88 protein-coding genes and 1 riboswitch are annotated in these 115,343 nt (G+C 72.1%); of the genes, 72 read left to right on the top strand and 16 right to left on the bottom strand.

Annotation, left to right across the window (positions count from 1 at the left end):
* Positions 1 to 17 precede the first annotated feature (17 nt).
* The gene (locus tag TAE01_RS04345; RefSeq protein ID WP_147063793.1) at positions 18 to 1,553 is read left to right on the top strand and encodes a S8 family serine peptidase; all 1,536 of its coding nucleotides are present in this window, start codon (positions 18 to 20) and stop codon (positions 1,551 to 1,553) included.
* A gap of 173 nt (positions 1,554 to 1,726) precedes the next feature.
* A complete protein-coding gene (locus tag TAE01_RS04340; protein ID WP_147063791.1) occupies positions 1,727 to 2,650 on the top strand; it encodes a universal stress protein in 924 nt (307 codons plus the stop codon).
* A gap of 18 nt (positions 2,651 to 2,668) precedes the next feature.
* On the opposite strand, the gene TAE01_RS04335 is transcribed toward TAE01_RS04340, so the two are convergent.
* The 3 genes from TAE01_RS04335 to TAE01_RS04325 all read right to left on the bottom strand — a co-directional run bounded on the left by TAE01_RS04335 (position 2,669) and on the right by TAE01_RS04325 (position 7,155).
* Positions 2,669 to 3,118 carry an SRPBCC family protein gene (locus TAE01_RS04335; RefSeq protein WP_186815033.1) on the bottom strand — a complete coding sequence of 150 codons (450 nt, stop codon included), beginning with the start codon at positions 3,116 to 3,118 and terminating at the stop codon, positions 2,669 to 2,671.
* 127 nt (positions 3,119 to 3,245) lie between these two features.
* On the bottom strand, positions 3,246 to 5,660 hold the full coding sequence (locus TAE01_RS04330; protein WP_186815032.1) for a Tex family protein: 2,415 nt from the start codon (positions 5,658 to 5,660) through the stop codon (positions 3,246 to 3,248).
* A 100-nt stretch (positions 5,661 to 5,760) separates the two neighbouring features.
* Entirely contained in the window at positions 5,761 to 7,155 is a 1,395-nt protein-coding gene (locus tag TAE01_RS04325; protein WP_147063789.1) for an amidase, read from the bottom strand.
* Between the two features lie 115 nt (positions 7,156 to 7,270).
* Between TAE01_RS04325 and TAE01_RS04320 the strand changes: the two genes are divergently transcribed.
* From TAE01_RS04320 to arfC, 3 genes are all read left to right on the top strand, one after another.
* Positions 7,271 to 7,705: a hypothetical protein gene (locus TAE01_RS04320; RefSeq protein ID WP_147063788.1), complete on the top strand. Its 435-nt coding sequence runs from the start codon at positions 7,271 to 7,273 to the stop codon at positions 7,703 to 7,705.
* A gap of 130 nt (positions 7,706 to 7,835) precedes the next feature.
* On the top strand, positions 7,836 to 8,114 hold the full coding sequence (locus TAE01_RS04315; RefSeq protein ID WP_147063786.1) for a hypothetical protein: 279 nt from the start codon (positions 7,836 to 7,838) through the stop codon (positions 8,112 to 8,114).
* Positions 8,111 to 8,656 (top strand): channel accessory protein ArfC, encoded by a 546-nt coding sequence (gene arfC / locus TAE01_RS04310; protein WP_147063784.1) that lies wholly within the window; start codon positions 8,111 to 8,113, stop codon positions 8,654 to 8,656. Before TAE01_RS04315 ends, arfC begins: the two co-directional genes overlap by 4 nt.
* A 131-nt stretch (positions 8,657 to 8,787) precedes the next feature.
* On the opposite strand, the gene TAE01_RS04305 is transcribed toward arfC, so the two are convergent.
* Both TAE01_RS04305 and TAE01_RS04300 read right to left on the bottom strand, forming a co-directional pair.
* Positions 8,788 to 9,240 (bottom strand): hypothetical protein, encoded by a 453-nt coding sequence (locus tag TAE01_RS04305; protein WP_147063782.1) that lies wholly within the window; start codon positions 9,238 to 9,240, stop codon positions 8,788 to 8,790.
* Positions 9,241 to 9,692: 452 nt separating this feature from the next.
* Entirely contained in the window at positions 9,693 to 10,322 is a 630-nt protein-coding gene (locus TAE01_RS04300; protein WP_147063780.1) for a DUF6318 family protein, read from the bottom strand.
* Between the two features lie 347 nt (positions 10,323 to 10,669).
* On the opposite strand from TAE01_RS04300, the gene TAE01_RS20660 reads away from it, so the two are divergent.
* From TAE01_RS20660 to TAE01_RS04285, 3 genes are all read left to right on the top strand, one after another.
* Positions 10,670 to 13,486 (top strand): McrB family protein, encoded by a 2,817-nt coding sequence (locus TAE01_RS20660; RefSeq protein WP_222594057.1) that lies wholly within the window; start codon positions 10,670 to 10,672, stop codon positions 13,484 to 13,486.
* 30 nt (positions 13,487 to 13,516) lie between these two features.
* Entirely contained in the window at positions 13,517 to 14,749 is a 1,233-nt protein-coding gene (locus tag TAE01_RS04290; protein ID WP_147063777.1) for an McrC family protein, read from the top strand.
* 206 nt (positions 14,750 to 14,955) lie between these two features.
* Entirely contained in the window at positions 14,956 to 15,543 is a 588-nt protein-coding gene (locus TAE01_RS04285; RefSeq protein WP_147063775.1) for a DoxX family protein, read from the top strand.
* Between the two features lie 230 nt (positions 15,544 to 15,773).
* Here TAE01_RS04285 and TAE01_RS04280 read toward each other — a convergent pair whose 3' ends face one another.
* Complete coding sequence (locus TAE01_RS04280) at positions 15,774 to 19,748, bottom strand: S8 family serine peptidase (RefSeq protein WP_147063773.1); 3,975 nt, start codon at positions 19,746 to 19,748, stop codon at positions 15,774 to 15,776.
* A 256-nt stretch (positions 19,749 to 20,004) separates the two neighbouring features.
* Between TAE01_RS04280 and TAE01_RS04275 the strand changes: the two genes are divergently transcribed.
* A complete protein-coding gene (locus tag TAE01_RS04275; RefSeq protein ID WP_147063771.1) occupies positions 20,005 to 23,355 on the top strand; it encodes a TM0106 family RecB-like putative nuclease in 3,351 nt (1,116 codons plus the stop codon).
* A gap of 100 nt (positions 23,356 to 23,455) precedes the next feature.
* On the opposite strand, the gene TAE01_RS04270 is transcribed toward TAE01_RS04275, so the two are convergent.
* Positions 23,456 to 24,901, bottom strand: coding sequence for an ADP-ribosylglycohydrolase family protein (locus TAE01_RS04270; protein ID WP_147063768.1), 1,446 nt, complete (start codon positions 24,899 to 24,901; stop codon positions 23,456 to 23,458).
* A 128-nt stretch (positions 24,902 to 25,029) separates the two neighbouring features.
* Here TAE01_RS04270 and TAE01_RS04265 point away from each other — a divergent pair, with 128 nt between their 5' ends.
* Genes TAE01_RS04265 through TAE01_RS04255 form a run of 3 tightly spaced genes read left to right on the top strand, consistent with a single transcriptional unit; the run spans position 25,030 to position 27,196 of the window.
* The gene (locus tag TAE01_RS04265) at positions 25,030 to 25,392 is read left to right on the top strand and encodes a hypothetical protein (protein ID WP_147063766.1); all 363 of its coding nucleotides are present in this window, start codon (positions 25,030 to 25,032) and stop codon (positions 25,390 to 25,392) included.
* Complete coding sequence (locus TAE01_RS04260; protein ID WP_147063763.1) at positions 25,385 to 25,882, top strand: hypothetical protein; 498 nt, start codon at positions 25,385 to 25,387, stop codon at positions 25,880 to 25,882. The genes TAE01_RS04265 and TAE01_RS04260 overlap by 8 nt, the downstream gene beginning before the upstream one ends.
* Positions 25,883 to 25,906: 24 nt before the next feature.
* Entirely contained in the window at positions 25,907 to 27,196 is a 1,290-nt protein-coding gene (locus TAE01_RS04255) for a lipid II:glycine glycyltransferase FemX (protein WP_246111129.1), read from the top strand.
* A gap of 37 nt (positions 27,197 to 27,233) precedes the next feature.
* Here TAE01_RS04255 and TAE01_RS04250 read toward each other — a convergent pair whose 3' ends face one another.
* Entirely contained in the window at positions 27,234 to 28,055 is an 822-nt protein-coding gene (locus TAE01_RS04250) for a hypothetical protein (RefSeq protein ID WP_147063761.1), read from the bottom strand.
* A 176-nt stretch (positions 28,056 to 28,231) separates the two neighbouring features.
* Between TAE01_RS04250 and hrpA the strand changes: the two genes are divergently transcribed.
* Together hrpA and TAE01_RS04240 are read left to right on the top strand one after the other, a co-directional pair.
* The gene (gene hrpA / locus TAE01_RS04245; protein ID WP_147063758.1) at positions 28,232 to 32,257 is read left to right on the top strand and encodes an ATP-dependent RNA helicase HrpA; all 4,026 of its coding nucleotides are present in this window, start codon (positions 28,232 to 28,234) and stop codon (positions 32,255 to 32,257) included.
* 97 nt (positions 32,258 to 32,354) lie between these two features.
* Positions 32,355 to 33,308 carry a PAC2 family protein gene (locus tag TAE01_RS04240; RefSeq protein ID WP_147063756.1) on the top strand — a complete coding sequence of 318 codons (954 nt, stop codon included), beginning with the start codon at positions 32,355 to 32,357 and terminating at the stop codon, positions 33,306 to 33,308.
* Between the two features lie 102 nt (positions 33,309 to 33,410).
* Here TAE01_RS04240 and TAE01_RS04235 read toward each other — a convergent pair whose 3' ends face one another.
* Together TAE01_RS04235 and TAE01_RS04230 are read right to left on the bottom strand one after the other, a co-directional pair.
* Entirely contained in the window at positions 33,411 to 35,162 is a 1,752-nt protein-coding gene (locus TAE01_RS04235; protein WP_147063754.1) for a DNA polymerase, read from the bottom strand.
* On the bottom strand, positions 35,155 to 36,321 hold the full coding sequence (locus TAE01_RS04230) for a MalY/PatB family protein (protein WP_147063752.1): 1,167 nt from the start codon (positions 36,319 to 36,321) through the stop codon (positions 35,155 to 35,157). The genes TAE01_RS04235 and TAE01_RS04230 overlap by 8 nt, the downstream gene beginning before the upstream one ends.
* A 167-nt stretch (positions 36,322 to 36,488) precedes the next feature.
* Here TAE01_RS04230 and TAE01_RS04225 point away from each other — a divergent pair, with 167 nt between their 5' ends.
* The 6 genes from TAE01_RS04225 to TAE01_RS04200 all read left to right on the top strand — a co-directional run bounded on the left by TAE01_RS04225 (position 36,489) and on the right by TAE01_RS04200 (position 43,748).
* A complete protein-coding gene (locus TAE01_RS04225) occupies positions 36,489 to 37,244 on the top strand; it encodes an EcsC family protein (protein ID WP_307723820.1) in 756 nt (251 codons plus the stop codon).
* Positions 37,245 to 37,353: 109 nt separating this feature from the next.
* Positions 37,354 to 38,016, top strand: coding sequence for a YkvA family protein (locus TAE01_RS04220; protein WP_147063748.1), 663 nt, complete (start codon positions 37,354 to 37,356; stop codon positions 38,014 to 38,016).
* 143 nt (positions 38,017 to 38,159) lie between these two features.
* Positions 38,160 to 39,566 carry a DUF4192 domain-containing protein gene (locus tag TAE01_RS04215; protein ID WP_186815030.1) on the top strand — a complete coding sequence of 469 codons (1,407 nt, stop codon included), beginning with the start codon at positions 38,160 to 38,162 and terminating at the stop codon, positions 39,564 to 39,566.
* A gap of 146 nt (positions 39,567 to 39,712) precedes the next feature.
* A riboswitch (SAM riboswitch) is annotated at positions 39,713 to 39,827 on the top strand.
* 252 nt (positions 39,828 to 40,079) lie between these two features.
* Positions 40,080 to 41,168, top strand: a complete 1,089-nt coding sequence (gene metX, locus TAE01_RS04210; RefSeq protein WP_425581099.1) for a homoserine O-acetyltransferase MetX — start codon at positions 40,080 to 40,082, stop codon at positions 41,166 to 41,168.
* Positions 41,169 to 41,403: 235 nt separating this feature from the next.
* Positions 41,404 to 41,802: a universal stress protein gene (locus TAE01_RS04205; protein ID WP_147063743.1), complete on the top strand. Its 399-nt coding sequence runs from the start codon at positions 41,404 to 41,406 to the stop codon at positions 41,800 to 41,802.
* A 320-nt stretch (positions 41,803 to 42,122) separates the two neighbouring features.
* Complete coding sequence (locus TAE01_RS04200; protein ID WP_371860823.1) at positions 42,123 to 43,748, top strand: RNA polymerase sigma factor; 1,626 nt, start codon at positions 42,123 to 42,125, stop codon at positions 43,746 to 43,748.
* A 129-nt stretch (positions 43,749 to 43,877) separates the two neighbouring features.
* Here TAE01_RS04200 and TAE01_RS04195 read toward each other — a convergent pair whose 3' ends face one another.
* The 3 genes from TAE01_RS04195 to TAE01_RS04185 are packed head-to-tail and all read right to left on the bottom strand — an operon-like array spanning position 43,878 to position 48,472.
* On the bottom strand, positions 43,878 to 46,187 hold the full coding sequence (locus TAE01_RS04195; protein WP_147063741.1) for a transglutaminase TgpA family protein: 2,310 nt from the start codon (positions 46,185 to 46,187) through the stop codon (positions 43,878 to 43,880).
* Positions 46,184 to 47,428 (bottom strand): DUF58 domain-containing protein, encoded by a 1,245-nt coding sequence (locus TAE01_RS04190; RefSeq protein WP_147063739.1) that lies wholly within the window; start codon positions 47,426 to 47,428, stop codon positions 46,184 to 46,186. The genes TAE01_RS04195 and TAE01_RS04190 overlap by 4 nt, the downstream gene beginning before the upstream one ends.
* 12 nt (positions 47,429 to 47,440) lie before the next feature.
* The gene (locus tag TAE01_RS04185; protein ID WP_147063738.1) at positions 47,441 to 48,472 is read right to left on the bottom strand and encodes an AAA family ATPase; all 1,032 of its coding nucleotides are present in this window, start codon (positions 48,470 to 48,472) and stop codon (positions 47,441 to 47,443) included.
* Between the two features lie 495 nt (positions 48,473 to 48,967).
* On the opposite strand from TAE01_RS04185, the gene mraZ reads away from it, so the two are divergent.
* From mraZ to TAE01_RS04055, 26 genes are all read left to right on the top strand, one after another.
* The gene (gene mraZ, locus TAE01_RS04180; protein ID WP_147063735.1) at positions 48,968 to 49,399 is read left to right on the top strand and encodes a division/cell wall cluster transcriptional repressor MraZ; all 432 of its coding nucleotides are present in this window, start codon (positions 48,968 to 48,970) and stop codon (positions 49,397 to 49,399) included.
* 382 nt (positions 49,400 to 49,781) lie between these two features.
* Positions 49,782 to 50,804, top strand: coding sequence for a 16S rRNA (cytosine(1402)-N(4))-methyltransferase RsmH (gene rsmH / locus TAE01_RS04175; RefSeq protein ID WP_147063733.1), 1,023 nt, complete (start codon positions 49,782 to 49,784; stop codon positions 50,802 to 50,804).
* On the top strand, positions 50,801 to 51,454 hold the full coding sequence (gene ftsL, locus TAE01_RS04170) for a cell division protein FtsL (RefSeq protein ID WP_147063731.1): 654 nt from the start codon (positions 50,801 to 50,803) through the stop codon (positions 51,452 to 51,454). Before rsmH ends, ftsL begins: the two co-directional genes overlap by 4 nt.
* Before the next feature lie 181 nt (positions 51,455 to 51,635).
* Entirely contained in the window at positions 51,636 to 53,768 is a 2,133-nt protein-coding gene (locus tag TAE01_RS04165; protein ID WP_147063729.1) for a peptidoglycan D,D-transpeptidase FtsI family protein, read from the top strand.
* Positions 53,769 to 53,779: 11 nt separating this feature from the next.
* Positions 53,780 to 55,429: a UDP-N-acetylmuramoyl-L-alanyl-D-glutamate--2,6-diaminopimelate ligase gene (locus TAE01_RS04160; RefSeq protein WP_246111128.1), complete on the top strand. Its 1,650-nt coding sequence runs from the start codon at positions 53,780 to 53,782 to the stop codon at positions 55,427 to 55,429.
* Entirely contained in the window at positions 55,426 to 56,856 is a 1,431-nt protein-coding gene (locus tag TAE01_RS04155; protein WP_147063727.1) for a UDP-N-acetylmuramoyl-tripeptide--D-alanyl-D-alanine ligase, read from the top strand. Before TAE01_RS04160 ends, TAE01_RS04155 begins: the two co-directional genes overlap by 4 nt.
* Positions 56,853 to 57,938, top strand: coding sequence for a phospho-N-acetylmuramoyl-pentapeptide-transferase (mraY, locus tag TAE01_RS04150; RefSeq protein WP_147063725.1), 1,086 nt, complete (start codon positions 56,853 to 56,855; stop codon positions 57,936 to 57,938). Before TAE01_RS04155 ends, mraY begins: the two co-directional genes overlap by 4 nt.
* Complete coding sequence (gene murD, locus TAE01_RS04145) at positions 57,917 to 59,425, top strand: UDP-N-acetylmuramoyl-L-alanine--D-glutamate ligase (RefSeq protein ID WP_186815029.1); 1,509 nt, start codon at positions 57,917 to 57,919, stop codon at positions 59,423 to 59,425. Before mraY ends, murD begins: the two co-directional genes overlap by 22 nt.
* Positions 59,422 to 60,762 carry a putative lipid II flippase FtsW gene (gene ftsW / locus TAE01_RS04140; RefSeq protein WP_246111127.1) on the top strand — a complete coding sequence of 447 codons (1,341 nt, stop codon included), beginning with the start codon at positions 59,422 to 59,424 and terminating at the stop codon, positions 60,760 to 60,762. Before murD ends, ftsW begins: the two co-directional genes overlap by 4 nt.
* A complete protein-coding gene (murG, locus tag TAE01_RS04135; RefSeq protein ID WP_147063721.1) occupies positions 60,759 to 61,871 on the top strand; it encodes an undecaprenyldiphospho-muramoylpentapeptide beta-N-acetylglucosaminyltransferase in 1,113 nt (370 codons plus the stop codon). Before ftsW ends, murG begins: the two co-directional genes overlap by 4 nt.
* Complete coding sequence (gene murC / locus TAE01_RS04130; RefSeq protein WP_147063719.1) at positions 61,868 to 63,343, top strand: UDP-N-acetylmuramate--L-alanine ligase; 1,476 nt, start codon at positions 61,868 to 61,870, stop codon at positions 63,341 to 63,343. Before murG ends, murC begins: the two co-directional genes overlap by 4 nt.
* Positions 63,340 to 64,116 (top strand): cell division protein FtsQ/DivIB, encoded by a 777-nt coding sequence (locus TAE01_RS04125; RefSeq protein WP_147063717.1) that lies wholly within the window; start codon positions 63,340 to 63,342, stop codon positions 64,114 to 64,116. Before murC ends, TAE01_RS04125 begins: the two co-directional genes overlap by 4 nt.
* 405 nt (positions 64,117 to 64,521) lie before the next feature.
* Positions 64,522 to 65,814, top strand: coding sequence for a cell division protein FtsZ (gene ftsZ / locus TAE01_RS04120; RefSeq protein ID WP_147063715.1), 1,293 nt, complete (start codon positions 64,522 to 64,524; stop codon positions 65,812 to 65,814).
* A 127-nt stretch (positions 65,815 to 65,941) separates the two neighbouring features.
* Complete coding sequence (locus TAE01_RS04115; RefSeq protein ID WP_147063713.1) at positions 65,942 to 66,688, top strand: purine nucleoside phosphorylase YfiH/LACC1 family protein; 747 nt, start codon at positions 65,942 to 65,944, stop codon at positions 66,686 to 66,688.
* Positions 66,685 to 67,425, top strand: a complete 741-nt coding sequence (locus TAE01_RS04110; protein ID WP_147063711.1) for a YggS family pyridoxal phosphate-dependent enzyme — start codon at positions 66,685 to 66,687, stop codon at positions 67,423 to 67,425. The genes TAE01_RS04115 and TAE01_RS04110 overlap by 4 nt, the downstream gene beginning before the upstream one ends.
* Before the next feature lie 40 nt (positions 67,426 to 67,465).
* Complete coding sequence (locus TAE01_RS04105; protein ID WP_147063710.1) at positions 67,466 to 67,948, top strand: cell division protein SepF; 483 nt, start codon at positions 67,466 to 67,468, stop codon at positions 67,946 to 67,948.
* Positions 67,949 to 68,049: 101 nt separating this feature from the next.
* Positions 68,050 to 68,334, top strand: coding sequence for a YggT family protein (locus tag TAE01_RS04100; protein ID WP_045193091.1), 285 nt, complete (start codon positions 68,050 to 68,052; stop codon positions 68,332 to 68,334).
* 128 nt (positions 68,335 to 68,462) lie between these two features.
* Entirely contained in the window at positions 68,463 to 69,737 is a 1,275-nt protein-coding gene (locus tag TAE01_RS04095; protein ID WP_186815028.1) for a DivIVA domain-containing protein, read from the top strand.
* Positions 69,738 to 69,912: 175 nt separating this feature from the next.
* Positions 69,913 to 70,803 carry a TraR/DksA family transcriptional regulator gene (locus TAE01_RS20805; protein WP_147063700.1) on the top strand — a complete coding sequence of 297 codons (891 nt, stop codon included), beginning with the start codon at positions 69,913 to 69,915 and terminating at the stop codon, positions 70,801 to 70,803.
* A 71-nt stretch (positions 70,804 to 70,874) separates the two neighbouring features.
* On the top strand, positions 70,875 to 71,594 hold the full coding sequence (locus TAE01_RS04085; protein ID WP_246111126.1) for a signal peptidase II: 720 nt from the start codon (positions 70,875 to 70,877) through the stop codon (positions 71,592 to 71,594).
* Entirely contained in the window at positions 71,587 to 72,519 is a 933-nt protein-coding gene (locus tag TAE01_RS04080; protein ID WP_147063696.1) for an RluA family pseudouridine synthase, read from the top strand. The genes TAE01_RS04085 and TAE01_RS04080 overlap by 8 nt, the downstream gene beginning before the upstream one ends.
* A 197-nt stretch (positions 72,520 to 72,716) precedes the next feature.
* Positions 72,717 to 76,310 carry a DNA polymerase III subunit alpha gene (gene dnaE, locus TAE01_RS04075; protein ID WP_147063694.1) on the top strand — a complete coding sequence of 1,198 codons (3,594 nt, stop codon included), beginning with the start codon at positions 72,717 to 72,719 and terminating at the stop codon, positions 76,308 to 76,310.
* Positions 76,310 to 77,425 carry a winged helix DNA-binding domain-containing protein gene (locus TAE01_RS04070; protein ID WP_246111125.1) on the top strand — a complete coding sequence of 372 codons (1,116 nt, stop codon included), beginning with the start codon at positions 76,310 to 76,312 and terminating at the stop codon, positions 77,423 to 77,425. The genes dnaE and TAE01_RS04070 overlap by 1 nt, the downstream gene beginning before the upstream one ends.
* A gap of 1 nt (position 77,426) precedes the next feature.
* A complete protein-coding gene (locus tag TAE01_RS04065; RefSeq protein ID WP_246111124.1) occupies positions 77,427 to 78,398 on the top strand; it encodes a pseudouridine synthase in 972 nt (323 codons plus the stop codon).
* Between the two features lie 117 nt (positions 78,399 to 78,515).
* Complete coding sequence (locus TAE01_RS04060) at positions 78,516 to 81,932, top strand: ExeM/NucH family extracellular endonuclease (protein ID WP_147063692.1); 3,417 nt, start codon at positions 78,516 to 78,518, stop codon at positions 81,930 to 81,932.
* Between the two features lie 149 nt (positions 81,933 to 82,081).
* Positions 82,082 to 84,181, top strand: coding sequence for a S9 family peptidase (locus TAE01_RS04055; protein WP_147063690.1), 2,100 nt, complete (start codon positions 82,082 to 82,084; stop codon positions 84,179 to 84,181).
* Positions 84,182 to 84,209: 28 nt separating this feature from the next.
* Here TAE01_RS04055 and TAE01_RS04050 read toward each other — a convergent pair whose 3' ends face one another.
* A complete protein-coding gene (locus TAE01_RS04050; RefSeq protein WP_147063688.1) occupies positions 84,210 to 85,463 on the bottom strand; it encodes an endonuclease in 1,254 nt (417 codons plus the stop codon).
* Between the two features lie 231 nt (positions 85,464 to 85,694).
* Here TAE01_RS04050 and hisD point away from each other — a divergent pair, with 231 nt between their 5' ends.
* From hisD to TAE01_RS04015, 7 genes are all read left to right on the top strand, one after another.
* Positions 85,695 to 87,062, top strand: a complete 1,368-nt coding sequence (gene hisD, locus TAE01_RS04045; RefSeq protein WP_147063685.1) for a histidinol dehydrogenase — start codon at positions 85,695 to 85,697, stop codon at positions 87,060 to 87,062.
* Positions 87,059 to 88,240, top strand: coding sequence for a histidinol-phosphate transaminase (locus TAE01_RS04040; RefSeq protein ID WP_147063684.1), 1,182 nt, complete (start codon positions 87,059 to 87,061; stop codon positions 88,238 to 88,240). The genes hisD and TAE01_RS04040 overlap by 4 nt, the downstream gene beginning before the upstream one ends.
* A complete protein-coding gene (hisB, locus tag TAE01_RS04035) occupies positions 88,237 to 88,836 on the top strand; it encodes an imidazoleglycerol-phosphate dehydratase HisB (protein WP_147063682.1) in 600 nt (199 codons plus the stop codon). Before TAE01_RS04040 ends, hisB begins: the two co-directional genes overlap by 4 nt.
* Before the next feature lie 16 nt (positions 88,837 to 88,852).
* Complete coding sequence (gene hisH, locus TAE01_RS04030) at positions 88,853 to 89,491, top strand: imidazole glycerol phosphate synthase subunit HisH (protein WP_147063680.1); 639 nt, start codon at positions 88,853 to 88,855, stop codon at positions 89,489 to 89,491.
* A gap of 217 nt (positions 89,492 to 89,708) precedes the next feature.
* Positions 89,709 to 90,452, top strand: coding sequence for a bifunctional 1-(5-phosphoribosyl)-5-((5-phosphoribosylamino)methylideneamino)imidazole-4-carboxamide isomerase/phosphoribosylanthranilate isomerase PriA (gene priA, locus TAE01_RS04025; protein ID WP_371860822.1), 744 nt, complete (start codon positions 89,709 to 89,711; stop codon positions 90,450 to 90,452).
* Positions 90,449 to 91,240, top strand: coding sequence for an SseB family protein (locus TAE01_RS04020; protein WP_147063676.1), 792 nt, complete (start codon positions 90,449 to 90,451; stop codon positions 91,238 to 91,240). The genes priA and TAE01_RS04020 overlap by 4 nt, the downstream gene beginning before the upstream one ends.
* A 26-nt stretch (positions 91,241 to 91,266) precedes the next feature.
* A complete protein-coding gene (locus tag TAE01_RS04015; RefSeq protein WP_147063674.1) occupies positions 91,267 to 92,691 on the top strand; it encodes a DUF445 domain-containing protein in 1,425 nt (474 codons plus the stop codon).
* A 41-nt stretch (positions 92,692 to 92,732) separates the two neighbouring features.
* Here TAE01_RS04015 and TAE01_RS04010 read toward each other — a convergent pair whose 3' ends face one another.
* Positions 92,733 to 93,194, bottom strand: a complete 462-nt coding sequence (locus TAE01_RS04010; RefSeq protein ID WP_147063672.1) for a MarR family winged helix-turn-helix transcriptional regulator — start codon at positions 93,192 to 93,194, stop codon at positions 92,733 to 92,735.
* 58 nt (positions 93,195 to 93,252) lie between these two features.
* On the opposite strand from TAE01_RS04010, the gene TAE01_RS04005 reads away from it, so the two are divergent.
* Complete coding sequence (locus TAE01_RS04005; RefSeq protein ID WP_147063670.1) at positions 93,253 to 93,681, top strand: organic hydroperoxide resistance protein; 429 nt, start codon at positions 93,253 to 93,255, stop codon at positions 93,679 to 93,681.
* Between the two features lie 72 nt (positions 93,682 to 93,753).
* Positions 93,754 to 94,755: an NADP-dependent oxidoreductase gene (locus TAE01_RS04000; RefSeq protein ID WP_147063668.1), complete on the top strand. Its 1,002-nt coding sequence runs from the start codon at positions 93,754 to 93,756 to the stop codon at positions 94,753 to 94,755.
* An 85-nt stretch (positions 94,756 to 94,840) separates the two neighbouring features.
* Here the strand turns inward: TAE01_RS04000 and TAE01_RS03995 are convergent, their stop codons facing one another.
* Complete coding sequence (locus TAE01_RS03995; RefSeq protein ID WP_147063666.1) at positions 94,841 to 96,907, bottom strand: elongation factor G-like protein EF-G2; 2,067 nt, start codon at positions 96,905 to 96,907, stop codon at positions 94,841 to 94,843.
* A 144-nt stretch (positions 96,908 to 97,051) separates the two neighbouring features.
* Between TAE01_RS03995 and TAE01_RS03990 the strand changes: the two genes are divergently transcribed.
* The 17 genes from TAE01_RS03990 (at position 97,052) to tyrS (ending at position 115,109) form a co-directional block, all read left to right on the top strand.
* Entirely contained in the window at positions 97,052 to 98,401 is a 1,350-nt protein-coding gene (locus TAE01_RS03990; protein ID WP_147063665.1) for an MFS transporter, read from the top strand.
* Between the two features lie 327 nt (positions 98,402 to 98,728).
* Positions 98,729 to 99,379 (top strand): translation initiation factor IF-3, encoded by a 651-nt coding sequence (gene infC / locus TAE01_RS03985; RefSeq protein WP_425581098.1) that lies wholly within the window; start codon positions 98,729 to 98,731, stop codon positions 99,377 to 99,379.
* Between the two features lie 105 nt (positions 99,380 to 99,484).
* Positions 99,485 to 99,679 (top strand): 50S ribosomal protein L35, encoded by a 195-nt coding sequence (rpmI, locus tag TAE01_RS03980; protein WP_020144695.1) that lies wholly within the window; start codon positions 99,485 to 99,487, stop codon positions 99,677 to 99,679.
* Positions 99,680 to 99,775: 96 nt separating this feature from the next.
* The gene (gene rplT, locus TAE01_RS03975; RefSeq protein ID WP_147063660.1) at positions 99,776 to 100,165 is read left to right on the top strand and encodes a 50S ribosomal protein L20; all 390 of its coding nucleotides are present in this window, start codon (positions 99,776 to 99,778) and stop codon (positions 100,163 to 100,165) included.
* Between the two features lie 46 nt (positions 100,166 to 100,211).
* On the top strand, positions 100,212 to 101,015 hold the full coding sequence (locus TAE01_RS03970) for a TrmH family RNA methyltransferase (protein ID WP_147063658.1): 804 nt from the start codon (positions 100,212 to 100,214) through the stop codon (positions 101,013 to 101,015).
* A 49-nt stretch (positions 101,016 to 101,064) separates the two neighbouring features.
* Positions 101,065 to 102,186: a sensor histidine kinase gene (locus TAE01_RS03965; protein WP_147063656.1), complete on the top strand. Its 1,122-nt coding sequence runs from the start codon at positions 101,065 to 101,067 to the stop codon at positions 102,184 to 102,186.
* A gap of 107 nt (positions 102,187 to 102,293) precedes the next feature.
* On the top strand, positions 102,294 to 103,403 hold the full coding sequence (gene pheS, locus TAE01_RS03960; protein ID WP_147063654.1) for a phenylalanine--tRNA ligase subunit alpha: 1,110 nt from the start codon (positions 102,294 to 102,296) through the stop codon (positions 103,401 to 103,403).
* Between the two features lies 1 nt (position 103,404).
* Positions 103,405 to 105,963, top strand: a complete 2,559-nt coding sequence (gene pheT / locus TAE01_RS03955; protein WP_186815027.1) for a phenylalanine--tRNA ligase subunit beta — start codon at positions 103,405 to 103,407, stop codon at positions 105,961 to 105,963.
* 42 nt (positions 105,964 to 106,005) lie between these two features.
* Positions 106,006 to 107,052: an N-acetyl-gamma-glutamyl-phosphate reductase gene (gene argC, locus TAE01_RS03950; RefSeq protein WP_147063652.1), complete on the top strand. Its 1,047-nt coding sequence runs from the start codon at positions 106,006 to 106,008 to the stop codon at positions 107,050 to 107,052.
* Positions 107,049 to 108,212, top strand: a complete 1,164-nt coding sequence (gene argJ / locus TAE01_RS03945; RefSeq protein WP_147063650.1) for a bifunctional glutamate N-acetyltransferase/amino-acid acetyltransferase ArgJ — start codon at positions 107,049 to 107,051, stop codon at positions 108,210 to 108,212. The genes argC and argJ overlap by 4 nt, the downstream gene beginning before the upstream one ends.
* Complete coding sequence (argB, locus tag TAE01_RS03940) at positions 108,209 to 109,222, top strand: acetylglutamate kinase (RefSeq protein ID WP_147063647.1); 1,014 nt, start codon at positions 108,209 to 108,211, stop codon at positions 109,220 to 109,222. Before argJ ends, argB begins: the two co-directional genes overlap by 4 nt.
* The gene (locus TAE01_RS03935) at positions 109,219 to 110,412 is read left to right on the top strand and encodes an acetylornithine transaminase (RefSeq protein ID WP_147063645.1); all 1,194 of its coding nucleotides are present in this window, start codon (positions 109,219 to 109,221) and stop codon (positions 110,410 to 110,412) included. Before argB ends, TAE01_RS03935 begins: the two co-directional genes overlap by 4 nt.
* On the top strand, positions 110,409 to 110,894 hold the full coding sequence (gene argR, locus TAE01_RS03930; protein ID WP_147063643.1) for an arginine repressor: 486 nt from the start codon (positions 110,409 to 110,411) through the stop codon (positions 110,892 to 110,894). The genes TAE01_RS03935 and argR overlap by 4 nt, the downstream gene beginning before the upstream one ends.
* A gap of 104 nt (positions 110,895 to 110,998) precedes the next feature.
* Positions 110,999 to 112,468: an argininosuccinate lyase gene (gene argH, locus TAE01_RS03925; protein ID WP_246111123.1), complete on the top strand. Its 1,470-nt coding sequence runs from the start codon at positions 110,999 to 111,001 to the stop codon at positions 112,466 to 112,468.
* 22 nt (positions 112,469 to 112,490) lie between these two features.
* Positions 112,491 to 113,129, top strand: a complete 639-nt coding sequence (locus TAE01_RS03920; RefSeq protein WP_246111122.1) for a DNA-3-methyladenine glycosylase — start codon at positions 112,491 to 112,493, stop codon at positions 113,127 to 113,129.
* Entirely contained in the window at positions 113,126 to 113,740 is a 615-nt protein-coding gene (locus tag TAE01_RS03915; protein WP_147063639.1) for a DNA-3-methyladenine glycosylase, read from the top strand. The genes TAE01_RS03920 and TAE01_RS03915 overlap by 4 nt, the downstream gene beginning before the upstream one ends.
* Before the next feature lie 109 nt (positions 113,741 to 113,849).
* A complete protein-coding gene (gene tyrS / locus TAE01_RS03910; RefSeq protein WP_147063637.1) occupies positions 113,850 to 115,109 on the top strand; it encodes a tyrosine--tRNA ligase in 1,260 nt (419 codons plus the stop codon).
* Positions 115,110 to 115,343: the final 234 nt, after the last annotated feature.

Here is a 115,343-nt window from a genome sequence, read left to right as displayed (position 1 = left end):
CCGCGGAGGAGAGCACCATGTCCGTGTCACGAAATCGGGGTGGGTCTCGGGGAACCGCAGTACTCGGAGCGGTCGCCGTCGTCGCGGCTGCTGCACTGGCCACGGGAGTGGCGTCGAGCGACGCCTCTGCGGCCGGCGCGACGTCCACCTACCTGGTGGTCTACAAGGAGAGCTCGTCGACGAGTGGCGCCGGCAACGCGGTGACCGCGGCCGGTGGTCAGGTGGTCGCGACCTATGCGCCGATCAGCGTCGTCGTGGCCCGTTCGTCGAACCCGGACTTCGCGGTCCGGATGCGCACGGTCAAGGGAGTCGACGGTGCAGTGGCGATGACGAGGTTCGCCAGCGCGGTCGACGGCGGAGCCGTCGCGGACAACGCGGTCGACGCCACCAGCACCACCGACAGCGCCCCTGCCCCCGGGTCTGCCGGACTCAACGACCCGCTGTCGGGTCTGCAGTGGGACATGACGCAGATCAACGCCGGCGCCGCCCACGCGATCAGCACGGGGTCCCGGTCGGTTCTCGTCGGTGACATCGACACCGGCCTCGACTACACGCACCCCGATCTCGCGCCGAACGTGGACGCCAACGCAAGTGCCAACTGCGTCAGTGGCGCTCCGGTGCCCGGTCTGGTGGCGGCCAACGACGACAACGGCCACGGCACCCACACGGCGGGCACCATCGCCGCGGCGGCCAACGGCATCGGCATCGTCGGGGTCGCGCCGAACGTCAGGATCGCCGGCATCAAGGCCGGCGACGCCAACGGATTCTTCTTCCCCGAGGCGGTCGTGTGCTCGTTCATGTGGGCGGCCGACCACGGCGTCAACGTGACGAACAACAGCTACTTCGCGGACCCGTGGCTCTTCAACTGCCGCAACGACGCCGAGCAGCGCGCGATCTGGACCGCCGAGCGACGCGCCATCAAGTACGCCCAGTCCAAGGGCGTGCTCGTCGTCGCCGCCGAGGGCAACCAGGCTGACGACCTCTCGCACCCGACCTTCGACGCGACGAGCCCCGACGACACCAACCCGGTCCTGCGCGCCATCCCCAACGCGTGCGCCGTCGTCCCGACCGAGGTGCCGGGGGTCGTCGGCGTGACGGCGACCGGTGACCGGCAGATGAAGTCGTTCTACTCCTCGTACGGGATCTCGGCGGCCGACGTCGCGGCGCCGGGCGGTGACTCCGTCCTCCAGCAGACGGCGGCCGCCCCCAACGGTCGTGTCCTGTCGACGTGGCCGGCCTCGCTCGCCGGGTCGTGCCTGCGCAAGGTGTTCGACGGCTCGGCCCTCTACTGCTACGCCCAGGGCACCTCGATGGCGTCGCCGCACGCGGCCGGCGTCGCGGCGCTCATCGCCAGCGTCACCGGCAAGACGGGCGGGGCGCTGTCCGCAGCGCTGCAGAACGCGGTCGACCCCATCCCGTGCCCGGCGGACGTCTCGCCGTACACGTTCTTCCCGGCGGTCGACAACGGCGCTCCGCAGACGTGCCAGGGCACCTTGGCGCAGAACAGCTGGTTCGGGGCAGGGCTGGTCGACGCCCTCAAGGCCGTGGGCTGAGCGTCACACGGGCCGTCGGGCCGGGCACCGAACCCGGCCCGACGGCATACGCCCCGGCGTCGACGCGCCCTGTCTGAGTGGTCACAAAGGACCGTGGCCCCCTCCCGCCCGGCGGGAGGATGGAGGTGGCCGGAGCGATGGCCCGGTCGGGTAGCCCAGGGAAGGGGTGCACCATGAACGGCCAGGTACGGACCACGTACGGCATCGTCGTCGGCTACGACGGTTCGGCAGCATCACAGCTCGCACTCGGATGGGCCGCAGAGACGGCCCGTCAGCAGGGCAAGCACCTGACCCTGGTGCACAGCGTCAACGTGGCGAGCGTGCCCGCCTTCCCCGCGATGGACCTCTCGCAGATGGAGCCGACGCTCGAGCACGCCGCCAAGGCGCTCGTCGACGAAGGGGCCGTTCAGGCGGGGGCGACGCTCGACGCCTCGCAGATCGAGACGCAGTACTGGCTCGGCAGCCCGGCCGCCCAGCTCATCGACGCCTCGCGCGAGGCCGAGCTCGTCGTCGTCGGCAGTCGTGGACGCGGGCGGCTGCTCGCCGGGCTGCTCGGTTCGACGTCGTATGCCGTCGCCGCCCACGCCCAGTGTCCCGTCGTCGTCGTGCGCGGGCCGGAGGGCAGGACACCCGACGACGTGCCCGTGCCGGTGCGACCGGGCCGTGGTCACGACGTCGTCGTCGGGGTCGACGACTCGGACGCGGCCGTGCGGGCGGTGAACGCGGCTGCCGAGGTCGCCGAGCGCGAGGGGGCGGTGCTACACATCGTCCGCGTCGCGCACTCGCCGTCGATGGAGGCCTGGACCTACGCCGAGACGGCCAAGGGCGGCACGGAGGAGACCCACGCGATCCGCGACCACGCGGAGGAGTCGGTGACGCGCGCCGCCAACCGGGTCAGGGCCCTGCACCCCAAGGTCATCGTGACCACGGAGGTGCTCTACGGGGATCCCGGGCAGTCGCTCGCCGACCTCGGGGCCACCGCCGGCCTCATCGTCGTCGGCTCGCGCGGCCACGGCGGCTTCACGGGCATGCTCCTCGGGTCGGTCAGCCACCGGGTCATCCACGACGCGAGCTGTCCGGTCATGGTCGTGCGCTGAGACCCACCCCGTGAGTGGTCAGCCGAGGGCCTCGGCAAAGCGCCCGAGGGCGGCGTCCCAGCGCGACTTGTCGCCGGCGCCGTCCTGCGCGATCCCCTCGCCCTCGTGGTAGAGGTCGACGCGCGTGCCGTCACCCTCGGGCTTGAGCTGGAGGTCGACGATGCTGAGCGGGCCGTCCTCGTCGGCGTGCCACGAGACGCGCACCTGCTCCATGGGGTGGTAGCTGCGCACGACGCCGTGCGGGCCCTCGGTGCTGTGCCACGACTCGCCCTTGCTGCCGAGCGTGACACCCGGGCCGAGGAGGGCCTCCGTGCCTCGGGCACTGATGAGGTGCTGCCACACCCGGTCGACCGGGGCGCCCACGGTGACCGTCGAGTGCACGCCGGCGGGAGACCCGTCGAGCTCGGGGTCCGCTGCGTCCGCCGAGTCGGCTGAGTTCTCGGGGATCGACTGCGTTGAACTGCTCATGGGCACCTCCGGGTCGTTCGGACCGGCCCCCTGATGGGCCGGACCCACCACAGACAGTCGACCAAAGACTGGGCCGGATGACAATGCCTCACCGCCACCACTTCGGCCCCCGGCCCCGGGGCCTCGCTCAGCCGGTGAAGCCGGCACGGCGCAGGGCGTCGGCCATCGCGCTGTTGGCGGGTGCCTCGTCCCGACGGGGCCGGTTGGGCTGCCCGGACGCGCCCTGACCGCCCCGGGACTGGCCACCCCGGGACTGGCCGGCGCGGGGCTGGTTGCCACGGGCCTGGCCGCCGCGTCCCTGCCCCGACGAAACCTGCCCGTCGCGGTCCTGGGGACCGCCGGACGTCACCTCGTCGTCGAGTCGCAGGGTGAGCGAGATCCGCTTGCGGGGGACGTCGACGTCGAGCACCTTGACCATGACGACGTCGCCCGGCTTGACGACCTCCCGCGGGTCGCGGACGAAGTTCCTCGACAGCGCCGAGACGTGGGCGAGGCCGTCCTGGTGCACACCGATGTCGATGAAGGCCCCGAAGGCGGCGACGTTGGTCACCACTCCCTCGAGCGTCATGCCGGGTTTGAGGTGCTTGATCTCCTCGACGCCCTCCTTGAAGGTGGCCGTCTTGAAGGTCGGTCGCGGGTCGCGTCCCGGCTTGTCGAGCTCGCTGATGATGTCGGTGACCGTCGGCAGCCCGAAGGTGTCGTCGACGTAGTCCGCGGGCCGGATCGACTGCAGCGCAGCGGAGTTGCCGATGAGCGAGGTCAGCTGCTGGCCGGTCGACTCGAGCATCCGTCGGACGACCGGGTAGGCCTCCGGGTGCACGGCGGACGCGTCGAGCGGGTCGTCGCCTCCGGGGATGCGCAGGAAGCCGGCGGCCTGCTCGAAGGCCTTGGGGCCGAGGCGAGGCACGTCCTTGAGGGCCGTGCGGGTGCGGAACGGCCCGGCGGCGTCACGGTGCGCCACGATGCTGTCGGCGAGGCCCGGGGTGATGCCCGAGACGCGCGTCAACAGGGGAGCGGAGGCGGTGTTGACGTCGACCCCGACCGCGTTGACGCAGTCCTCGACGACGGCGTCGAGGGAGCGCGAGAGAGCCGTCTGGCTGATGTCGTGCTGGTACTGCCCGACACCGATCGACTTTGGGTCGATCTTGACGAGCTCGGCGAGCGGGTCCTGCAGGCGGCGGGCGATGGAGACGGCCCCGCGCAGCGAGACGTCCATGCCGGGAAGCTCCTGCGAGGCGAACGCGGAGGCCGAGTAGACGGAGGCGCCCGCCTCGGACACGACGGCCGACGTCAGCCTGAGCTCGGGGTGGGCCTTGATGAGGTCGGCGGCGAGACGGTCCGTCTCGCGAGAGGCCGTGCCGTTGCCGATGGCGATGAGGTCGACCGAGTGCTCCTTGGCGAGCCGGGCGAGCGTCGCGAGCGAGCGGTCCCACTGGTTCTGCGGCACGTGCGGGTAGATCACGTCGGTCGCGAGGACGCGGCCGGTGCCGTCGACGACCGCGACCTTGACCCCCGTCCGGAAGCCGGGGTCGAGCCCCATCGTGGCGCGTGCACCGGCGGCCGCCGCGAGGAGCAGGTCGCGCAGGTTCGCGGCGAAGACGCGCACGGCCTCCTCCTCGGCGGCGCGGCGCAGCTGCATCCGGGCGTCGATGCCGAGGTGCACGAGGATCTTGGTCCGCCACGCCCAGCGGACGGTCCCGGCGAGCCACTCGTCGGCCGGTCGGCCGGTGTTCTCGATGCCGAAGCGCCGCGCGATCGCGCGTTCGTATGCCGTGGGGCCGGGCTGCTGCTCCGCCGCGGGGTCGTCGGGGTTGATCTCGAGGGAGAGGACGTCCTCCTTCTCGCCGCGGAAGAGGGCGAGGATCCGGTGGGAGGGCAGCTTCGACAGCGGCTCGGCGAAGTCGAAGTAGTCGGAGAACTTGGCGCCCTCCTCCTCCTTGCCCGCGCGCACGCGGGACCCGACGTGGCCCTGCTTCCAGACGCGGTCGCGGAGGTCCCCGATGAGGTCAGCGTCCTCGGCGAAGCGCTCGACGAGGATCGAGCGGGCGCCGTCGAGGGCGGCGGCGGCGTCGGCCACCTCACGGTCGGGGTCGACGAACCCGGCCGCGGCGGCGGACGGGTCGGTGTCGGGTGCGCCGAGCAGCAGGTCGGCGAGCGGCTCCAGGCCGGCCTCACGGGCGATCTGCGCCTTGGTGCGCCGCTTCGGCTTGAAGGGCAGGTAGATGTCCTCGAGGCGGGCCTTGGTCTCGGCCGCGAGGATCTGGGCACGCAGGGTGTCGTCGAGCTTGCCCTGCTCCTCGACGGAGGAGAGCACGGCCGCGCGGCGCTCCTCGAGCTCGCGGAGGTAGCCGAGGCGCTCCTCGAGGGTGCGCAGCTGCGCGTCGTCGAGGCCGCCCGTGACCTCCTTGCGGTAGCGCGCCACGAAGGGCACGGTGGAGCCGCTGTCGAGCAGCCCCACGGCGGCGGTCACCTGTCCGTCGCGGACGCCGAGCTCCTCCGCGATGCGACGTTCGATCGACGGGACCTTCACCTGCACGTTCACTGGGGCTGCACTCCTGCTCGTCGACGACACACCGGGCCCCGCATTCTGCCGTGCGCCGCGGGAGCCGTCTCGCGCGGGGCGGCTCCGGCCGGGACCGAGGTCAGGATCTGATGGGCCACCGAGGCGTCATGCGATCGGGGCGGTGGGCCTCGAACCAGGCGAGGGCCGCGAGGACGCCGAGGTCGTCGAAGCGGCGACCGGAGACCTGCACCCCGAGGGGGCGGCCGTCGTCGGTGAAGCCGCAGTTGACCGTCCCGGCCGGCTGACCCGAGAGGTTGTAGGGCGCGGTGAAGCCGATGTGGGGCATGGCCGCGTCGTCCTCGCCCCACGGCATCGGCCACTCGGCGGGGAATGCCGGCATCGGTGCGACGGGTGAGAGCACGAGGTCGAAGGCCAGTGTCGCGGCCACGGTGGCCTGCTGGATGGCCATGGTGCCCGCGTAGTCGCGCAGCGAGCGGACTCCGTCGACACCTCGTCCGGCCTCGGCCCAGCGGCGGACGTAGGGCAGCACCCGCTCGCGCGCGTGCGGGTCGAGCCCGTCGAGGTCCGAGAGCGACCGGACCCGCCAGAACCGGTCGAGGTCCTCCAGCCAGTCCTGCCTCATGAACGGCTCGACGGGGGTGACGTCGGCGCCCGCGCGCCTGAAGACGTCGGCGGCGTCCTCGACGGCGGCCCGGACCGCCGGTTCGACGGGCAGGCCGCACCCGGCGTCGAGGTGCAGGCCGACCCGCAGCCCCCTGGGCTCGAGCGGCAGCGGTCCGGCGGGCAGGGGCTCCGGGGGCAGGCTCGTCCAGTCGCGGGCGTCGGGCCGGCTGATGACCGACAGGAGCAGGGCCGCGTCGGCCGCGGTGCGCGTGATCGGCCCGGCGACCCGACCGAGGTAGGGCGCGTCCAGGGGCACTCGACCCGCGCTGGGCTTGAGCGTGGTCAGCCCGAGCCAGGTGCCGGGGAGCCGGATCGAGCCGCCGATGTCGGTGCCGACGTGGAGCGGCCCGTAGCCGGCAGCGGCCGCGGCGCCGGCGCCGGAGCTCGACCCGCCGGTCGTCAGCGCCTCGTCCCACGGGGAGCGGGTCGTGCCGTGGAGGCTGGAGACGCCGGAGCTGAGCATGCCCCAGTCGGGCATCACCGTCGAGCCGATGACGATCGCCCCGGCCTCCTCGAGCCGTTCGACGACGGGGCTGCTGCGCAGTGGCACCGTGGGAGTCACCCCGGCGTTCCCGAGGGGCATGGGGACGCCGGCGCGGCCCAGGTTCTCCTTGACCGTGACCGGCACACCGTCGAGCGGTCCCCGGGCTGTGCCGTCCCGGTGGCGGCGCTCGCTGGCGACGGCGAGCGCGTGGGCCGTCTCGAGGTCGTGCACGAAGAGGGCGTTGAGGGTCGGCTCGCGGGCTGCGATGACCTCGGCCACGTCGCGGACGACGTCGACGGGCGAGAGGGACCCCGCGGCATACGCGACGAGGAGTTCGGTGGCGCTCGAGGCGGCAGGACGATCCATGACGGTGGCCTCCCTTCCGCGGTGCCCGCGTGGTCCACGACCTGCGGCAGGCGTCCACGCTAACGCGTGTGGACAACGCGCACCGACTGTCACCGGTCGCCGTCATCCTCGTGGCATGCGCTTCGACGAGCTGCCGCGGGACTGGGCCCAACGACCGATCACCGACCCCGACGTGCTCGAGGGGGTGGTGGACCTCATCGTGCCGGAGCAGGCCCGGTCCGAGGGTGCGACCTACCTGTTGCTGTGCCACCCGAACCGCCGGTTGCTCCAGCCGATCTGCCTGTCGGACCAGCCCGGGCGCGCCGCCGTCGGTGAGGTGGCCGAGAGAGTCCGGCTGATGCTGGCAGAGGTGTCGCGGCACGACGTGCACGACGTCGTCGTGGTCATCGCTCGTCCGGGGCGGGTGACGCCGACGTCGCGCGACCTGGACCTGCGGGCTGCGTTCGAGGGCGCCTGTCGCGCGACGGGAATCACCGTGCACGCCGTGGCGATCGCGGCGCCCGACGACGTGGCCGTGCTGCCAGCGGGAGGCCAGTGGGCGGCTGCGTGACCCGGGGAGAGAGTGGCGCGACGGCGTGGGCTCGATGCCGTGGCGTCGCCTCGCTCCCGCGGTTTCGGCGGGGTAGCGTCCAAGCCGTGGTCGCGACCGCCGCGATGACGTCACGAGCCCCGGAGGACCGATGGCCCAGCAGGCCCACAGCAGTGGGAAGAGAGTGACGCGCCGCTACCGTCGAGGCGTCGGCGGAGCCTGGTGGGCGTCGCTCGTGGTCGTCACCGCGCTGCTCGGCTTCGTCGGGCGCAGCGACAGTGGTTTCTGGAGCGTGTTCCTGTGGAGCATCGTCGGCTTCGTCGTGGGCTCACTCGTCTCGATCGCGCTCTCCGGGCGCCTGGTGCGGGCCACGTCGGAGGACGAGGCTTTCGCCGGACTGCCCGCCGGCGGGGCGGAGGCAACGCGATGAAGTGGTTGCTCATGGTGGCGTTCGTGCTCGGTGCCGCGATCACGTGGTTCCTGACGGTCAGGCGCGTCAGCCGGACCCTTCCGGCAGGGGAGGCGGCGGAGACCGAGATCGTCGAGCCCGAGATCGCTCCCGTGGTCTCGCCCGGTGGAGCGGTGGCGGGCGGCGTCGGGGTCGCGGGTGGCGCCGACCTCGTGGCCGCGACCAGCGCGGGTCTGATCGACGCTGCTGGAGACACGTCCCACGTCGAAGACCCTGCCGGTGACGGCGAGGACGCCGGGGACGACGCGAGCGGGTTCGGCGGGGTCCACACACCCGCATCGGAGTCGACGGGTGCCGCCGAGGGGTGGGACCGGGACGCCGAGGACGAGGACACCCTCCTGTCCCACGCGCCCTCCGGAGGGGCCCGAGCGAGCATCCCGCCGGTCGCCGACGCGACACCGAGCGGTGATCTGGCCGGCGTGGGCGACCCTGCCGAGGTGGCAGCCGTGGACGATCTCGAGGCCGAGACGGAGGACCCTGAGAAGCCGGACCAGGACTCCTGACCTCTGCCGCAGCGTGGTTCACGGGTGACTCGGGCTCTGCTGCAGGAAGGCGTCGAGGTGCCGTGGGCCTGTCTGAGTCGCCTCGCTACCCACGCCACGGCCACCACCGGGTCGGACCGGTAGCCGGCGGTTCAGTGGTTGACGAGGACGCCCTTCGCCTCGCGGACGGTCACGGTGGTCGAGGGCCCCGGCACGGTGACCGTCGACGGAATCTCGTCCCACGTCGACCCGTCGATGCTGAAGTCCGCCCCGAACGTCGTGTCGACCCGCACCGGGTACCGGCCCGAGGTCTTGTAGACGTGGGTGATGTCACCGTCGGGGTAGACGCCGCCGGTCGAGGAGGTGGGCCCCACGCTCGAGCCGTCGCCGAAGAGGTAGGTGAAGCCGACCAGCTTCGGACGGATCTGGACCGGGATGCCGCGCAGCACGGATCGGTCGACCTCGCCGGGCTGGAATCCCGCCGTCGACCAGTTGACTTCGTAGAAGGTGCGCAGGTTCACGAGCGTCGTGTTCCCGGCGGGCTGGCTCGAGATCTGCGGCTTGGACCAGGGAGTCCGCAGGAACGCAGCCTTCAGATCAGCCATCGTCAACGTCGGCCGAGCCCCAGGCGCAACATCGGCCGCACATGTCAGACCAATCAGAGTCCACGGACCGACAACTTTGGCGTCGAGAAGTGTCCTTCTCCAAATCCTCAGACGAGGTCCCACCTCTCCAGTTGGACAGGAACGCAGGGCGCCCGTGCAGGTGACCGCTTCGGTGCCAGTGTCCGGCTTTGCGTTATAGCAGTCTGCGAGAGACCTGTATTCGTAAATAGGCAGATGCTTATCTCGATCTACGATCACGACGCCGCCCGAGTCGCCTGGATATTTTGGCAACGCCCTTACTTTGTCTCGCGGCAGCAGGTCAGCGAAGGCGCCGTCGCCGGTGGTTCCGCAGTCGACCCAAGCGTCATCGCAGGGGTCACTCCCCAAGGCATATGTCGGCGCCGCGACCACGCTTAAAGCCAAGGCCGCCAGGAGGGCGCACGCAGCCCGCATCATGATGCTGTCTGCAGCTTGGTTGCTATCCAGTGTCCGCCGTTGAGCGATATGGACATCACGAAAGTTCCTGGCCCATCAGCTGTTCGCCTCACAGTGGCACCTTTCGAGTCCACCACATCCACGGACTTCTGCTCAACATCGATAAGCACTTGAGCTGCCGACGTCGAGAAGGTTAGGGAGCTTGTCGCGCTAACCCGGATCGAGTCGCCGGTGTGGCGCTGCTTCTTGGTCTCAAGAATCTTCAGTGATTTGTACATCGCCTGACATGTCTCGCAGCTTGGAGCGAAGAGGCCAGCGAGCACTCTGGAGTCGGGCTTGGACGCGCCAGCATTCAGGGACTCAATAAAGAATCTTGCGAAGGCCTGGGCTCCCGCAGCTGTTCTTGCGCGGGCGGCGTCGGGGATTCGGGCCAAGACGGGGTCGACGGACGTCGTGGGGCTGGGAGCAGTTGACGTCGTCGAAGGGGCCGCCGACGTGGAGGTCGTCGTCGATGCGGCCGGGGGAGCGGTCGTGACCGTCGTCCCGGGGTCCCCGCTGGTGCAGGCCCCGAGCAGCGCGGCGGCGAGGCCGGCGGCGGCATACGGCAAGAGCGTGCGGTGTCGGTGCTGGCGTACGGCGGCGGTCATCGGCGTCCCCTGTCGATCGTCGATCATCGTGCTGTTGCGTGCTCGGGAGGGCAGTTCGGGGCCCTCGTTCCTGCACGGCAACCTACGACCATCCTCACGCTCCCGCATCCCGGGCGCAGGCGGTCATCCACAGGCCCCCGCGCGCCAGCCACGCACCCGGTCGGGTAAGAATGGAGGCCTCTCGCTGCCGTCAGGGGCCGTTCGACGCTGCGATGCCTGGGGACCGACGACGACACCCCGCGAGTTTCGAAGCACGGGCGACTGGCAGGTAACCTTCTCGCGGTCCTGCACGCACCTCCACGCGCGCAGTAGCTATGCGTCCTAGAAGTGGGCGTGCAAGGAGCCTCATGTCTCGCACTGACACCGTCGACGTCAAGCGTTGGCGCGCCAAGTACGCCCTCATCGAGCGGGCGGCCGAGGCGGACAAGGACGCGCAGGCCCTCTTCGCCGAGCTCGATTCGGAGCGCGGCGCCCGCAACGGGGAGCTGCGCGAGATCCTCGCCGACCTCGTCGCCTCCAGCGACCTCGTCGCCTTCAAGGAGGCGATGAACCAGTGGACCCGCAAGGACGGTCCCTACGTCGGATTCGGACCCGTCGGCGGCCCCTGGCTCGCCGCCCTCGTGCGCCGCGCCGAGGAGGAGTACGCCGAGGTCGTCGGTCTGCTCAAGCTCACCCTCCAGACGCCTGCCTCCCCGCAGGACGCCGCTGACAAGCTCCAGGCGATGGAGGCCTTCCTCGCCCGCGGCGGCTCCCGCGGGCACCGCGCCCCGGGACCGGGCCACACGGCATACGTCCTCTCGCTCTTCTGGTCGACCGACGACGGCGGCGAGTGGCCGCTCATGTGGGAGAACGCCCCGCACATGCTCCAGCGGCTCGGGTGGCTCGAGCGCGGCCTGAGCCACGCCGAGCGCTACGTCGCCTTCGCCGACCTGTGTGGCGCCCTGCGACCCGACGACCCGAAGTACGCCGCCCGCATCCTCTGGTACCTCAAGGAGTCGGGCGCCTTCGTCGGCATCGCCCCGCGGGCGCTCGACGTGTGTGTCGAGGCGGCCGAGATCGCCGCCGACTTCCGCTCGTCGACCGGCTACGGCGAGGCGCGGCGCGAGGAGCGCGCCGCCGACCTGGCCCGCCAGCTCCGCGGCGAGGCCGACCACATCTCCGACAGCCTCATCGAGCGGCTCTCCGCCGAGACCGGCCTCTACCTCGAGGCCCCCACGCTCGCGCTCCAGCAGCACGCGGGCGAGGACACCGCCTACCGGTCCGACCTGTATGCCGCGTGGATCCTCGTCGGGGGCGCCGGTGCCCCCGGCTTCCGGCTCTGGGTCACGCCGTCCGGTGTCGCGTTCGGCCTCCACGGTGGCTGGGAGGGCGAGTCCGACCAGCAGCACCGCGAGGTCGGCACCATCGTCCAGGAGCACCTGCCCCGCGGCCTGACCTTCCTGCGCGTCCACGAGGACGGCCGCCCCGACCGGCTCGAGCCCGTGGGCCGCGAGTACCCCGGCGGCGAGACGTTCGTCGGTCGCTGGTGGAAGGGCGAGGAGGCGGTCGGGCGCGCCGACTTCGCCGACGAGATCCTGACCACCGCCCGCGCGCTGACGCCGCTGCTGCGGTTCATGACGTCGAGCCAGCGGGGCCCGCTCGACGACCCCAGCCTCGAGCTCGCCGCCATGGTCGACCTCGACACCGAGGTCGAGATCTTCAGGACCGAGCGGCCCTACCCGAGCGAGCGCGACGCCTGGCACCAGGAGCAGCGCCGCGTCTTCGCCGCCTGCCTCTCGCGCGAGGGCCTCGAGGACTTCGACCTGCCGACCTTCAAGCGGATCGTCTCCACCCGCGGCTACGGCGACATCGGCGGCCAGTCCGTCCTCATCAGCAGCATCAACGCCCTCGACGCCGCCGGCATCGACGAGCTGCGCGTCATGGTCCGCAACCTGCTCTGGGGCGAGGGGCGCGACGAGGAGCGGATCAACCGCGTCCTCGGCTCCGACGACGTGCCGGTCCAGGGTTTCGGCGAGAGCGTCGTGCTCAAGCTCTTCGCCATCGCCCACCCGGAGCACTGGCTGCCGCTCTTCACGCTCGGCGGCGACTCGGGCAAGATCGCCATGCTCGGGCGGCTCGGCGGCCCCGCGCGCTGGACGGACGGCAAGTCCCGCGGCCGCACCCACGTCGAGACGAACGCCCTGCTCAAGCAGACGCTCGACCCGCTCCTGCCGGACGACCCGTGGGGCCAGGCGCAGCTCGCCTACTGGCTCATGCGCCGCTCCGACAAGGCGCTCATGCCCGACCACGACGCCCTCGGCGAGGCCGCCGCGGAGCTGCTCATCGAGGAGGACTTCCTCCGCGAGATCCAGGGTCTGCTCGAGGAGAAGAAGCAGGTCATCTTCTACGGCCCGCCCGGGACCGGCAAGACCTACCTCGCGCAGCGCTTCGCCCAGGCCCTGCAGCCCGACCCGGCCAAGCGCGACATCGTCCAGTTCCACCCGAGCAGCAGCTACGAGGACTTCTTCGAGGGCTTCCGGCCGCAGATCGACCACCAGGGCCAGATGGTCTACGAGCTGCGCAAGGGACCGCTGGCGCTGCTCGCCGAGGCGGCCGAGGCCGACCCGCTGACGCCGCACATCATGATCATCGACGAGATCAACCGCGCCAACCTGCCCCGCGTCTTCGGTGAGCTCCTCTTCCTCCTCGAGTACCGCTCGCACTCGGTCAAGACGAGCTACCGGCCCGACGAGGGGTTCGAGCTCCCGCCGAACCTCTACTTCATCGGCACGATGAACACCGCCGACCGCTCCATCGCGCTCGTCGACGCCGCCCTGCGACGCCGTTTCGACTTCGTGCCCTTCATGCCGCACGACGGGCCGATGGAGGGCCTGCTGCGCCGGTGGCTCGAGGCGAACGACGGCCCCGTCTGGGTCGCCGAGCTCGTCGACCGGGTCAACGAGGACCTGCGCCGGGCCCTGCGCGGCCCGCACCTGCAGATCGGCCACAGCTACTTCATGCGCCCCGGGCTCGACGGCGACGAGGCGACCCTGCGCCGGATCTGGGACTACAACGTCTACCCGTTCATCGAGGACCAGCTGTACGGGCGCGAGCACGAGCTGGCCCAGTTCCGCTGGGAGAACGTCAAGGCGCGCTACGGTCAGTTCGACCTGACCAGGCCGTGACCGGGCCATGACCACGGAGCCGACCGCCCGATGACCATCGAGCTCGCCCCCATCCCCGAGCACGGACGCTCGGGGCCGGTCCGCCTGACCCGGGAGACGCGTGCGGCCCTCGTCACGGCGGCGGGGGAGCGGCTCGTCATCCACGCGACGGCCGACCCCGACGTCGTGACGATCGGCGCGACGAGCTGGGTCGGTGCGCTGGCCGTGCCCGGACTCGTCGTCCGGGTCATGCCGAAGGTCTCCGTCACGAACTTCTTCGCCATGCTGGGGGCCGGGGTCTCGCCGGACGCCTTCGACCACGAGCACGTGACGTGGAGCGACACCGACGAGCTCATCGACGGCGTCGCCTACTTCGCGATCCGGCTCATCGACTCGGCGACGATGCGTGGTCTCGTGCACGGCTACGTGCCGCGCGAGGAGCGCATGCGCACCATCCGCGGCCGGCTGCTCGTGGAGGAGTTCGCCCGGCGTCCCTGGAGCGCGGCCGAGCCCCAGTGCCGGTTCGACGACTTCACCGCGGACATCGTCGAGAACCAGCTCTTCCGGTGCACCCTGCAGGCGATGCTCAGCTGGCCCCAGCTCGCGCCGCACGTGCGGCGGGAGGCCCTGCGTGTCCTCGGCCGCTTCGACGGTGTCGCCGACACCCCGGCGACGAAACACGCTGCGGCACTGCCGATCACGCGACTCAACGAGCACTACGAGGACGCGATGCGGCTCAGTCGCCTCGTGCTGCAGGCGATGTCGCTGAGCCACGAGGCGGGCGACCAGCAGGCCAACAGCCTCATGGTCGACATGGACGACCTCTTCCAGCGGTGGATCGCCCAGGAGCTCGACCTGCGGCTCGCCCCCGAGATGCGTATCGAGCGTGACGAGGACGTGTGGCTCGATGAGGGGCGCGCGCTCACCATGGCCCCGGACCTCGTCGTGCGCCGCGGCAGCGACGTCGTCCTCGTCGGCGACGCGAAGTACTCCATGGGCGCCGACGGCTACGTCGCCTCGCGCGACTACCTCGAGCTCGTGGCCTACACGACCGCCATGGGCCTGCCCACAGGCCTGCTCGTCCACTGCAACAGCGACCGCGCCCCCGAGTCGGAGATCGTCATCCGCAACGCCGGGACGCGCATCCTGTGCCGGCCCATCCGCCTCGACGGGTCGTATGCCGCCGTGTGCCGTTCGCTCGACGCGCTCGCCGACCTGGTGCGCGAGCTCGCCGACGCGCCAGGCGAGTTCGAGGTCCCGGCGCTCATCCGCGCACGCCGCTGAACCCAGCGCGAGGCGTCGTGCCCCTCGGGCGCGGGCCCACCGTCGCGGGCCGGCCTAGGGCCATCCTCGGGCCGTGCTCGGGTGGCTGCGTGCTGTCCCCTAGATCACACCGCAATGGGTAGCGGCTGTGAGGGACCCACTACTACGCTTTGTAGTACCGACAGAGAAGCTGCCGGAACACACACCGAGTTCTGGAGTTGAGTTCGATGAGCACCATCCCTCGCGGCACGCACGCCACAGGCACCACGCCAGTCAGTGCGCACGACCCCACCCAAGGCGTCGTCACCTTCCAGGAGGAGGTGGTCCGCTCGGCCGTTGCTCGCAAGTTCCTCGCAGGGCTTCGTATCGTGCTCGGCTTCACCTTCCTCTGGCCCTTCCTCGACAAGATGTTCGGCTTGGGCTACATGACCCCGTCGGCCAAGGCCTGGATCCACGGCGGTACGCCGGCCCAGGGCTTCATGAAGGGCGCTGAGGGCCCGTTCGCCGGCTTCTTCAAGAACATCGCCGGTCCGTGGGCCGACTGGCTGTTCATGGCCGGCCTCCTCGGCATCGGCATCGCCCTCCTCGCCGGCGCCGGCCTCAAGCTCGCCGCCTGGACCGGGGCACTCCTCCTCGCGCTGATGTACCTCGCCGAGTTCCCTCTCGGCACCACCGGCGTGTACACCAACCCGCTCTTCGACAGCCACTGGATCGAGGCACTGGGCATCGCGGTTCTCGCCACGACGCTCGCCGGGGACACCTGGGGCCTTGGCAAGTGGTGGGGCCGCCACGTCGGTAACGGCATCCTGCGGTGAGTGGGTCGGTGACCACCGTCCCTGACGTGGTCACCAGCACGGGCCTCCGGGCCCGAGCAGCAAGGCGGTCCTCCCGGGAGGGCCGCCTTCCTGCTGCCCGTGCGCCCGCGGACGCGGCCGCCGACGGCGCTCGCCGGCAGACGCACGGGAGGCACGAGGACGACGTATGCCGCCCGCCCGGCTGGGGCGGACGGCATACGTCGTCGGCACGGTGCGTGCGGTCGCTCAGCTCAGCTCACGCGGAGCGTCACCCGCGAGGAGGTCGACGGGTTGTAGCGCGTCGACCCGTTGTACGTGGCGGTCACCGAATGCGTGCCGCGCGACAGGACGGGCAGGCGGAGCACGGCCCGACCCTGTGAGACCGACGACGTGCCGAGCACCCGTGTGCCGTCACGGAAGGTGACCGAGCCCGTGGCGCTCGACGGAGCGACCGTCGCCGTCAGCGTCGGCCGGGCCCCGTAGCGGTAGGCCGTGCTGCTCGTGCGCAGCGACGTGGCGGACGCGACGCCGTTGACCGTGACCCGGACCCCTGCCGACGTGCTGCCGGCGAGGCGTGCGTCACCGCTGTAGGTGGCGGTGAAGACGACGCTGCCGCGGGGCATCCCGTTGACCGTCAGGACGGCCTTGCCGCCCGAGACCGCGACCGTCCGCAGGAGGGCCCCGTTCTTGCGGAAGACGACGGTGCCCGTGGCGCTCGAGGGCGTGACCGCCGCCGTGAGCACCGTCCGGCCGCCCTGCGTGAAGGTCGTCGGGCTGGCGGTGAGCCTCGTCGTCGACGTCGTGCGCACCGTGACGACCGCGGCCCGGGAGCCGTCGGTGTTGAGGTGGTGCAGCAGGAGCAGGCCCATCGGCTGGTCCACCTTCGCCGAGGCGTCGTCGCGCCGGACCTCGAGCCTCTCGCCGGGGAGGTCGGTGCTCGTCAGCGTGCCGAAGTCGCCGTAGGCGGACAGGCCCGGCGAGGCGAGGCTGATCGTCATCGGGCGAGCAGCCGATCCGACGGTGTCGACGGCGACCCCCTGGGCGAGCGAGCCGACCCAGTAACGGACCCGGGGTGCGCTGCCCGTCACGAGGCCCGACTGCCGGAGCACCTTGACGGAGACGGGCATCGCGAGCGAGTCGCTGTCGAACAGGTTCGTGTCGAACGACCCGTCGATGCCGTTGACGAGAACGTCGTCGAGGACCTTGCCGTAGCCCGCACCGGGGCGCAGGTCGACGAGCTCGGACGCGAAGTAGTCCTCGTCGTCGGTGCCGGAGATGCGGGTGTTGTAGACCATGGCGTCGGCGGTGCCGTCCGCGTTCGTGTCGAGGAAGACGTCGAACTCGGTGGACGAGGCCGGCGTGCGCCACGGGCCGTGGGTGCTGATCCCGAAGCTCAGCGTGGCCTGGTCGAGACCGGCGACGAGCGGTGCATCGGATGCGGCACCGACGTAGCGCAGGTCGGCGCCGCGGTCGTCAGGCGTGCCGACGCAGCTCACGACCTGGCTCGGCGAGCAGGTGGGCAGCCGCGGGCTCACGCCCTGGAGCTGGAACGTCGAGACCGACGACGCGTACGACGTCGACCCGCTGCCCTGGTCGAGACCACCCCCCATGAGGGGCAGCATCGAGGTCGCGACCCCGGCCGGCAGCCCGGCCTTGTGGACGACGGTCGTGCTCGAGGGAGACGACATCGTCGAGGCCGGTCGCGGCGCCGACCACACCGGCACGCGGAGCGGGCCGTCCGGGGTGCCCTCGACGGGCTCGAGGACCATGCGTCCGCTCGCGTCGGTGCGATAGCTGCGGGCGATCCCGAGGGCCAGCGGGTCGGTCGCCGTGGTGGGGTCGGTGACGGCTCGCAGCGCGGACCTCGTGAAGGTCGCGGTGACCTTGACGTCGACCGTGCCACCGGCGGGCACGCGCACCTGGGACGGGCTGAACGCGTACGTCACTCCCGGGGTCGGGTGGGCCGGAGCGTAGGACAGGACGTAGGACACGTCCCGCAGGGGACGCTTGTTGACGACCCGCACCGTCTTGGTCAGGGTCTTCGTCGGCGTCGTGACGGCGACAGGTCCGAACGAGACACTGACGGCGCCCGGGTCGTCGGCGACGTAGGCGAGCGTATCGGTGGCGACGGCGGCGTCGGCGACGACCCGTCCGGCCCCGACGCGCTCGGGTCCGTAGACGCCGCCCGTGTGGTCGGGGCCGACGAAGACGTCCTGGGTGGCGGTGTTCATGATCGCCGCCTTGACCTCCTCGACCGACCACGTCGGGTGCGAGCCGCGCACGAGGGCGGCCTCACCGGCGACGTGCGGAGACGCCATGGACGTGCCGCTCTCGGAGACGCCCTCGTGGCCCGTGCCGACGGCGACGGAGAAGGTCGTGACGCCGGGGGCGGCCACGTCGGGCTTGACGTCGCCGGCCACACCGACCCCGCGCGAGGAGAAGCCGGCGAGCTGGTCGACGGCCTTGGGGTTGCGGATGGTGACGGATTTACGCAGGGCGTCGGTCATCGTGACGCGGACCTCGGCGTCGGCGTCGAGCCGAGCCTTGACGGCGCGTGTCGCCTGGTTGACGACGAGCATGGCCGGGAGCACCTTGCTGCCCGAGACGCCTGCCGAGAACGCGTTGGTGTCGCTGCCGTAGATGATGCCGGCGGCGCCGGCGGCCTGCGCGTTGGTGCCTCGGGCGATCGAACCGCACCGGCGGCCGTTGCCGTCGAGCCACATCTCCAGCACGACCTTGCCGGCGATCCTCGCCGCGTCCGCGGACGAGTAGGGGTCGCAGCCGTCCGTGTTGTTCGTGGCGGACGCGGGCGTGGACCAGTCGCCGACGGCGGCCACCGCGGTGTCGGTCACGCCCGGCTGGCCCTTCCAGTCGTAGTCGGAGGACTTGAGCGCGCCGAAGACGTCGTCCTGCGTGCCGTCGACCGTGTCGGCCGGCTCGATGCCGGCGGGGGAGTCGACCTTGAGCCCGTCCACGACGTCGTTGCCGTCGTCGGAGGCGGCGACGGCGAGCACCCGGGGAGCGTTGCCGGGGGAGCCACCGACCTCGTAGACGTCGCCGGAGTTGCCCATGGAGGCGACGACGACGGTGCCGAGGGCCGCGAGGTTGTTCGCGGCAACGGCGTCGGGGTCCTGCGGGGATCCGTAGGAGCTGCCCAGGGACATGTTGACGACGTCGAGGTGGTCGGAGAGGTCGCCGTCGCCGTTGGGGTCGGCGGCCCAGTCGAGGGCCTGGCCGACGACATCGGTCGACCCGTCGCAGCCGAACACCTTGAGGGCGTAGAGGCTCGCCTCGGGCGCGACGCCGGGACCGATCTCGAGCCTGGTCGGGTCGATGTCCTCGGTGTAGCCGCCGGACCACGTCGTGCCGTCCGCGGCGACCCCGAGGCCCGCGGCCGTCCCGGCCACGTGCGAGCCGTGCCCGTTGCAGTCGAGCGGGTTGGCGTCGGGGTGGGGGACGGGGTCGAAGGTGTCGCTGCTCGGGTCGGCGTTGTAGGCGTCGCCGGCGAAGTCGTACCCGCCGACGACCTTGGCCGTCGGCGTGAAGGTGTTGGACGCGCCGGCCGCCTTGAACGCCTCGACGGTGCCGGGTCCGCCGAAGTCGGCGTGGGTGTAGTCGATGCCGGTGTCGATGATGCCGATGCGCACCCCCTTGCCCGTCTCCCCGAGGGCCTGCCAGGCCTTGGTGGCGCCGATGAGCGGCACGGAGGAGGTGTTGCTGGGCTGCTTGGGGGTGAGCCGGTGGATCGCCTTGACCCCGGGGATCGCGGCGAGGGAGCCGAGCCTGGACGCGTCCGTGCGGACGGCTATGCCTGCGTATGCCGTGTGGAGGCGGTAGAGCGTGCGCGCCTGCGTCGCAGCCGCGCCGAAGCGGGACTCGACGCCGCGCTGGGCGGCCTTGACGGTGGAGGCCTGCACGCGGCCGGCGGTCCGTGCCGCTGCCAGCCCGCGCCCCCGGGCCTGTCCGAAGGCCGCGGTCGCCGGGGCGGCGTCGAGCTCGATCATGACGTCGACCGGACCCTTGGCCGCGCGAAGTGCCTGGTCGACCCTGTCGCCGGCCGCCACCCGCTGGGTGCCGAGGCGCAGGGAGCCGGCCCCCGTGGCGCGGTCGGGCACCGTGCGGTCGCTGCGGTGCTTGACGATGGGGTCAGGGCTCGCCGACACCGGCGCGGCCCCGAGGCTGGTGGCGGCCAGCGCCGCGATGGCACCGGCGCTGACCGTGCACATCACGCCACGGCTCGCGCGCCGTGGTCCCCGACTGTTGTGGGACAACGAATCCTCCTCGCGCGGCTCCGTTCGCTCGCGGCGCCACAGCACCGCGTGCGCAGGGGACGCTCGCCCCCGAACCTGCCTGCCACGCCCGGTGCAATTTATCCCGGTTCGGGCGGTGGCGTGCGAAGACGCGCAGACCCGTTCACTCCGTCGCGTCGGGGACGACCGAGGGGCGTCGGGGCTGTCGGTGCCGCGCGGCATACTCGCCTGCATGCAGCGCATCGACGGCCACCTCGTCCTGAGTCCCACGGACCTGACGAAGCACGTGGCGTGCGCGCACATCACGACCCTCGACCTCGAGGCGCTGGACTCTCGGGGAGGGCGCGGTGACGGCGTGAGGGTGGGTGCGAGCGGTGCCGACGACTCGCTCAACCTCGTCTTCGCCAAGGGCCTCGAGCACGAGCGGGCCTACCTCGACCGGCTCGTCGCCGAAGGGCGGGTCGTCGAGGACATCGCGGCTCTCGGGCTCAAGGGTGCCGCGGCCGAGGCGGCCACCCTCGATGCCATGCGCCGCGGCGTCGACGTCGTCTACCAGGCGACCTTCTTCGACGGCCACTGGGTGGGCCTGGCCGACTTCCTCCTGCGCGTCGAGGAGCCGAGCGACCTCGGGCCCTGGCGCTACGACATCGCCGACACGAAGCTCGCCCGGCGTCTCAAGGTGCCCGCCCTGCTCCAGATGGCGACGTATGCCGCGCGCCTCGAGCTGCTCCAGGGGGTCGCGCCGCAGTGGCTCACCGTCGTCACGGGCGACGCAGAGTCGCACCCGTGGCGCCTCGTCGACGTCGCGCCGTACGCCCGCCGTCGCCGCGCCGAGCTGCTCGACGCCATCGCCAGCCCTCGCGAGACCGAGTCGGCCCGTGTGCAGCACTGCGGCCAGTGCCGGTGGAAGGAGCGGTGCGCGCAGGAGTGGCTGGACCGTGACGACCTCATCCAGGTCGCCGGCATGCGCGCCGACCACCGGGCAGCGCTCATCGACCTCGGCATCCCGACGCTGCGCTCGCTGGCGCGGTCGACCGAGGACGAGCTGGCGCCCGCCCTGTCGACCGCGTCGCGGCGGCGGCTGCTCCAGCAGGCCCGGCTCCAGCTCGCCGAACGCGAGACGGGCGAGGCGCAGTACGAGCTGCTCGACCCCGAGCCGGCGCGTGGCCTGCAGATGCTGCCCGAGCCCGACGAGGGCGACGTCTACCTCGACTTCGAGGGCGACCCCTGGGCCGAGGGCGGCGCGGGCCGGGAGTACCTCGCCGGCATCTGGACCCGGCAGGGCGAGTTCGTGGAGTTCTGGGCCCACGACTTCGCCGAGGAGGGACGCCTCACGTCGGGGCTGCTCGACTGGCTGACCGAGCGGTGGCGGCAGCACCCCGACATGCACGTCTACCACTACGCGCCCTACGAGACGACCGCCCTCAAGCGGCTCGTCGGCCAGCACGCCACGCGCGAGGCCGAGCTCGACCAGCTGCTGCGCCACGAGGTCTTCGTCGACCTCTACGCCGTCGTCCGCCAGGGGGTGCGCATCAGCAAGGGCTCCTACTCGATCAAGAAGCTCGAGGAGTTCTACTGGGGCCACACGCGATCCGCCGACGGCGCAGGTGTCGCCGACGGGCTGTCGTCCGTCGTCGAGTACGAACGCTGGCTCGCCGGACGCGACGACGGCACCGCAGACCAGGCCATCCTCGACGACATCCGCCGGTACAACGAGGAGGACGTGCGCTCGACCCTCGCCCTGCACGACTGGCTCGAGGAGCGCCGTGACGAGCTCGGCCGCGCCGGGCACACGCTGTCACGACCCGTGCCCGAGCAGCTGCGCGAGATCTCCGACGAGGAGCGCGCCGAGATCGCCCTCGCCGAACGTCTCCTCGACGGCGGGCACGAGCTGCTCGCCGGCCTCGTCGGCTGGCACCGGCGCGAGAAGCGACCCGAGTGGTGGGACTTCTTCCGGTACAAGGAGCTCGAGACCGCCGAGCTCGTCGAGGACGGCACCGCGATCGGGGACCTCGGCGAGCCCGAGGAGATGCGGATCGTCAGGCTCTCCAAGGTCTGGCGCTACCCGTTCCCGCCGCAGGACTGCAAGGTGTCGGTCGGCAAGTACGTCCCCGACGTCGACACCCACGCTCCCGTCGGCAAGGTCGTGGGACTCGACCCCGCCCGGGGCTGGGTCGAGCTGTCGATGAAGAAATCCCTCGATCCGCCCCGTCCGCGTGGGCTCGGTGGCCCGGGCCCCGTGATGGACGCCGCCCTGCGGGCCAGCATCGCCCGCACCGGTGAGCTGGCGCTCGCCGGGGGCACCAACCTCGCCACGAGGCTCATCGGACGCTCGGTCCCTGCCGGTGACGCGCTCGCTGCTCGTGGTGACGAGACCCCCAAGGACGTCGTCGTCCGCGTGGGCCGAGCGCTCGACGGTGAGGTGCTCGCCGTGCAGGGTCCTCCCGGCACCGGCAAGACGTATGCGGGGTCGGCGCTCATCCGCGAGCTGCTCGACGCCGGACTGCGGGTCGGCGTCACCGCCCAGTCGCACGCCGTGGTGCTCAACCTCCTCGAGGAGGTGTCTCGTCCTGCGTGGCACAAGGACGGCACCAACGTCGAGGAGGGCGACGTGCCGGACGACCCTGACGCCCTGGTCCGGCACACCTCCGACAACGCCGCGATCGTGGTCGCCCTCGCCGACGGCTCGACCACCCTGGTCGGTGGCACGGCCTGGCTGTGGTCGCGTGACGACATGGTCGACGCCGTCGACGTCCTCGTCATCGACGAGGCCGGTCAGTTCTCGCTCGCCAACGCCGTGGCCGTCGCACCGGCGGCGCGCTCCCTCGTCCTGCTCGGCGACCCGCAGCAGCTGACGCAGCCGACCAAGGCGGTGCACCCCCACGGATCCGGGGTGTCGGCCCTCGACCACCTCCGCACCACCGACGACGGCATCGTCCACGACGTCATCCCCTCCGACCGGGGAGTCTTCCTCGACCGCACCCACCGGATGCACCCGAGCCTGACGGCCTTCGTGTCCCAGCTCGCCTACGAGGGCCGCCTCGAGTCGGCGCCCGGACGCGAGCGGCTCTCCGTCGAGGCGCCGGGTGCCCTGTCGGGCGACGGGCTTCGGTGGGTGCCCGTCGAGCACGAGGTCCTCTGCGAGCAGGCGAGCCGTCAGGAGGCGCTCGTCGTGCGCGGCCTCGTCGAGGACCTGCTGCGTGGCACGTGGACCACGGCCGACGGGGACTCGCGCCCGATCGGCCTCGGTGACATCCTCGTCGTCGCCCCCTACAACGCCCACGTGGCGACGCTCGCCGCCGAGCTGCCCGAGGGCGCCCGGGTCGGCACGGTCGACAAGTTCCAGGGCCAGCAGGGCGCGGTCGTCATCTACTCGATGGCGAGCACGACGGCTGCTCTCGCGCCGCGCGGGGTCCCGTTCCTCTACGACCTGCACCGTCTCAACGTCGCGATCTCGCGGGCCAGGGCGATGGCCGTCGTGGTCGGCAGCCCGTCGCTCACCGACGCAGAGGTGCACACGCCCGAGGAGCTGCGCGCGGTCAACGCGCTGTGCCGCTACGTCGACGAGGCCAAGACGGTCTGAGCCCGTCCAGACGCTCACCGCCGACGACTCGTCCCGGGTCTCCCGACTCCGTGCGCGGCGCTGCCCCCAGTGGCGCGAACCCCGTGGTCAGGCGCCGTGGTCAGGCGCCGTGCGCGGCGACCTCCCAGAGGCGACCCTCACCGCGGATCCCGGGCAGCGCCTCGCGGATGGACCGCTCGGCCAGCTCGGGCGCGACGCCGAGGTCGACGGCATACCGCAGCGCGACGGCCGGGGTGCGCGCGACTCCCTGGCGACAGTGGACGAGGACGCGCTTGCCCTCGGCCCGGAACTGGCGCAGGGCCGACGACGCGTCGTCGAGGACGAAGTCGAGGTGCGGGTTGCCCTCCTCCTGCTCCTCGTCGTTGATCCAGAACTCGATGTGGTCCCGGGCGCTCATGCCCGTGGCCGGGATGTCGTCGAGGCCTAGGGCGCAGAGGGAGACGATGGCCTGCACGTCGAGCTCGCGCACGCGGCCCAGGTCCGAGATGGTGCCGAGCACGATGTCGGGGTCGATGGGGTGCGGCGTCCCGAGCGTGGGGATCTGCGGGTCGCCCATCGACGGCACCGACGGCCACTCGCCGTGCCGGCGGCCGCCCACCGAGGTGGACACGGCCAGCTCCACGACGTCGTGCGCGCGCAGACCGGGCCAGCCGTGCACCATGCGACGCCACTGCGTCGGCACCGCCGACGCGCCGTAGCGGGCCCCGAGCAGCGAGCCGGCAATGGCGGCGACGGTGTCGGTGTCGTGGCCGGCGCGGACGGCGGCCTGCAGCCCCCGCTGGAGGTGCATGGCCGACCCGTCGCCGCGGTCGGTCGTCGTGATCGCGGCCCAGGCGTCCTGCAGGGCCGTGACCGTGTAGCCGTTGTCGCCGAACCCGCCCGGTTCCGCCCCCGTCGCTGCCTCGATCCAGTCACCCCAGCGCCCGGCGTTGGAGACGCTGACGAGGTCGAGCCCCGCCGCGAGGTCGAGCCGGCCCTCGGTGACGGCCACGCGGACCGCCTCGGACCACAGCACCGCCGAGTCGCCGGCGAGCGGGTCGGCGTGCGTCAGGAGCGCGATGGCCCGTGCGGCCCGGGCCGTCGCGTCGCGGTCGTCCAGCGCCGACAGCCCGACGATGGGCGTGCGCATCAACGCGCCGTTGCCGGCCGTCAGGCCGGTCCGCGCGTGCAGCGCCTCGCTCGCGCGCGTCAGACGCTCGTGCGGCGCACCCGACAGCTGTTTGGCATCGGTCAGGACGGCCCGGGTCTGGGTGCCGACGTCCGTGGCGCCACCGTCCAGCCAGGCGGTGAAGGCCTCCGCGACGGCATCGAGCCCCACGGGCGAGGCGAGGTCGATCCCCTGAGCGGCCACGCGCGCGACGCAGAGCGTCATCTGGGTGTCGTCGCTCCACTCGCCCGGCTCGTAGGGACCCAGGCCCCCGCCCTTCATGACCGCCTCGCCGACGGGCGGGGCGGCCATCTCGTAGGGCACGCCGAGGGCGTCGCCGCAGGCCTCACCCAGCAGGACCCCGGCCGCGCGGTCGACGGCGATGGGGCGGATAGGCACGGCTGCTCCTCGGGCACGACGGGCTGGTGGTCAGGGATGCAAACTACCGTCCGCGACCGTCCACGCGGAGGGAGGTCCGACCAGCGGCGCCGGTACGTCGTGCGCGGTCGACGCCGTAGGCTTCTCGCGTGCTGCAACCCCTGACCGTCGTGCTGCTCGTCGGGAGCGGCCTGCTCGGCGTGCTGGCCGCGCACCACCTGCTGCGTGGCCGCCTCGTCGACGACCCGCTCATCATCGTCGGTGCCGTCATCGAGGTGGCCCTGCTCGTCCAGCTCGTCGTGGGCCTGGCCAAGGCGTCCGCCATCGGCGACGGCGCGGAGCGGGCGACCTTCATCGCCTACCTGTTCACCGTCCTGCTCGTCATCCCGGCGAGCGTCGTCATCGCCGTCAAGGAGAAGACGCAGTGGGCCATGGCCGTCGTGCTCGGCGGCGCCCTCGTCGTCGCGATCCTCGTCGCCCGCCTGCAACAGGTCTGGAGCCTCAATGCCTGAACCGACGTCCTCGTCCTCGTCCTCGCCGGCCGCCTCGCCGGAGTCGCGGCCGGTCACCGATCGCCCCCACACCGGGCACGGCTTCGGCCGTCTGCTCGTGGCCGTCTACGGGCTGCTGGCGCTCGCGGCCACCGGCCGCTCGATCCTGCAGATCGTCGAATACTTCGACCGGGCCCCCGTCCCCTTCCTGCTCTCGGCCCTCGCCGCGCTCATCTACCTCGTCGCGACGGTGGGGCTGGCTCGCGGTGACCGGGCCTCGGTGCGGCTCGCGACCATCGCCCTGACCGTCGAGCTCGTCGGGGTGCTCACGGTCGGCATCTGGAGCGTCGTCGACCCCGTCGCCTTCCCGGAGAAGACCGTCTGGTCCCACTTCGGCCAGGGCTACGGCTACGTCCCCCTCGTGCTGCCGCTCGTCGGCCTCTGGTGGATCCGCCGTACGGCCCGCGCGACCGCCGCCTCCGACGCGGACGTGGCGCGGTCGGCGCACTGAGCCTGCGCCGCTAGGGTTGCCGCCATGACCGAGCAGACCCCTGCCCCTGTGTCGCCGGATGCCACCGTGTCGCCGGCGCCGCCCGTGTCGCACGCGCCGACGGCTGGCTCGGCCGTGCCCGTCTCCGGCCCGCTCACCGTGCGTGAGATCAGCGCCGAGGAGGCTGTCGAGACGCTCCTCGAGGTCGGGGGGAGCTTCCTGCAGACCCCGGCCTGGGGCCGGGCCAAGGCGGGATGGCGCCGCACGCACCTCGGCTGGTTCGACGCCTCGGGCCGTCGGGTCGGCGCCGGTCTCGTGCTGTCGCGCACCATCCCGCGCCTCTCCCGCTCCTACGCCTACCTGCCCGAGGGGCCCGGTCTGCCGTGGGACGTCGTGGCGACCGACCCCGCCCCGTGGCTCGACCCCCTCGTCGCGTGGGCCCGGGCCAACAAGGCCTTCGCGCTCCGGCTGGGCTACCCCGTCGTCTCCCGCATCTGGGACCGCGAGCCGGTGAAGAAGCAGGTCGTCGACAATGGCCTGCTCAGCTTCACGAGCCTTCCCGCGGCCGTCGACAACCCCGCCGCCCGGAGCCTGGAGGCCTGGCTCGACCGCAACGACTGGCTCCCGCTGGGCGCCGACGGTGTCGCGGTGGGACAGCCCCGACTCCTGTGCGTCGTCGACCTTCGTGGTCGCACGGACGCCGAGCTGCTCAAGGGCATGAACCAGCAGTGGCGCCGCAACGTCAAGAAGGCCGAGAAGGCCGGGGTCCAGGTGCGCACGGTCGGTCCCGAGGGGCTCGACACCTTCCACGCCCTCTACGTCGAGTCGGCGCAGCGCGACCACTTCCTGCCGCGACCCAAGTCCTACTTCGACGTCATGGCCCGGTCGTTCGCGTCCGAGGGTGACGGTGACGACCGCGCCGTGTCGGCACGCTTCTACGAGGCCCACGTCGACGGAGACGTGCTGGCGTCGGCGCTGATGATCCGTTTCGGCCGGACCTTCTCCTACCTCTACGGCGGCTCGACCGAGCGCAACCGTGACGCCCGTGCCTCGAACGCCCTGCAGTGGCGGGCGATGCGGGACGCTGCGGCGGCCGGTTGCGAGGCCTACGACTTCCGTGGCTTCAACACCTCGCTCGGGGCGACGAGCCCGCTCACCGGTCTGCTGCTCTTCAAGCTCGGCGCCGGGGCCGACGTCGTCGAGATGGTGGGGGAGCGTGAGCTCGTCATCAGCCGGTTCTGGCACTTCGCGTTCGCGCGGGCCATGGCGACGCGCATCGCGATCAACAAGCGCCGCAAGGCCGCTCGGGCCACGCCCGACGCCGCCGACATCTGACGCTCCGTTCGCCGCACGTCGACGTACGGTCAGGCCCTCACAGCTCGGGGCGGCACGTCGCCGTCGTGATGGAGGTGTCGAAGGCCACGAGGGTGCTCCCGGCGTAGACGCGGCACTGGACCGTGCCCGAACCTGCGTTGATCGCGACCGAGATCGCGAGATCGGTGGGTCGATTCTCGAGATGGATCTCGACTGCGTGCGGCAGGCCTTGGTCCCACGCGTCGATCATGCTGCCGCCGACCGTGGTGTCGACCTGTGTCTCGAGGCGGGATCCGGACGGACCGGCGCTGGAGACGATCTCGACCCGAAGGGCCGTGGTGTCGGCGGGAACCGGGACGACCTTCGGCGAGCCGTTCTGCACCGGAGCCAGGGGGCGTGTCGACGCCGTGACATCCTCGGCCCAGACACCCACGACGGGGTCCGCGGGCCAGCCGTTGCCACTGCCGTCCGCAGGCCCGTCGGAGGAGCCGCAGTCCGCCGTGCCCGGACCTGCATCGGCATAGTGCGTGCAGTCCTGTGTCGTGGAGCTGGACTCGCTGCTGCCGTGGTTCGAGACTCCCATCAACAGGGCCGGCACGAGGAGCAGGGCGGCCCAGCCGCGGCTGCGTCGCCGGGGCTCAGGGCGCCCAGGCGGCGTCGTGAGGATCGCGGGCACCGGCAGGCCTCGGGTGGGCGCGCCGCCGGTCGCACCCGAGGTCGTCGCGGACTGGTTGCCCGGCGTCCGCGGAGCCCAGGCCTCCGGAGGCAGGGACGCTCCCGACGCCAGGGGTCCGCGCGGTCCGGCGTCGTCCGGGAAGGCGACGTGCCGGTCCTGCTGCGGGTCCGGCAGGGCCGGACGGGGGCGGTCGGGATCGGACAACGGTGCCTCGTTTCGGACGGGTGGGACCACGGTAGGTCCTCGGGGACCCGGCGTCTCGGCCATTCAGACCCGGGGGCCGCGTGCTGCGTTCCCTCGCGCGTCCCGGTCCTCACGAGAGCGGCCCCCGCCCGGATATCCGTTCGGAGCAGGCCTCGTCGCCGCCTATCCTGTCGAGCATGTCCGACGAGCCTGCGAACGCACCCGCGCGGTCGCGGCCACCCCGGCGTCGTGGTCGGCGTCGCCCGGCCTCGGGTGAGGGCGCCCCCCGCTCGGACGGGCGCCCACCGGCGACGTCCGAGCCGCAGGAGCACCGCGAGAGCGGTCGCGCGCACCCTCCTCGTCGGCAGGGTCGCACACCGACGCAGGAGCAGCGCGAGGCTCGACGAGCAGCGCGCGCGGCCACGGTGCCGCCGATCACCTATCCCGAGCACCTGCCGGTCGTCGAGCGCCGCGACGACATCGCGGCGGCCATCCGTGACCACCAGGTCGTCGTCATCGCGGGCGAGACGGGGTCCGGCAAGACGACCCAGATCCCGAAGATCTGCCTCGAGCTCGGTCGCGGGCTCGACGGCGTCATCGGCCACACCCAACCCCGGCGCATCGCGGCCCGGGCGGTCGCCGAGCGCCTGTCGGAGGAGCTCGCGGTCGAGCTCGGAACCGCCATCGGCTACCAGGTCCGGTTCACCGACCAGTCCAGCAGCGACACGCTCGTCAAGGTCATGACCGACGGCATCCTGCTCGCCGAGATGCAGCGCGACCGCGACCTGCGCCGCTACGACACGATCATCATCGACGAGGCCCACGAGCGCAGCCTCAACATCGACTTCATCCTCGGCTACCTCAAGCAGCTGCTGCCGCGCCGTCCCGACCTCAAAGTCATCATCACCTCGGCGACGATCGACCCGCAGCGCTTCGCCGAGCACTTCGCCGACCCGGCCACGGGCGATCCCGCCCCGATCATCGAGGTCTCGGGCCGCACCTTCCCCGTCGAGATCCGCTACCGCCCGCTCGTCGACCCGGACCGGCCCGACGCGGAGGAGCGCGACATGGTGACGGGCGTCTGCGAGGCCGTCGAGGAGCTGTGGACCGAGCGGCACTCCGGGACGAGCAGCGACATCCTCGTCTTCTTCTCCGGCGAGCGCGAGATCCGCGACGCCGCCGACGCGCTGAACGGGATGAAGCTGCCCGTCACCGAGGTCGTCCCGCTCTACGGCCGCCTCTCCGCCGCCGAGCAGCACCGGGTCTTCTCCCGGCACACGGGCCGTCGGATCGTGCTGGCCACCAACGTCGCCGAGACGTCACTGACGGTCCCGGGCATCCGCTACGTCATCGACACCGGCACGGCGCGCGTCAGCCGCTACAGCCAGCGCACCAAGGTCCAGCGCCTGCCCATCGAGCCCGTCAGCCAGGCCTCGGCCAACCAGCGGTCCGGCCGCTGCGGCCGCGTCGCCGACGGCATCGCGATCCGCCTCTACTCCGAGGACGACTACGACAGCCGGCCCGAGTTCACCGACCCCGAGATCCTGCGCACCAACCTCGCCTCCGTCATCCTCCAGATGACGAGTCTCGGACTCGGCGACATCGCCCGCTTCCCGTTCGTCGACCCGCCCGACAGCCGCCAGATCACCGACGGCGTCCGGCTCCTCGAGGAGCTGCAGGCGTTCTCGCCGGAGGACGACCAGCCGGCCGCTGCGGGAGGCCGCCGACGCCCGGGACGCCGCCTCACGGCATACGGCCGCACCATCGCGACCCTGCCCATCGACCCGCGGCACGCGCGCATGGTCATCGAGGCCGACAAGCGTGGGGTGCTGCGCGAGGTGCTCGTCATCGTCGCGGCCCTGTCGATCCAGGACCCGCGCGAGCGGCCCCAGGACAAGCAGGAGCTCGCCAACGCCTCGCACAAGCGCTTCGCCGACGAGACGAGCGACTTCGTCACGTGGCTCAACCTCTGGGCGTATCTGAAGGAGCAGCAGAAGGAGCTGAGCAGCAGCGCCTTCCGCCGCATGTGCAAGGCCGAGTTCCTCCACTACCTGCGCATCCGCGAGTGGCAGGACCTCCACAGCCAGGTCAAGCAGGCCGCCAAGCAGGCCGGCCTCGACGTCAGCCGCGGCACCGTCGTCGTGGGGGAGGGTGAGATCGACGCCGACGCGATCCACCAGTCCCTGCTCGCCGGGCTCCTCTCGCACGTCGGGGTCCGCGACGAGCAGAAGCGGGAGTATGCCGGCGCGCGCGGCACGCGTTTCGGCATCAGTCCCGGGTCGGCGCTCTTCCGCAAGCAGCCCCAGTTCGTCATGGCCGAGGAGCTCGTCGAGACGAGCCGCCTCTGGGCGCGGGTCAACGCCCGCATCGACCCGGTGTGGGCCGAGCAGCTGGGCGAGCACCTCGTGAAGCGGCAGTACTCCGAGCCTCGCTGGTCGGGCAAGCGCGGCTCCGCCGTCGCGACCGAGCGGGTCACGCTCTACGGGGTGCCGCTCGTCGTCGGTCGCGTCGTCGGTCTCGGCCGCATCGACCCCGAGCTCGCGCGCGACCTCTTCGTCCGGCACGCCCTCGTCGAGGGCGACTGGCACACCCAGCACGCCTTCCTGGGGCAGAACGCCGCCCTCGTCGAGCGTCTCGGCGAGCTCGAGGCGCGCACGCGCCGGCGCGACATCGTCGTCGACGACTCCACGCTGATCGCCTTCTACGACAAGCGGATCCCGGCCGAGGTCGTGTCGGGCCGTCACTTCGACACCTGGTGGAAGAAGGCTCGGCGAGAGACGCCGGACCTGCTGACCTTCACCGAGGAGCTGCTGCTGCGCGAGAGCGCGGGCAGCATCGCCGACGAGGACCACCCCACGACCTGGACCCAGGGTGAGAACGTCCTGCCCGTCACCTACCAGTTCGAGCCCGGTTCGGCACAGGACGGCGTCACGGTGCACATCCCCGTCGAACGCCTCAACCAGGTGACGCCCGACGGTTTCGACTGGCAGGTGCCGGGCTTCCGCGAGGAGCTCGTCACGGCGTTGATCCGGAGCCTGCCCAAGGGGATCCGTCGCAACCTCGTCCCGGCACCGGACCACGCCCGAGCCGTCCTGCCCGAGCTCGACCCCACGAGCGGCCCGCTCCTGCCGGCCCTCGCGCCCGCGCTGCGCCGTCGGGCCGGGGTGGCGGTGACGCCGGCCGACTTCGAGACCGACCGCGTGCCGGCCCACCTCCGCGTCACCTTCCAGGTCGACGGTCCCGACGGGAAGGCCGTGGCCACGGGCAAGGACCTCGAGGCGGTCCGTGACACCGCCACCCCGCAGCTGCGCCGACAGGTCAGCCGCGCCGGCTCACGGGTCGAGCGCGCGGGCCTCACGTCGTTCCCCGACGAGGGGGTGGCCGAGACCTTCGAGAGCGGCCAGGGCATCCAGGGCTTCCCGGCCCTCGTCGACACCGGCTCGGCCGTCGACCTGAGGGTGCTGCCGACGCGGGCCGAGGCCGATGCCGAGCACCGGCTCGGCGTCCGCCGGCTGCTGCTGCTCGGCATCACCCCGCCCTGGAAGCAGATCCTCGCCCGCCTCAGCAACACCCAGAAGCTCGCTCTGGGCCACAACCCCCACGGCAGCGTCCAGGCCCTGCTCGACGACTGCCTCGCAGCCGCCGTCGACGCCATCCGCGACGATGCCGTCACCGATCGGACCGACCACACCGTCCGCACCCGCGAGGACTTCGAGTGGGCTCTGTCGGCCGTGCGCACGCACACGACCGCCAAGGTCGTGCAGGTCGTCGGCCTCGTCGAGCCGATCCTCGCCAAGCACCTGGCGCTGACGAACCGCCTCGCCGAGCTCGACCGGTCGAGCAGCGACGCCATCCGCCCGATGCTGGCCGACGTCCGCGCCCAGCTGCGCGAGCTCGTGCGGCCCGGCTTCGTCGCCGACACCGGCCTGCGCCGGCTGCCCGACCTCGACCGCTACCTGAGAGGCATCGCGCACCGTCTCGACAAGGCTCCCGCCAACCTCGCCCGTGACGCCCAGGCGCTCGACCAGGTCGACCTCGTCGAGGGCCGCTACGCCGACCTGCTCGACACGCTGCGACCGGCCCAACGCGGTGCGTCCGACGTCGTCGAGATCGGCTGGATGATCGAGGAGCTGCGGGTCTCGCTCTTCGCTCAGACGGTCGGCACGGCATACAGCGTCTCCCCGCAGCGCATCCTCAAGGCGATCACCAAGGTCGGGGCCTGACCCGGCGGGCATCCCCGCGGGGACGCCCGCGGTGGGGAATCATGGGATGTGACGGGGCGTTGCACCCTTCGACCCCGTACGACGAAAGGCCAGACCCGTGCAGGACCCGACCGAGCTCTTCCAGTTCGAGAGCGACACCTCGCCCAGCCAGCTCCAGGAGCTGCAGGCCTCGGTGCTCGTCGTCGCCCTCGGCGGATTCATCGACGCCGGCCACACCCAGCGACTCATGGCCGACCACATCCTCGAGACGCACGAGTCGCGCGTCATCGCCTCCTTCGACGTGGACCAGCTGCTCGACTACCGCGGCCGCCGCCCCGTCATGGTCTTCGACCGCGACCACTGGAGCAGCTACGACGACCCGAGCCTGCTGCTGCACCGCGTCGTCGACAAGGAGGGCGTGCCCTTCCTGCTCCTCGTCGGCCCTGAGCCGGACTACCAGTGGAACCGCATGGTCGAGGCCACCTCGACGCTCATCAAGGCGTTCGGCGTCGACCTGACCGTGAGCGTCCACGGCATCCCCATGGCCGTGCCGCACACCCGCCCGCTCGGCGTCACCGCCCACGGCACCAACCCGCGGCTCGTCACCGGCAACGACCCGGCGTTCGGGACCGTCCAGGTGCCGGCGAGCTTCTCGTCGCTCCTCGAGTTCCGACTCGGCGAGGCCGGGCTCGACGCCATCGGCTTCGCGGTGCACGTGCCGCACTACCTGGGCCAGAGCGAGTTCGCCGACGCGGCCGTGCTCGGTCTCGAGCGGGTCCGTGCGGCCACCGGGCTCGACCTCGACCTGCGCGAGCTCGCGGCCACCGCGGGCCTCAACCGCGCCGAGATCAGCCGCCAGATGGAGGAGTCCGACGAGATCACCGCGGTGGTCCGGGCCCTCGAGCAGCAGTACGACACCTTCCTCGAGGGGCGCCAGCAGCGCAACCTGCTCGCGACCGACCTCTCCGACCTGCCCACGGCCGACGAGATCGGCGCCGAGTTCGAGGCGTTCCTCAAGGACGTCACGGAGGACGACGAGCACACGGACGAGAACGGCGACGACCGCGGCTGAACCAGCACGTCCACCGGGCGGGAGCGCACCGGTGGAGGTGATCGGCGACCAGACACGGTCGGGAATCACCTCGAACGGGGTGCGCAGGACGGTCGGCCCGGCTCAGGGCTTGGCTTCGCTCCAGCGGCGGACGATCGACGTGTCGGCGACGAAGCGGACCTCGTCGGTGCCGGCCCAGGCGCGGGCGGCGCTCGACAGGGTGTGCTCCACGGCGGCTGCGGCGGCCGCCGCGTGCTGCTCGGGCACGTGCACGAGCAGCTCGTCGTGGAGGCACAGCACGATCTGGCCCCCGATCGGGCGCACGGCGTGGCGCACGGTCGCGGCCCAGGCCTTGAAGAGCTCGGCGGCCGATCCCTGGATGATGGCGTTGCGGGCATAGCGGCCCCGCGCGCCGTCGGCACCGGTGGCCGAGAACTCGGCGCTGCCCGACGGCTCGGGCACGCCGGGCTCCAGCGACGGCACGGGCACCCCGCCGAACCGGATGAGCCGGCCACCCCACGTGCGCACCGGCCGGCGCGCCACGCCGTCGGCGTACGCCCGGTCGAGCAGACCCATGGCGACGGGATAGGCGCGCTCGAGGTCCTTGAGGGCCTCGCCGGCGGCGCCCGACCGCTGGCCGTACATCGCTGCGAGCACCGCGACCTTGGCCTTGGGGCGGTCGGCACCGAGCTTCGCCGCGACGGGCGCGTAGAGGTCGTCCGCCCGCGTGGCCTCGGCGAAGGCCCGGTCGGCGCTGACGACGGCCAGCACCCGGGGCTCGATCTGACCGAGGTCGGCGCGGACGAAGACGTACCCGGGTGCGGCGCAGATCGCGGGGCGCAGCGGCGCCGGCAGGTTGTGCAGGCCGTTCTGGGCCGTCATGCGGCCGGCGGCCCCGTCGCAGGCCGTCCACCCGCCGCGGAGCCGGTCGTCGGCGCCGACGTGGTCGTCGAGCCAGCGGTAGCCGTAGGTGGTCGCGATGCGCTCGTCCTTGCGCCAGCGCAGCAGCGCGTCGACGAGCGGGTGCGTGTGCCGATAGGGCTCGAGCACCCAGGCGCGGGTGTTGGGCACGTCGACGCCCGCGGAGAGCAGCAGCTCGCGGACCTGCGTCGGGTTGCGCAGGTCGGTGCGCTCGCGGCCGGGCGCGTGGGTCAGCACCGAGGTGTCGCGCGCGGTGCGGATCCGCGCCGCGTCGGCGTCGTCGAGGGGTCGGGCACCCGCCGAGGCCGCGATGAGGTCCTCGGCCGCGGCCCGGTCGACCGGCAGGCCGTCGCGTTCGAGCTCGAGGCAGAGCACGGCCGCGGCGGACTCGGACCACACGGTCCGTTCGAGGCGCGCGGCGTGCGGGCCGCCGATGCGCCGGAGCGCCTCGTGCTGGAGCCCCTGGCACTCGAGGGCCAGCACCGCCAGCTCGCGCAGTCGCGCGTCGTCGGTCGCCCAGCGGGCGGCGTCGGGTCGCAGGTGGCCGTCGCCGGTGAACAGCGAGACGTCGTCACCGGCAGCCAGGTCGAAGAGGTCACCGTCGAAGCCGTGCAGGCGAGGCGCGCGCGGTGCGGGCACCGATGCCTCGTCGAGTCCGCGGCAGCCGGCGACGACGTGCCCGGGGGTGGCCCACCAGCCACCGTGCACGATGCGGTGCGCCTCCGCGAGGTCCCACGAGCGCGACACCTCCACGCCCGCGCCGACGACGTCGCGGAGCGCCGCGGCTGCGGACCACACCACCCAGCGTGGCCGCAGCCGCGCCGACGTCTCCGCGAAGCGCGTCACGAGCCCGTCGAGCGGCCACGGCTCGTCGAGACCCGGCCCCACGGCATACGCCCCCTGCGGGCCGACGACGAGGGCGGCGAGCGCGGGGCCAGCGTCCTTGTCAGTCAAGGATGCCCGCGATCCGACCGACCGCCTCGCGGAGGATCTCGGGCGACGTGGCGTAGTTGACCCGGGCGTGCTGCCGGCCGCCGGAGCCGAAGATCGGCCCGGGGGAGAGGGCGACGCGAGCGCGGCGCAGCACCTCACCGGCCGGGTCGTCACCGAGGCCGAGGCCGCCGAGGTCGAGCCACGCGAGGTAGGTCGCCTCGGGCACGACGAGCCGGGCGCCCGGGAGCTGGTCGGCGACGAACTCGGTCAACAGCTGCCGGTTCGCGTCGAGCTCTCCGACGAGCCGGCGCAGCCAGTCACGTCCGTCGCGGTAGGCCGCTGTCTGCGCGATGACACCGAGGTGGCTCGCGCCGAACGTGACGTACGGGTGCAGGCGGCGCACGTCGTCGACGGCCGCGTCGCCCGGCACGACGATCGCCGCCTTGAGACCGGCGAGGTTCCACGCCTTGGAGGCGGACGTGACGGTGACGCCGCGCTCGGTGCCGGCGACCGTGAGGTAGGGGGTGAACGTGCTCCCCGGCAGCACGAGCGGTCCGTGGATCTCGTCGGAGACCACCCGCACCCCGTGCTCGTCCGCGACCCGGGAGAGGCCCTCGAGCTCGGCGGCCGTGTGCACCGTGCCGGTCGGGTTGTGCGGGTTGGAGAGCAGGTATGCCGTCCGCGCGCCCTCGGCGGTCTCGCGGGCGAAGACCTCGGCGAGCCCCGCGAGGTCGAGGCGCAGGTCGCGCCCCAGCGGTGCCTCGACGACCCGGCGCCCGCAGGCCTCGATGACCTCGTAGAAGGCGTTGTAGACCGGAGGGCTCACGACGACCGGGCCGCCCACGTCGGTGAAGAGTCCGAGCAGGTGGGTCACCCCGGTCAGGACGTCGGACACCCGGGTCGTCGTCCTGGGGTCGAAGCCCCACGACCACTCGGCCTCGGCGAAGGAGGCCACCTCGGCGGCATACTCCGAGGTCAGGGCGTAGCCCGTGTCGCCCCGGGTGACGGCTGCGGTCACGGCCTCGACGACCGCCGGGCACGGGGCACAGTCCATCTCGGCGATCCACATCGGGATGACGTCCGGGCCGTGCACGCCCCACTTGACGGACGTGCGGTCGCGACGGAGGTCGGCCAACGCCACCCCGAGGATCGGTGGCCGCCCGCTCGTCGTCTCGCCCATGGGGCGACCCTACGAGAGTGGGCCGACGTCGTCCCGCCCGGCCCTGCTGCGGTCCCGCCGGTCGGCCGACTGGGTACGAGGGTGCCACGGGCGAGGGCCGCGGCATACGGTGTCGTCGGCGGGACGGACCCGGAAGTACCGGACGTCGGACGAAGAGGGTGGAACTGGTGGGCATCTTGGGCTGGAGCAGGAACGAGACGATCGCGGCTTCGGACGCGACCGCCGCGCAGCTGCGGCGATCGAAGGACGCCGGCGCGCTCGAACGGGCCGCGCTGCCGGCCGAGGGAGGGCTCTCCGGAGCCGCGACCCGGCTCGTCGAGCGACTCCTCGACGTCGGCATCGACGGCAAGGGGCCCTTCGACTCCGCCCACGAGGTCGCCGCCAACGCCCTGAAGCACGCCCGCGGCGACGCCGACCAGGCCCTGCGGGTCATCGCGCGCGACCACCGCCAGCTCGGCGCCATCGGTGGCTTCGCCACGGGGCTCGGTGGGTTCTTCACCATGCCCGTCTCGCTGCCGGCCAACGTGCTCGAGTTCTACCTGCTCGCGACGCGCATGACCGCGGCGACGGCCAAGGTGCGCGGCTACGACATCGACCAGCCCGAGATCCGCTCGGCGATCCTGCTGACCCTCGCCGGCGCCGACAGCGACGACCTGCTCAAGAAGGCGGGGCTGCAGGCGGCCGGGGGCAAGCTGTCGTCGGTCGCGTTCGACCGGCTCCCGGCCCCGGCCCTCATGGTGCTCAACAAGGCGGTCGGCTTCCGACTGCTCGGGCGCATCGGCCAGGGCACGTTCGCGCGGCTCGGCCGTGCGGTCCCCGTCGTCGGCGGCCTCATCGGTGCGGGCGTCGACGTCTACATGCTGAGCCGCGTCGGCAAGCAGGCGGCCAAGGAGTTCCCGGCGGTCACGACGTACGGTCGCTGAGCCGGGGTCCAGCCGCCGCACCGCGCACCGTGAGGAGCACGCAGATCACCGTTTCGCATCGTCGTCGACGCCGGGGAATCGCCTCGACCGCCCGCTCGTTGGGCCGGGCATGAAGTCCGCCTCTCGCATCAAGCTGGCCGCCACGGTCGCGTCTGTCGTACGCGCCTCGACGCGGCCGGGTTCGCCGAGCTTCCCGGAGCGCGTGCAGGCGGTGCCGCGACTCGTGCGCTGCACCGTCGACCGGACGTATGCCGGCACGACCCTCAAGCGGCTCGGGCTCGTCGCGGGGGCGGTGGCCTACGTCGCCTCCCCGATCGACTTGCTGCCCGAGGCGGTCCTGCCCGTCATCGGTGCGGCCGACGACGCGGTCGTCATCTCGTGGGCGGTCAAGGCGTTCTTCGAGGAGACCGACCGGTTCCTGGCGTGGGAGGCCGGCCAGGGGATGCGTCGTGCTCACGACGCGACGCGCACGCCGCCGCCGACGTCCGGTTGGAATCCAGCGGACCCGGTCGGTGAGGCCGGTCCGCGGCGCGACCGCGACACCACCGGGGCCGCGGCTCCGCGTGGCCTCGCCGGTGCGGTTCCGGGATCGTGGGCAGGGTCGCGCCCCCACGATCGGAGCGGGGCGTCGGACGGCTCTGGCGCTCGCCCGACCGGAACGGGGCGGGCGACAGGTGCTGGCCGGGGAGAACGCCGCCGGCTGCCCGAGGGCGCGCGTCAGGCGGCGACCGACTACGTCCTGGAGTCGGTGCGCAAGCGGCTGGAGCGCTGAGTCGGGCTCGGCGGGCGACCCGGCGATCGGGCACGCTGCGCCGGTCCACCCCTCGGTCCACACCCCCTCGGCACGGGGTTGGTTCGTCCACACCCGAACGGTTGGCGATGGTCCGGTCCGGGCCGCACGACGAGGCTCGGCGCATGCCGAAGATCTCACTGTCCGGGCCGGCCGAGCTGCTGACCATCATCCCCTTCCACCTGGGCTTCCAGCCCGAGCGCAGTGTCGTGGTGGTCTGCTTCCACGGGAAGCGACTCGGCCTCGTCGCCAGGCTCGACGTCGTCGACCCGACGCTCGCCGCCGAGGCGGTCGCGCAGACCCTGCCGACCCTGCTGCAGGGAGCGCCGTCGTCCGTCGCCGTCGTCGGGTTCGAGGACGTGCCCGACGAGTCCCTACCGCTGCTCGAGGCTCTTGCCGGTGCCGTCGAGTCCGAGCGGGTCGTCGTCCGGGAGCGCCTCGTCGTGCGGGGCGGCCGTTGGCGGTCCGTCGGGTGCGACTGCTGCCCCGAGGAGGGATGGCTCCTGCCGGAGCAGGCCGACGTGCCAGCCGTGGCGAGCTACGTCGCCCTGGGCCATGCCGTGCTGCCGGACCGTGAGGAGCTGGCTCGTCTCGTCGAGCCGCTCGCACCGTCGGAGCCGAGGCACGGGCTGGCCGTGGCCGCCGTCGAGGACTGGCAGCGCCGATACGCCGCCTCCGGGGGGTCGGTGTCCGACCGGGCTGGCAGGCCAGGGCGCCGAGCGGCGCGGCGCGCCCCGTCCCCGGGGTCGGAGCTCGGACTGCTCGACGGGGGTGATCCCAGCGCCCGGCAGTTCCTCGTCAACGATGCCCTCGTCGCCTGGGGCGGCGTGCTGAGGGGCGAGGTCGAGGGCTATGGCATCGAGCACTGGTTGCCGTCGCTCGTCGGCCCGCTGCGCGACGTCGAGTTCCGCGATGCCCTGATCGGCTGGCTGTGCCCCGGCACGGTGCCGCTCGACTCCCTCCCGGACGAGCTCGTCGTCATGCTCGACGTCCTCCTCGGCCCCGGGCTCCGGCTCGCCCCCGCATCGGACGGCCCCGACCGTGATGGCGGCGGGGGCTCGGACGTGGCCCCGTGGTCCGGGGACGACGTCGCCTCGCGGCTGACGGAGTCGGACCTCGAGGCGCTGCGGGCGCTGCACGCGCTGCTCGACCTCGGACCCGGCGGCCAGGGTGAGCACGAAGTCGTGGGGGAGCTGTGTGGCCCGGGTGGGTCGGAGGCGCATGCCGCAGACGGCCGGGACCACCTCGACGACCCGGACGACGCAGAGCAGGACGGGAGCTGGGACGACTGGGACGAGGCCTCGGCCCCACGAGTGGTGCTCGGGCGCATCGAACAGGTCTGCCGACTCACCCCGGCGGCCCACGCGGCCCCGCTGCTGTCCGTCGTCGGATCGCTCGCCTGGTGGTGCGGTGACGGGGCCAGGGCCGGGGTGGCGGTCGACCAGGCGCTCGCCCTCGAGCCGGGCCACCGCCTGAGCCGGCTCGTGCGTGAGTCGCTCGACCACGGCATTCGCCCGTCGCGCTGCGCCTGAGTCCGGCGGCCGGCCGGGGACGCTCACCGGTGCTCGACCCCGTCCTCGAACGGGCCGACCGCCGGGCTGCGGGAGCGGGGGAGCCCGCGTCCATGTCGTGGAACGTGTCATCGGCCCGGTCCGAGGTCTCGCGTATGGTTGGGACTGGTCACGAGTACCAGCGACAAGCCCCGGCTCGCTGGTCGGCAACCCTCCTTCGCGGTGGGGTGCCCCGGGTGAGGACCAGGCCACACCCGTCCCGGGTGCGTGCAAGCGCGAGGACCGAGGAGTACCCCGATGACCGTCACCCACCGGAAGCAGAGCCCGCGTGTGTCGCCCGCGCGCCACGCCCCCGATGGCGCCGTCGCTCGTGACGCCGACCGTGGTGGCGCTCGTGACGCCGACCGTGGTGGCACTCGTGGTGGCGCTCGTGGTGGCTCAGGCACGGCCGGACCGGACACCGTGAACCACGCCGACGACCCGGCACCGCTTCGGCAGCCTGCGTCGGACGGCGCCTGGCGTGAGGGTGACCCCGTGGGAGGGCGGCAGTTCGCCCACCTCGGCACGATGGAGCTCGAGCGCGGCGGCGTGCTGCCGGACGTGCGCATCGCCTACGAGACGTGGGGACGGCTCAACGAGGCGGGCGACAACGTCATCCTCGTCGAGCACGCCCTGACCGGTGACAGCCACGTCGTGGGCGAGGCCGGCGCCGGGCACGCCTCACCGGGCTGGTGGAACTCGCTCGTCGCCGCCGGCGGTCCGGTCGACCCCGACGCGTGGTTCGTCATCGCCTCCAACGTCCTCGGTGGCTGTCAGGGCAGCACCGGCCCCTCCAGTCCGGCACCCGACGGGCGCCCGTGGGGGAGCCGCTTCCCCTACGTCACCGTCCGCGACCAGGTGGCCGCCGAGCGCCTGCTCCTCGACCGACTGGGGATCGCCCGGGTGGCGGCCGTGGTGGGCGGCTCGATGGGCGGCATGCGGGCCATCGAGTGGGCGGTCACCCATCCGGACGACGTCGATCGCTGCATCGTGCTGGCCTCGACGCCGAGCGCCACCGCCGACCAGATCGCCTGGTGCCAGCCGCAGCTGCTCGCTATCCGGCAGGACCCCGCCTTCGCGGGGGGCGACTACTACGCGAGCGACCGCCGCCCCGACGCCGGCCTGGGGCTGGCGCGCCGCATCGCCCACATCACCTACCGCACCGAGACCGAGCTCGACGAGCGCTTCGGTCGAGAGGCCCAGCTCGGCGAGGACCCGTTGCGTGCGGGGGACCGCGGTCGCTTCGCGGTGGAGTCCTACCTCGACCACCACGCGGGCAAGCTGGCCCGCCGCTTCGACGCGAACTCCTACGTCGTGCTGACCGAGGCGATGAACTCCCACGACGTCGGCCGTGACCGGGGTGGGGTGCAGCGGGCGCTCGGCCGCGTCCGTGCGGACTGCACCGTCGTCTCGGTGGACACCGACCGGCTCTACCCGCCGCGACTCTCGGACGAGCTTCACGCGGCGCTCCCGGTCTCGCGCCGCGAGCACATCGTGTCGGACTTCGGCCACGACGGCTTCCTCATCGAGGAGGACCAGGTGGGTCGCATCATCCGCGCCGCGCTGGAGCGCCGCCGGTCGTGAGCCCTGCTGCGGCCCGGCCGGGTTCGTCGTCGACGCGCCGGGCGGGGGAGCCGTCCGCAGGCGCGGCGCCGGGCGCCGTCCCGGCGGCGTCGCAGGCGGCGCGCGGAAGGGCGGAGGGTGCCGGACGAGGTGTGACGAGGGCCGGTCCGCAGTCGCGGCGCGGGACGCACCGCCCGCCTCGATTTCGGGTACGGTGCGAGCACTGGTTGTTTCCGTCCCAAGGAGGTCCGGGAAAGTGGCCATCGTCGTTGGTTATGTCGCCACCAAGGAAGGTCGTGCGGCGCTCAAGCGAGCCGCCGAGGAGTGCGTCCTGCGCGGTGCGAAGCTCGTCGTCATCAGCTCCCACCGAGGGGGCAAGGACTTTGACGCGGACGAGGCCAGGCAGTTCGAGACCGAGCTCTCCCGGGTGCAGGGCCTCCTCGAGGAGAAGGGGCTCGAGCACGAGGTGCGACAGCTCGTTCGGGGCAACGACCCCGCCGAGGACCTCATCTCCGTCGCGGAGGAGGAGAAGGCCGACTTCATCGTCATCGGCCTCCGCCGTCGCAGCCCCGTCGGCAAGCTGATCCTCGGCTCCAACGCCCAGCGGATCCTGCTCGACGCCAGCTGCCCCGTGCTGGCCGTCAAGGGCGACTGAACCTCCCTCTCCGGAGGAGAGTGGCGGGGCCGGCTCGGCCCCGGTGACCCCTGCGCGCCATGCGCGGGTTCGACGTGCGTTCGCCGAGATGGCGTCTGCCGTTTTATAATGTCGGAGTACGGGATCGCACCAGGCGCACCGAGAGCTCGAAACAGGGACCGACTCCGACAGGCCAAGCCTTTCCGGCACCAACCCCCATTCTCGTTCGTTGTGATGATGCATGCCCGAAACCGGGTCGACCACAACGAGACCTGCGACGAAAGGCGACTGCATCCGTGCCCAAGGCAACAACCGCTGGAGCTCCCAAGACCCTGCCGAAGGTGTTCCAGCACGAGGCGATCATGCAGCTCCTGGTCAAGGGCAGCACCAACGGCACCATCACGGGAACTGAGATCGCGCGTGCTCAGGTCGACGCCGGACTCGACCTGAAGCAGATGAAGCCGGTCCTCACGACCCTCGAGGCCCACGACATCGAGATCGTTGTCGACGCGCCGCACGTCACCACGACGAAGAAGACCCGAACAGGGACCAAGGGAGGCACTGTGGCCACCGCACGCAGCAGCACGGCCGCGGCGACGAAGTCCGCGACGCGGACGACGACCGCCGCGACCAAGACCGCCGCCAAGAAGGCGACGACCAAGACGGCCGCTCGCGCGTCGGCCCCGGCCGACGACGAGTCGACCCCGAGCACCGCGGGCACGGCCAAGAAGGCCGCCACCAACGCGGGCGTCGCCAAGGCGGCCGCCAAGCCGCCGGTCGCCAAGAAGGCAGCGGTGAAGAAGGCCGCGGCCAAGAAGGCCACGGCCGACGTCGCCGCTGACGACGCGGACGGCGCCGGTCCGGACGACGCCCCCGTGGCTGAGCTCGAGGACGTCGTCGTCGAGCCGATCGAGGTCGGTGACGACGCGGACGAGGACGCCGAGGACGGCGCCACCCCGGCTGCCGCGGCCAAGACCGAGGAGACCGAGGAGTCCGGCTTCGTCATCCGCGACGACGACGAGGACGACGCCCCGGCCCAGCAGGTCGTGACCGCCGGCGCCACCGCCGACCCGGTCAAGGACTACCTCAAGCAGATCGGCAAGGTCGCCCTCCTCAACGCCGAGCAGGAGGTCGAGCTCGCCAAGCGCATCGAGGCCGGCCTGTTCGCCGAGGAGAAGCTCAACTCCGGCGACAAGATCGACATGAAGCTCAAGCGCGAGCTGTGGTGGATCGCCCAGGACGGCAAGAAGGCCAAGAACCACCTGCTCGAGGCCAACCTGCGTCTCGTCGTCTCGCTGGCCAAGCGCTACACCGGTCGCGGCATGCTCTTCCTCGACCTCATCCAGGAGGGCAACCTCGGCCTCATCCGTGCGGTCGAGAAGTTCGACTACACCAAGGGCTACAAGTTCTCGACGTACGCGACGTGGTGGATCCGCCAGGCGATCACCCGCGCCATGGCCGACCAGGCGCGCACCATCCGCATCCCGGTCCACATGGTCGAGGTCATCAACAAGCTGGCCCGCGTGCAGCGGCAGATGCTCCAGGACCTGGGCCGCGAGCCCACCCCGGAGGAGCTCGCCAAGGAGCTCGACATGACGCCCGAGAAGGTCGTCGAGGTCCAGAAGTACGGTCGCGAGCCGATCTCCCTGCACACGCCCCTCGGTGAGGACGGTGACAGCGAGTTCGGTGACCTCATCGAGGACTCCGAGGCCGTCGTCCCGGCCGACGCCGTGAGCTTCACGCTCCTGCAGGAGCAGCTGCACTCGGTCCTCGACACGCTCTCCGAGCGTGAGGCGGGCGTCGTGTCGATGCGCTTCGGCCTGACCGACGGCCAGCCGAAGACGCTCGACGAGATCGGCAAGGTCTACGGCGTGACGCGTGAGCGCATCCGTCAGATCGAGTCCAAGACGATGAGCAAGCTGCGTCACCCCAGCCGGAGCCAGGTCCTGCGCGACTACCTCGACTGAGGACACGCCGCGCCGGTCCGACCGGACAGCGAAGGAGCCCACGACCGCACGGTCGTGGGCTCCTTTCGCGTGTGGGGTGTGGCGAGGCCGGCGAGGCTCGCCATCCAGGGGGACAGCCGGCCCGGGCCCTCAGCGCCGGCGGGAGAGCAGGCGCTGGGGGAGGGAGCGCCAGAAGGAGACGCCGGCCGCCGGCCAGAAGAAGGAGCGCACCCGGGTCGGCCAGGCACGCGTGCGGCCCACCTGCCGACGGATCGAGCGGATGTCGTCGTGCAGCCGGGACGCCTCCTGCTGCGTCGTGCGCTCGGGGCGGTCGTAGCGTGACTTCTCGAGGGTCGCCGTGACGCGCCGCATCGCGGTCGCGTGCTCCTCGTCGAGGTGCCCCTCGCCGACGTAGCGTTCGCGCAGCTGACGCAGGGTCACCCCGTCGGGTGCCAGGATGCCGAGGTCCCCGAGGTGGGAGGTGAGGTCGTCCCACTCCGCCTCGATGAGGTCCTGCTGGGTCACGGCCGCCCGTCGACGCCGCAGGCGCACCAGCCAGGCCGTGATCGGCATGGAGAAGGCTGCGAGCAGGCCGACGACGACGGCGACGGCCACGGCGAGGTTGCGCACCGTCAGGAAGGCACCGATCCGGTCGAGCACGCCCCGCTGCTGGGGCACCGGTGCCACGGTGGGCGCCGCCGCGGTGGTCCGCGCGACCGACGTGGCGCTCCGTGAGGCCGACTCGGTCACCCCACGCCCGCCCTGGGTGGGTCCGGAGTCGGAGCCGAGCACGGCATACGGCGGCGGGGTGCCGGCTCGGGCACCGGGCGTCGGCTCGAAACGCAACCACCCGTAGCCCTGGAAGTACAGCTCGGGCCACGCGTGGGCGTCACTCGCGCGGACGACGTAGCGCTCACCGGAGAGCTGGCCCGGCAGGAATCCGATGGCCATGCGGGCTGGGATGCCCTGCGCCCGCGCCATCATGATCATGGCCGTGGCGAACTGGACGCAGTAGCCCCTCCGGGTCTCGTAGAAGTTCTGGATCGGCTCGAGGATGCGTCCCTGGGCGTCGCGCCGTGGCTCGCCGAGGTCGAGCGAGTAGGTGTAACGGCTCGTGTCGCGCAGGTGGTCCTGGATGGCGATCGCCTTGTCGAGCTCGTTGCCCTGTCCGCGGGTGACCTCGTCGGACCAGCGCTGCACGAGCTCGCGCGAGCTGTCGGGGATGCTGAGGTCGTCGTCGGTGATGTCGGGGGAGTCGGGGGCCCCGGCCTCGCGCAGCTGCGGCGGCGAGGGCGCGAGGTCGGCGTAGGTCACGCGGTAGCTGCTCACCGCGCGCCCGACCCGGACGTCGCGCGTCACCGGGTCGATCGACCACGGCGTGCCCTCCATCGCGACGGCGACGACGGGGTACGGCGCGGCGATGCGCGGAGCGGCGAGGGTGTTGTCCGAGACGGTGATGACGTAGTCGCGCCGCCTGTCCAGCGACGGCAGCGGCGGCGGGCTCTCGGGCCGCGTGCCGGTCGAGCTGGCGACGAGCCACTGCCCCCGGGAGTAGTACGACGTCGCGAGGACGCGCAGGGGGGCCCGGGTGAACGCCGTCGTCGTGTAGGTCAGGACGGGGGACTGGTCCTGGTTGTTGAGGCTGCGGGACAGGTCGAGGGTGTCGTTGAACCCGACGGAGCCCTCGCCGCCCCCGTCGCCGCTGCGCCCGAGCCCCTCGGTGAGGTAGCGCGGCGGGAAGTGGGGGATGACGGCCGGGACGATCAGGGCGACCATCACCCCGGCGGCGCCGAGCTTGAGCGCGCCGGCGGTGAAGGAGCGCAACGCGTCGCGGTCGTGCGCCGCCTCGTCGATGTCGCTGTGGTCGGCGGAGTTGGCCGTGCCCCACTGGCCGAACTGGGCGCGCGCGGTCGTGTGCAGCATCACGAGCCAGAGCAGCACGGGCACGACGAAGTAGCGCAGGGCCAGGACGTCGTTGCTGTTCATCGTCGTGATGAGGTATGCCGTGAGGAGCGGCAGCCCGGCGGCCGCGGGGCTGCGCCACGTGGCCGCCATGGCGTCGACGGCGATCGCGACGACCGCGACCGCGATGACGAGGCAGAACGTGATCCCGTCGTTGAGCGGAGCCGGCACCGAGTAGCGGGTGACCGTGTCGAGCGCCTGCAGCCCGAGCAGGTTGGCCGCCTCGAGGGTCGCCGGCGTGGGCAGGAACAGGGTGAACGAGTCGCCCGTCCACCGCGCCAGGACGACGTAGCCGGTGACGAGCACCTGCGCCAGGACGACGAGGCCGCGCGAGCGGGTCAGGCCACGGCCGGCGAGGCCGAGCCCGGCCACGAGCGCGACGATGAAGGTGACCGGTCCGAGCCAGGAGTTGTCGGCGAAGAGCGTGGTGGCGGGGTAGATCGCGCCGATCGTCGCGAGGGCGGCGAGGAGCGTGATCCTCCAGCGGCGACGGGTCATCGGCTGCCTCCCACGGTCGCGGCCGTCAGCACGGCCCACGCGTGCGCGACGTCCTCGTCGCGTCCGACGCCCACGGCGCGCCAGCCCGCGAGCCGCAGGCTGTCGACGTGCGGCTCGGCGTCCTCCGCGTGCGTCTCGCCGAAGCTGCGCGCGTCGAGCACGAGGGCCAGGCCCGTCGTCCCGGCCTGGCGCAGGCTGGCCACCCGGGAGGTGAGCTCGCGGCCGGACGGCCCGACGATCGCCACGAGGAAACCACCGGTTGCGGCGAGCGCCTGGGCGGCCCGGAGGATCTCGTCCTCGCCGGTGTCGTCGCGCAGGGACGCCACGGCGAGCACGTCGAGGATCTCGTCGGGGGTCATGGTCTCGGCCGCGCGCGCCGTCTCGACCGTCTCGGCGCAGACGAGGTGGACGGCATACCCCGACTCGCACAGGTGGATGGCGACCGAGGCCGCAGCGGTGACCGCCCACTCGAAGGAGCTGGTGGCGCCGGTGCCCCCGTGTGCCGAGGGCCTGGGGTCGATGAGCACGACGGCCCGGCGCTGAGCGGGGCGGTCCTCCTGGCGCACCATGAGGTCGCCGGTGCGGGCGGTGGCCGGCCAGTGGATCCGGCGCAGGTCGTCGCCGTCGCGGTACTCGCGGATGGTCACGTCGTCCTCGCCGTGCAGGGCGATGAGCTGGGCCTGCTCGCCCTCGGAGCCGGTGCCCGAGCTGGGCTGGTGGTTCGACGAGAGCGGCTGCACGGCCGGCAGCACGACGAGGTCGGCCGTGCCCTCGAGCACGGCGTTGCGGTTGGCGAGCCCGAACGGGTCCTGCACCTGAACCCCGAGGGGGCCGAGGTGGTGGCGCCCGCGCAGGTGGGAGCGGACGGCATAGTCGATCGAGCGCACGCGTCCCGAGGGGATGCGACCGACGACGAACCGGGGCCGGTCGCCGAGGACGTAGTCGAGGCGCTCCTCGGCGAGGAAGATCGGTGTCGTCGCGCCGGAGACGTTCTCGAAGGAGAGGGTGACGTGGGCGTCCTGGCCGACGCTGATCCGCTCCGGGTGGGTGTGCCGCTCGATGCGCATCCGGGTCCTGCGCGTGCGCACGAGCACCGCGCTGATGAGGGGGAGCGCCACGAGGAGCACGCCGAAGCGCGTGAGGTCGCGGAACCCGAAGAGGACGCCGGCGAGCACGAGGACGGTGCCCGAGCCGACGAAGGCGCGGCCGCGCGTCGTCAGGAGGCTCCGCAGGGAGGGCATGGGCGTCCTCGCTCAGCGGGCTGCGGGAGGCACCGGCACCTGGCGCAGCAGGTCGGCGACGACCTCTGCGGTGGTGCGGCGCGCGAGCTGGGTCTCGCTCGAGGGCATGAGCCGGTGCGCGAGCACCGGGCCGGCCAGCACCTGCACGTCGTCGGGGATCACGTGGTCGCGACCCTCGAGGGCCGCGTACGCGCGTGACGCGCGGAGCAGGTGCAGCGCCGCGCGTGGGGATGCGCCGAGCCGGAGCGCCGTCGTGGACCGGGACCGGGACACGAGGTCGACGATGTACTGGCGCACCGCCGGGCTGGCGTGCACACGGCTGACCGACTGCACGACCCGGTTGATCGTCTCGGCGTCGGTGACGGGCGTCAGGGCGTCGAGGGGCGAGCTCGAACCGTGGGTCTCGAGCAGGTCGAGCTCGGCCCGAGGGGCCGGGTAGCCCATCGAGATGCGGGCCATGAACCGGTCGCGCTGGGCCTCGGGGAGGGGGTAGGTGCCCTCCATCTCGATCGGGTTCTGGGTCGCCATGACGATGAACGGCGTCTGCAGCTGGTAGGTCGTGCCGTCGACGGTGACCTGCTGCTCCTCCATGGACTCGAGCAGCGCGGACTGCGTCTTGGGCGAGGCGCGGTTGATCTCGTCGCCGACGACGACGTTGGCGAAGATGGCGCCCGGCCGGAACTCGAAGCGGCGGGCGTCCTGGTTGAAGATGCTGACGCCGGTGACGTCGCTCGGCAGCAGGTCCGGCGTGAACTGGATGCGCCGGACCGTGGCGTCGATGGAGCGCGCCAGCGTCTTGGCCAGCATCGTCTTGCCGACCCCGGGCACGTCCTCGATGAGGAGGTGGCCGCCGGCGAAGAGGACGGTCACGGTGGTGCGCACGACGTCGGCCTTGCCCTCGATGACGCTGGTCATCGCCCCGATGAGGCGGTCGGCCACCTCGTGGATGAGAACCAGGTCGGCGCCGGTGGCCCCGTCGGCGCTCGCGCCCGGGGGCGGGCCGGACGTGGCCGTGGTCTCGATCCCCGTGTCCGTCGTGGTCACACTGTCCTCCGCTGGTCGTCCCCATGTCGTGGCGCAGCACCACTCGTGGCGGGCTGCCCACCCGTCAGGTGATCTTCTCCCATGGACCCTCGTCACCGGTAGGGCTGCCTCGGTCGTGACCGGATGGAGACCTGTGGAGAGTCGGGGCCGTGGACGCTGGCACCACGCCTCCACTTTCCTCCACCTCCAACGTCCGGGGGAGCCGTTCGGTTCGCTCCCGGGGTCCTCGCTGGCTCGGCTGAGCACGCGTGAGGCAGGACGGAGGGCGTATGCCGTCCCTCCCGGTCGCGTCCTCGAGGCCTGGTGGCGCCGGTCGGGCTTCGGGGCGGCTGCAGCCCTCCACTTCACTCCACCATCGCTGACCTGCGAAAACGCAGGACTCGCCGCGTCGAAATTGCCCAAACATCGTTGACGGTGGAGGAGAGTGGAGTATCGTGGGGCATCAAGGTAGTGAATGGGTGCGCCCGCGGGTCGACAAAGGGGAGGTGGCGAACCATGTTTCTCGGGACGCACACACCCCGGCTCGACGAGAAGGGCCGCCTCTTCCTGCCGGCGAAGTACCGCGAGCGGATGGCGGGCGGCCTCGTCGTCACCCGCGGCCAGGAGCGCAGCCTGTTCATCTACCCGATGGACGAATTCGTCCGGGTCGCCGACCAGATGCGCCAGGCGCCGACGACGAGCAAGGTCGCCCGCGACTACATGCGCGTCTTCCTCTCCGGCGCGTCCGACGAGATCCCCGACAAGCAGGGTCGGTTCACCATCCCGGCCAACCTGCGCCAGTACGCCGGGCTCGACCGCGAGGTCACCGTCATCGGAGCGGGATCCCGCCTCGAGGTCTGGGACAGCGCGGTGTGGAACTCCTACCTGGAGCAGACCGAGCAGAGCTTCGCCGACACGGCGGAGGAGGTCATCCCGGGCCTCTTCTGAGCCCGACCAGCACCGCCCCCGTCCCCGACGTCACCCCACCAGCCGAGACCAGCCGAGACCAGCCGAGACCACCGACCGAACAGCACCTGAGTGCCGGCCTCCAGCCGCTCCACTCCCGGGACGACTTCCCCCGTCCCGGGCGAGGCAGCGGATGGGGACCAGCCCCCAGGTCGACCCGCACCACCGGACCAGCCCAGCGACCGGCTCATCCACGGCCCACGATCAGCTCCCTCCACCTGATCGCCGGGCCGGCCGGTCGACCACCACGACACAGCACCAGGGCGGATCTCCATCCGCCGTCAGGTCACACGAGTCACACCAGCCCCGTGCACCGCAGGCACACCACGGGCACCGAACAGCACGAGCGTGAGAGGGACGCACCATGACCGATCGAGGACCGGCGCAGGAACGCCACGTCCCCGTCATGCGCGACCGGATCCTCGAGCTGCTCGCGCCGGCCCTCGAGCGCCTCGGCGCCGTCCACGTCGACGGGACCCTCGGCATGGGCGGCCACGCCGAGGGCGTCCTCGAGCGCTTCCCCGAGTGCGTCGTCGTCGGCATCGACCGCGACCACGAGGCCCTCGCGCTGGCGGGCCGTCGTCTCGCCCGCTTCGGCGACCGTTTCCGTCCCGTGCACGCCGTCTACGACGACATCCGCAGGGTCGTCGCAGACCTCGAGCTCCCGGCCGTCGACGGCATCCTCTTCGACCTCGGGGTCAGCTCGCTCCAGCTCGACGAGACCGACCGCGGCTTCGCCTACCGCGTCGACGCGCCGCTCGACATGCGGATGGACCAGTCGACGGGGATGACCGCGGCCGACGTGCTCAACACCTACTCCGTCGAGGACCTGACCCGCATCCTGCGCGACTACGGCGAGGAGCGGTTCGCCCGGAAGATCGCCAAGGCGGTCGTGCAGGACCGTGCCATCGAGCCCTACAGCTCGTCCGGACGCCTCGTCGAGATGCTCCGGCGGGTCATCCCGGCCGCCTCGCAGCGCCAGAGCGGGCACCCGGCCAAGCGCACCTTCCAGGCCCTGCGCATCGAGGTCAACGACGAGCTCGAGGTGTGGCACCGCGCCATCGACGAGGCGATCGACGTCCTGGCCGTGGGCGGCCGGATCGCGGTCCTGTCGTACCACTCCCTCGAGGACCGCGCGACGAAGCAGGCCTTCGCAGCGGGCGCCACCTCCAGCACCCCGGCCGGCCTGCCCGTCGAGCTCCCCGAGCACGCGGCATACCTCAAGCTCGTCACCCGCGGCGGGGAGGCGCCCGGCGACGAGGAGGTCACGACCAACCCACGGGCCGCCTCGGCCCGACTCCGCGTCGCAGAGCGCGTGCGCGACACCTCCACGAACACCACGACCAGCAGCACCGACAGCAGGACCAGGAAGGGAACCACCCGATGAGCCAGATGACCGCCACGGCCAGGCCGCTCCGCGCACCGCGGCGCGCGCCCGCTCCGACTCCTCTCCGGGTCATCCCGAGCAGCATCACGCGCACCGGCAACGGGGCCTTCGCCACGACCTGCATCGCGCTGCTCATCGCCGGCCTCATCGCCCTGCTGCTGCTCAACACCGCCCTGGCGCAGGGCTCGCTCGCCCTCGGCGACCTCCAGCGCCAGTCGGCCACCCTGAGCGACACGGCCGGCAACCTCCAGGAGCAGATCGACCGGGCCTCGGCCACCGGCGCGCTCGCGCGCAGCGCGTCCGAGCTCGGGATGGTGCGGATGAACACCCGCGGCTACATCGACCTGTCCAAGGGAACGGTCTCGGGCCAGCCCGAGGCGGCCACGAAGAACAACGCCTTCCCGATCGTCACGAGCCCGACGCCGCCCGCGGTCCTCTCCTCGGTCGAGAAGGTCCTCTCCTCGGCCACGAAGGCCGGCGCCGCGGCATCCGCGGCAGGCGCAGCCGCACCTGCGGCGGGCGCCACGCCGACGGCGCCGGGTGCCGTGGCCAAGACGCCTGCACCGTCCACACTGGGCACGACGCCCGGTGCGTCGCGCGGGGCTGCAACGAGCGGCACCGCAACGAGCGCGGCTGGGTCGGGCCACTGAGGACAGCCCCAGCAGACGACGGTGAGGTGATCGTGTGACGCAGGGCCGAGGAACCGATCCGGCACGGACCGGTCGCGCAGCCGCCCCCGCCCGACAGCCCCGCCGCGATGTGTCGCCGACGCCCACCACGCGCACCACGCCGGGACGCGCGGGGCAGCAGGGTGCCGCTCGGCAGGGCGCCGTGCGCTCGACCAACCCCAAGACCGCCTCGACGGCGCGCGCGACGTCGACGGCCGGCGGCGCGGCGCCGGTCCGCCCCCGAACGCCGGACCGGGCTCAGGGCCGCACACAGGACCGCGCCACCGGTGGCGCACGACCTGGCGCCCGACCCCGTCCGCAGCGGTCCGGCAGCGCGTCCGGCAGCGTCTCCGGCAGGGGCCGCGGTCCCGCCGCCACCACGGCCCGCGCCTCCCGTGGAGCGAACGGACCCCGCGGTCCACGCGGTCCTCGCGGTCCCCGCGGGCCACGCGGACCCCGTCGCCCGCTGAGGATCTCGCGGGCCAACCCGCGCCGCCGGGCGCGGGTCATCTTCGTCGCCATCCTCTTCGTCTTCACGATCTTCGCCGGGCAGCTGCTCCGCATCCAGGCCTTCGACGCGTCCGCGACGCAGGAGGCGGCCCTGTTCAAACGATCGGTGAAGACGACGACGCCCGCGATGCGCGGCCAGATCCTCGACACGAACGGCCAGGTCCTCGCCGACTCGGTCGAGCGGTTCACCATCGCCGCCGACCCGACGATCATCCCCGAGTACATCGTCAGCATCGACGGGGTGCGCACCAAGGTCGGCGTCAGCCGCGCCGCTGCCGACCTCGCGCCCCTGCTGCAGATGACGACAGCCCAGCTGACCAAGCTCTTCACCCGTTCCGGCACCCGCTACGTCGTCGTCAAGAAGGACGTCAACCCGGCGATCTACCGCGAGATCCGGGCCCTCGGCATCCCGGGCATCACCGGCGAACGCACCGCCCAGCGGATCTACCCGACCTCGATGGCGCTCGGCCAGCTCGTCGGCTTCGTCCGTCCGATCGACCAGTCGGGCGCCGGCGGTGTCGAGGAGATGTTCGACACGGCGCTCAAGGGCACTCCGGGCGTCAGCGTCGCCGAGCGCGCCCGTGACGGCTACATCATCCCGGGTTCCCAGCGTGTGGACACCCCCGTCGTCAACGGCCGCGACGTCAAGCTGACCATCGACGCCGACCTGCAGTGGTACGCCCAGAACGCCCTGGCCAAGCAGGTCACGGCCGTGGGTGCCGAGTCCGGCACCGCCGTCGTGCTCGAGGTGGCCACCGGCAAGGTCCGCGCCGCGGCGAGCTACCCGACGTTCGACCCCAACGACCTCGCCGACGCCAAGCCGTCGGCCCTGGGCAACTACGCCTTCAACGACGCGTTCGAGCCCGGCTCCACCGGCAAGCTCATGACGATGGCGGCCGCCCTCGAGCAGGGCGTCATCACCCCGGACACCGGGGTCATCGTCCCGCCGCGCCTGCCTCGCGCCGGCACCTCGTTCAAGGACAACGAGCCGCACGGCGTCGAGAACATGACGGCCACCGGTGTCCTCGCCAAGTCGTCCAACATGGGCACCATGCTCATCGGCGAGCGGGTCCCGCCGACGATGATGGAGGCCTACTACCGCAAGTTCGGCATCGGTGAGCGCACGCCCGTCGGCTTCCCCGGTGAGTCCGCGGGCCTGCTCGCCGGGGCCAAGGACTGGGTCTCGTCACGGCGCTACACCATCCTCTTCGGCCAGGGCTATGCCGTCACGGCGATCCAGCAGGCCGGCGTCTTCCAGACCATCGCCAACAAGGGCGTGCGCATGCCGCCGTCGCTCGTCGAGGGCACCGTCAACGACAACGGGACCTTCATGCCGTCGACCCCGACGACCCCGATCCGGGTCGTGACCCAGGACACCGCGGTCAAGCTGTCCCGGATGATGGAGGAGGTCACGGGCAAGGACGGCACGGCCATGGCCGCCCGCATCAAGGGCTACCGCGTCGCGGGCAAGACCGGCACGGCCGACCGCTACGACGACAAGCTCAAGCGGTACAACGGCTTCACGGCCTCCTTCATCGGCTTCGCACCCGCCGAGGCGCCCAAGTACGTCGTCGCCGTCTTCATCCAGAAGCCGAGCGCGGGGATGTTCGGTGGCGCCCTCGCCGGACCCGTCTTCAACCAGGTCATGTCCTACCTCCTCGAGCGCACCGGCGCTCCGCCCAGCCCGAAGTCGAACCTGAACTACCACGTCTGGGCCGACAAGCCGCTGTCCTCCGACGACCCGACGGTCATCAGCAATGCGCGGGCCAAGCGGGATGGCCTGTAAGTTGGGATGACGTGTCACCTTCCCCCCTCCGACCCGCCACCTCGGGCCTGCTCCTTCGCGACCTGACGGCCCGGATCGCAGCGACCTCACCCGTTCGCGAGGCGGCCCCGGACCGCGGCGACGTGCTCGTCACCGGCATCACGCTGGACAGCCGCGCCGTCCTGCCTGGCGACCTCTACGCGGCCCTGCCGGGCTTCAACGTGCACGGTGCGTGCTTCGCCGCCGACGCGGTCGCTGCCGGTGCCGTGGCGGTCCTCACCGACGCGGCCGGTCTCGACGCGATGTCGGCGACGGTCCCCGTGCTCGTCGCCGACGACCCGCGCAGCGTCGTCGGCGCCGCGGCCGCCGAGGTCTACGGCCACCCGTCCGAGCAGCTGACGATGATCGGCATCACCGGCACCAACGGCAAGACGACGACCGCCTACCTCGTCGAGTCGGCCCTGCGGGCCCACGGTCAGCGCACCGGTCTCATCGGCACCGTCGAGACACGGATCGGCGACGAGCGTATGGAGTCGGTGCGCACGACTCCCGAGGCGACCGACCTGCACGCGCTCCTCGGGCTCATGCGCGATCGCGCCCTCGACGCCTGCGTCATGGAGGTGTCGAGCCACGCGCTGCAGCTGCGGCGGGTCGACGGCGTCGTCTACGACGTGGCGCTCTTCACCAACCTCTCGCAGGACCACCTCGACTTCCACGACTCGATGGACGACTACTTCGCCGCGAAGGCCTCGCTCTTCACCCCCGAGCGCTCCCGTGCGGCGGTCGTCTGCGTGGACGACGCCTGGGGCCGGCGCCTGGCCGCGCAGGCCACCGTGCCGACCACGACGCTCGCCACGACGCTCGCCACGACGGGCGAGGACGTCACCGACGCCGACTGGGTCGCCGTCGAGGCGGCACCGACCGGACAGACCGAACAGACCGGACAGACGACAGCGGGTGGCCACGCCCCCTCCGGTGCCTTCTCCCTGCGCGAGCGGTCGACCGGCCGGGCCCTGAGCCTCGTCTCGCACCTGCCCGGACACTTCAACGTCGCCAACACGGCACTGGCGGCCCTCGCCCTGCTGCGGATCGGGCTGACCCCGGCCGAGGTCGAGTCCGCGATGGCGGTCGCCCCGGAGGTGCCCGGCCGGATGGAGGTCGTGTCGCCCGGAGGCCCCGAGGCTCCGCGCTGCGTCGTCGACTTCGCGCACACGCCCGACGCCGTCGACGCCGCCCTCGCGGCCCTGCGCGACTCGACAGCAGGGCGACTCATCGCCGTCCTCGGTGCCGGCGGCGACCGCGACCGGGGCAAGCGCCCCGCCATGGGCGCCGCGGCCGCCCGACGTGCCGACGTCGTCGTCGTCACGGACGACAACCCACGCTCCGAGGACCCCGGCGAGATCCGGGCCGCGGTCATCGCCGGAGCCCGCGACGCCGTCCGGGACGGCGCGGCGGGGGAGACCGAGATCATCGACGGCGGGGCTCGTTCGAGCGCCATCGCCGAGGCCATCGCGCTCGCGGTGGTCGACACGGGGGAGGACCGCCCTGTCGACACCGTCGTGGTGCTCGGCAAGGGACACGAGAAGGGTCAGGAGATCCACGGAGTGAAACACCCGTTCGACGACCGCGACGCCGTGCGCGCCGCCCTCGAAGCCCTCGCCTCCTCGGGGGTGACGTCGTGATCGGCCTGACCCTGGGTGAGATCCGAGACGTCACGGGTGGGCAGGTGCACGGCGTCGAGACGCCGGAGCTCTGCGCGTCCGTCGTCATCGACGGCACCGTCACCACCGACTCCCGGGACTGCGGGCCCGGCAGCCTCTACGTGGCGCGGGTCGGCGAGACCGCCGACGGCCACGACTTCGTCGGCCAGGCGGTGGCGGCCGGCGCCGTGGCCGCCCTGACCTCGCGTCCCGTCGAGGGCGTGCCCTGCGTCGTCGTCGACGACGTGCAGACCGCGTTCGGCCGGGTCGCCCGGGCCGTCGTCGACCGTGCGCCCGAGCTGCGCATCGTCGGGGTCACCGGCTCGTCCGGCAAGACGAGCGTCAAGGACCTCCTCGCGTCCGTGCTGTCGTCGGTCGCCGAGACGGTCGCACCCGTCAACTCGCTCAACGGCGAGATCGGCGTCCCGCTCACCGTGTGCCGGGTCACCCCGACGACCCGCTTCCTCGTCGCCGAGATGGGTGCCCGCGGCATCGGTCACATCGACTACCTCACCCGCATCGCGCCTCCCCAGGTCGCCATCGTGCTCAACGTGGGCACGGCCCACATCGGGGAGTTCGGGTCCCGCGAGAACATCGCCCGCGCCAAGTCCGAGCTGCCTCGTGCCGTGCCGGCCGAGGGCCTGTCGATCCTCAACGCCGACGACGCCGTCGTCGCGGGCATGGCCGCCGGCCTGGCCTCCCGCGTCCAGCTCGTCGGACTCGCCCCCGATGCGGACGTCCGCGCGGAGGACGTCACCCTCGACGAGCGCGGCAGGGCGGCATACACCCTCGTCTGCCCGCAGGGCACGGCACGAGTCTCCTTGCGCCAGAGCGGCGCCCACCACGTCGGCAACTCGCTCGCGGTCGCTGCCGCGGCTCTCGAGCTCGGCCTGTCGCTCGACCAGGTCGTCGCGGGCCTCTCCGCGGCTGAGCCGGCGAGCCGCTGGCGCATGGAGATCACCGACCGCCCCGACGGCGTCGTGGTCGTCAACGACGCGTACAACGCCAATCCCGACTCCATGCGTGCTGCCCTCGACGCCGTCGCCGCGATGCACGTGACGGGGGAGCGCTGGGCGGTCCTCGGGGGCATGCTCGAGCTCGGTCCCGACAGCGACGCGGAGCACGCAGGCGTGGGGTCGTATGCCGCGTCGCTGGCCTTCGACCACGTCGTCGCCGTCGGCGACGGGGCCAGGCCCCTCGCCGAGGCGTTCCCGGGCGCGGAGTGGGTCCCGGACACCGATGCGGCCCACGACCTGCTCGCGTCGCGGCTGCGGCCCGGCGACGTCGTCCTGCTCAAGTCCAGCCGCGACAGCGGGCTGCGCTGGCTCGGTGACCGGCTCGCCGCCGAGGGCGGCGACATCACGGTGCCACCCGCACCGGCGACCTCCGGAGAGGAGGCCCGCGGATGAAGGGTGTCCTCCTCGCAGCGTCGATCTCGCTGCTCATCTCGTTGTTCGGCACGCCGCTGTTCATCAAGTACCTCGTCAAGCGGGGCTACGGCCAGTTCATCCGTGACGACGGTCCGACCTCGCACCACACGAAGCGCGGCACGCCCACGATGGGCGGGGCCGTCATCCTCGCCGCGATGGTCGGCGCCTACTTCCTCGCGCACCTGCTGACGCTCAACCCGCCCACAGCGAGCGGGCTGCTCGTCCTCTTCCTGGCGGCGGGCCTGGGCTTCGTGGGCTTCCTCGACGACTTCATCAAGATCAGCAAGCAGCGCAGCCTCGGGCTGCGGTCGAAGCAGAAGCTCCTGGGGCAGGCGCTCGTCGGCATCACGTTCGCCGGGCTCGCGCTGCAGTTCCCCAACGAGCAGTACCGCACGCCTGCCTCGCTGCTCGTCTCGTTCGTGCGCGACACGAACTTCAGCCTCGCCCTCGGCGGCAGCACCGTCGTGGGCGTCATCCTCTTCGTCATCTTCGCCAACGTCATGATCGCCGGCGCGTCCAACGGCGTGAACCTCACCGACGGCCTCGACGGGCTCGCCACGGGTGTCTCGACGATGGTCTTCGGCGCCTACGTGCTCATCAGCATCTGGACCTACAACCAGAACTGCCAGACCAACCCCGGCATCAAGTGCTACGAGGTGCGCGACTCCCACGACCTCGCGCTCGTCGCGGCCGCGGGCATGGGAGCCTGCTTCGGGTTCCTCTGGTGGAACGCGACGCCCGCGAAGATCTTCATGGGCGACACCGGCTCCCTCGCCCTCGGTGGTGCCCTCGCCGGCCTCGCCATCACGACCCACACCGAGATGCTGCTCGTCATCCTCGGCGGCATGTTCGTCCTCGAGACGCTCTCCGTCGTCGCCCAGGTGGCCTCGTTCAAGACCACCGGCAAACGGGTGCTGAGGATGGCGCCACTGCACCACCACTTCGAGATGGTCGGGTGGAACGAGGTGACGGTCGTGGTCCGGTTCTGGATCATCGCCGGACTCTTCGTCGCCTTCGGGCTCGGCGTCTTCTACGCAGAATGGGTGGTGGGGTCCCAGTGAGCTACGACCCGCTCTACGAGCCCCGTGAGGGACTGACCCACCGGGACGCCGACTGGTCCGGCCTGCGCGTCCTCGTCGTCGGGCTCGGCGTCTCCGGCTTCGCGGCCGCCGACGCCCTCGCCGACCGCGGCGCGCACGTCGTCGCCGTCTCCCGCGACGAGACCGAGGCGATCCGTGAGCGCGCCACGATCCTCGAGATCCTCGACGTCGACGTCCGGCTCGGCGCCGAGCACATGACCGAGCCCCCGGCCGGCACCGAGCTCGTCGTGACCTCGCCCGGGGTCCCACCCCACGACCCGCTCATGCTCGCGGCCGCCACGGCCGGCATACCCGTGTGGGGAGAGGTCGAGCTCGCGTGGCGCATGCGGGCGCAGGAGGGCGCCGCTCCGTGGCTCACCGTCACGGGCACCAACGGCAAGACGACCACGGTCAACATGCTCGCCTCGATCCTGCGCCACGCAGGGCTGCGTGCGACGTCGGCCGGCAACGTCGGCACCCCGCTCCTCGAGGCAGTCCTCCACCCCGAGCCCTACGACGTGCTCGCCGTCGAGCTCTCCAGCTTCCAGCTGCACTGGCAGCGCTCCGTCTCGGCGGTCGCCTCGGCGGTGCTCAACGTCGCTCCCGACCACATCGACTGGCACGGCAGCTACGCCGAGTACCTCCGGGCCAAGGGGAAGATCTACGAGAACACCCACCTGGCCTGCATCTACAACGTCGCGGACATCCAGACCGAGCAGCTCGTCATGGAGGCCAACGTCGTCGAGGGCTGCCGCGCCATCGGCTTCACCACGGGCATCCCGGCGCCCTCGATGGTCGGCGTCGTCGAGGACGTCCTCGCCGACCGCGCCTTCGTCGAGCAGCGACAGCGTTCCGCAGCGGAGCTGTGCACCATCGCCGACCTCCAGGGCGACGCCCCCTCGATCGCGCCGCACTACGTCGCCAACGCCCTCGCCGCCGCCGCGCTGGCCCGTGCCTACGGCGTCGGTCCCATCGCGGTCCGGGACGGGCTGCGCGCCTTCCGGCCGGACCGTCACCGGATCGCCGAGATCGCCACCGTGAAGGGCGTCCGGTTCGTCAACGACTCCAAGGCCACCAACCCGCACGCCGCGGCCGCGGCGATCCGCTCCTTCGACTCGGTCGTGTGGGTCGCCGGCGGACTGCTCAAGGGGGCCGACGTCGACAGCCTCGTCGAGGAGATGGCGTCCCGGCTGCGCGGCGTCGTCCTCATCGGCGCCGACCGCGACCAGATCGCCCAGGCCCTTTCCCGACACGCGCCCGATGTCCCGGTCGTGGACCTGTCCGAGACGGACACTGGAGTCATGGACCGAGTCGTCAGGGAGGCCGCGCACCTCGCCCAGCCGGGCGACGTCGTGCTGCTCGCACCCGCTGCCGCCTCGATGGACATGTTCACGAACTACGGGGCCCGCGGCGACGCCTTCGAGGAGGCGGTCCGGCGGCACCTGGAGGCACACGGGGGGCTGGAGTGAGCACGACGACCGCCGACGACAAGGCGGGCCCGAGGACGGCTGCCAGGACCGGTGCCAAGACCGGTGCCAAGACGGCGACGAAGGCCGGCACGACCGGCACGTCCACCGGGCTGCGTTCGTTGCCGGTCATCGGCAAGCTCGAGTCCCCGTTGACGACGTACTACCTCATCCTCGGCACCACCTCGACGCTCGTCGTCTTCGGCCTCATCATGGTCTTCTCGGCCTCCAGCGTGGAGGCCCTCCTCGCCGACGAGGCCTCGTACAGCGTCTTCGTGCGCCAGCTGCTCTTCGCGGTCCTCGGGGCCGTCGCGGCCGCGGTCGCCAGCCGCCTCGACGTCAGCTGGTGGAAGCGTCTCGCCTTCCCGATGATCGTCGTCTCGGTGCTGCTGCTCGCCGCCGTCATCCCGTTCGGTCGCGACGTCAACGGCAACCAGAACTGGCTGGCGATCGGGCCGGTGCAGTTCCAGCCGTCCGAGTTCGCCAAGCTCGGACTGGTTCTCGTCGGTGCGGTCATCTTCGCCAACAAGTCCGCGCGCATGACGAGCCTGCTCCACGTCGCGCTGCCCTTCCTGGCGCCGATCTCCGGGATCGTCATCGGTCTCATCCTCGTCGGCCACGACCTCGGCACGGCCATGGTCGTGCTCCTCATCATCGCCGCGGTCCTGCTCGTGGCCGGGGCACCCAAGCGGGTGTTCGCCATCGCCGGAGGTCTCGCCGTCATCGGCGTCGCGCTCATGGTGACCGGCAGCGACAACCGCACGAGCCGCATCGCCAACTGGCTGAGCCCGGCGTGCAACGCCGACCCGGACGGGTGGTGCGGGCAGTCGGTGCACGGCCTCTACGCCCTCGCCGACGGCGGCTGGTGGGGCGTCGGCCTCGGTGCTTCCAAGGAGAAGTGGGAGTGGCTCTCCGAGGCCCACAACGACTTTATCTTCGCCATCATCGGTGAGGAGCTCGGCCTGCCGGGCACCCTCATGGTCCTGCTCCTCTTCGGCATCCTCGCGTGGGCGTGCTTCCGGCTCGTCAGCCGCACCCAGGACCGCTTCGTGCGCATCGCGGGCTTCGGCATCATGACGTGGCTGCTCGGGCAGGCCATCATCAACATCGGCGCGGTCATCGGGCTCTTCCCCGTCATCGGGGTGCCGCTGCCGCTCGTCTCCGCCGGTGGTTCCTCGCTCGTGACGACATTGTTCGCCCTGGGGATACTCCTGTCCTTCGCGCGCAACGAGCCCGGCTGCAAGGCCCTGCTCGACGCCCGTCCCAGCCTGGTCCGCCGGTCCCTCGCGGTGCTGCCCTCCCGCGTCCGCTCCGTCCCGCAATCTCGTAGAAGTCGGTGATCCCGCTGTCCTCGCCCACCTCCGTCCTGCTCGCCGGGGGAGGGAGCGCTGGCCACGTGTCGCCGCTCCTGGCCCTCGCCGACGCCCTGCGCCGCCGTCACCCCGACCTGCGGGTGACGGCCCTCGGCACGCAGGAGGGGCTCGAGGCACGCCTCGTGCCGGCCCGCGGCTACGACCTGAGGTTCGTCCCGAAGGTGCCGCTGCCCCGACGCCCGAGCGTCGACCTCCTGCGGCTGCCCGGTCGCCTCAAGGCGGCGGTCGACGCCGCCGGAGCGGCCATCGACGACACCGGGGCCGAGGTCGTCGTCGGGTTCGGTGGCTACGTCAGCACTCCCGCCTACCTCGCGGCGCGACGTCGGCACGTGCCGATCGTCATCCACGAGCAGAACGCCCGTCCCGGCCTGGCCAACCGCCTCGGAGCGCGCTTCGCCAGTGCCGTGGCGACGACCTTCTCGAGCACGTCGCTGCCGCACGCCCAACGAGTCGGTATGCCGCTGCGCCGTGAGGTCAGCACGCTCGACCGCGCTGCGGTGCGGGCCCAGGCGCTCGCGCACTTCGGCCTCGAGGCGCAGTGGCCCACGGTCCTCGTCACCGGCGGCTCCCTGGGCGCTCAGCGCCTCAACGACGCCTTCCGTGCCCGGGTGTCGCAGCTGCGCGAGTCGGGGGTGCAGGTGCTCCACGTCACCGGTCTGGGCAAGGAGTTCGCCCCGGAGGCGCTCGGGGGTGGGGCGCCCTACGTCGTCGTCCCCTACGCCGACCGCATGGAGCTGGCGTATGCCGTCGCCGACCTCGTGGTGGCGCGCTCGGGCGCCAACACGGTGTGCGAGCTGACTGCTGTCGGCCTGCCCGCCGTCTACGTCCCGCTGCCCGTCGGCAACGGCGAGCAGGTCCTCAACGCCACCGACGTCGTGGCTGCCGGAGGTGGCCTGCTCGTCGACGACGCGGCCTTCACGCCGGAGTGGATCGACACCGTGCTCGTCCCGCTCGCGACCGACCCGGAGCGGGTGGCCCGCATGGCGGCGGCGGCCCGGACGCTCGGCGAGCCCACTGCCGACGAGACGCTCGCAGACCTCGTCGACCGGGCAGCCGAAGGCAGGGACCACCGATGACCCAGACCCCGCACACCCCGAGCGTCGACGACCCGTTCGCGGCAGCACGCTTCGACTTCAGGGCTCCGGTGCCGAGCGTCGCCGAGCTCGGCCGCGTGCACTTCCTCGCCATCGGCGGGGCCGGCATGTCGGGCGTCGCCCGCATCATGCTCGCCCGCGGCATCCGCGTCACCGGCAGCGACGCCAAGGACGTCCCGGTCCTCAAGGCCCTCGAGAGCGAGGGTGCCGGCGTGTGGGTCGGGTTCCACGAGGGCCACCAGGAGCGCGCCGACGCCATCGTCATGAGCAGCTCGATCCGCGACGACAACGTCGAGCTCGTCGCGGCGCGCGAGCGTGGGGTCCCCGTGCTCCACCGGGCCCAGGGTCTGGCGGCGCTCATGCAGGGTCGACGCCCGGTGGCCGTGGCCGGCGCCAACGGCAAGACGACGACCACCTCGATGCTCACCGTCGCGCTGCAGGGCTGCGGTCTCGACCCGTCCTTCGCCGTCGGCGGCGAACTGGCGAAGCACGGCACGAACGCCCACGACGGGACCGACGACGTCTTCGTCGTCGAGGCCGACGAGAGCGACGGGTCCTTCGTCGTCTACCGGCCCGAGGTCGCGATCGTCACGAACGTGCAGCCGGACCACCTCGACTTCTACTCGAACTTCACTGTTGTGCAGGCCGCGTACGACGCCTTCGTCGACACGATCCGGCCCGGTGGGCTGCTCGTCACCTGCGCGGACGACGCCGGCTCGCTCGCCCTGGCCGCCCGCGCCCGAGCGGCGGGGACGCGCGTGCTGACCTACGGCTTCGACCCGGCGTCGGACGTCGTGCTGGCGGACCACCGCCAGGACGGCGTCACCTCGTCGGTGACGGTCCGCGACGAGGGGGTCGAGCGGCGCATGACGCTCGGGGTGCCCGGTCGCCACAACGCCCTCAACGCCGCCGCCGCCTACGCAGCCGCCGTGCACGGGCTCGGGCAGGCCCCCGACCGGGTCCTCGCCGGTCTGGCCTCGTTCACCGGCACCCGCCGCCGGTTCGAGCCCAAGGGCGAGGCGGGAGGAGTCGTCGTCGTCGACGACTACGCCCACAACGCCGGCAAGGTCGCCGCCGTCGTGGCAACCGCCAAGGACCTCGTCGGCGACAGCGGCCGCCTCGTCGTCGTCTTCCAGCCGCACCTCTACAGCCGGACGCGCGACTTCGCGGCCGAGCTGGGCTCGGGACTCTCGCCGGCGGACGTCGTCGTCGTCATGGACGTGTACGCGGCGCGCGAGGACCCGGTGCCCGGCGTGTCCGGGCGGCTGGTGGCCGACGCCGTGACGGCCGCTCGCCCGGAGGTCGAGGTCCACTACGTCCCGTCGTGGTCGGAGGTCGCCCCCATGGTGGCTGCCCTCGCGCGCCCGGGCGACCTCGTGCTCACCGTCGGAGCCGGTGACGTGACGATGATCGGCCCGGAGGTGCTGCGAGCCCTCGGAGGAGGCGCGCCGTGACGCTCGAACGCGGCACGACGCGACGACGGGTGGCCGGCACCGGCCTCGCGTCGTCGCGCACGCGCTTCGAACGCCGCGCGGCCGCTGCGCGCCGCCGCCCGCGGCTGGTGGCGGGCGTCCTCGTGGCGCTCCTGCTCGTCGCTGGAGCACTGGCGTGGCTGGGGTGGTTCAGCAGTCTCCTGACGGTCTCCAGGGTCGAGGTCCACGGGGTGAGCGCGGCCGCCGCGGGACAGGTGCGCACCGCGGCCCAGGTTCCGCTGGGCGGTCCCCTGATGCGCGTCGACACCGACGCCGTGACCGCACGGCTGCTGGCCGGGCGGGCCTGGAGCGACGTCTCGGTGACGCGCAGCCTCCCCGACACCGTCGTGGTCACCGTGACCCCGCGGGTCGCCGTGCTCGCCGTGCGCAACCCTCAGGGTGAGGTCGACGTCGTGGACCGCGAGGGCTTCACCTTCCGGACCGTCGGCAGCCCGCCGGCAGGCGTGCCCCTCGTGAGCTCCGGTGCCGCGCAGGTCACCAAGGCGGGGGTCGACGCCGCACTGGCCGCCCTCGGGTCGCTCGCGCCCGCCCTCCGCGCCGACGTCTCCGGGATCTCGGTGTCGACGGCCGACCAGGTGTCGTTCACCGTGACGCCGAACGGCGGCAGGGGCAAGACGGTGGTGTGGGGCGGCGCGGACAACGGACAGCGCAAGGCCGAGCTCGTGAGGCTCCTGCTGCCCCAGCCCGGATCGACGATCGACGTCAGTGTCCCGTCGTCGCCGGTGACGCGCTGACCGTCGTGAGCCCCTGGGGGCTGCGATGACCGACCGTGGCCTCGGGGAGCCTGCAGGCGAGATCTCGCCGGGACCCCGCCGCTCGGGTCGGTGGGCCTCGTGGGAGGCTTTCCCTTCGAACGACCCCGTCGTCCGGTGGTGCTGGTGGGGCCCGTGGGGCGCGGCTCTCGGAAATGGGGCAATCCCCGCGACGACACGCCGCAGCGTGGGTTGAACCACCCTGTGGCGCGTCATACCGTCGGGGCACTGGTTCGTGACCAAACTGTAACCTTTATGTCGACGTTTAAGGTTTGAGGGCTACAGGCTCGGACCGAGCCGCACGATCTCCCGCTTTCCCCGCAGATCCAGCACAGCCCCCCAGACCACACGAAGCACCGGCACCACCAGTCAGGAAGGCCCACTCTCGTGGCAGCAGCACCGCAGAACTACTTGGCCGTCATCAAGGTCGTCGGCATCGGCGGCGGCGGCGTCAATGCCATCAATCGCATGATCGAGGTCGGCCTCAAGGGTGTCGAGTTCATCGCCATCAACACCGACGCCCAGGCCCTGCTCATGAGCGACGCCGACGTCAAGCTCGACGTCGGCCGTGAGCTCACCCGCGGCCTCGGCGCCGGCGCCGACCCCGAGGTCGGCAAGAAGGCCGCAGAGGACCACGCCGAGGAGATCGAGGAGGTCCTCAAGGGGGCCGACATGGTCTTCGTCACGGCAGGTGAGGGCGGCGGCACCGGCACCGGCGGCGCCCCCGTCGTGGCCCGCATCGCCCGCCAGCTCGGCGCCCTGACCATCGGTGTCGTGACGCGTCCCTTCACCTTCGAGGGGCGCCGTCGAGCCAACCAGGCCGAGTCGGGCATCGGGAGCCTCCGCGAGGAGGTCGACACCCTCATCGTCATCCCCAACGACCGACTGCTGTCGATCAGCGACCGCAACGTCTCGATGATGGACGCCTTCCGCTCGGCCGACCAGGTCCTGCTCTCCGGTGTCCAGGGCATCACCGACCTCATCACGACGCCGGGCCTGATCAACCTCGACTTCGCCGACGTCAAGTCGGTCATGCAGGGCGCCGGCTCCGCCCTCATGGGCATCGGCTCCGCCCGGGGCGAGGACCGCGCCGTCCAGGCCGCCGAGCTGGCCATCAGCAGCCCCCTGCTCGAGGCCTCGATCGACGGTGCCCACGGCGTGCTGCTCTCCATCCAGGGTGGCTCCGACCTCGGTCTCTTCGAGATCAACGAGGCCGCCCGTCTCGTCCAGGAGGCGGCGCACCCCGAGGCCAACATCATCTTCGGTGCGGTCATCGACGACGCGCTCGGCGACGAGGTGCGGGTCACCGTCATCGCCGCCGGGTTCGACAGCGGCGGCCCCACGCAGCGCCACGACGACCGTGCCCTCGGACAGGTCATGGGGCGCCCGCAGCAGTCCCAGCAGCAGGCCCCGCCGCAGCGTCCGGCCGCGCCGGCGCCGCAGCAGGCCCAGCCGCAGCACACCAACGGCGTCGCGCAGCCTGCCCAGCAGCAGGTGCACCCGGCGCCCGTGCAGCACCAGCCGCAGAGCCAGCAGCTCCCGACGCAGCAGCCCGCCGCGCCGGCGGTGCACCAGCAGCAGCCGCAGCACCACGTCCCGGCGCCCGCCACCCAGCAGCCACCGCGACAGGTGACCTTCGACGAGGGCGACGACCTCGACGTCCCGGACTTCCTCAAGTAGGTCGACACCGAGACCGGCTTCGCACGGGCGGGAGACGCAGACTGCGTCTCCCGCCCGTCGTCGTCCCTGCCCGGGGCGCCGCCGCGGGCGTCCGTCGGGCGGACGGCCCCGGGATAGGTTGGTGCCCGTGTTCTACTGGCGCACCACCATCGCGAGCGACGGCGAGAGCTACCCGGTCGACGTCGGCTTCACGGGCCGTTCGTCGGGACGGGGGCGCGGGCCGTATGCCGGGCTCAACCTCGGCGGTCACGTGGGTGACGACCCGGCAGACGTCGAGGGCAACCGAGCCGCACTGGCCGACGAGCTCGACGTCCCCCGGGGGCACCTCGTGCTGATGAACCAGGTCCACGGCGCCGACGTCGTCGAGGTCGACGGGCCCTGGGGTGCGCAGCCCCCCGCCGTGGACGGCATCGTCACGCGCACCCGCGGGCTCGCCCTCGGCGTCCTCGTCGCCGACTGCGTGCCCGTGCTCCTCCACGACGCGCGCGCCGGTGTCGTGGGCGCCGTCCACGCAGGCAGGCCTGGCATGCTCGCCGGCATCGTCGGCCGCGCCGTCGGGGCGATGCGCGACCTGGGCGCGACCTCCGTCTCGGCGACGGTCGGCCCGTCGGTGTGCGGCCGCTGCTACGAGGTGCCGCCGGAGATGTCCGCGGCTGCGGCCTCGGTCGCCCCGTCGTCGGCAGCGCGCTCGTGGACCGGGACGCCCGCCATCGACGTGGCGGCCGGTGTCGTCGAGCAGCTCGCGTCGGCCGATGTCGCGGTCCGGTGGATCCCGGGCTGCTCGCGTGAGAGTGCCGACCTGTACTCCTACCGGCGTGACGGCCGGACCGGGCGCTTCGCCGGCGTCGTGGCCCTCCGGGAGGTCGCCTCGTGACCAGCGCCCCCGTCGCAGGGGCCGAGGCGCGTGCCGGGCAGCTGCGCGACAACCTCGCCGCCGTCCACGAGCGCATCGCCAGGGGCTGCGCGGAGGCCGGCCGCGACCCCGCCGATGTCACGCTCGTCGTGGTCACCAAGTACTTCCCGGCCTCGGACGTGCTGCTGCTCCACCACCTGGGTGAGCGGCACTTCGGCGAGAACCGCGACCAGGAGGCGGGCGAGAAGTTCCGCGAGGTCCGGCAGGCGCTCTCGGACGCGGGGGAGCCTGACCTGACGCTGCACTTCATCGGTCAGCTGCAGAGCAACAAGGCCGCGCACGTCGCCGCGTACGCCGACGTCGTCGAGTCGGTCGACCGGGCCAAGCTCGTGACGGCCCTCGCCAAGGGGGCGCACGCCGCGGACCGGCGACTCAGGGTCCTGCTCCAGGTCAGCCTCGACGGGGACACCTCCCGTGGTGGCGTGCTGCCGCACGACGTCGAGGGCCTCGCCGATGCCGTTGCGGCACAGGACCGTCTCGACCTGCGCGGTGTCATGGCCGTCGCGCCCCTCGGAGCCGACCCCGACGCGGCCTTCACCCGGCTCCGGGAGGTCGCGGACGGCATACGCGATCGGCACCCGCAGGCCGACTGGATCTCAGCGGGAATGAGCGGCGACCTCGAGGCAGGGCTGCGCCACGGTGCGACACACCTGCGTGTCGGCACCGCAATCCTCGGTTCCCGCCCGTCACTTCTGTAACGTCGGCAGCGATCACAATCCGACGTTTTGGGAGTTGGCCATGGCAGGGGCACTGCGCAAGACGATGGTGTACCTCGGACTCAGCGAGGAGGACCAGCGTCACGAGCGTTACGACGAGTACGACGCCTACGACGACTCCGACCGCTACGACGACGAGTCCGAGCACACCGCAGCGGTGACCCAGCTGCCCACCAAGCGACCCGTGGCCGCCGTCGTGCGCGACGTGGAGGTCGGTTCGCTCAACCGGATCACGACGATCCACCCGCGGACCTACAACGAGGCCAAGAACATCGGCGAGTGGTTCCGCGACCAGGTGCCGGTCATCATGAACCTCAGCGACATGGACGACGCCGACGCCAAGCGTCTCGTCGACTTCGCGGCCGGCCTCGTCTTCGGACTCCACGGCACGATCGAGCGGGTCACCTCCAAGGTGTTCCTCCTCTCGCCGGCCCACGTCGAGATCTCCGCCGACGAGCCCGAGGCCCCGGCCGCCTCGACGCGCGGCTTCTTCAACCAGAGCTGAGCGTCCGAGCCGGACCGAGCGAGCACGAAGCGGGGTTCGCGGGCGAGCCGGTCCGGACCCCGGTTCACACTCCGGGCCCCGAATCAGGGACACTGACGGACATGGACGCGTTCTGGACGATCTACGGGGTGGTGGTCTTCACCTTCTTCATCGCCCTCATCGGTCGCTTCGTCATCGACTGGGTGCAGGTGCTGGCTCGGTCGTGGCGGCCCTCCGGGGTCGTCCTCGTCCTGGCCGAGGCCGTCTACACCGTGACCGACCCGCCGCTGCGCGCCCTGCGCAAGGTGATCCCGTCGCCGAACCTCGGCGGCGTCCGACTAGACCTCAGCTTCCTCGTCCTGATGTTGCTGACCTCTCTCGCTCTCAACGTGCCGAGCTTCTTCTGACCGATCGGTGGTCATGTCGTCCCGACAGCCACAGGGGACACACGCCGATCTGTGAGCATGGCTTTGGTTCGTGACCGGAACGTTAGATAGCGTTGACCCGAACCATTACGTCTGTATCGAGGTGACACATGGCGCTTACGCCAGAACAGGTGCTCAACAAGCACTTCCAGACCACGCAGTTCCGTCGTGGCTACGAGGAGCGGGACGTTGACGACTTCCTCGACGAGATCGTGGCGGAGATGCGTTCGCTCATCGAGCAGCGTGACGACTACCTGAAGCAGCTCAACGACTGCCGCGCGAGCAAGAACCAGTCGGCCGTGCGTGCCGACGGTCCCACGGCGGCGATGCCTGCCGTCGGTCGCCCCGGCGACGAGGCCAAGCTCGGTGGTCTGACCGCGAAGATCCAGGATGCCGAGCGCGCCTTCAAGGCAGCGTCGGACCGGGCAGCCAAGGCCAAGGCGGATGCCGAGAACGCCGAGCGCGCCGCCAAGGAGCGCATCGACCGCGCCAAGGCCGAGGCCGAGCGTGCCGAGGCGACCGCGAAGTCGGCCGTCGACTCGCAGGCCCTCAACGACGCCCAGGCCAAGCTCAACGGGCTCAACTCGCAGGTCGCCGACGCCGAGGCCAAGCTGACCAAGGCCCAGGAGAACGCCCGAGCCTCCGAGGAGCGCGCCGCGAAGGCCCAGGCAGACGCCGACGCCGCCGCTGCCGAGGCCGCACGACTGCGTGAGGAGGCCGCCAAGGCCGCCAAGGCGCCCGTCGCCGCGCCGGAGGCCCCGGTCGCCGCCGCCGCAGCGCCGGCTGCCGCAGCCGCCTCGGGCAACCTCGACGCCGCCGGGGTCATCGCCCTGGCCCAGCGCCTGCACGACGAGCACGTGGCCGCCGGTGAGACCCGACGCAACGAGCTCATCTCCGAGGCCGAGAACCGCCACCGCGAGATGCTCGCCGCCGCCCAGTCGCGCCACGACGAGCTCATCAGCGCCGGTCAGAACCGCCACGACGAGGCGACCCAGGAGGCCGAGCAGATCGCAGCCGCCGCCGCCGCCCAGCGCGACCAGATGATCGCCGAGGCTACCTCGCAGCGCGACCAGATGATCACCGAGGCCACCTCGCAGCGCGACCAGATGATCGCCGAGGCCACGACCAAGCGCGACGAGATGCTGACCGAGGCGCGCGAGCGCGCCACCGGCATGGTCGCCGAGGCCCAGCAGAAGAAGGCCGCCCTCCTTGAGGAGCTCGACAAGCAGAAGGGCCTGCTCGACCGCAAGATCTCCGAGCTGCGAGGCTTCGAGAAGAACTACCGCAGCAACCTCAAGTCCTACATCGAGGGTCAGCTCCACGACCTCGACTCGAGTGCCCAGGAGCCGGCCCGCGCCGGTGCCGGAGACGGCAACCAGGGCTGAGCCCCACCTCGAACAGACGCGCGCAGGCCGCCCGGGAACCCTCCCGGGCGGCCTGTGTCGTCCTGAGGGGCGAACACTTTGGCCTCCTGAGCGTTTCGCGTTTGTGCACGACCCGAACGGGGCTTATTGTCAGCCCCACTTGTCAGCGTCGACTGCTTGAACGACGGAGGGTCTGATGGCGGCGGAGAAGACGGCAGCGGCGACCACCGCGGTCAAGCGGTCAACCACGAGCAGGGCGACCGGAGCAGCCACGAAGGCGGCTCCGGCCAAGAAGGCGTCAGCGAGCAAGGCAGTCCCGGCCAAGAAGGCGTCGGCGAGCAAGGCAGTCCCGGCCAAGAAGGCGTCGGTGACGAAGGCGGCTCCGGCCAAGAAGGCGTCGGTGACGAAGGCGGCTCCGGCCAAGAAGGCGTCGGTGACCAAGGCGGCTCCCGCCAAGAAGGCGCCGGCCCCGAAGACTCCCGCGACGAAGCGGGCCAGCACCCCTCAGACCACCCCAGCGAGGGCCGTGGCCGCGAAGACAGCGGCGAAGGCCCCCGCGACCCGAACCAAGAAGGCAGCAGTGACGACGAGCTCCACCGCAGGAACCCGCTCGACCGCCGGCACGACGGCGAGCACGGCCAAGACGGCTGCCAAGGCTGCGGGCGCGGGCCGCCCCAGCGCGCGCAAGATCGCCGAGCAGCTCCGGGTCAAGGACGACGAGAGCCCCTGGAGCGAGGACGAGATCAGCGAGGTCCGCGGCGTGCTCCTCGAGGAGATCGAGCAGCACCGCGTCGAGCTCAAGCTGGCCGAGGACGAGCTCGACGACCTGCTGCGCGCCTCGGGCGACGGCTCGGGCGACGACCAGGCCGACGCCGGCGCCAAGACCGCGGAGCGCGAGCACGAGATCTCCGTGGCCGCGAACGCGCGTGCGAGCCTGCGCCAGGCCGAGCACGCCCTCGAGCAGCTCGAGGGTGGCACCTACGGCATCTGCGAGAACTGCGGCAACCCCATCGGCAAGCTTCGACTTCAGGCCCGTCCTCGTGCGACCCTGTGCATGACATGCCAGGAGAAGCAGGACCGCCACTGAAGCCAGACCACGCCACGTCGACCCCCCGAGCGGGGGTCGGTGGCGTGTCCACCACTACATCGACCGAGGCCGTGAGCACGACGTCCGCCGAGGAGACCCGACCGAGGGCCGACCGCCGCAGGCGACTGTTCGTCGTCCTGGGCGTGGTCGCGGTGCTCGCCTACGTCAGTGACCAGCTGACGAAGATGGTCGCCCTCGACGTGCTCGGTGACGGCGAGCCGCGGCCGTTCGTCGGCGAGCTCATCCGGTTCAAGCTCATCGGCAACCCCGGCGCGGCTCTCTCGCTCGGGGCGAGCAACACGTGGGTCATGACCGGCATCGCGCTGGCCGTGCTCGTCGCGATCATCGTCGTCTCGCGCCAGCTCGGGTCGCGCGCCTGGGCCATCGCGCTCGGCCTGCTGCTCGGGGCCGCGATCGGCAACCTCACCGACCGGTTCGTCCGACCCCCGGGCGGCGGCAAGGGCCACGTCGTCGACTTCATCGACTACAACCGCTGGTTCATCGGCAACGTCGCCGACATCTGGATCGTCTCCGCGGCCGGGCTCATCGTCATCCTCGCGATCCTCGGCATCGGGGTCGACGGGCGCCGCGACCACGGCCGTGGTGACACCTCCTCGCCCACCGACACCTCTCGTGACGCCTCCGCGGTCACGGGCACGACCACCACGAACGGCGAGACCGACATGACGCGACAGACCGACGGGGCGACCGGGGCGACCGGGACGCCCGGCGCCGCAGGTGCGTCCGAACCGCGTGCTGCGCACCGACAGGGGGACGACGACCGTGCCTGACGTGCGCACCGTGCTCGTGCCGGACGGTCTGGAGGGCGAGCGCGTCGACGCCGGCGTGGCGCGGCTGTTCGGGGTCTCCCGGACCAAGGCCGCCGACCTCGCGGCCGACGGCCACGTCGTCATCGACGGCAAGTCCGTCGCCAAGTCCGAGCGGCTCTCGGCCGGCTCGATGCTCGAGGTGTCGCTGCCGCGGCCCGAGGAGAGGCCCACCCTGCAGGTCGTGGCCCAGCCCGTTCCGGGCATGTCCATCGTCCACGACGACGACGACATCGTCGTCGTCGACAAGCCCGTCGGGGTGGCCGCCCACCCGAGCGTCGGGTGGAGCGGACCCGATGTCGTCTCGGGGCTCGCGGCCGCCGGCTACCGGATCTCGACGTCGGGAGCACCGGAGCGCCAGGGGATCGTGAGCCGTCTCGACGTCGGCACGTCGGGCCTCATGGTCGTGGCCAAGAGCGAGAACGCCTACTCGCGCCTCAAGCAGGCCTTCCGCAGCCGGACGGTCGACAAGACGTACCACGCCCTCGTCCAGGGCCTGCCCGACCCGGTCGTCGGCACGGTCGACGCCCCCATCGGGCGTCATCCGGGCCACGACTACAAGTTCGCGGTCATGAAGAGCGGCAAGCCGTCGGTGACGCACTACGAGGTGATCGAGGCGTTCCGGCACGCGAGCCTGCTCGACATCCATCTCGAGACCGGTCGAACGCACCAGATCCGCGTGCACTTCGCGGCCCTGCACCACCCGTGCTGCGGCGACCTGACGTACGGCGCCGACCCGAAGCTGGCGGCGCGCCTCAGGCTCGAGCGCCAGTGGCTGCACGCCGTCGGCCTGGGCTTCGAGCACCCGGGCACGGGGGAGTACGTCCACTTCGAGAGCCCCTACCCCGAGGACCTGCAGCGGGCCCTCGACATCGTCGCCACCTTCTGAGGACTCTAACCCTCCACCTCACCGTGAAGGCTGATGGCGTATGCCGTCCGGGGGCTGCGAGCGCCCAGGGCCTGCTCCGGACGGGGTGATGCTGGCGTCCCGACGACACCCCCTCCGACACCCCGTCCGAGACCCCGCCCGACACCCCGCCCCGACACGCCGAGGAGTGTCCGAGCGGAGGCTTAGACTCGTCCACGATGTCGACCGAAGCCGCCCCGCGAAACGATCCGAACTTCGTGCACCTCCACGTGCACACGGAGTACTCCATGCTCGACGGGGCCGCCCGCATCGGCGACCTCTTCAGCGAGGCGGCGCGCATGGGCATGCCGGCCCTCGCGACGACCGACCACGGCTACGTGTTCGGCGCCTACGAGTTCTGGAAGAAGGCGCAGGGCACCGGCGTCAAGCCGATCATCGGCGTCGAGGCCTACATCACGCCCGGCACGCAGCGCACCGACCGGACCAAGGTCAGCTGGGGCGACGGCGGCCGCGACGACGTCTCCGGCAGCGGTGCCTACACCCACATGACGATGCTCGCCCAGAACAACGAGGGCATGCACAACCTCTTCCGCATGACCTCGATCGCGAGCCTCGACCAGGTCTACACGAAGTGGCCACGCATCGACCGTGACCTGCTCTCGACGTACGGCAAGGGCCTCATCGTCACGACCGGCTGCCCGTCGAGCGAGATCCAGACCAAGCTCCGGTTCGGGATGTACGACGAGGCCCGCGAGGTCGCGGGCGAGCTGCGCGACATCTTCGGCAACGAGAACGTCTACGTCGAGCTCATGGACCACGGGCTCGACATCGAGCGGCGCACGCAGAAGGACCTCATCCGGCTCGCGCGCGACCTCAAGCTGCCGCTCGTCGCCACCAACGACCTGCACTACACGCGCGCCGAGGACGCCAAGGCGCACGCGGCCCTGCTCTGCGTCCAGTCCGGCTCGACCCTGATGGACCCCAACCGGTTCAAGTTCGACGCCGACGACTTCTATCTCAAGTCCGCCCAGGAGATGCGCCACCTGTGGCGCGAGCTGCCCGAGGCGTGCGACAACACGCTGCTCATCGCCGAACGCTGCGACGTGTCCTTCACCGAGGGCGAGGGGCGCTACATGCCCCGCTTCCCGTGCCCCGAGGGCGAGGACGAGACGTCGTGGTTCATCAAGGAGGTCGAGACCGGCCTCCAGCGCCGCTTCCCCGGTGGGGTGCCGGACTACGCCCGCAAGCAGGCGGCCTTCGAGGAGGACGTCATCGTCTCCAAGGGCTACCCGGGCTACTTCCTCGTCGTCGCCGACTTCATCAACTGGGCCAAGCGCAACGGCATCCGTGTCGGACCCGGCCGTGGCTCGGGTGCCGGTTCGATGTGCGCCTACGCGATGGGCATCACCGACCTCGACCCCGTCCCGCACGGCCTCATCTTCGAGCGGTTCCTCAACCCCGAGCGCATGTCGATGCCCGACTTCGACGTCGACTTCGACGAGCGCCGGCGCGGCGAGGTCATCCGCTACGTGACGGAGAAGTACGGCGAGGAGCGCGTCGCACAGATCGTCACCTACGGCACCATCAAGGCCAAGCAGGCCCTCAAGGACGCGAGCCGTGTCCTGGGCCACCCCTTCGCGATGGGTGAGAAGCTCACCAAGGCGATGCCGCCCGACGTCATGGGCAAAGGCATGCCGCTCGCCGACGTCTTCAAGCCGGACTCCAAGCGCTACAACGAGGCCGGTGACTTCCGGGTCGTCCACGACGAGGACCCGCAGGCCCAGGAGGTCGTCGCCACGGCGCTCGGCCTCGAGGGGCTGAAGCGCCAGTGGGGCGTGCACGCGGCGGGCGTCATCATGTCGAGCGAGCCCCTCGTCGACGTCATCCCGATCATGCGCCGCCTCCAGGACGGCCAGATCATCACGCAGTTCGACTACCCCAGCTGCGAGTCGCTGGGCCTGGTCAAGATGGACTTCCTCGGCCTGCGCAACCTGACGATCCTCGACGACGCCATCGAGAACATCAAGCTCAACCGTGACGAGGACATCGACCTCGACGAGCTGTCCAAGACCCTCGACGACCGCGCCACGTACGAGCTGCTCGGGCGTGGCGACACCCTCGGCGTCTTCCAGCTCGACGGCGGCGGCATGCGCTCCCTGCTGCGGCTCATGCAGCCCGACAACTTCGAGGACATCTCGGCCGCCCTCGCGCTCTACCGACCGGGCCCGATGGGCGTCAACGCGCACACGAACTTCGCGCTGCGCAAGAACGGCAAGCAGGAGGTCGTCCCGCTCGACCCCCAGCTGAAGGGCAAGCTCCAGCAGGAGATGATCGACGCGCTCGACCCGATCCTCGGGATGACCTACGGCCTGGTCATCTACCAGGAGCAGGTCATGGAGATCGCCCAGAAGCTCGCCGGCTACACGCTCGGCAACGCCGACCTGCTACGCCGCGCCATGGGCAAGAAGAAGAAGGAGGTCCTCGACGCCGAGTACGTCCCCTTCTCCGAGGGCATGAAGTCCCAGGGCTTCAACGAGGCCTCGATCGCCGCGCTCTGGGGCGTCCTCGTGCCGTTCTCGGACTACGCGTTCAACAAGGCGCACACGGCGGCATACGGCCTCGTGTCGTACTGGACGGGCTACCTCAAGGCGAACTACCCCGCCGAGTACATGGCGGCGCTGCTGACGAGCGTGCGCGACGACAAGGACAAGTCGGCGCTCTACCTCAACGAGTGCCGTCACATGGGCATCAAGGTCCTGCCGCCCGACGTCAACGAGTCGATCGCGAACTTCGCGGCTGTCGGCACCGACATCCGCTTCGGCCTCGCCGCGATCCGCAACGTCGGCCTGCCGGTCGTGCAGGCGATCATCAAGGCGCGTGAGGACAAGGGCGCCTTCGCCTCCTTCAAGGACTTCCTCTCCAAGGTGCCCGCGGTCGTGTGCAACAAGCGCACCATCGAGTCGCTCATCAAGGGCGGCGCGTTCGACTCGCTCGGTGAGAGCCGCCGCGGCATGGTCGAGGTCCACGAGCGCTACATCGACGCGCTCGTCGAGGTCAAGAAGCAGGAGGCCATCGGCCAGGACAGCCTGTTCGGCAGCTTCGGCGACGACGCCGACGGGGGAGCGGCCGACGGCCCGGGAGCCTTCGACGGGCTGCCACTCGTCCCGACCCTCGAGTGGGACAAGGCGAGCCTGCTCTCCTTCGAGCGCGAGATGCTCGGCCTCTACGTCAGCGACCACCCGCTCTTCGGCATCGAGCACATCCTGGCCACCCACGCCGACACCTCGATCGCCTCGCTCATGGGCGACGACCCCAAGTCCGACGGCACGCCGGTCACGGTGGCCGGGCTCATCACGAGCCTGCAGCTCAAGCGCACGAAGAAGGGCGACCTCTGGGCGATCGCGACCGTCGAGGACCTCGACGGCGCCATCGAGTGCCTCTTCTTCCCGTCGGCCTACACGACGTACTCGACAATGCTCGCCCAGGACACCGTGTGCGCGGTCAAGGGCCGGATCTCCGCCCGCGACGACTCGATCTCGATCTTCGCCCAGGAGCTGACGATCCCCGACATCAAGGAGGGCCCGCGAGGTCCGGTGGTGCTGACGCTGCCGCTCGGCCGTGCGACCCCGGCCGTCGCCGAGAGCCTCAAGCGGGTCCTCGGCGAGCACCCCGGCGCCACCGAGGTCCAGGTGAAGCTGACCCAGCCGGGTCGGTCGGTGCTCATGTCGCTCGACGACTCGCTCCGCGTCACCGCCACCTCGGCGCTCTTCGGCGACCTCAAGGCGCTGCTCGGTCCGGCCTGCCTCAGCTGATGCGCGAGGCCGAGCGGCGGCGGATGCGTCGCGCGCGGGTCGCTGCGCTCGGGCTGGAGCCCCGCCTCGATGCGCCCGGCCCGGTGTCGGCGCTCGACGTGGCTCGTGAGCTCGGGGCGCTCCAGGCCCAGGACTACGCCAGTGGCGCCTGGTCGCTCGGGGTGCGCTCCGGTCTGACCCTCGCCCAGGTCGAGCAGGCGGTCAGCGACCGTGAGGTCGTGCGCACGTGGCCGATGCGCGGCACGATCCACTGGGTCCCGGCCGAGGACGCCCGGTGGATGTGCGAGCTGCTCGCCTCCCCGCGCAGCACGACCCTCGCGACCCGCTTCGCCCAGCTCGGCATCACCGAGGCCGAGGTCGAGCTCTCGGGGCGCCTCTTCGAGGAGCACCTGCGCCGGCCGATGAGCCGGCCCGACGTCGCCTCCCTGCTCCTCGAGCACGGCATCGACCCGAGCGGCCAGCGCAACTACCACCTCATCGGTCACCACTGCATGAGCGGCCTCATCTGCCAGGGCCCGCTCATCGGCAAGCAGCCGAGCTTCGTCCTCATCGACAAGTGGGTTCCCCACTCCCGCAAGCCTTCCCGTGAGGAGGGGCTGGCGACGGTCGCCGAGCGCTACGTGCGCAGCCACGGGCCGGTCACCGAGAGGGACCTCGCCGGCTGGCTGCTCAAGCCCCTCGGGCTGGCCCGTGAGGCGCTCGCGCTCGTCGGCGACCGCATCGTGCGGGAGCACCTCGACGGACAGACGTGGCTGACGCACGTGGACGCGCGGGAGGTCTCCGAAGGGCCGGGGGGCATGCTCCTGCTGCCGCAGTGGGACGAGTTCCTCCTCGGCTACAAGTCGCGCGACGTGACCCTCCCACCCGAGCGCGTCGTCGAGGTCGTGCCCGGCCGCAACATGGTCTTCAAGCCGACGATCGTCGTCGACGGCGAGGTGACGGGCACCTGGCGGCGCGTCCAGGGACGGGACCGCGTGCAGCTCGAGGTCACGCCGTTCGCCGACCTCCCCGCACGCCGCTGGCGCGAGGTGGAGCAGGCAGCCGCCCGCTACGGGACCTTCCTCGACGCCGAGGTCGAGGTCGTCCCCGTCGCCGCATCCGGTGGGGGTGGCTGAGGTGGCCCGCGGACCCATCCCGCCGTCGCCGCTGCCCCCTCGGCACGGTGTCGACGCCCAACGCTTCCGTATGCCGCAGGCCGGCCCGTGGGTGTCCCTGCGCGACCACCTCGTGGAGCGGCTCTCTCCGGGCCTGACGCCCGACGAGGTCGACCGCATGCTCAGGGGCGGCGAGTTCGTGGACGCCTCGGGGGCGCCCGTCCCGGCCGACGCGCCGTTCGTGCCCCAGTCGGCGGTCTGGGCGCACCGTGACCTCCCGGACGAGGTCGCCCACCCCGAGACGCCGGTCGTGCTGCACCACGACGACCGCATCGTCGTCGTGGACAAGCCCCACGACATGGCGACGATGCCGCGCGGGCGCCACGTGGTGCAGAGCGCCCTGGCTCGCACGCGGGTGCTCACCGGAGAGGAGCGCCTCACTCCGGCCCACCGCCTCGACCGCCCGACGGCCGGCGTGCTGATGTTCACCACCGAGCAACGGTGGCGAGGCGCCTACCAGGGCGTCTTCGCCGACGGCCTCGTGCACAAGGAGTACCTCGCGGTCGCGCCGGTCCGCGACGACCTCGACCTGCCGCTCGTCCGTCGCACCCACCTCGTCAAGGAGCACGGCACCCACCAGGCCCATGAGGTCGGCGGGGCCGAGCCCAACGCCGAGACCCTGGTGGAGCTCATCGACACGGTGACCCGGCGCGGTGGGTCGGGGGAGAGCGTCGGGCTCTACCGCCTGACGCCGAGGACGGGGCGCACCCACCAGCTGCGGTGCCATCTCGCGGGCCTCGGGATCCCCATCGCCGACGACCCCCTCTACCCGGTGGAGCGGGACGTCCCGCTCGACGACTTCACGGCGCCGCTGCAGCTCCTGGCGGCCGTCCTCGCCTTCGACGACCCGGTCGACGGGACGCCGCGTCGCTTCGTCACCCGGCGCCGTCTCGCCGCCTGGCCGGGGACCTGGCCGGCTCACCCCGGGAACTGACAGCCGGTTGTCACCGAGCGTTCAGGAAGGTGTGGCCCTCTCGCCGCGCGAGGTCGGCGACCGCGGTCTAGGGTGACGCGCAGACCGAGCGGAGGAGCCGGTCCCAGGGAGGAACTCATGCACCAATCTCGTCCTGCCCTGCGCCGGGTCGCCGCGGTCACCACCGCTGCCCTCGCCGTGGGCATCACCCCGTTCGTCGTGGCCGCACCGGCCTTGGCGGCGTCCCCGACCGAGCTGTTCATCAGCGAGTACGTCGAGGGCTCGAGCAACAACAAGGCGCTCGAGATCTACAACGGCACCGGAGCGACCGTCGACCTCGGCGCAGGCGGCTACACCATCCAGGTCTTCGCCAACGGCCAGACCACCTCGAGCACGACCAACCTCACCGGCACGGTCGCGTCCGGAGACGTCTTCGTCTTCGCGAACAGCTCGGCGGGCGCGGCGATCAAGGCCGTCACCGACCAGGCGAGCGGGAACGCCAACTGGAACGGCAACGACGCCGTCGTGCTCCGCAAGGGCACGACCGTCCTCGACGTCGTGGGCCAGGTGGGCAACGATCCAGGTGCCGCCGGCTGGGGCACGGACCCCACCAACACGACCGACAACACGATCAGGCGCAAGCCCTCCGTCACGACGGGCGACACCAACGGGTCCGACGCCTTCGACCCCTCCGTCCAGTGGGACGGCTTCGCCGTCGACACGTTCGACGGTCTGGGCAGCCACACGATCGACGGTGGCCCGGCGGCTGACGTCGCCCCGAGCGTCAGCTCGACGACCCCGGCCGACGGCGCCTCGAACGTCGCCGTCGACGCGAGTCCGACGGTCACCTTCTCGGAGCCGGTCGACGCGGCGCCGGGAGCGTTCGCCCTCTCGTGCTCGATCTCCGGAGCCAAGACCCTCGCCGTCACCGGGGGTCCCACGACCTTCACCCTCGACCCGTCGACGAACTTCGCGCTCGGCGACGCCTGCTCCCTGACCGTCTCGGCCGCGGCCGTCACCGACCAGGACGCCGTCGACCCGCCCGACCACCCCGCGAGCGACGTCACCGTGCGTTTCTCGGTCCCTGCCGCCAACCCCTGCGACGCCACCGCCACCCCCGTCTACGCGATCCAGGGGAGCGGCGACACGGCAGCCGTCACCGGCACGGTGACGACGCGCGGCGTCGTCGTCGGCGACTACGAGGGCCCGTCCCCGGCGCTGCGCGGCTTCTTCATCCAGGACCCGTCGGGCGACGGCAACCCTGCGACCTCGGACGGCATCTTCGTCTTCGAGGGCAGCAACGCCGACAGCGTCAAGCTCGGTGACCTCGTCACGGTGACGGGCAACGCCGGCGAGAACCAGGGCCAGACCCAGGTCAGTGCCAGCAGCGTCACGGTCTGCGGCACCGGCACGGTCGCCCCGACCGAGGTCAGCTTCCCCGTGGCCAGCGGGACGGCCCTCGAGCGCTACGAGGGCATGCTCCTGACGCTCCCGCAGGCCATGTCCGTGACCGAGCACTTCCAGCTCGGTCGCTTCGGCCAGGTCACCCTCTCGCAGGGCGGCCGGCTCGAGCAGCCCACCAACGTCGTGGCCCCGGGCGCCGACGCCGCCGGGCTGCAGGCCTCGAACAACCTGCGCAAGATCATCCTCGACGACACCACGCAGGCCCAGAACGTCGACCCGATCGCCTTCGGTCGGGGCGGCAAGCCCCTGACGGCCTCCAACACGCTGCGTGGCGGCGACACCGTCACGGGCCTGACGGGTGTCCTCACCTACACGTGGGGCGGCAACGCCGCGAGCGCCAACGCCTACCGCATCCGCCCGGTCTCGCCGGCCGCCACGGTCGACTTCCAGCCGACGAACGCCCGGCCGTCGAGCCCGCCCGCGGTCGGGGGAGACACCCGTGTCGTCGGGATGAACCTGCTCAACTTCTTCACCACGCTCGACACGACGGGCAACAACTGCCGGGGTGGCCTCACCGGTGCGGTCATGGACTGCCGCGGCGCCAACAACGCCGCGGAGTTCGACCGCCAGTGGCACAAGACGGTCGCAGCGGTCTCCGGCACGAAGGCCGACGTCGTCGCCTTCATGGAGATGGAGAACGACGGCTACGGCCCCGACAGCGCCGAGCAGTTCCTCGTCGGCAAGCTCAACGAGAAGGACGGCGCGGGCACGTGGGCGTTCATCGACGCCGACGCCCGCACCGGACACCCCGATGCGATGGGCAACGACGCGATCAAGGTCGGCATGCTCTACAAGCCGGCCGCCGTGACGCCGGTGGGCACCACCGCAGCGCTCAACACCCTCGAGTTCGTGAACGGCGGGGACTCGGGCCCGCGCAACCGTCCGTCGCTCGCTCAGGCGTTCCGCGACAACTCGAGCGGCGGCACGTTCATCGCCGTCGCCAACCACCTCAAGAGCAAGGGCAGCGCCTGCGACGTCCCCGACGCCGGTGACGGCCAGGGCAACTGCAACGCGGTCCGGGTCCGGTCGGCGAAGCTCCTCGCGAGCTGGCTGGCGAGCGACCCCACGGGCACCGGTGACCCCGACGTCCTCATCCTCGGCGACATGAACTCCTACGCCAAGGAGGACCCGATCACGTCGCTCGAGTCGGCCGGCTTCGCCAACCTCATCGAGCAGCGGAGCGGCCGCGAGGCGTACTCCTATGCCTTCGACGGGCAGTGGGGCTACCTCGACCACGCGCTCGGGTCGGCGTCGATCGACAGCCAGGTGACGGGAGTCGGCGACTGGCACGTCAACTCCGACGAGCCGTCGATCCTCGACTACAACACCGAGTTCAAGACCCCGGCACAGGTCACGAGCCTCTACGCGCCGGACCAGTTCCGGATCTCGGACCACGACCCGGTCGTCGTCGGGCTCCACCTGACGAACTCCGCGCCCGTCGTCGGCGACGTGACCGGACCCTCGACGGCCACCTCGGTGGGCTCGCCGGTCACGGTGAGCGCGCCGTTCACCGATGCCGACCCGCTCGACGCGCACACGGCGTCGATCTCCTGGGGTGACGGCAGCACCACGGCCGGCACCGTCACCGGGGGCACCGTCAGCGGTGACCACGTCTACTCGGCGGCCGGCGTCTACACCGTCACGGTGACCGTCACCGACCAGTGGGGCAACACCGGCAGCCGCGCCACCACCGTGGTCGTCTACGACCGCGCTGCCGGGTTCCTCACCGGCGGAGGCTGGTTCACCTCGCCCAAGGGATCGGTCGCCGGGGACCAGTCTGCCACCGGCAAGGCATCGTTCCAGGTGTCGGCGAGGTACGAGTCGGGCGCGAGCCGCCCGGCCGGCTCGTTCACCCTGGCCACGCCGGGCCTGACGCTCGCCTCGACCGGCCTCGACTGGCTCGTCGTCACCGGTGACACCGCCCGCCTCGCGGGTCAGGCCACCGTCGGCGGCTCGCCGGGCTACACCTTCGAGGTGACGGCCAGGGACTCGGCGGTCGACGCCCTGCGCGTCGTCGTCCGCGACGCGTCCGGCACCGTCGTCTACGACGGCGGCACCCAGCGGGTCCAGGGGCAGGTCAAGCTCCACTGACCGCAGCAGACGACGCGCGACGGACCGGCGTCCGGTGGGGTGGTCAACCCCGCCGGACGCCGGACGCCGGTCCTCGTGTCGTCCGCCGGGCGACCGGTCCGTCCTGTCCGCCCACCGGCCCAGGCAGCAGGGTCCGTAGACTCCGCTGAATGCAGCAGCCCCCGACCGCCCGGCGTGAGCCGACCACCCGCGAGCACCACGGCGACCGCTTCGAGGACCCCTACGCCTGGATGGCCGACCGCGACTCGGACGAGCTGCGCGAGCTGCTCGTCGGCGAGAACGCCTACGCCACGGAGCGCACGGAGCACCTGCGACCGCTGGCCGACGCGATCTTCGAGGAGTTCCGCTCGCGCATCGAGGAGACCGACCTCTCGGTCCCGGTGCGCCACGACCGGTGGTGGTACTACTCGCGCACCGTCGAGGGTGAGCAGTACGCCGTCGAGGCGCGGGTCCGCGTCGCCGACCACCCGGAGCGCCCGGGTCTCGAGGACGGCCGACCTCCCGTGGGCGAGCAGGTCCTGCTCGACCAGAACGAGGAGGGCCGTGACCACGAGTTCTTCGCCGTCGGGGCGAGCGAGGTCTCCCCGTCCGGGGACCTGCTGGCGTATGCCGTCGACGTCGTCGGCGACGAGCGCTACGACGTGTGCGTGCGACGGATCGAGGACGCCGCCGTCCTCGACGACTCGGTGCGACGGACCGGTGGATCCCTCGCCTGGTCGCTCGACGCGCGCCACTTCTTCTACACGCGCGTCGACGAGGCCTGGCGCCCCCACCAGGTCTGGAGGCACGAGGTCGGCACCCCTGCCGAGGCCGACGTGCTCGTCCACGAGGAGACCGACGAGCGCTTCTTCGTCGGTGTGGGCAGCTCCCGCGACGACCGCTACGTCCTCATCGCGATCGGGTCCAAGACCACGAGCGAGTTCCGGATCCTCGACGCCGACGACGCCCTCGGCACGCCCCGGGTGGTGGCCGAGCGGCGCCAGGGGGTCGAGTACGACATCGAGCCGTTCGGCGACCAGCTGCTCGTGACCCACAACGCGAACCGGGTCAACTTCGAGCTCGCGGTGGCCCCGGTGACGAGCACGTCCTCCGACGACTGGGTGCCCTTGGACGTCACCACGGCCGACGAGTACGTCACGGGCGCAGAGGGTTTCGACGACTTCATCGCCGTGTCCCTCCGACGTGAGGGTGGCACGGGCGTGCGCGTCGTGCTCCGAGACCCCGGCGCCGCGAACGGGCTCGGCGCGGCCCACGACGTCGCGGTGGGGGAGCCCATCGGCACCCTGCACGTCGGCGTCAACCCCGAGTCGGACACCCCGACGCTGCAGGTCGTCCACGAGTCGCTCGTCACGCCGCGCACGGTCGAGGACTACGACGTGCGCGCCCGCACCTTCACGCTGCTCAAGCAGCAGCACGTCCGCGGCGACGTCGACCTCGCCCGGTACCGCCAGCGGCGCGTGTGGGCCACGGCGGCGGACGGCACGCGCATCCCCATCTCGATCGTGCACCGGCACGACGTGGCGGCCGACGGCACCGCGCCGGGGCTGCTCAACGCCTACGGCGCCTACGGCATCTCGAGCGACCCGTGGTTCTCCGTGCTGCGCCTCTCGCTCCTCGACCGAGGCTGGGTCTTCGCCATCGCCCACGTGCGTGGCGGGTCCGAGATGGGGCGATCGTGGTACGACGACGGCAAGCTCGAGGCCAAGCCCAACACCTTCACCGACTTCATCGCCTGCGCCGACCGCCTCGTCGAGGCGGGCTACGTGGCACCGGACCGGCTCGCCGCAGAGGGTGGCTCGGCCGGCGGCCTGCTCATGGGGGCGGTCGTCAACCTCGCCCCGGAGCGCTTCCGCTTCGTCCACGCGCAGGTGCCGTTCGTCGACGCTCTGACGACGGTCCTCGACCCGAGCCTCCCGCTCACCGTCGTCGAGTGGGAGGAGTGGGGCAACCCTCTCGAGGACCCCACGGCATACGCCCTCATGAAGTCCTACACGCCCTACGAGAACGTGCGTCCGTCACGCCACCCCAGCCTGCTCGTCACGGCCGGCCTCGACGACACCCGCGTCTACGTCACGGAGCCCGCCAAGTGGGTCTCGGCGCTGCGTCATGCGGACATCGGGGTCGACGAGCCCGCGCAGATCCTCTTCCGCACCGAGATGGCGGCGGGTCACGGTGGCCGATCGGGGCGCTACGACCTCTGGCACCAGTGGGCCTGGGAGACGGCCGTGCTCATCGACCAGACGTCGTGAGCCGGCCGTCCCACCGAGGCATCTCCGGTCAGGAGCCGTAGATCGCGGTGACCCACTCCGGGTGGTCGACGAACGGGTTGCGGTTGTGCTGCCACGTGTCGAAGATGACCTGGTTGCGGCGCTTCTCGAAGGCGTCGGGCGGGTCCTGCAGGTTCCACTGCTTGAGCACCGAGAGCTTGCCGATGGCCGGCGCCGTGCCGTTCCCGACGAGGTTGTCGGGCTCGAGGTCGGCGAACCCGTCACCGCCGTCCCAGCGGACCGCCATGTAGAAGATCATCCGGGCGACGTCGCCCTTGACGGCGTTGCGCGGCTCGAAGGAGTCGCCGTCGCTCAGGCACCCGGTGCACTGCGCCACCGGTGAGCCGCCGAGGTCGAAGTCGAGGTTGCCGCGGGTGCTGTTGACCGTGACGTCCTCGGGACGCAGGTGGTGCACGTCGGTGCCGGGGCCGTCGACCGTGCCGAAGTCGCCGTGGCTCTTGGCCCAGACGTGCTCGCGGTTCCACTGGTCGACGCCACCGCCGTTGTCCGACTTGGCGATCGAGCGGCCCGAGTAGACCTCGATGACGTTGTTCGGGTTGTTCGGGTCCTGGTCGGTGTCCTTGAGGGCCGTCCAGACCTGGTCGTAGGTCAGCGTCGTGACCCCGCTGGAGATGATCCGGTGCAGCTCGCTGTGCAGGGCCGAGCCGGTCTTGCCCATGGCCGACGCGTAGTACGTCGAGTCGTACGGGCTCGTGGTGCCGGTCGGGGCCGGTGTCGTGCTCGTCGGCGGGGTGGTCGTCGGGGGCGGGGTGCTCGTCGACGTCCCGCTGAAGGCGAAGGCGCTCGTCGAGGTCATGCCGGGGTGGGAGAAGTACGCCGACAGCGAGCCGGTCACATCGAGCTGGCGGCCCATGAGCGACGGGTTGCTCTGCAGGCCCCAGGCGGACCGGAAGGCCGACGGGATCTGGACGTAGAGCATCCTGCTCGTCGACGTCTCGGAGGCCGAGTCGGCGATGGCGAGGGCGTAGTCGTTGGGAAAGCCCGAACGGACGACCGTGTTCGTGGCCGTGGGCTGGCCGACGACGTAGCCGCGGACGGCGGCGCTCTGCCCGCTCTGCGAGGCGAGCGCCTGCGAGACGGTGAGCGGGGCTGCGGCGGCTGCGGCTGCCACGTGCGGGACGGGGAGGGCTCCTGCGGCGGGTGACCCGGCTGCACCGGTGAGCGCGACGCTCGGTGGGACGAGGGCGACGACCAGTCCGGTGAGGACTGCGGCGATGCGGCGCCGAGGGATGACGACGGGCACGAGTGCTCCTGTGGGGGCGTGGATTCGGGCGGTCAGGCGCCCGCCACCCGGGATGGGGCGGCGGCTCCACGAGCGTCGCGCACCGGCCCTCGATGCCGGGTCAGCCGTTGGTCTCACCTTTGTCAGCGCGTCCCCAAGATTCGGCAGGACGACCGCCGGGGGCGCGTCCCGGGCTTCGCACGCTGAGACCGTGGTCCCTGCCGTTCGGCGTGCCTTCTAGACTGGTGACCCATGATGTCCTCCCTCGACCTGCGCGGCCGCACGCTCGACGTGCGCTTCCTGCGCCGGGCCCTTCCCCGAGCCGAGTTCGACGTCACGGCCGCCCTCGAGCAGGTGCGGCCGATCTGCGAGGACGTCGAGCATCGCGGGGCCGAGGCGCTGCGCGACCTCGGTGAGCGCTTCGACGGGGTCCGGCCGACGCACCTGCGGGTGCCGCGGGTGCTGCTGCAGTCCGCCCTCGACCAGCTCGACCCCGACCTGCGCGCCGCGCTCGAGGAGTCGGTCCGTCGGGCCCGCATCGTGCACGCCGACCAGCGCCGCACCGACACGACCACGCAGGTCGTGCCCGGGGGCACCGTCACCGAACGCTGGGTGCCCGTCGACCGCGTCGGTCTCTACGTGCCCGGCGGCCTGGCCGTCTACCCGAGCAGCGTCATCATGAACGTCGTCCCCGCCCAGCTCGCCGAGGTCGGCTCGCTGGCCGTCGCGTCGCCGCCGCAGCGCGAGAACGTCGGCGAGTTCGCCGGCTACCCCAACCCGACGATCCTCGCCGCGTGCGCCCTCCTCGGGGTCGACGAGGTGTATGCCGTCGGCGGCGCCCAGGCGGTCGCGATGTTCGCGCACGGCTTCGTCGACGACGACCCGCAGTGGGGCGAGGTCGACGGAAACACGGTCGTGTGCGACCCCGTGTCGCTCGTCACGGGTCCCGGCAACATCTGGGTCGTCGCCGCCAAGCGCCTGCTCAAGGGCCTCATCGGCATCGACGCCGAGGCCGGCCCGACCGAGATCGCCATCCTCGCCGACGACTCCGCCGACCCCGACCACGTGGCCGCCGACCTCGTCAGCCAGGCCGAGCACGACCCGCTCGCGGCGTCGGTCCTCGTCACCGACAGCGAGGAGCTCGCCGAGGCGACCCGTCGCTCGCTCGCGCGCCGCGTGCCCGCGACGAAGCACTCCGCGCGTGTCACCGAGGCCCTCGAGGGCACCCAGTCGCGCATCGTCCTCGTCGACGACGTCGACGCCGGGCTCGACGTCGTCAACGCGTATGCCGCCGAGCACCTCGAGATCCAGACCCGTGACGCCGCAGGGGTGGCCGCCCGCGTGCGCAACGCCGGAGCTGTCTTCGTCGGACCTCACAGCCCAGTGAGCCTCGGCGACTACGCTGCCGGCTCCAACCACGTGCTGCCCACCGCAGGCTGCGCCTGCCACAGCAGCGGCCTGTCGGTGCAGTCGTTCCTGCGCGGCATCCACGTCGTCGACTACGACGAGCCCGCCCTGCGCGGGGTCGCGCGCCACGTCGTGACGCTGGCCCAGGCCGAGGACCTCCCGGCGCACGGCGAGGCCGTGACGGCGCGCTTCGGCGACGAGGTCCCACGGTGACGCACGCCGGGACCGGGCAGGCGGGTGCGGCCGAGGAGGTCCAGCGGCTGCTGCGACCGGACCTGCGTGGGCGCACGCCCTACGGGGCCCCGCAGCTCGACGTGCCGGTGCGGCTCAACACCAACGAGAACTCCTACCCGGTGCCGCAGGTCGTCGTGGACGCCGTCGTCGCGGCGCTCGCCGACGACGTGGCCTCCCTCAACCGCTACCCGGACCGGGAGTTCACCGACCTGCGCAAGGCGCTGACGGCATACCTCGAGAAGCAGTCGGGCGTGTCGGTGACTCCCGAGCAGGTCTGGGCGGGCAACGGCTCCAACGAGGTGCTCTCGCACATCGTGCAGGCGTTCGGGGGCCACGGCAGGGTCGCGCTCGGCTTCACCCCGAGCTACTCCATGCACCCCATCATCAGCGAGACCAACGGCATGACGTGGGTCGACGGACTGCGCTCGGCCGCAACCGAACCCGATGCCTTCGACCTCTCGCCCGAGTCCGCGGTCGCCCAGGCGCGCGAGCACGACCCGTCGATCGTCTTCCTCTGCTCGCCGAACAACCCGACCGGCACGGCCCTGCCCTTCGAGGTCATCGGTGCGGTGCTCGACGCCGCGCCGAACGCGATCGTCGTCGTCGACGAGGCCTACGCCGAGTTCGCCCGGCCCGGCACGCGGTCCGCGCTGACGCTGCTCGCCGAGCACCCGCGACTCGTCGTGACGCGCACCATGAGCAAGGCGTTCGCCTTCGCCGGCGGGCGTCTCGGCTACCTCGTCGCTGCCCCCGAGCTCGTCGACGCGCTGCGACTCGTCCGACTGCCCTACCACCTGAGCAGCCCGACCCAGACGATCGCGCGCATCGCCCTCGAGCACGCGGACGTCATGCTCGGCACCGTCGAGGTCATCAAGCACCAGCGCGACCGCATCGTCGAGCGCCTCGCCGAGCTCGGCGCGCGGCCGGTCGCCAGCGACAGCAACTTCGTCCTCTTCGGCGGCCTGCGCGACGAGGTGGCCACCTGGCAGGCCCTGCTCGACGCGGGCGTCCTCGTGCGCGACATGGGCATCGCCCACCACCTGCGCGTCACGGCCGGCGACCCCGACGAGACGACGGCCTTCCTCGAGGCCATGACCCGCCTCGCCCCCACCCACGTGCTCGCCCCCAGCGCCGACCGGCAGGAGCCCACCGCATGAGCCGCACCGCCACGATCACCCGCGCCACGTCTGAGTCGTCCGTCGAGCTGTGGCTCGACCTCGACGGCACCGGCACCTCGGACATCTCGACCGGGGTCCCCTTCTACGACCACATGCTCCACTCGCTGAGCAAGCACTCGCTCATCGACCTCACCGTCAAGGCGACGGGCGACGTGGACGTCGACGTCCACCACACCGTCGAGGACACCGCGATCGTGCTCGGGCAGGCGCTGCGCGAGGCGCTCGGCGACAAGTCCGGCATCTCGCGCTTCGGCGACGCCACGGTCCCGCTGGACGAGGCGCTGTGCCACGCGGTCGTCGACGTCGCGGGCCGCCCGTACGTCGTGCACGAGGGGGAGCCCGAGGGGCAGCAGTACGCCCTCATCGGCGGCCACTTCACCGGCTCGATGACCCGCCACGTGCTCGAGTCCTTCGCCTACAACGCCGGGCTCTGCCTGCACGTTCGGGTGCTCGCCGGCCGCGACCCCCACCACATCGTCGAGGCCCAGTTCAAGGCGGTCGCCCGCGCGCTGCGCGCCGCCGTGGCCCCCGATCCACGCGTCGTGGGCATCCCCAGTGCCAAGGGAGCGCTCTGACGATGGTGGCGCCGCGATGAGCGCCGACGTCGTCGTCCTCGACTACGGCAGCGGCAACGTCCGCTCGGCCGTGCGCGCCCTCGAGCGGGTCGGCGCCGCGGTCACCCTGACGGCCGACCCGCACCGCGCCCTCGAGTGCGACGGCCTCTTCGTCCCCGGGGTCGGCAACTTCCACGCCTGCATGTCCGGGCTCGCCGCGGCGCACGGACCCCGCATCATCGGCCGGCGCATCAGCGGTGGCCGTGCGGTGCTCGGGGTCTGTGTCGGCATGCAGGTGCTCTTCGACGGGTCGACCGAGCCGTCCGAGCACCCGCTCGACGGTCTGGCCGAGTGGCCGGGGACGGTGGAGCGACTGCCGGCCGACATCGTGCCGCACATGGGCTGGTCGGAGGTCGAGGTTCCCGAGGGGTCGAGCCTCTTCGCGGGCGTCGAGCACGAGCGCTTCTACTTCGTCCACTCGTATGCCGTGCAGGACTGGACGCTCGAGGCCACCGGCGCCTTCGTCAGGGTCGCCCCCCGGGTCACCTGGGCGCGACACGGTGGGCGGTTCGTCGCCGCCGTCGAGAACGGCCCCCTGAGCGCGACCCAGTTCCATCCCGAGAAGTCCGGCGACGCTGGGCTGCACCTGCTCGAGAACTGGGTCCGCACCCTCTGACCGTCGGCGCGACGTCCGCTCGTCCGTGGTCGGCCCGTCGGTGCGAGGTGCACCAGGCGCCGACGACCCCACTCGCGTACTTACGGACCGGCCGCCCACGTCCCGGACCGGGCGGGCCCGCGCACCCGGGCTCACGGCATACTCGACAGTCCATGCCACAGTCCACGCCACAGTCATGCCACAGTCCCTGCCACGACCTCCGAGGAGCGCGTACGCCGTGAACGACCAGCCCCGACTCGAGCTGCTGCCCGCCGTCGACATCGCCGGGGGCCGCGCCGTCCAGCTCGTGCAGGGCGTCGCCGGCAGCGGCGGCGAGTTCGGCGACCCCTGGGAGTCCGCGCTGCGCTGGCAGGAGCAGGGGGCCGAGTGGATCCACCTCGTCGACCTCGACGCCGCATTCGGCCGCGGCAGCAACCGTGAGCTCATCGCCTCGATCGTGGGCCGGCTCGACCTGCAGGTCGAGCTCTCCGGCGGCATCCGTGACACCGAGTCGCTCGAGGCTGCTCTCGCGACGGGCTGCCGACGCGTCAACATCGGCACGGCAGCGCTCGAGGACCCCGAGTGGACGGCCTCGATCATCGCCGCGCACGTCGACCGCGTCGCCATCGGCCTCGACGTGCGCGGCACGACGCTCGCGGCGCGCGGCTGGACGCGTGAGGGTGGTGACCTGTGGGAGACGCTCGCGCGTCTCGACGCGGAGGGCTGCGCCCGCTACGTCGTCACGGACGTCAACAAGGACGGCATGCTCCAGGGCCCCAACGTCGAGCTGCTCCGCGACGTGTGCGCCCGCACCGACCGTCCCGTCGTCGCGAGCGGCGGCGTCTCGACCCTCGATGACATCTCCACGATCCGTGAGCTCGTCGGCGACGGCGTCGAGGGCGCCATCGTCGGGTCCGCGCTCTACCGCGGCGCGTTCACCCTCCCGGAGGCGCTCGACGTCGCCGGACGACCGGGCGCATGACCGCGCCGACGCCTGCGTCGGGCCACCGGGACGACCGCGGCCGCCCCGCGGACTCCGCCGGTCAGGCGTGGGAGGGCAAGTCGATCCCGTCCCACGGCTTCTCCGGAGACACGGGAGTCGCCGACCCGGCCCTCGTGGCCGCCCTGGTCGCGGCCTCCGCGGCTCCGGGCGACGACACGGAGACGACCCTCATGGAGCACGTCTCGCAGGCGCGCTGGCTCGTCCCCGTCGTCGCGGTGGCCTCGGAGGTCGACGAGTCGGGAGCCCACGCGGTCGACACCCGCAGCGACATGGCCGCCGTCACGCTGACGGCTCCTGACGGCTCCCGCGCCCTGCCGATGTTCTCCTCGCTCGAGAGCCTGGCGGCGTGGGACCCGAGTGCACGACCCGTGCCGGTGCGCGCCTCGGCAGCGGCGCAGGCCGCGATCAGCGAGGAGTGCCAGGTGCTCGTCGTCGACGTCGCCTCCTCGCACGCCACCGCGCTGCGACCGAGCATGCTCTGGGCCCTGGCGCAGGAGCGCGCGTGGGAGCCGAGCCACCGCGACGCCCACGTGCAGGCCGCCGTCGAGGCCGCGGTGGCGGCCGAGCCCCGGGTGACGGCCCACCGCGTGGAGGCCGGCGAGCCCGCGGGAGCCGGCGTCCTGAGGGTCCTGCTGGCCCTCGAGCCGGGTCTCGACGCCGACGAGGTCGGCGCCGTCGCCATCCGGATCGGCGAGCGGATCGCGACCGACGGCGAGACCCGTGCGAGGATCGATGCTCTGACCTTCGCGCTCGAAGCGGCGCGCTGAGCACACCACCCCGAGGAGGTGCCGACGTGGACACCACACCGCAGCAGACTCGGGAGCGTGGCTCCGGGCCGTCGACGGCGTCCGACGAGACGTCCCACGAGACGACCGGTACGGCGACGGGCGCCAGCTCGTCCTCCCGCAGCGACGGGGGCCCCCGTTCCCGTCCGGCCGGAGGCGGCAGCGGCGGGGGACCGCTCGGTTTCATGGTCGACCCCGCTCTCGATGCCCGACGCCGTCGGGACCTGCGCCGGATGCGCCTCGTGGCCACCGGCCTGCTCGTGCTCGCCGCGGTCGTCTACGTCCTGACGCGCGGGCACGACGACGGGCTGCTCGGCTTCGTCAACGCCGGGGCCGAGGCCTCCATGGTCGGTGCGTGCGCGGACTGGTTCGCCGTCACCGCGATCTTCCGGCACCCGCTGGGACTGCCGATCCCGCACACGGCCCTCATCCCGCGCAAGAAGGAGATGATCGGCCGCAGCCTCGAGGAGTTCGTCAGCGAGAACTTCATGCGCGAGGACATCATCCGCGAGCGGGTCCTCGACGCCGAGCCCACCCGGCGCGCCGCCGAGTGGGCCCTGGCTCCGGGTCACGCCAAGCGTCTCGTCGACGAGGTCGCGACCGTCACCGTGCACGCGTTGCACCGCATCCCCGACGACGACGTGCGCGCCGTCATCGAGCAGGCGGTCCTGCCCCGCCTCGCGCAGGAGCCGATCAGCTCGCTGGCCGGAGGCCTGCTCGACCAGGTGGTGCGTGACGACGCCCATGTCGGTCTCGTGGACCTGGCTCTCGACGAGATGCGGGTCTGGCTCGTCGACAACGAGGACCTCTTCGAGTCGCTCATCACGCAGCGGGCGCCGGCCTGGGTGCCCACCGCGGTCAACGACCTCGTGGCGCGGAAGATCCACGTCGAGGCCCTCAAGTGGCTGGCCGACATCCGCAACGACCCGAAGCACGACGTGCGGCTCGCCCTGGACAAGCTGCTCATCGACCTCGCCGACGACCTCCAGCACGACCCGGTCACGCAGGCCAAGGCGGAGCGGCTCAAGGAGCGGGTGCTCTCGCACCCGCAGGTCGCCGACACGGCGATGTCGCTGTGGGGCTCGCTGCGCGCGGTCGTCGTCGCCGCCCTGGAGGACGAGGAGGGACCGGTCCGGGTCCGCGCCGTCACGGAGGTGACGGGGCTCGCCGAGCGGCTCCTCGCCGATGCCGCGCTGCGGGACCGCATCGACGCCCGCATCTGTGACGCGACGGTCTACGCGATCGACCGCTACGGCACCGAGCTGACGCGGATCATCAGCGACACCGTCGACCGGTGGGACGGCAAGGAGACGGCCGAGCGCGTCGAGCTGCAGGTGGGCCGCGACCTGCAGTTCATCCGCATCAACGGCACCCTGGTCGGCGGTCTCATCGGCATGGTCATCCACGCCGTCTCGATCCTGCTGCCGTCCTGACGTCGCGTTGACGTCGCGGCCGCCGGCGCCGGACGCGAACCTCAGCTGTGCGCGTCGAGCCGGTCGGTGACCGTGCGCAGGGTCTCGTGCAGGGCGAGCATCTGCTCGCGGGAGAGTCCGCTGCGGGCGGCGATCTGCTGGGGCAGCTCGCGCAGGGCTGCGATGCGCTCGTGCCCGGTCGACGTGGCCGACACGAGCACGCGCCGCTCGTCCTCGGGGTCTCGGGTCCGGCCGACGAGACCCGCTGCCTCCATCCGCTTCAGCAGCGGCGACAGGGTGCCGGAGTCGAGCCGCATCAGCTCACCCAGCCGGCTCACGGTCAGCGGGCCGTGCTCGGCGATCCCCATGAGCGCGATGTACTGCGGGTACGACAGGCCGTGCTCGGCGAGCAGCTCGCGATAGACGGCGTCGAACGCGCGCACCGTCGTGTGCATCGCGTAGCAGATCTGCTGCTCCAGGCTCAGCGGGCCGGGGCTCGGGGTGGACGGACTGGACGGGCTCATGGCTCAAGCGTACTATCAAATTGCGCACAACTTAATTGCCAGCAATTCAAGGAGCCTGATGAGCACCACCACGCAGACCGCCCAGTACGTCGCCTCGGCCACCGCCTCCGGACGCGAGGGGCGCGCCGTCACCTCCGACGGCCGCCTTGACGTCACGCTCGCCGCCCCGCGTGAGCTCGGCGGCTCCGGTGAGGGCACCAACCCCGAGCAGCTCTTCGCCGCGGGGTATGCCGCGTGCTTCGCGAGCGCTCTCGGCGTCGTCGCGCGCAAGCGTCGGGTCGAGGACTTCGACGTCGCGGTCACCGCCGACGTCAGCCTCTCCGGGTCCTCGAGCACCGGCTTCGGTCTCGGCGTCGTCCTCCACGTCGAGCTGCCCGAGGGTCTCGACCCGCAGCTCGGTCGCGAGCTCGTCGACACCGCGCACCAGGTGTGCCCCTACTCCAACGCCACGCGCGGCAACATCCCGGTCGAGATCCTCGTCGACTGAGGCGCCGATCCCGCACAGCACCACCCTCCACCTCTTCACCACCTGAGAACCCCTGTCCCAGAAGGAGACCCGATGATCAACCCCCGCGAGGTCCAGCTCAAGAGCCGTCCCGTCGGCTGGCCCACCCCTGACGACTTCGCCCTCGTCGAGAGCGCACCCGTCGACCTCGCCGACGGCCAGGTCCGCGTGCGCAACGAGGTCATGTCGGTCGACCCCTACATGCGTGGCCGCATGAGCGAGGCCAAGTCCTACGCCGAGCCGTACGCGCTCGGTGAGGCGATGCACGGTGGCGCGGTCGGCGTCGTGACCGAGTCCAGGGCCGAGGGCATCGCCGTCGGCGACCACGTGCTGCACGGTCTCGGCTGGCGCGAGGAGGCCGTCGTCGACGGCTCCGGCGTGCGCGTCGTCGACACCTCGGTGGCCCCCGCCTCCGCCTACCTCGGCGTGCTCGGCATGACCGGCCTGACGGCATACGCCGGGCTGACCCGCGTCGCGGGGCTCAAGGAGGGCGACGTCGTCTTCGTGTCCGGCGCCGCCGGCGCCGTGGGCAGTGTCGTCGGCCAGGTCGCCAAGGCCCTCGGTGCGAGCCGGGTCATCGGCAGCGCCGGCTCGCAGGAGAAGGTCGACCACCTCCTGAACGACCTCGGCTTCGACGCAGCCTTCAACTACAAGGACGGCCGCGTCTCCGACCTGCTGCGCGAGGCCGCGCCCGACGGCATCGACGTCTACTTCGACAACGTGGGGGGTGACCACCTCGAGGCCGCCGTCGGTTCGCTGCGTCTCGGCGGCCGCATCGCGATCTGCGGTGCGATCTCGGTGTACAACAACACCGAGGCCGCCCCGGGCCCGCGCAACCTGGCCCGCCTCATCCAGACGCGCGGCACGATCACCGGCTTCCTCGTGGGCGACCACTGGGACCTCGCCGGCGAGTACGCCCAGCGTGCCGCCGGCTGGATCGCCGACGGGACCCTGACCTCGCGCGAGACGTTCAGCGACGGCATCGACCACGCCGTGGACGCCTTCCTCGGCGTCCTGCGCGGCGAGAACGTCGGCAAGATGCTCGTCCGGCTCTGACCCGAGCCGGTCGACCGCAACCCGGTCACGACGAAGGAGCAGCCCGCGCGTCCGCGCGGGCTGCTCCTTCGTCGTCGTCGTGGTCTCAGCTGCCGAGGAGGTCCTTGGCCTTGTCGGCGGGCAGGAGGTCGTGGCGCAGCGGCTCGCGCACGAACGACCCCGTCCCGTGCGACACCGAGCGCAGGTCGATGGGGTAGCGCGACAGCTCGGCCGAGGGCACCTCGGCGTGCACGACCGTCCAGCCACCCTCCGGTCCCATGCCGTCGGCCGGCTCGGTGCCCAGCACCTGCCCGCGCCGACCGCGGAGGTCGGACATGACGGCGCCGAGGTACTCGTCGGCGATGGTGATGTCGACCCGGTCGATGGGCTCGAGCAGCGCCATGGTCGAGGCGTTGGCCGCCTCCTTGAGCGCGAGGGCCGCGGCGGTCTGGAAGGCGACGTCGGACGAGTCGACCGAATGCGCCTTGCCGTCCGTCAGCGTGACCCGGACGTCGACGACCGGGTGCCCGGTGAGCAGGCCCTTCTCGAGCTGGAGCCGGGCGCCCTTCTCGACCGACGGGATGAACTGGCGGGGCACCGCCCCGCCGACGACCTTGTCGACGAACTCGAAGCCGGCCCCGCGGGGGAGCGGCTCGATGTCGATGGAGCAGACGGCATACTGCCCGTGCCCACCGGACTGCTTGACGTGGCGGCCCTGCACCGAGCACCGGCGCACGAACGTCTCGCGCAGCGAGGTGCGGTAGGGCTCGGCCGTCACCGTGACGCCGTAGCGGTCCGCGAGCTGACCGATGAGGTCGTCGACGTGGGCCTGCCCCATCGTCCAGAGGACGACCTGGTCGTTCTCGGTCGAGTGCTCCATCCGCATCGTCACGTCCTCGGCGACGAGCCGCTGCAACGCTCCGCCGAGCTTGTCGTCGTCGGACTTCGTCGCGGCCCGGATCGCCACCGGCAGCTGCGGCTCGGGCAGCAGCCACGGCGCGACCACGGCGGGCCGCTCCACCGAGGAGAGGGTGTCCGACGTCTCGGCGCGGGTCAGCTTGGACACGAGCGCCAGGTCGCCGGCGATGGCGGTGCCGCGGGGCCGGTGCGCGTCGACGAACGGTGACGCGAGCGGGCCGACGCGCTCGTCGTCGTCGTGGGCCGGGTGGCCGGCGACCTCGTGCCCGACGAAGTCGCCGAGATGTCCCGACACGTGCACCGGCTCGTCCACGCGCAGCGTGCCGGAGAAGACGCGCACGAGCGACAGGCGCCCGACGTAGGGGTCGGTGGTCGTGCGCACCACCTCGGCGACGAGCGGCTGCGACGGGTCGCACGCGACCCCGCCGATCGCGCCACCGGCAGGTGAGGTGACGGTGGGCAGCGGGTGGACCGTCGGGTCGGGGAAGGCTCGCTCGACCATGCCGAGCAGCTCCTCCACGCCGGCGCCGGTGAGCGGGGAGACGGGCAGGATGGGGAAGAAGGTGCCCTGGGCGATCGCCGTGCGGAGGTCGGCGAGCAGCGCCTCGGTGTCGATGCTCTCGCCCTCGAGGTAGCGGTCGAGCAGGCCGGCGTCCTCGGACTCCTCGATGACGGACTCGATGAGGGCGGCGCGGGCCTCCTCGTGCTCCTCGGACGTCTCACCGGTCAGCAGCCCCACGACGCCGGTGACCGACCCGGCGTCGAGCACGGGCCAGTGCGTGGCGCGGGCGTCACCGAAGGTGCGGCGGCACATCTGCACGGTCGCCGCGAAGTCGGCGCGCGGCTGGTCCAGGTGCGTCACCACGACGGCCCGCGGCATGCCGACGGCCGCGCACTCGCGCCACAGCAGCGACACCGGTCGGTCGATGTCGTCGGCGCCGGACACGACGAAGACCGCGGCGTCCGCGGCACGCAGCCCGGCCCGCAGGTCACCGACGAAGTCGGGGTAGCCCGGCGTGTCGAGCAGGTTGAGGGTGACCGTCCCCGACGTGAAGGAGGCAGCGGTCAGGGTCGTCGTGCGCACGTGCTCGCCGGTGCCGGTGCGCTGCCCCGGGACCCGCGCCGCGACGAGCGCCTCGAAGAGTGCGGTCTTGCCGGCCCCGCCGGGTCCGACCAGCACGACGTTGCGGATGTCCTGCGGCGAGGCGGGGTTGGGGGCCGCAGGAAGGTCTGATCTGCCGGGCGTCTTTGCCATGGCTCCCACCTTTCTCCTGTCCCACGGCGGTCACAAGACCTCTGGCGTATGCCGCGTGGGAGCGCACCGCCGGTGGGCGGGCCGGGTGGCACCGGGCGAGAACCCGCGTGCGCGCCGTCGGTGGCGGGTGGCAGGCTTCGTGCCATGGATCTGGGGGCCTACCGGCCGGTGCTCGCCAACCGCGACACGCGCTCGGCGCTGGTGCTGGGCTTCCTCATCCGCGTCCCGATGTGGGCCGGCGCCGTGATCCTCACGCTGCACGTGGTGTCCTCGCTCGGCCGCAGCTACGGCGAGGCCGGGCTCGTCACGGCGGCCTCCACCGTCGCCGTGGCCGTCTCGGGTCCCTGGCGCGGTCGCCTGCTCGACCGGATCGGCCTGCGCCGAACGGTCGGGCCCTCCCTCGTGGTCCAGGCGGTCTGCTGGTCGATCGCGCCCTGGGTCGGCTACGCCCCGCTCATCGGTTTCGCCGCGCTCGCCGGGCTCTTCGTCGTGCCGACCTTCTCCATCCTGCGCCAGGTCATCATCCGGTCCGTGCCCACCGAGCAGAGGCGCACGGCCCTCTCGCTCGACTCGTCGGCGACCGAGCTGTCCTTCATGGCCGGTCCGGCCATCGGTGTGTGGCTGGCGACCTCGTGGGACACCGGCTGGGCGCTGCTGGTCTGCGAGCTCACCTCCGTCGCAGCGGGGTTCGTCCTGTGGCTCGTCAACCCCAGGCTCACCTCCGACACCGACGCGGTGGGGGAGCAGGTCGCGCTCGACGGGGTGGGCGAGGCCGGGCGGGCCGAGGCCGTCGCCGGCGCGGTCGAGCCCGACGACGCCCCGCCGGCACGCGCGATCCGCGGCTTCATCACCGTTCCGGTCGCCGCGGTCTACCTCGCCGCCGCCTGCTCGACGCTCGTGCTGAGCGGCACCGACGTCTCGATCGTCGCGGCGCTGCGCTCCTTCCAGGCCACCGGCTCGATCGGCTGGGTGCTGGCCCTGTGGGGTGCCGGCTCGCTCGTGGGTGGACTGCTCTACGGCGCCTGGCACCGCTCCTTCTCGGTCTTCTGGCTGCTCGGGGGACTCGCAGCCACGACGGCGCCCGTCGCGCTCGCCGTCGGGGTGCCGAGCTTCGCCGTGCTCATCACGGTGTCCGGCTTCCTCTGCGCCCCGACGATCACCGCGACGGTCGAGCAGCTGAGCCGCCAGGTCCCCGAACGCTTCCGCGGCGAGATGATGGGGTGGCACGGTTCGGCCATGACCGCGGGGTCCGCGGTGGGCGCCCCCGTCGCCGGCTTCGCCATCGACCACGGTGGGTGGCCGTGGGGCTTCGTCGTGGTCTCGGCCCTCGGTGTCGTCATCGCGGTCGCCGGGATGGTCGGTTCACGCGCCAGCCGTGGGGCGCGGGCGGGCGCCGGCTCCGAGGCTCCGGACGAGGGGCGGGTCGGGACTCCGACCCGGGGCGGCAGCGCCGATTCGGAGCACGGCGCCTCGGCTGCTAACATCGGTCACTGACCAGCCGTCACCATGCCCCGCTCCGGCGGACGCCGGTGACGACGTGCAAGAGAAGCCCGCTTCCACCCGCGTCGACCTCACGGTCGCCGGGTCAAGGTCTGCTCGACCGGCCGCCGCCCGCGGCACGCCTGCCGAGCCGTGTGACGAGACGGCGACCGTCGGGCATACGCGACCCTTGGGCTTCCCGTGCACACACGGGGAGCCCTTTTCTCGTTGTGGTCGCAGCAGGACAGGCACTCTCCGTCTGGTCACACCATTTCTCGAACTTAGGAGCACCACATCAGCGAGCCTCGCATCAACGAGCGCATCCGGGTCCCGGAAGTGCGCTTGGTTGGCCCCAACGGCGAGCAGGTCGGCATCGTCCGCGTCGAGGACGCGCTGCGTCTGGCCGAGGAGGCGAACCTCGACCTCGTCGAGGTGGCCCCCATGGCCAAGCCGCCGGTCGCCAAGCTCATGGACTTCGGCAAGTTCAAGTACGAAGCCGCCATGAAGGCACGGGAAGCGCGCAAGAACCAGGTCAACACCGTCATCAAGGAGATCAAGCTCCGCCCGAAGATCGACCCGCACGACTACGGCACCAAGAAGGGCCACGTCGAGCGGTTCCTCAAGGCGGGCGACAAGGTCAAGGTGACGATCATGTTCCGCGGCCGCGAGCAGAGCCGGCCCGAGCTGGGTCGTCGTCTGCTCGAGCGTCTCGCCGAGGACATCGCCGAGCTCGGCTTCGTCGAGTCGGCACCGAAGCAGGACGGCCGCAACATGATCATGGTGATCGGTCCGACCAAGAAGAAGGCCGAGGCCAAGGCCGAGCAGCGTCGCTCCCGCGAGCAGCACGACCAGCGACCGGCCGACACCGCGACCACGGCAGCACCGGAGGCCACGGAAGCCACGGAAGCCATGGAAGCCCCGACGGCCCCCGCCGCCGAGCAGTCCGAGGCGCCGGCCCCGCAGACCGACCAGGCCACCGCCGCAGCCGAGTGATCGGCCGGTGGTGACCAGCCGGAGGCGCGAGCCCAGTCTCGAGCAACCGGCCCGACACACCACGTGCGCCCACTGGCGCACGCAACACGAAGGAGATCGGCCCCCATGCCGAAGATGAAGACGCACAGCGGTGCGAAGAAGCGTTTCCGCCTGACCGGCACCGGCAAGGTCATGCGCGAGCAGGCCGGCGGTCGCCACCTGCTCGAGCACAAGTCGAGCAAGAAGATGCGTTCCATCGCGAACGACGTCGAGCTCGCCAAGCCGGACGCCAAGAAGGCCAAGAAGCTCCTCGGCAAGTGAGCCGGGACCCCCACCCATCAGCACTTCGCTGAGCGACCGGGTCCCCGGTAGGCCAGCAGCAGCAAGCACTGCGTCAAGCAGAGAAGGAGTATTCACGTGGCACGCGTGAAGCGGGCGGTCAACGCCCAGAAGAAGCGTCGCGTCGTTCTCGAGCGCGCCAGCGGTTACCGCGGGCAGCGTTCGCGTCTGTACCGCAAGGCCAAGGAGCAGGTCACCCACTCGCTGGGCTACGCCTACCGTGACCGTCGCGCGAAGAAGGGCGACTTCCGTCGCCTCTGGATCCAGCGCATCAACGCCGCGGCCCGCGCCAACGGCATGACGTACAACCGGTTCATGCAGGGCCTCAAGGCCGCCGGTGTCGAGGTCGACCGCAAGATCCTCGCGGACCTCGCCGTCAACGACGCGCCGGCGTTCGCCACGCTCGTCGAGCTCTCGCGCGCCAACGTGCCCGCCCAGGCGGACGCGAAGGCCGGCGACGCCGCCTGAGCGTCGTCCGACCGCGCACCACACCTCTCGAGCGCCGGGGCACCCCGTGCTGACCAACCCCCGATCCGATCGGGTCAAGGCAGTGCGGGCGCTGTCCCGGCGTTCGATGCGTGCGCGCACCGGTGACTTCCTGGCGGAGGGGCCGCAGGCCGTCCGTGAGGCTGTCGCCTTCCGACCCGACCTCGTCCGCGACGTCTACGTGACGCCGGAGGCGGCGCAGCGCCATGCCGACATCGTCGAGTCCGCCCGGGTCGCCGACCTGTGGGTCAACGAGGTGACGCCCGAGGTGCTGGCCGCGATGTGCGACACCGAGTCGCCCCAGGGCATCGCGGCCGTGTGCCGGGCGCTCGACCTCCCACTGGCCGACGTGCTCGCCGACCTCCCGGCCGACGCCCTCGTCTGCGTCCTGACGAACGTCCGTGACCCCGGCAACGCCGGCACGGTCATCCGGGGCGCCGACGCCGCCGGCGCCGACGCCGTGGTCGTCAGCGACGCCAGCGTCGACGTCTACAACAGCAAGGTCGTCCGCTCGACGGTCGGGTCGCTGTGGCACCTGCCGATCTCGGTCGGTGCCTCGGTGCCGGAGATCCTCGCGGCCCTGCGCGGGCGCGGCGTCCGGCTGCTCGCCGCCGACGGCGCGGGGACGACGCTGCTGCACGACGCCGACCTCTCGGGTGCGCACGCGTGGGTGATGGGCAACGAGGCGTGGGGCCTGCCCGTCGAGGTGCGGGACGCGTGCGACGACGTCGTGCGGGTGCCCATCCACGGGCACGCGGAGTCGCTCAACCTCGCCATGGCGGCGACGATCTGCCTCTACGCGTCGGCCGAGGTCCGCCGCACCAGCCGCTGAGACGACCCTCGTCGCGCTCCCCGCGCCCGCCCGTGGCTATCCTCGGGCCATGACCTCCGTCGACGGGACCGGTGCGCTGCCGCCGGGATCGGCGTCGGATCCTGTCGCCGAGGTGGCCGAGCTGCTCCCCGACGGCCTCGTCGTCGTCGGGAGCGACCGGCGCATCCACTTCGCCAACGCCGAGGCCCTGCGCATCCTCGACTGCGACGCCTCGGCCCTCGTGGGTCGCACCCTCGCGGACGGTCTGCCCCTGACCGACAAGTACGGCCGCGACTGGTGGGCACACACCGACCCGTGGAACGGCCTGCCGAGCCGCCCGGGCCACCGCGAGAAGCTGCTCGTCGCCCCCAGGGGCCAGGACGTCCTCGTCACCGCCCGCTACCTCCGCTCCGGCAGCGACCACACCGTCGAGCGGGTCGTGCTCGGCCTGCGTGACGCCGAGGACCGGCAGCGGGCCGAGCGTGACCAGGCCTCGGTGCTCTCGACGGTGGCCCACGAGCTGAGGGCACCACTGACGTCGGTCACGGGCTTCACGAGCAGCCTGCTGCGGCGGTGGGACCGCTTCTCCGACGAGCAGAAGCGCCTCATGATCGAGACGATCGAGTCCGACGCCACCCGCCTGACGCGGCTCATCACCGAGCTGCTCGACATCTCGCGCCTCGACTCCGACAGCCTCAACCTCCGGCTGGGACCCGTCGACCTGCACGCCCTGCTCACGACCCACGTCGTCCGCTACGAGCTGGGCCGCTCGACCGGGACCGTCGAGCTCCGCCTCGGTGGGCGCGCCCGTGACCACGGCCTCCCGCAGATGTGGGCCGACACCGACCGCCTGGAGCAGATCTTCTTCAACCTCATCGAGAACGGCCTGCTCCACGGAGCCGGCAAGGTCACGGTGACGCTCGACCGCGCGGGGGCGCTCGGTGACGCTCCCGAGTCGGTCGTCGTCGAGGTCGAGGACGAGGGGGACGGCATACCCCCGTCCGACCGCGAGAAGATCTTCGGACGCTTCTGGCACGGCCCCTCCAACGCGAGCACCGGGCTCGGCCTCTACGTCGTGCGGGGGCTCGTCGAGGCCCACGGCGGCTCGGTCCACGTCAGCGACGGCGACAGCGGCGGGGCGCGCTTCGTCGTGGCGCTGCCGGCGGGGCTGCCGGCGGTCGTCGGCAGCTGACCACCCCTCCGCGGGACGCACCACGGTCCGGATCGGCCTCGCCCCTAGACTGGGCAACCGCACGACAGCCCATCGAGAACCCGAGCGAGAGCAGCGAACGCACGCCGATGTCCGGACCCAACACGAACTACGACCCGGTCGAGGTCTCCGCGCTCGACCCGGCGAACGTCGACGCAGCGGTGCAGGACGCGCTCACGGCCATCGCCGCAGCCGCCTCCCTCGACGACCTCAAGGCCGTGCGCATCGCGCACCAGGGCGAGAAGAGCCCGCTGGCCCTCGCCAACCGCGAGATCGGCGCGCTGCCGCCCAGCGCCAAGGCCGAGGCCGGCAAGCGGGTGGGTCAGGCCCGCGGCCGCGTGGGGCAGGCCCTCACGGCCCGTCAGGCCGAGCTCGAGACCGAGCGCGACGAGCGCATCCTCGTCGAGGAGCGGGTCGACGTCACCGTCCCGGCGCTCCGGCGCCAGCTCGGCGCCCGTCACCCCATCGAGCTCGTGGCCCAGCGCCTCGTCGACGCCTTCGTCGGGATGGGCTGGGAGGTCGCGGAGGGCCCGGAGCTAGAGAGCGAGTGGCTCAACTTCGACGCGCTCAACCTCGGGCCGGACCACCCCGCGCGGCAGATGCAGGACACCTTCTTCCTCGACCCCGTCGACTCGGGTCTCGTGCTGCGCACGCAGACCTCGCCGGTGCAGATCCGCACGATGCTCGAGAAGGAGCCGCCGATCTACATCGTGGCCCCCGGCAAGGTCTTCCGCACCGACGACCTCGACGCGACGCACACCCCGGTCTTCCACCAGATCGAGTGCCTCGCCATCGACAAGGGCCTGACGATGGCCCACCTGCGCGGCGCGCTCGATGCGTTCGTCCGCATCATGTTCGGCGAGGAGACGCGCACCCGCGTCCGCGCCAACTACTTCCCCTTCACCGAACCGAGCATGGAGACCGACTTCCTCTGCTTCGCCTGCCACGGCGAGGAGACCTGGGGGAGCGCCGAGCCGTGCCGCACGTGCGGCGGCTCGGGCTGGATCGAGCTCGGTGGCTCCGGCATGGTCAACCGCAAGGTCCTGCGCACCTGCGGCATCGACCCCGACGTCTACTCGGGGTTCGCGTTCGGGCTCGGCATCGAGCGGGCGCTCCAGCTGCGCCACGGGGTCCAGGGGATGCACGAGATCGTCGAGGGCGACGTCCGCTTCTCGCAGCAGTTCGGGATGGGGGTCTGACATGCGTATGCCGCTCAGCTGGCTCGCCGAGTACACCGACCTCGCGCCCGGGGCCCGGGGTGCCGACGTGGCCGCCAGCCTCGTGCGCGTCGGCCTGGAGGAGGAGGACCTCCACGGTGGCGACATCACGGGTCCGCTGGTCGTCGGCCGGGTCCTCTCGTTCGAGCTCGAACCGCAGAAGAACGGCAAGACGATCCGCTGGTGCACCGTCGACGTCGGCCGGAACGGCCAGATGCTGACCGAGGGCAAGCACCAGGAGATCGTCTGCGGCGCCCACAACTTCGAGGTCGGCGACCTCGTCGTCTGCGTCCTGCCCGGCGCCGTGCTGCCCGGGGGCTTCGCGATCGCCGCGCGCAAGACCTACGGGCACGTGTCCAACGGGATGATCTGCGCCGAGGACGAGATCGGCCTGGGCCACGACCACGAGGGCATCATCGTGCTGAGCCGCCTGCTCGGCGCGGAGAAGGCCGCGAGCGTCGAGCCGGGCGACGACGCCATCGCGCTGCTCGGGCTCGGCGAGGAGACCGTCGAGACCAACGTGACGCCCGACCGTGGCTACTGCTTCTCGGTGCGCGGCCTGGCCCGCGAGTACTGGCACGCCCAGGGCAGCCCTGAGGGCGGCTACCGGGACCCCGCCGAGATCGCGGTGCCGGAGGCCACGACCGGCGGCTACGCCGTCGAGCTCAAGGACGAGTCACCGATCGAGGGCAACGACGGCTGCGACCGCTACGTCGCCCGCATCGTGCGGGGCATCGACCCGACGCGGCCGTCGCCGGCGTGGATGAGCAAGCGCCTGACGCAGATGGGCATGCGTCCGATCTCGCTCGCCGTCGACGTGACCAACTACGTCATGCTCGCGCTGGGCCAGCCGCTGCACGCCTTCGACGTCGACCGGCTCTCCGGCTCGATCGTCGTGCGACGGGCCCGTGGGGGCGAGACGCTGAAGACGCTCGACGACGTCGAGCGCACCCTGCACCCCGACGACCTGCTCATCACCGACGGTGGGGAGCAGCCGCTCGCCATCGCCGGCGTCATGGGCGGCGCGTCCTCGGAGGTGACCGACACGACGACCGACGTCCTCATCGAGGCGGCCCACTTCGACCCGACGACCGTGGCCCGCTCCTCGCGCCGGCACCGGCTCATCACCGAGGCCTCCAAGCGCTTCGAGCGCGGGGTGGACCCCGAGGTGACAGCGGCTGCCGCGCAGCTGGCCGTCGACCTTCTCGTCGAGCACGGCGGGGGCACCGTCGACCCCGACGTCACCGACGTCGACCGCACGACGGGCCGCACGGCATACCTGCTCGACGTCACCGAGCCCGCGCGCATCGTCGGCGTCGACTACCCGCGCGAACGCGTCGTCGGGATCCTGCGCGACCTCGGGTGCCGGGTCGAGGAGTCCGGTCAGGGCGCCGACGAGACCCACGTCCTCGTGACGCCCCCGTCGTGGCGCCCCGACCTCGTCGACGCTCCCGACTACGCCGAGGAGGTCGCCCGGATCGACGGCTACAACAACATCCCGTCGATCACCCCGACGCCGAGCGACGGTCGCGGCCTGACCCACGGGCAGAAGGCCCGCCGGGTCGTCGCGGACGCGCTCGCCGGCGCCGGGCTGACCGAGGTGCTCAGCTACCCGTTCGTCTCCGAGGAGCTCGCCGACCACCTCATGCTGCCGGCCGACGACGACCGCCGCCACGCGGTGCGGCTCGCCAACCCCCTGTCCGAGGAGCGGCCGCTGCTGCGCACGTCGATCCTCGCGAGCCTCGTCGACACGCTGCGCCGCAACGTCGCGCGTGGGCACAAGGACGTCGCGATCTACGAGCTGGGCCTCGTCTTCCGTCCCGGCGCATCGCTCGGCACGGCGCCGATCCCCGGGGTCGCCTCCCGGCCCGACGCCGAGACGCTCACCCGGCTGTATGCCGCCGTGCCCGACCAGCCGCGTCGCGCGGGCATCCTCGCGACGGGCCAGGCCGAGCAGGCGGGATGGTGGGGCCCCGGCCGCGCCGCCGACTGGAGCGACATGGTCGCCGCCGTGCAGGCCGCGGCTGCCGCCCTGGCCGTGCCCGTCGTCGTCGGCAACGACGCGGGCCACGCCCCGTGGCACCCGGGCCGCTGCGCCCGGATCACGCTGGCCGACGGCACGCTCGTGGGTCACGCGGGCGAGCTGCACCCGAAGGTGGTCGCCGCCCTCGACCTGCCGGCGCGCACGGTGGCGGCGGAGTTCGACGTCGACGTGCTCGTCGCGGCGAGCGCAGACCCCGTTCAGGCCCGTTCGTTCTCGAGCTTCCCGCCCGCGATGACCGACATCGCCCTGCTCGTCGCGTCCGACGTCGCGGCGGCCGACGTCGAGGCCGCGCTGCGCTCGGGCGCGGGGGAGTCGCTCGAGTCGGTCGTCCTCTTCGACGTCTACGAGGGCGAGCGCATCGAGGCCGGGCACCGGTCCCTCGCCTACCGGCTCACCTTCCGGGCTCCGGACCGGACCCTGACGACCGACGAGGTCAACGGGTTCCGCGACGCTGCGGTGGCGGCCGCGACGTCCGCGACGGGGGCCATCCAACGCTGAGACCCTGAATGCACGAATATGCATGAGCGTGTATAGTCATGCATTGTGATCAGGGCAGCAGTGGCGGGGGCGAGCGGCTACGCCGGAGGAGAGATCCTCCGGCTGCTGCTCGCCCACCCGCAGTTCGACATCGGGGCCGTCACGGCGGCCAGCAGCGCGGGTGAACGACTCGGGGGCGTCCACCCGCACCTGGTTCCGCTCGCGGACCGTGTGCTCGAGCCGACGACGGTCGAGACCCTGGCCGGGCACGACGTCGTCTTCCTGGCGCTGCCCCACGGGCACTCCGGCGCCCTCGCGGCCCAGCTGCCGGACGACGTCGTCGTCATCGACTGCGGCGCGGACTTCCGCCTCGAGTCCGAGGCGGCGTGGACGGCCTTCTACGACACGGCGTATGCCGGGTCCTGGCCCTACGGCCTCCCGGAGCTCCCCGGGCCGGCGGGCTCGGTGCAGCGCGAGCGTCTCTCGGGGGCCACGCGCATCGCCGTCCCGGGCTGCTACCCGACCGGCATCTCCCTGGCCCTCGCACCCGGCTTCGCCGCCGGTCTGCTCGAGGCCCGCGACGTCGTCGTCGTGGCGGCCTCCGGCACGTCGGGTGCCGGCAAGTCGCTCAAGCCCCACCTGCTCGGCAGCGAGGTGATGGGCTCGATGTCCCCCTACGGTGTCGGCGGCGGGCACCGGCACACCCCCGAGATCGAGCAGAACCTCTCGCGCGCCGCGGGCGAGCCGGTCACCGTCTCGTTCACGCCGACCCTGGCCCCCATGCCCCGCGGCATCCTCGCGACGTGCACGGCGCGCCTGCGCGAGGGCACCGACCTGTCGTCCGTGCGCGCGGCCTGGGAGGCCGCCTACGCCGACGAGCCCTTCGTCCACGTGCTGCCCGAGGGCTCCTGGCCCGCGACGGCCTCGGTCGTCGGCAGCAACCACGTGCAGCTGCAGGTGGCCGTCGACGAGCGGCTCGGACGGGTCGTCGTCGTGTCGGCGATCGACAACCTCACCAAGGGCACGGCCGGTGCCGCCGTGCAGTGCGCCAACCTCGCCCTCGGTCTCGAGGAGACCCTCGGCCTTCCCAACGCAGGAGTCGCACCATGAGTGGCCAGGAACGCGTCCAGCTGCCCGCCGGGTTCCGGGCGTCGGGCGTCACCGCCGGTCTCAAGGCGAGCGGCACCCCCGATCTCGCGCTCGTCGTCAACGACGGCCCCGACCACCACGCCGGGGCGGTCTTCACGACGAACCGGGTCGAGGCCGCCCCGGTCACGTGGTCGCGCCAGGTCGTCGCCGACGGTCGCGTCGACGCCGTCGTGCTCAACTCGGGCGGAGCCAACGCGTGCACGGGGACGCAGGGCTTCCTCGACACGCACCGCACGGCCGAGCACGTCGCCGAGGTCCTCGGCGTCTCCGCGGGCGACGTCGTCGTGTGCTCGACCGGCCTCATCGGCGAGCTGCTGCCCATGGACCGGATCATCTCCGGGGTCGACGCCGCAGCCGCAGCCCTCTCCATCGAGGGGCACGAGGCGGCAGCGGTCGCCATCAAGACGACCGACACGGTGCACAAGGTGGCCCGGCACGCCGGTGCGGGCTGGTCGGTGTCCGGCATGGCCAAGGGCGCCGGCATGCTCGCGCCGGCCCTCGCGACGATGCTCGTCGTGCTCACCACCGATGCCGTCGTCGACCAGACCGACCTCGACGCGGCCCTGCGGGCAGCGACGGATGTCTCGTTCGACCGCATCGACTCCGACGCCTGCATGTCGACCAACGACACCGTCGCCGTGCTCGCCTCCGGCGCGTCCGGCGTCGCAGTCGACCGGGGCGCCCTCACCGAGGCGCTCACCGCCGTCTGCACCGACCTCGCGCGGCAGCTCATCGCCGACGCGGAGGGCGCCGCGCACGACATCGCCATCGAGGTGGCCGGAGCCGCGAGCGTCGACGACGCCCTCGAGGTCGCCCGCGCCGTCGCCCGCAACAACCTCTTCAAGTGCGCGATCTTCGGCAACGACCCCAACTGGGGGCGCGTCCTCGCGGCCGTCGGCACGACCCGTGCGGCGTTCGACCCGGCCGCCCTCGACGTGACGATGAACGGCGTGCAGGTGTGCCGGTCCGGGGGAGTGGGTGAGGACCGCACTCTCGTGGACCTCACGTCGCGCGAGGTGCACGTCCGCGTCGACCTGCACGCCGGCCCCGAGTCCGCCACCGTCTGGACCAACGACCTGACCCACGACTACGTCCACGAGAACTCGGCCTACAGCACATGACCAGCGCGAGCACCCGTCCAGACCAGCCCGCCGACCTCCGGGGCCTCATCGACGCCGCAGCCATCCGGGTGGCGGCGAGCAAGGCCGCGACCCTCGTCGAGGCGCTCCCGTGGCTCGAGCGGTTCCGCGGTGCCCTCGTCGTCGTGAAGTACGGCGGCAACGCCATGGTCGACGACGAGCTCAAGGCCGCCTTCGCCGAGGACATCGCCTTCCTCAGGTATGCCGGCCTGCGCCCCGTCGTCGTCCACGGCGGCGGTCCGCAGATCAAGGCCATGCTCGAGCGCGTGGGCCTCGTCAGCGAGTTCAAGGGCGGGCTGCGGGTCACGACACCCGAGGTCATGGACGTCGTGCGCATGGTGCTCACCGGTCAGGTCGGGCGTGAGCTCGTCGGTCTGCTCAACCAGCACGGCCCGATCGCCGTGGGCCTGTCCGGCGAGGACGCCGCCCTGCTCGGGGCACGTCGGCGCGGCACCGTCGTCGACGGCGAGGAGGTCGACCTCGGGCTCGTGGGCGACGTCGAGAGCGTCAATCCCTCGGCGATCCTCGACATCCTCGACGCCGGCCGGGTGCCGGTCGTGTCCACCGTCGCCCCCGACCTCGACGTCGAGGGACAGGTGCTCAACGTCAACGCCGACACCGCTGCGGCCGCGATCGCCGTCGCCCTGGGGGCCGAGAAGCTCGTCGTGCTCACCGACGTCGAGGGCATCTACGCCGGCTGGCCCGACCGCAGCTCGCTGCTCTCGACGATCACGGTCAGCGCGGCACGCGAGCTCCTCACGCGGGTCGACCACGGCATGGTGCCCAAGCTCGAGGCCTGCATCCGAGCCGTCGAGGGCGGGGTGCCCCAGACCCACGTCGTCGACGGGCGCAAGCCGCACTCGATCCTGCTCGAGATCTTCACGGACGAGGGGATCGGCACCATGGTCCTGCCCGACATCACCGGGTCCCAGCCGGCCCCGGGCCCCGCCGCCCCTGCCGCTTCCGCCCCGACGCCTGAGGAGACCCCATGACCACGGGAGACGACCTGCTCGGCCGCTACGCCGGAGCCATGGTCCAGGTGTTCGGCACACCCCAGCTGGTCCTCGCCTCAGGGCACGGGTGCTGGGTCACCGACGTCGACGGCAGGCGCTACCTCGACCTGCTGTCCGGGATCGCCGTCAACGCTCTCGGCCACGGCCACCCCGCCCTCGTGCAGGCCGTGGCCAAGCAGGCCGAGTCGGCGATCCACGTCTCGAACTTCTTCACCTCCGAGCCGGCCATCGCGCTCGCCGAGCGGCTCCTCGAGGTCGCGGCGGCACCCCAGGGCTCGGGCGTCTTCTTCGCCAACTCCGGCGCCGAGGCGACCGAGGCAGCGATCAAGCTCTCGCGCCGCACCGGGCGCCACCGCATCGTGGCCCTCGAGGGCTCGTTCCACGGACGCACGACCGGCGCGCTCGCGCTGACCCACAAGGCGGCCTACCGCGAGCCGTTCGAGCCGCTCATCCCCGGAGTCGTCTTCGTGCCCCCGAACGACCCCGACGCGCTCCGCGCGGCGGTCGACGACCGCACGGCGGCGCTCTTCGTCGAACCCGTCCAGGGCGAGGCCGGGGTCCGGGAGCTCTCGCCGGACTACCTGCGCCTGGCCCGCGAGCTGACGAGCGCCCGGGGCGCCCTCCTCGTCGTCGACGAGATCCAGACCGGGATCGGCCGCACGGGGGACTGGTTCGCCCACCAGGCCGCAGGAATCGTCCCCGACGCGATGACCCTCGCCAAGGGGCTCGGCGGCGGCGTGCCGATCGGCGCCCTCGTCACGTTCGGGCCCGACGTCACCACGCTGCTGTCGGCCGGTCAGCACGGCACGACCTTCGGCGGCAACCCGCTGGCCTGCGCGGCGGGTCTCGCCGTGCTCGACACGATCGAGCGCGACCACCTGCTCGAGCACGTGCGCCGCGTCGGGGCCCTCCTCGACCACGTCGAGCTCGATGGTGTGGCCGGCACCCGCGGACGGGGTCTGCTGCGCGCGATCGAGCTGGACGGCATACCTGCCCCCGCGGTCATGGCCGCGGCCCGCGACGCGGGCTTCATCGTCAACGCGGTGACGCCGACGGCCCTGCGCCTCGCCCCTCCGCTCGTCATCTCCGAGGACGAGCTGCAGGGCTTCCTCGATGCCCTGCCGGCCATCCTCGAGGCGGCCCGCGCGACGTCGGGGGTCACCCCGTGAGCCGCACCCAGCGCCAGCGCCGCATCGTCGAGCTGCTCGGGTCCCACGAGGTGCACAGCCAGGGGGAGCTGTCCGACCTGCTCGTCGCCGAGGGCACCGAGGTGACCCAGGCGACCCTCTCGCGTGACCTCGTCGAGCTCGGCGCGGTCAAGGTCAGGCGCGGCCGCGCGCTCGTGTATGCCGTCCCCGGGGAGGGCGGTGAGGTGGCCGCCGTGGGCTCCATCGGCGACGCCGCCTCGGCCCGGCTCAGGCGGACCTGCGAGGAGCTGCTCGTGTCGGCGGCGGCGGCGGTCAACCTCGTCGTCTTGCGCACCCCGCCCGGCGCCGCCAACTACCTCGCGTCGGCCATCGACCAGGCCCGCGACCCCGGCGTGGTCGGGACCATCGCCGGCGACGACACGATCCTGCTCGTCACCGACAGCGTCGATCAGGCTGCCGCGGTGGCCGAGCGCCTGCAGTCCCTCGCCGGAACGCGAGACTGAGACCATCGCCGGCGAGCGGCCAACGGGCGTGCCGGCGCCCGCACCGACCCGCCGACCACGCCCAGCACGCTGACCCACGACGTCCACCCACGAGGAGAACCGCGATGACCGACCCCACCCACACGAGCGCCACCGAGGGCGGCGACGGCGCCGAGGGCGCAGCGGCCCGCGTGAGCCTCTGGGGCGGTCGCTTCGCCGGCGATCCCGACCAGGCGCTCGCGGCGCTGTCCAAGAGCACCCACTTCGACTGGCGGCTGGCGCCGCAGGACATCGCCGGCTCGCGCGCCCACGCGCGGGTCCTGCACGCCGCCGGGCTCCTGTCGGCCGAGCACCTCGCCGGGATGGTCGACGGGCTCGACCGCCTCGAGGCCGACGTCCTGTCGGGTGCGTTCACGCCGGCCGAGGATGACGAGGACGTCCACACCGCCCTCGAGCGGGGACTCATCGAGCGGGTCGGCCCCGACCTCGGCGGCCGCCTGCGGGCGGGACGGTCGCGCAACGACCAGGTCGCCACCCTCTTCCGGATGTACCTGCGCGAGCACACCCGCATCGTCGGCGGCCTCGTCCTCGATGTCGTCGACGCGCTCGTCGCGCAGGCCGACCGGCACCTCGGTGTCGCCATGCCCGGTCGCACGCACCTGCAGCACGCCCAGCCCGTCCTGCTCTCGCACCACCTGCTCGCCCACGCGTGGGCGCTGCTGCGCGACGTCGACCGGCTGCGCGACTGGGACGTCCGTGCGAACGCGTCACCCTACGGCTCGGGCGCGCTTGCCGGATCGTCGCTGGGACTCGACCCGGAGGCCGTCGCCCACGACCTCGGTTTCGCCCACGCCGTGGAGAACTCGATCGACGGCACCGCCTCGCGCGACTTCGTCGCGGAGTTCTCGTTCGTGTCGGCCATGACGGCCGTCGACATCTCCCGGATCGCCGAGGAGGTCGTGCTCTGGGCGACGAAGGAGTTCTCCTTCGTCACGCTGCACGACTCCTACTCGACGGGGTCGAGCATCATGCCGCAGAAGAAGAACCCCGACGTCGCAGAGCTGGCCCGCGGCAAGGCAGGCCGCCTCGTCGGTGACCTCGCCGGACTGCTGACGACGCTCAAGGCGCTCCCGCTGGCCTACAACCGCGACCTGCAGGAGGACAAGGAGCCGGTCTTCGACGCCGTCGACACCCTCGAGGTGCTCCTGCCGGCGTTCTCGGGCATGGTCGCCACGCTGACGTTCAACACCGAGCGCCTCGAGTCGCTGGCTCCGCAGGGGTTCGCCCTGGCGACCGACATCGCGGAATGGCTGGTGCGACAGGGGGTTCCGTTCCGGATCGCGCACGAGGTCGCCGGCGCCTGCGTCCGGGAGTGCGAGCCCCGGGGCATCGAGCTGTGGGACCTCACCGACGAGGACTTCGCCCGCATCAGCGAGCACCTGACGCCCGAGGTCCGCTCGGTCCTGTCCGTCGCGGGATCCCTGGCCTCGAGGGACGCCCAGGGTGGCACCGCCCCCGTTCGCGTCGCCGAGCAGCTCGCGGCCGCGCGGGACCGTCTCGCCGAGGCGCGGGCGTGGACGGCCGAGACCGTCTGACCCTGCGGTTAGCGTGTCGTCGGTGAGTGCTGCCGACCGCCGCCTGCCCCGCGAGTTCTTCGCCCGACCGTCCGTCGAGGTCGCGCCCGCGCTGCTGGGTCGGCACCTCTCCTACGGTGGCGTCGTGCTGCGGCTGACCGAGCTGGAGGCGTATGCCGGGGAGGTCGACCCGGGGTCGCACGCCTTCCGCGGGGAGACGCCGCGCACGCGTCCGATGTTCGGGCCGCCCGGCTTCACGTACGTCTACTTCACCTACGGGCACCACTGGTGCGTCAACCTCGTCGTCGGCGAGGAGGGGTCGGCGTCCGCCGTGCTCGTGCGGGCCGGTGAGGTCGTGGCCGGTCATGACCTCGTCCGTGCGCGACGGGGACCGGTGCCTGAGCGGGACTGGGCGCGCGGGCCGGGACGGCTCGGCCAGGCGCTCGCCATGACGAAGGAGCACACCGGGCGCGACTTCTGCCGTCCGCCCATCGGCGAGCCCATCGACCTCGTCGTCTCGGAGGGCGAGCCGGTCGCGCCGGACCGCGTTCGGGTCGGGCCGCGCGTCGGCGTGAGCGGGCCGGGAGGTGACGGGTCGGCCTTCCCGTGGCGCTTCTGGGTCGACGCAGACCCGAGCGTGTCGACGTACCGTCCGGGCGTCGTGCGCCGGCGCCGCGCGTGAAGAGCCTGCCCCGCTCGTTCTTCGACCGCCCGGTGCTCGAGGTGGGCGCCGACCTGCTGGGGTGCCGGGTGCGGCACGGTGGGGTGACGGTGCGCATCACCGAGACCGAGGCGTATGCCGGACGCGTCGACCCCGCGTCCCGGGTGCTGAGCCGGCCCACCCGCCACAACGCCCCGGTCTTCGGTCCGGCCGGCCACGCGTTCGTCTACTTCACCTACGGACACCATTGGATGCTCTGCGTGGTCACGGGGGAGCCGGACGTCCCGGAGGTGGTCCTCCTCCGGGCCGGGGAGGTGGTCGCGGGGCACGACGTGGCGGCGGAGCGCCGGGCCGGCGTGAGCGAGCGTGACTGGTGCCGCGGGCCGGGACGGCTGACGGCCGCCCTGGGCGTGACGGGTGGACTCTCCGGCGTCGACCTGTGCGCTCCCGGGTCCCCGGTCGTCGTCGGCGGCCCTCTCGCGCGGGAGGGCCGCCACGGCGTTCGGACGGGGCCACGTGTAGGGGTCAGCGGTCCCGGTGGCGACGGGACGTCCTACCCCTGGCGCTTCTGGCTCGACGGGGAACCCACCGTGTCCCCCTACCGGCCGGGCCGGCGACGGCCCGGTCGTTAGGGCTCGGCACGCGGGACGGGTGGTACTCGTTGGCACCGGCGTGGCGGCATACGGCAGGCTGTGTCCGGGTGGGCAGGGAGCCCGCCGGGACGAGAGGACACCGATACCCGTGACGGACATCTTCGACGAGCTGCAGTGGCGCGGCCTGGTGGCACAGACCACCGACGAGGCGGCGCTGCGCGAGGCACTCGCCGACGGGCCGATCACGCTCTATTGCGGGTTCGACCCGAGCGCGCCGTCGCTGCACTTCGGCAACTTCGTCCAGCTGTCGGTGATGCGGCGCATGCAGGCGGCCGGCCACCACGTCATCTGCCTCGTCGGCGGCTCCACCGGACTCATCGGTGACCCGAAGCCCGACGCCGAGCGCGTGCTCCAGGACAAGGACACCATCGCCGCGGCGGTGAGCCGGATCCAACAGCTCGTCGGGCCGCTGCTCGACTTCGAGGGGGAGAACGCGGCCACCCTCGTCAACAACCTCGACTGGACGGCGCCGATGAGTGCGCTCGACTTCCTCCGCGACGTCGGTCGGCACTTCCGGGTCAACCAGATGATCCGCAAGGAGGCGGTCGCCCGGCGCCTCGAGAGCGACCAGGGCATCTCCTACACCGAGTTCAGCTACCAGATGCTGCAGGCGCTCGACTACCTCGAGCTCCACCGCAGCCGCGGCTGCACGTTGCAGATCGGCGGCAGCGACCAGTGGGGCAACATCACCGCCGGCGTCGACCTCGTCCACCGGGTCGAGGGCACGTCGGTGCACGCCCTCGCCACGCCACTGCTCGTCGACTCGACGGGACGCAAGTTCGGCAAGTCGGAGGGCAACGCCGTCTGGCTCAGCGCGGACATGACGAGCCCGTACGTCTTCTACCAGTACTTCCTCAACGTCGAGGACGCCTCGGTCGTCAGCATGCTCAAGGCGCTCTCGGATCGCACGCGTGACGAGATCGTCGAGCTCGAGCGGCAGGTCGCCGAGGAGCCCTTCCGCAGGGCGGCGCAGAAGGCCCTCGCTGCCGACGTCACGACCCTCGTGCACGGCGCGGCCGCGACCGCCGCGGTCCAGGCGGCGTCGGAGGCGCTTTTCGGCAAGGGTGACCTCGGTGCCCTCGACGCCCGCACGCTCGGTGACGCCACGTCGGAGCTGCCGGGGGCGCAGGTCCCGGTGGGGACCTCGCTCGTGGACGCGCTCGTGGCGGTCGGTCTCGTCGACTCGCGCAACAGCGCGAGGAGGGCGATCGGGGAGGGCGGAGCCTCGCTGAACAACGTCAAGGTGACCGATCCCGACCAGGTGCTGGGGGAGCAGGACTTCCTGCACGGCGCGGTCGCCGTCATCAAGCGTGGCCGGCGCAACCTGGCCGCGGCCCGTCGTGCGTGAGGTGCGGGTCCCCGGACGCTGAACCGTCGGCTCGAACAGCCGTGATCGGGGCGGATTCCCTTGCAGCGCAGGGGGATCCGCCCCTTTTGTGCGTCACGGCGGGGTCTGAGAGCACGGATTTGTCTTTCCCCGGAGGGCCGGGCTAATGTTCTCTTCGTCAGCCCGACAGGGAGGAACGGACGCCACCGCGGAGCGAGTGATCGCGAGCGAAGTTGGCCGGTCCCGGGGTTGATG

It is taken from the genome of Terrabacter aerolatus, assembly GCF_007991735.1.
GTDB lineage: Bacteria > Actinomycetota > Actinomycetes > Actinomycetales > Dermatophilaceae > Terrabacter > Terrabacter aerolatus.
Note: the sequence above shows the minus strand (reverse complement) of the source record. Positions and strands in the feature narration are given on the sequence as shown.

What these genes read in the sequence shown, in the direction of transcription:
- TAE01_RS04345 (WP_147063793.1), top strand. Translation starts at nt 18, where the DNA reads ATGTCCGTGTCACGAAATCGGGGTGGGTCTCGGGGAACCGCAGTACTC.
- TAE01_RS04340 (WP_147063791.1), top strand. Translation starts at nt 1,727, where the DNA reads ATGAACGGCCAGGTACGGACCACGTACGGCATCGTCGTCGGCTACGAC.
- TAE01_RS04335 (WP_186815033.1), bottom strand. Translation starts at nt 3,118, where the DNA reads ATGAGCAGTTCAACGCAGTCGATCCCCGAGAACTCAGCCGACTCGGCG.
- TAE01_RS04325 (WP_147063789.1), bottom strand. Translation starts at nt 7,155, where the DNA reads ATGGATCGTCCTGCCGCCTCGAGCGCCACCGAACTCCTCGTCGCGTAT.
- TAE01_RS04320 (WP_147063788.1), top strand. Translation starts at nt 7,271, where the DNA reads ATGCGCTTCGACGAGCTGCCGCGGGACTGGGCCCAACGACCGATCACC.
- TAE01_RS04315 (WP_147063786.1), top strand. Translation starts at nt 7,836, where the DNA reads ATGGCCCAGCAGGCCCACAGCAGTGGGAAGAGAGTGACGCGCCGCTAC.
- arfC (WP_147063784.1), top strand. Translation starts at nt 8,111, where the DNA reads ATGAAGTGGTTGCTCATGGTGGCGTTCGTGCTCGGTGCCGCGATCACG.
- TAE01_RS04305 (WP_147063782.1), bottom strand. Translation starts at nt 9,240, where the DNA reads ATGGCTGATCTGAAGGCTGCGTTCCTGCGGACTCCCTGGTCCAAGCCG.
- TAE01_RS04300 (WP_147063780.1), bottom strand. Translation starts at nt 10,322, where the DNA reads ATGACCGCCGCCGTACGCCAGCACCGACACCGCACGCTCTTGCCGTAT.
- TAE01_RS20660 (WP_222594057.1), top strand. Translation starts at nt 10,670, where the DNA reads ATGTCTCGCACTGACACCGTCGACGTCAAGCGTTGGCGCGCCAAGTAC.
- TAE01_RS04290 (WP_147063777.1), top strand. Translation starts at nt 13,517, where the DNA reads ATGACCATCGAGCTCGCCCCCATCCCCGAGCACGGACGCTCGGGGCCG.
- TAE01_RS04285 (WP_147063775.1), top strand. Translation starts at nt 14,956, where the DNA reads ATGAGCACCATCCCTCGCGGCACGCACGCCACAGGCACCACGCCAGTC.
- TAE01_RS04280 (WP_147063773.1), bottom strand. Translation starts at nt 19,748, where the DNA reads ATGTGCACGGTCAGCGCCGGTGCCATCGCGGCGCTGGCCGCCACCAGC.
- TAE01_RS04275 (WP_147063771.1), top strand. Translation starts at nt 20,005, where the DNA reads ATGCAGCGCATCGACGGCCACCTCGTCCTGAGTCCCACGGACCTGACG.
- TAE01_RS04260 (WP_147063763.1), top strand. Translation starts at nt 25,385, where the DNA reads ATGCCTGAACCGACGTCCTCGTCCTCGTCCTCGCCGGCCGCCTCGCCG.
- TAE01_RS04255 (WP_246111129.1), top strand. Translation starts at nt 25,907, where the DNA reads ATGACCGAGCAGACCCCTGCCCCTGTGTCGCCGGATGCCACCGTGTCG.
- hrpA (WP_147063758.1), top strand. Translation starts at nt 28,232, where the DNA reads ATGTCCGACGAGCCTGCGAACGCACCCGCGCGGTCGCGGCCACCCCGG.
- TAE01_RS04230 (WP_147063752.1), bottom strand. Translation starts at nt 36,321, where the DNA reads ATGGGCGAGACGACGAGCGGGCGGCCACCGATCCTCGGGGTGGCGTTG.
- TAE01_RS04220 (WP_147063748.1), top strand. Translation starts at nt 37,354, where the DNA reads ATGAAGTCCGCCTCTCGCATCAAGCTGGCCGCCACGGTCGCGTCTGTC.
- TAE01_RS04215 (WP_186815030.1), top strand. Translation starts at nt 38,160, where the DNA reads ATGCCGAAGATCTCACTGTCCGGGCCGGCCGAGCTGCTGACCATCATC.
- TAE01_RS04195 (WP_147063741.1), bottom strand. Translation starts at nt 46,187, where the DNA reads ATGACCCGTCGCCGCTGGAGGATCACGCTCCTCGCCGCCCTCGCGACG.
- TAE01_RS04190 (WP_147063739.1), bottom strand. Translation starts at nt 47,428, where the DNA reads ATGCCCTCCCTGCGGAGCCTCCTGACGACGCGCGGCCGCGCCTTCGTC.
- mraZ (WP_147063735.1), top strand. Translation starts at nt 48,968, where the DNA reads ATGTTTCTCGGGACGCACACACCCCGGCTCGACGAGAAGGGCCGCCTC.
- rsmH (WP_147063733.1), top strand. Translation starts at nt 49,782, where the DNA reads ATGACCGATCGAGGACCGGCGCAGGAACGCCACGTCCCCGTCATGCGC.
- ftsL (WP_147063731.1), top strand. Translation starts at nt 50,801, where the DNA reads ATGAGCCAGATGACCGCCACGGCCAGGCCGCTCCGCGCACCGCGGCGC.
- mraY (WP_147063725.1), top strand. Translation starts at nt 56,853, where the DNA reads ATGAAGGGTGTCCTCCTCGCAGCGTCGATCTCGCTGCTCATCTCGTTG.
- murD (WP_186815029.1), top strand. Translation starts at nt 57,917, where the DNA reads ATGGGTGGTGGGGTCCCAGTGAGCTACGACCCGCTCTACGAGCCCCGT.
- murC (WP_147063719.1), top strand. Translation starts at nt 61,868, where the DNA reads ATGACCCAGACCCCGCACACCCCGAGCGTCGACGACCCGTTCGCGGCA.
- TAE01_RS04105 (WP_147063710.1), top strand. Translation starts at nt 67,466, where the DNA reads ATGGCAGGGGCACTGCGCAAGACGATGGTGTACCTCGGACTCAGCGAG.
- TAE01_RS04100 (WP_045193091.1), top strand. Translation starts at nt 68,050, where the DNA reads ATGGACGCGTTCTGGACGATCTACGGGGTGGTGGTCTTCACCTTCTTC.
- TAE01_RS04095 (WP_186815028.1), top strand. Translation starts at nt 68,463, where the DNA reads ATGGCGCTTACGCCAGAACAGGTGCTCAACAAGCACTTCCAGACCACG.
- TAE01_RS20805 (WP_147063700.1), top strand. Translation starts at nt 69,913, where the DNA reads ATGGCGGCGGAGAAGACGGCAGCGGCGACCACCGCGGTCAAGCGGTCA.
- dnaE (WP_147063694.1), top strand. Translation starts at nt 72,717, where the DNA reads ATGTCGACCGAAGCCGCCCCGCGAAACGATCCGAACTTCGTGCACCTC.
- TAE01_RS04070 (WP_246111125.1), top strand. Translation starts at nt 76,310, where the DNA reads ATGCGCGAGGCCGAGCGGCGGCGGATGCGTCGCGCGCGGGTCGCTGCG.
- TAE01_RS04060 (WP_147063692.1), top strand. Translation starts at nt 78,516, where the DNA reads ATGCACCAATCTCGTCCTGCCCTGCGCCGGGTCGCCGCGGTCACCACC.
- TAE01_RS04055 (WP_147063690.1), top strand. Translation starts at nt 82,082, where the DNA reads ATGCAGCAGCCCCCGACCGCCCGGCGTGAGCCGACCACCCGCGAGCAC.
- hisD (WP_147063685.1), top strand. Translation starts at nt 85,695, where the DNA reads ATGATGTCCTCCCTCGACCTGCGCGGCCGCACGCTCGACGTGCGCTTC.
- hisB (WP_147063682.1), top strand. Translation starts at nt 88,237, where the DNA reads ATGAGCCGCACCGCCACGATCACCCGCGCCACGTCTGAGTCGTCCGTC.
- hisH (WP_147063680.1), top strand. Translation starts at nt 88,853, where the DNA reads ATGAGCGCCGACGTCGTCGTCCTCGACTACGGCAGCGGCAACGTCCGC.
- TAE01_RS04020 (WP_147063676.1), top strand. Translation starts at nt 90,449, where the DNA reads ATGACCGCGCCGACGCCTGCGTCGGGCCACCGGGACGACCGCGGCCGC.
- TAE01_RS04010 (WP_147063672.1), bottom strand. Translation starts at nt 93,194, where the DNA reads ATGAGCCCGTCCAGTCCGTCCACCCCGAGCCCCGGCCCGCTGAGCCTG.
- TAE01_RS04005 (WP_147063670.1), top strand. Translation starts at nt 93,253, where the DNA reads ATGAGCACCACCACGCAGACCGCCCAGTACGTCGCCTCGGCCACCGCC.
- TAE01_RS04000 (WP_147063668.1), top strand. Translation starts at nt 93,754, where the DNA reads ATGATCAACCCCCGCGAGGTCCAGCTCAAGAGCCGTCCCGTCGGCTGG.
- TAE01_RS03995 (WP_147063666.1), bottom strand. Translation starts at nt 96,907, where the DNA reads ATGGCAAAGACGCCCGGCAGATCAGACCTTCCTGCGGCCCCCAACCCC.
- TAE01_RS03990 (WP_147063665.1), top strand. Translation starts at nt 97,052, where the DNA reads ATGGATCTGGGGGCCTACCGGCCGGTGCTCGCCAACCGCGACACGCGC.
- rpmI (WP_020144695.1), top strand. Translation starts at nt 99,485, where the DNA reads ATGCCGAAGATGAAGACGCACAGCGGTGCGAAGAAGCGTTTCCGCCTG.
- TAE01_RS03965 (WP_147063656.1), top strand. Translation starts at nt 101,065, where the DNA reads ATGACCTCCGTCGACGGGACCGGTGCGCTGCCGCCGGGATCGGCGTCG.
- pheS (WP_147063654.1), top strand. Translation starts at nt 102,294, where the DNA reads ATGTCCGGACCCAACACGAACTACGACCCGGTCGAGGTCTCCGCGCTC.
- pheT (WP_186815027.1), top strand. Translation starts at nt 103,405, where the DNA reads ATGCGTATGCCGCTCAGCTGGCTCGCCGAGTACACCGACCTCGCGCCC.
- argJ (WP_147063650.1), top strand. Translation starts at nt 107,049, where the DNA reads ATGAGTGGCCAGGAACGCGTCCAGCTGCCCGCCGGGTTCCGGGCGTCG.
- argB (WP_147063647.1), top strand. Translation starts at nt 108,209, where the DNA reads ATGACCAGCGCGAGCACCCGTCCAGACCAGCCCGCCGACCTCCGGGGC.
- TAE01_RS03935 (WP_147063645.1), top strand. Translation starts at nt 109,219, where the DNA reads ATGACCACGGGAGACGACCTGCTCGGCCGCTACGCCGGAGCCATGGTC.
- argH (WP_246111123.1), top strand. Translation starts at nt 110,999, where the DNA reads ATGACCGACCCCACCCACACGAGCGCCACCGAGGGCGGCGACGGCGCC.